The sequence below is a fragment of the Micromonospora carbonacea genome (genome assembly GCF_014205165.1).
Classification (GTDB): domain Bacteria; phylum Actinomycetota; class Actinomycetes; order Mycobacteriales; family Micromonosporaceae; genus Micromonospora; species Micromonospora carbonacea.
This window is the reverse complement of record NZ_JACHMZ010000001.1, coordinates 3,507,844-3,623,186: the sequence shown is the minus strand read 5'-3', so window position 1 is coordinate 3,623,186 and position 115,343 is coordinate 3,507,844. Positions and strand designations below refer to the sequence as shown.

The 115,343-nt window shown below is 75.2% G+C and carries 88 protein-coding genes, 3 pseudogenes and 1 riboswitch (2 of these 92 only partly in view); of the genes and pseudogenes, 57 read left to right on the top strand and 34 right to left on the bottom strand.

The window, feature by feature from the left end:
• Window positions 1–1,325 carry the 5' portion of a S8 family peptidase gene (locus HDA31_RS15515; RefSeq protein ID WP_376701387.1) on the bottom strand. It extends 157 nt beyond the left edge of the window, so 1,325 of the gene's 1,482 nt are visible here — the first part of the coding sequence; it begins with the start codon at window positions 1,323–1,325; its stop codon lies beyond the left edge, outside the window.
• A 343-nt stretch (window positions 1,326–1,668) separates the two neighbouring features.
• On the opposite strand from HDA31_RS15515, the gene HDA31_RS15510 reads away from it, so the two are divergent.
• The 9 genes from HDA31_RS15510 to HDA31_RS15470 all read left to right on the top strand — a co-directional run bounded on the left by HDA31_RS15510 (window position 1,669) and on the right by HDA31_RS15470 (window position 10,321).
• A complete protein-coding gene (locus HDA31_RS15510; protein ID WP_178064667.1) occupies window positions 1,669–2,010 on the top strand; it encodes a DUF4286 family protein in 342 nt (113 codons plus the stop codon).
• Window positions 2,007–3,287 carry a sedoheptulose 7-phosphate cyclase gene (locus HDA31_RS15505; protein WP_246384608.1) on the top strand — a complete coding sequence of 427 codons (1,281 nt, stop codon included), beginning with the start codon at window positions 2,007–2,009 and terminating at the stop codon, window positions 3,285–3,287. The genes HDA31_RS15510 and HDA31_RS15505 overlap by 4 nt, the downstream gene beginning before the upstream one ends.
• On the top strand, window positions 3,284–4,399 hold the full coding sequence (locus HDA31_RS15500; protein WP_178064668.1) for a sugar phosphate nucleotidyltransferase: 1,116 nt from the start codon (window positions 3,284–3,286) through the stop codon (window positions 4,397–4,399). The genes HDA31_RS15505 and HDA31_RS15500 overlap by 4 nt, the downstream gene beginning before the upstream one ends.
• A complete protein-coding gene (locus HDA31_RS15495; protein ID WP_178064669.1) occupies window positions 4,396–5,463 on the top strand; it encodes an ROK family protein in 1,068 nt (355 codons plus the stop codon). The genes HDA31_RS15500 and HDA31_RS15495 overlap by 4 nt, the downstream gene beginning before the upstream one ends.
• Window positions 5,441–6,337 (top strand): SDR family oxidoreductase, encoded by an 897-nt coding sequence (locus HDA31_RS15490; RefSeq protein WP_178064670.1) that lies wholly within the window; start codon window positions 5,441–5,443, stop codon window positions 6,335–6,337. Before HDA31_RS15495 ends, HDA31_RS15490 begins: the two co-directional genes overlap by 23 nt.
• Complete coding sequence (locus tag HDA31_RS15485; protein ID WP_246384609.1) at window positions 6,334–6,888, top strand: NUDIX domain-containing protein; 555 nt, start codon at window positions 6,334–6,336, stop codon at window positions 6,886–6,888. Before HDA31_RS15490 ends, HDA31_RS15485 begins: the two co-directional genes overlap by 4 nt.
• Window positions 6,885–7,937 carry a VOC family protein gene (locus tag HDA31_RS15480; RefSeq protein WP_178064671.1) on the top strand — a complete coding sequence of 351 codons (1,053 nt, stop codon included), beginning with the start codon at window positions 6,885–6,887 and terminating at the stop codon, window positions 7,935–7,937. The genes HDA31_RS15485 and HDA31_RS15480 overlap by 4 nt, the downstream gene beginning before the upstream one ends.
• A gap of 126 nt (window positions 7,938–8,063) precedes the next feature.
• Complete coding sequence (locus HDA31_RS15475; RefSeq protein WP_178064672.1) at window positions 8,064–9,350, top strand: glycosyltransferase family 2 protein; 1,287 nt, start codon at window positions 8,064–8,066, stop codon at window positions 9,348–9,350.
• A complete protein-coding gene (locus HDA31_RS15470; protein WP_178064673.1) occupies window positions 9,347–10,321 on the top strand; it encodes an isopenicillin N synthase family dioxygenase in 975 nt (324 codons plus the stop codon). Before HDA31_RS15475 ends, HDA31_RS15470 begins: the two co-directional genes overlap by 4 nt.
• A gap of 51 nt (window positions 10,322–10,372) precedes the next feature.
• Here the strand turns inward: HDA31_RS15470 and HDA31_RS15465 are convergent, their stop codons facing one another.
• On the bottom strand, window positions 10,373–12,001 hold the full coding sequence (locus tag HDA31_RS15465; protein WP_221486624.1) for a glycosyltransferase: 1,629 nt from the start codon (window positions 11,999–12,001) through the stop codon (window positions 10,373–10,375).
• A gap of 331 nt (window positions 12,002–12,332) precedes the next feature.
• Complete coding sequence (locus HDA31_RS15460; protein ID WP_178064675.1) at window positions 12,333–13,562, bottom strand: MFS transporter; 1,230 nt, start codon at window positions 13,560–13,562, stop codon at window positions 12,333–12,335.
• A 429-nt stretch (window positions 13,563–13,991) separates the two neighbouring features.
• On the opposite strand from HDA31_RS15460, the gene HDA31_RS15455 reads away from it, so the two are divergent.
• Window positions 13,992–15,230, top strand: a complete 1,239-nt coding sequence (locus HDA31_RS15455) for a cellulose-binding domain-containing protein (RefSeq protein WP_178064676.1) — start codon at window positions 13,992–13,994, stop codon at window positions 15,228–15,230.
• A 169-nt stretch (window positions 15,231–15,399) separates the two neighbouring features.
• Window positions 15,400–15,813 carry a barstar family protein gene (locus tag HDA31_RS15450; protein ID WP_178064677.1) on the top strand — a complete coding sequence of 138 codons (414 nt, stop codon included), beginning with the start codon at window positions 15,400–15,402 and terminating at the stop codon, window positions 15,811–15,813.
• Window positions 15,814–15,881: 68 nt separating this feature from the next.
• Here HDA31_RS15450 and HDA31_RS15445 read toward each other — a convergent pair whose 3' ends face one another.
• Window positions 15,882–16,640: an HD domain-containing protein gene (locus tag HDA31_RS15445; protein WP_178067382.1), complete on the bottom strand. Its 759-nt coding sequence runs from the start codon at window positions 16,638–16,640 to the stop codon at window positions 15,882–15,884.
• 172 nt (window positions 16,641–16,812) lie between these two features.
• Between HDA31_RS15445 and HDA31_RS15440 the strand changes: the two genes are divergently transcribed.
• Complete coding sequence (locus tag HDA31_RS15440) at window positions 16,813–17,442, top strand: DedA family protein (protein ID WP_219825052.1); 630 nt, start codon at window positions 16,813–16,815, stop codon at window positions 17,440–17,442.
• Between the two features lie 166 nt (window positions 17,443–17,608).
• Here the strand turns inward: HDA31_RS15440 and HDA31_RS15435 are convergent, their stop codons facing one another.
• From HDA31_RS15435 to HDA31_RS15410, 6 genes are all read right to left on the bottom strand, one after another.
• Window positions 17,609–18,961: a pectate lyase family protein gene (locus HDA31_RS15435; RefSeq protein WP_178064679.1), complete on the bottom strand. Its 1,353-nt coding sequence runs from the start codon at window positions 18,959–18,961 to the stop codon at window positions 17,609–17,611.
• Between the two features lie 228 nt (window positions 18,962–19,189).
• On the bottom strand, window positions 19,190–20,410 hold the full coding sequence (locus tag HDA31_RS15430; protein ID WP_178064680.1) for a Gfo/Idh/MocA family protein: 1,221 nt from the start codon (window positions 20,408–20,410) through the stop codon (window positions 19,190–19,192).
• A gap of 13 nt (window positions 20,411–20,423) precedes the next feature.
• The gene (locus HDA31_RS15425; protein WP_178064681.1) at window positions 20,424–21,914 is read right to left on the bottom strand and encodes a mannitol dehydrogenase family protein; all 1,491 of its coding nucleotides are present in this window, start codon (window positions 21,912–21,914) and stop codon (window positions 20,424–20,426) included.
• Window positions 21,905–23,209: an enolase C-terminal domain-like protein gene (locus HDA31_RS15420; protein ID WP_178064682.1), complete on the bottom strand. Its 1,305-nt coding sequence runs from the start codon at window positions 23,207–23,209 to the stop codon at window positions 21,905–21,907. Before HDA31_RS15420 ends, HDA31_RS15425 begins: the two co-directional genes overlap by 10 nt.
• Window positions 23,206–24,636 (bottom strand): glucuronate isomerase, encoded by a 1,431-nt coding sequence (gene uxaC / locus HDA31_RS15415; RefSeq protein WP_178064683.1) that lies wholly within the window; start codon window positions 24,634–24,636, stop codon window positions 23,206–23,208. The genes HDA31_RS15420 and uxaC overlap by 4 nt, the downstream gene beginning before the upstream one ends.
• A 116-nt stretch (window positions 24,637–24,752) precedes the next feature.
• On the bottom strand, window positions 24,753–26,081 hold the full coding sequence (locus tag HDA31_RS15410; RefSeq protein ID WP_178064684.1) for a Gfo/Idh/MocA family protein: 1,329 nt from the start codon (window positions 26,079–26,081) through the stop codon (window positions 24,753–24,755).
• A gap of 238 nt (window positions 26,082–26,319) precedes the next feature.
• Here HDA31_RS15410 and HDA31_RS15405 point away from each other — a divergent pair, with 238 nt between their 5' ends.
• The 8 genes from HDA31_RS15405 to HDA31_RS15375 all read left to right on the top strand — a co-directional run bounded on the left by HDA31_RS15405 (window position 26,320) and on the right by HDA31_RS15375 (window position 33,925).
• Window positions 26,320–27,444: a LacI family DNA-binding transcriptional regulator gene (locus HDA31_RS15405; protein ID WP_178064685.1), complete on the top strand. Its 1,125-nt coding sequence runs from the start codon at window positions 26,320–26,322 to the stop codon at window positions 27,442–27,444.
• Between the two features lie 19 nt (window positions 27,445–27,463).
• On the top strand, window positions 27,464–28,798 hold the full coding sequence (locus HDA31_RS15400; RefSeq protein WP_178064686.1) for an ABC transporter substrate-binding protein: 1,335 nt from the start codon (window positions 27,464–27,466) through the stop codon (window positions 28,796–28,798).
• Between the two features lie 32 nt (window positions 28,799–28,830).
• Window positions 28,831–29,808 carry a carbohydrate ABC transporter permease gene (locus HDA31_RS15395; RefSeq protein WP_178064687.1) on the top strand — a complete coding sequence of 326 codons (978 nt, stop codon included), beginning with the start codon at window positions 28,831–28,833 and terminating at the stop codon, window positions 29,806–29,808.
• A gap of 122 nt (window positions 29,809–29,930) precedes the next feature.
• On the top strand, window positions 29,931–30,692 hold the full coding sequence (locus HDA31_RS15390) for a carbohydrate ABC transporter permease (protein ID WP_246384678.1): 762 nt from the start codon (window positions 29,931–29,933) through the stop codon (window positions 30,690–30,692).
• Window positions 30,689–31,306 carry a hypothetical protein gene (locus HDA31_RS15385; protein WP_074476148.1) on the top strand — a complete coding sequence of 206 codons (618 nt, stop codon included), beginning with the start codon at window positions 30,689–30,691 and terminating at the stop codon, window positions 31,304–31,306. Before HDA31_RS15390 ends, HDA31_RS15385 begins: the two co-directional genes overlap by 4 nt.
• Window positions 31,303–32,208: a DUF6807 domain-containing protein gene (locus HDA31_RS31805; protein ID WP_219825053.1), complete on the top strand. Its 906-nt coding sequence runs from the start codon at window positions 31,303–31,305 to the stop codon at window positions 32,206–32,208. Before HDA31_RS15385 ends, HDA31_RS31805 begins: the two co-directional genes overlap by 4 nt.
• A complete protein-coding gene (locus HDA31_RS31800) occupies window positions 32,205–33,314 on the top strand; it encodes a sugar kinase (protein ID WP_246384611.1) in 1,110 nt (369 codons plus the stop codon). Before HDA31_RS31805 ends, HDA31_RS31800 begins: the two co-directional genes overlap by 4 nt.
• Complete coding sequence (locus HDA31_RS15375) at window positions 33,311–33,925, top strand: bifunctional 4-hydroxy-2-oxoglutarate aldolase/2-dehydro-3-deoxy-phosphogluconate aldolase (RefSeq protein ID WP_178064689.1); 615 nt, start codon at window positions 33,311–33,313, stop codon at window positions 33,923–33,925. The genes HDA31_RS31800 and HDA31_RS15375 overlap by 4 nt, the downstream gene beginning before the upstream one ends.
• Window positions 33,926–34,118: 193 nt before the next feature.
• Here the strand turns inward: HDA31_RS15375 and HDA31_RS15370 are convergent, their stop codons facing one another.
• On the bottom strand, window positions 34,119–35,135 hold the full coding sequence (locus HDA31_RS15370; RefSeq protein WP_178064690.1) for a LacI family DNA-binding transcriptional regulator: 1,017 nt from the start codon (window positions 35,133–35,135) through the stop codon (window positions 34,119–34,121).
• Window positions 35,136–35,326: 191 nt separating this feature from the next.
• Between HDA31_RS15370 and HDA31_RS15365 the strand changes: the two genes are divergently transcribed.
• The 5 genes from HDA31_RS15365 to HDA31_RS15345 all read left to right on the top strand — a co-directional run bounded on the left by HDA31_RS15365 (window position 35,327) and on the right by HDA31_RS15345 (window position 41,297).
• Window positions 35,327–36,478: a Gfo/Idh/MocA family protein gene (locus HDA31_RS15365; RefSeq protein WP_074476145.1), complete on the top strand. Its 1,152-nt coding sequence runs from the start codon at window positions 35,327–35,329 to the stop codon at window positions 36,476–36,478.
• Entirely contained in the window at window positions 36,475–37,626 is a 1,152-nt protein-coding gene (locus HDA31_RS15360; RefSeq protein ID WP_178064691.1) for a dihydrodipicolinate synthase family protein, read from the top strand. The genes HDA31_RS15365 and HDA31_RS15360 overlap by 4 nt, the downstream gene beginning before the upstream one ends.
• 197 nt (window positions 37,627–37,823) lie before the next feature.
• Entirely contained in the window at window positions 37,824–38,621 is a 798-nt protein-coding gene (locus HDA31_RS15355) for a sugar phosphate isomerase/epimerase family protein (protein ID WP_178067384.1), read from the top strand.
• Between the two features lie 148 nt (window positions 38,622–38,769).
• Window positions 38,770–39,918, top strand: coding sequence for an FUSC family protein (locus tag HDA31_RS15350; RefSeq protein WP_246384612.1), 1,149 nt, complete (start codon window positions 38,770–38,772; stop codon window positions 39,916–39,918).
• Between the two features lie 89 nt (window positions 39,919–40,007).
• On the top strand, window positions 40,008–41,297 hold the full coding sequence (locus HDA31_RS15345; RefSeq protein WP_178064692.1) for an MFS transporter: 1,290 nt from the start codon (window positions 40,008–40,010) through the stop codon (window positions 41,295–41,297).
• 19 nt (window positions 41,298–41,316) lie between these two features.
• On the opposite strand, the gene HDA31_RS15340 is transcribed toward HDA31_RS15345, so the two are convergent.
• Window positions 41,317–42,069: a hypothetical protein gene (locus tag HDA31_RS15340; protein ID WP_178064693.1), complete on the bottom strand. Its 753-nt coding sequence runs from the start codon at window positions 42,067–42,069 to the stop codon at window positions 41,317–41,319.
• A gap of 111 nt (window positions 42,070–42,180) precedes the next feature.
• On the opposite strand from HDA31_RS15340, the gene HDA31_RS15335 reads away from it, so the two are divergent.
• Complete coding sequence (locus HDA31_RS15335; RefSeq protein WP_178064694.1) at window positions 42,181–42,516, top strand: hypothetical protein; 336 nt, start codon at window positions 42,181–42,183, stop codon at window positions 42,514–42,516.
• Window positions 42,517–42,550: 34 nt separating this feature from the next.
• On the opposite strand, the gene cpt is transcribed toward HDA31_RS15335, so the two are convergent.
• Window positions 42,551–43,084: a chloramphenicol phosphotransferase CPT gene (gene cpt, locus HDA31_RS15330; protein ID WP_178064695.1), complete on the bottom strand. Its 534-nt coding sequence runs from the start codon at window positions 43,082–43,084 to the stop codon at window positions 42,551–42,553.
• Between the two features lie 259 nt (window positions 43,085–43,343).
• Window positions 43,344–43,473, top strand: a riboswitch (cobalamin riboswitch).
• Window positions 43,474–43,761: 288 nt separating this feature from the next.
• On the opposite strand from cpt, the gene cobN reads away from it, so the two are divergent.
• The 14 genes and pseudogenes from cobN to HDA31_RS15265 all read left to right on the top strand — a co-directional run.
• Entirely contained in the window at window positions 43,762–47,481 is a 3,720-nt protein-coding gene (gene cobN, locus HDA31_RS15325) for a cobaltochelatase subunit CobN (RefSeq protein WP_178064696.1), read from the top strand.
• Window positions 47,478–49,775, top strand: a complete 2,298-nt coding sequence (locus HDA31_RS15320; RefSeq protein ID WP_178064697.1) for a VWA domain-containing protein — start codon at window positions 47,478–47,480, stop codon at window positions 49,773–49,775. The genes cobN and HDA31_RS15320 overlap by 4 nt, the downstream gene beginning before the upstream one ends.
• The gene (cobO, locus tag HDA31_RS15315) at window positions 49,775–50,386 is read left to right on the top strand and encodes a cob(I)yrinic acid a,c-diamide adenosyltransferase (RefSeq protein WP_091277672.1); all 612 of its coding nucleotides are present in this window, start codon (window positions 49,775–49,777) and stop codon (window positions 50,384–50,386) included. The genes HDA31_RS15320 and cobO overlap by 1 nt, the downstream gene beginning before the upstream one ends.
• Window positions 50,380–51,843, top strand: coding sequence for a cobyrinic acid a,c-diamide synthase CobB (locus tag HDA31_RS15310; protein ID WP_178064698.1), 1,464 nt, complete (start codon window positions 50,380–50,382; stop codon window positions 51,841–51,843). The genes cobO and HDA31_RS15310 overlap by 7 nt, the downstream gene beginning before the upstream one ends.
• 68 nt (window positions 51,844–51,911) lie before the next feature.
• Entirely contained in the window at window positions 51,912–52,703 is a 792-nt protein-coding gene (locus HDA31_RS15305; protein ID WP_221487362.1) for a precorrin-2 C(20)-methyltransferase, read from the top strand.
• On the top strand, window positions 52,700–53,599 hold the full coding sequence (cobM, locus tag HDA31_RS15300) for a precorrin-4 C(11)-methyltransferase (protein WP_178064700.1): 900 nt from the start codon (window positions 52,700–52,702) through the stop codon (window positions 53,597–53,599). Before HDA31_RS15305 ends, cobM begins: the two co-directional genes overlap by 4 nt.
• Window positions 53,596–54,747 carry a cobalt-precorrin-5B (C(1))-methyltransferase gene (locus HDA31_RS15295; protein ID WP_178064701.1) on the top strand — a complete coding sequence of 384 codons (1,152 nt, stop codon included), beginning with the start codon at window positions 53,596–53,598 and terminating at the stop codon, window positions 54,745–54,747. The genes cobM and HDA31_RS15295 overlap by 4 nt, the downstream gene beginning before the upstream one ends.
• A gap of 56 nt (window positions 54,748–54,803) precedes the next feature.
• Window positions 54,804–55,472 (top strand): annotated as a pseudogene (gene cbiE, locus HDA31_RS33355) (precorrin-6y C5,15-methyltransferase (decarboxylating) subunit CbiE); the annotation flags it as partial.
• A complete protein-coding gene (gene cbiT, locus HDA31_RS33350) occupies window positions 55,458–56,249 on the top strand; it encodes a precorrin-6Y C5,15-methyltransferase (decarboxylating) subunit CbiT (RefSeq protein WP_501039831.1) in 792 nt (263 codons plus the stop codon). The pseudogene cbiE and the gene cbiT, both read left to right, overlap by 15 nt.
• Window positions 56,246–57,946: a precorrin-3B C(17)-methyltransferase gene (gene cobJ, locus HDA31_RS15285; protein ID WP_178064703.1), complete on the top strand. Its 1,701-nt coding sequence runs from the start codon at window positions 56,246–56,248 to the stop codon at window positions 57,944–57,946. The genes cbiT and cobJ overlap by 4 nt, the downstream gene beginning before the upstream one ends.
• Window positions 57,943–58,143: a 4Fe-4S binding protein gene (locus tag HDA31_RS15280; RefSeq protein WP_221487981.1), complete on the top strand. Its 201-nt coding sequence runs from the start codon at window positions 57,943–57,945 to the stop codon at window positions 58,141–58,143. The genes cobJ and HDA31_RS15280 overlap by 4 nt, the downstream gene beginning before the upstream one ends.
• Entirely contained in the window at window positions 58,140–59,300 is a 1,161-nt protein-coding gene (locus tag HDA31_RS15275; RefSeq protein ID WP_246384614.1) for a HoxN/HupN/NixA family nickel/cobalt transporter, read from the top strand. The genes HDA31_RS15280 and HDA31_RS15275 overlap by 4 nt, the downstream gene beginning before the upstream one ends.
• A complete protein-coding gene (locus HDA31_RS15270; protein WP_178064705.1) occupies window positions 59,297–59,890 on the top strand; it encodes a precorrin-8X methylmutase in 594 nt (197 codons plus the stop codon). The genes HDA31_RS15275 and HDA31_RS15270 overlap by 4 nt, the downstream gene beginning before the upstream one ends.
• Window positions 59,887–60,795: pseudogene (locus HDA31_RS15265) on the top strand (sirohydrochlorin chelatase); the annotation flags it as partial. The gene HDA31_RS15270 and the pseudogene HDA31_RS15265, both read left to right, overlap by 4 nt.
• Before the next feature lie 57 nt (window positions 60,796–60,852).
• On the opposite strand, the gene HDA31_RS15260 reads toward HDA31_RS15265, so the two are convergent.
• Entirely contained in the window at window positions 60,853–61,434 is a 582-nt protein-coding gene (locus tag HDA31_RS15260; protein WP_246384615.1) for a DUF4334 domain-containing protein, read from the bottom strand.
• Between the two features lie 359 nt (window positions 61,435–61,793).
• On the opposite strand from HDA31_RS15260, the gene HDA31_RS32985 reads away from it, so the two are divergent.
• The 3 genes from HDA31_RS32985 (at window position 61,794) to HDA31_RS15245 (ending at window position 66,729) form a co-directional block, all read left to right on the top strand.
• Window positions 61,794–63,500, top strand: a complete 1,707-nt coding sequence (locus HDA31_RS32985) for a tetratricopeptide repeat protein (RefSeq protein ID WP_178064707.1) — start codon at window positions 61,794–61,796, stop codon at window positions 63,498–63,500.
• A 320-nt stretch (window positions 63,501–63,820) separates the two neighbouring features.
• On the top strand, window positions 63,821–65,143 hold the full coding sequence (locus HDA31_RS15250; protein ID WP_178064708.1) for an NAD(P)/FAD-dependent oxidoreductase: 1,323 nt from the start codon (window positions 63,821–63,823) through the stop codon (window positions 65,141–65,143).
• A 23-nt stretch (window positions 65,144–65,166) separates the two neighbouring features.
• Window positions 65,167–66,729 carry an aminotransferase class I/II-fold pyridoxal phosphate-dependent enzyme gene (locus HDA31_RS15245; protein ID WP_178064709.1) on the top strand — a complete coding sequence of 521 codons (1,563 nt, stop codon included), beginning with the start codon at window positions 65,167–65,169 and terminating at the stop codon, window positions 66,727–66,729.
• A gap of 50 nt (window positions 66,730–66,779) precedes the next feature.
• Here HDA31_RS15245 and HDA31_RS15240 read toward each other — a convergent pair whose 3' ends face one another.
• The 4 genes from HDA31_RS15240 to HDA31_RS15225 all read right to left on the bottom strand — a co-directional run bounded on the left by HDA31_RS15240 (window position 66,780) and on the right by HDA31_RS15225 (window position 70,847).
• Complete coding sequence (locus tag HDA31_RS15240) at window positions 66,780–68,237, bottom strand: PepSY-associated TM helix domain-containing protein (protein WP_178064710.1); 1,458 nt, start codon at window positions 68,235–68,237, stop codon at window positions 66,780–66,782.
• A 149-nt stretch (window positions 68,238–68,386) separates the two neighbouring features.
• Window positions 68,387–68,986 carry a copper resistance CopC family protein gene (locus HDA31_RS15235; protein ID WP_178064711.1) on the bottom strand — a complete coding sequence of 200 codons (600 nt, stop codon included), beginning with the start codon at window positions 68,984–68,986 and terminating at the stop codon, window positions 68,387–68,389.
• A 26-nt stretch (window positions 68,987–69,012) separates the two neighbouring features.
• On the bottom strand, window positions 69,013–70,239 hold the full coding sequence (locus tag HDA31_RS15230; RefSeq protein WP_178064712.1) for a Dyp-type peroxidase: 1,227 nt from the start codon (window positions 70,237–70,239) through the stop codon (window positions 69,013–69,015).
• The gene (locus HDA31_RS15225) at window positions 70,236–70,847 is read right to left on the bottom strand and encodes a copper chaperone PCu(A)C (protein ID WP_178064713.1); all 612 of its coding nucleotides are present in this window, start codon (window positions 70,845–70,847) and stop codon (window positions 70,236–70,238) included. The genes HDA31_RS15230 and HDA31_RS15225 overlap by 4 nt, the downstream gene beginning before the upstream one ends.
• 218 nt (window positions 70,848–71,065) lie before the next feature.
• Between HDA31_RS15225 and HDA31_RS15220 the strand changes: the two genes are divergently transcribed.
• A complete protein-coding gene (locus HDA31_RS15220; RefSeq protein WP_178064714.1) occupies window positions 71,066–72,958 on the top strand; it encodes a copper resistance CopC family protein in 1,893 nt (630 codons plus the stop codon).
• A gap of 59 nt (window positions 72,959–73,017) precedes the next feature.
• On the opposite strand, the gene sthA is transcribed toward HDA31_RS15220, so the two are convergent.
• The 6 genes from sthA to HDA31_RS15190 form a co-directional block, all read right to left on the bottom strand.
• On the bottom strand, window positions 73,018–74,421 hold the full coding sequence (sthA, locus tag HDA31_RS15215) for a Si-specific NAD(P)(+) transhydrogenase (protein WP_178064715.1): 1,404 nt from the start codon (window positions 74,419–74,421) through the stop codon (window positions 73,018–73,020).
• A 138-nt stretch (window positions 74,422–74,559) separates the two neighbouring features.
• Window positions 74,560–76,554 (bottom strand): family 43 glycosylhydrolase, encoded by a 1,995-nt coding sequence (locus tag HDA31_RS15210; RefSeq protein WP_178064716.1) that lies wholly within the window; start codon window positions 76,552–76,554, stop codon window positions 74,560–74,562.
• Window positions 76,555–77,147: 593 nt separating this feature from the next.
• Complete coding sequence (locus tag HDA31_RS15205) at window positions 77,148–78,623, bottom strand: TIR domain-containing protein (RefSeq protein ID WP_178064717.1); 1,476 nt, start codon at window positions 78,621–78,623, stop codon at window positions 77,148–77,150.
• Between the two features lie 107 nt (window positions 78,624–78,730).
• Window positions 78,731–79,498, bottom strand: coding sequence for a methyltransferase domain-containing protein (locus tag HDA31_RS15200; protein WP_246384616.1), 768 nt, complete (start codon window positions 79,496–79,498; stop codon window positions 78,731–78,733).
• The gene (locus tag HDA31_RS15195; protein ID WP_178064718.1) at window positions 79,495–80,175 is read right to left on the bottom strand and encodes a hypothetical protein; all 681 of its coding nucleotides are present in this window, start codon (window positions 80,173–80,175) and stop codon (window positions 79,495–79,497) included. The genes HDA31_RS15200 and HDA31_RS15195 overlap by 4 nt, the downstream gene beginning before the upstream one ends.
• A gap of 78 nt (window positions 80,176–80,253) precedes the next feature.
• Window positions 80,254–85,818: a pentapeptide repeat-containing protein gene (locus HDA31_RS15190; RefSeq protein ID WP_178064719.1), complete on the bottom strand. Its 5,565-nt coding sequence runs from the start codon at window positions 85,816–85,818 to the stop codon at window positions 80,254–80,256.
• 239 nt (window positions 85,819–86,057) lie between these two features.
• Between HDA31_RS15190 and HDA31_RS15185 the strand changes: the two genes are divergently transcribed.
• Window positions 86,058–86,450, top strand: coding sequence for a hypothetical protein (locus HDA31_RS15185; protein WP_074476116.1), 393 nt, complete (start codon window positions 86,058–86,060; stop codon window positions 86,448–86,450).
• A gap of 53 nt (window positions 86,451–86,503) precedes the next feature.
• Here the strand turns inward: HDA31_RS15185 and HDA31_RS15180 are convergent, their stop codons facing one another.
• Window positions 86,504–86,737, bottom strand: coding sequence for a hypothetical protein (locus HDA31_RS15180; protein WP_074476115.1), 234 nt, complete (start codon window positions 86,735–86,737; stop codon window positions 86,504–86,506).
• A 172-nt stretch (window positions 86,738–86,909) separates the two neighbouring features.
• Between HDA31_RS15180 and HDA31_RS15175 the strand changes: the two genes are divergently transcribed.
• Window positions 86,910–87,392 carry a DUF7144 family membrane protein gene (locus HDA31_RS15175; RefSeq protein WP_178064720.1) on the top strand — a complete coding sequence of 161 codons (483 nt, stop codon included), beginning with the start codon at window positions 86,910–86,912 and terminating at the stop codon, window positions 87,390–87,392.
• Here the strand turns inward: HDA31_RS15175 and HDA31_RS15170 are convergent.
• A complete protein-coding gene (locus tag HDA31_RS15170; RefSeq protein ID WP_178064721.1) occupies window positions 87,385–89,025 on the bottom strand; it encodes an alpha/beta fold hydrolase in 1,641 nt (546 codons plus the stop codon). The two genes, HDA31_RS15175 and HDA31_RS15170, sit on opposite strands and share 8 nt — an antisense overlap.
• A gap of 232 nt (window positions 89,026–89,257) precedes the next feature.
• On the opposite strand from HDA31_RS15170, the gene HDA31_RS15165 reads away from it, so the two are divergent.
• From HDA31_RS15165 to HDA31_RS15120, 11 genes and pseudogenes are all read left to right on the top strand, one after another.
• Window positions 89,258–90,403, top strand: a complete 1,146-nt coding sequence (locus HDA31_RS15165) for a transporter substrate-binding domain-containing protein (protein ID WP_178064722.1) — start codon at window positions 89,258–89,260, stop codon at window positions 90,401–90,403.
• Window positions 90,367–91,410, top strand: coding sequence for a hypothetical protein (locus HDA31_RS15160; protein WP_178064723.1), 1,044 nt, complete (start codon window positions 90,367–90,369; stop codon window positions 91,408–91,410). Before HDA31_RS15165 ends, HDA31_RS15160 begins: the two co-directional genes overlap by 37 nt.
• Before the next feature lie 152 nt (window positions 91,411–91,562).
• Window positions 91,563–93,188, top strand: coding sequence for a cellulose-binding domain-containing protein (locus HDA31_RS15155; protein WP_178064724.1), 1,626 nt, complete (start codon window positions 91,563–91,565; stop codon window positions 93,186–93,188).
• A gap of 159 nt (window positions 93,189–93,347) precedes the next feature.
• Window positions 93,348–94,421 (top strand): annotated as a pseudogene (locus HDA31_RS15150) (PQQ-dependent sugar dehydrogenase); the annotation flags it as partial.
• A 138-nt stretch (window positions 94,422–94,559) separates the two neighbouring features.
• Window positions 94,560–94,883: a cellulose binding domain-containing protein gene (locus tag HDA31_RS33345; RefSeq protein WP_376701450.1), complete on the top strand. Its 324-nt coding sequence runs from the start codon at window positions 94,560–94,562 to the stop codon at window positions 94,881–94,883.
• Between the two features lie 51 nt (window positions 94,884–94,934).
• Window positions 94,935–96,122 (top strand): SMP-30/gluconolactonase/LRE family protein, encoded by a 1,188-nt coding sequence (locus tag HDA31_RS15145; RefSeq protein ID WP_221486621.1) that lies wholly within the window; start codon window positions 94,935–94,937, stop codon window positions 96,120–96,122.
• Between the two features lie 181 nt (window positions 96,123–96,303).
• Complete coding sequence (locus HDA31_RS15140) at window positions 96,304–96,768, top strand: hypothetical protein (protein WP_178064725.1); 465 nt, start codon at window positions 96,304–96,306, stop codon at window positions 96,766–96,768.
• Entirely contained in the window at window positions 96,750–99,884 is a 3,135-nt protein-coding gene (locus HDA31_RS15135; RefSeq protein WP_178064726.1) for a M48 family metalloprotease, read from the top strand. The genes HDA31_RS15140 and HDA31_RS15135 overlap by 19 nt, the downstream gene beginning before the upstream one ends.
• A 413-nt stretch (window positions 99,885–100,297) precedes the next feature.
• A complete protein-coding gene (locus HDA31_RS15130; RefSeq protein WP_376701386.1) occupies window positions 100,298–101,419 on the top strand; it encodes a cellulose binding domain-containing protein in 1,122 nt (373 codons plus the stop codon).
• Between the two features lie 222 nt (window positions 101,420–101,641).
• Window positions 101,642–102,865, top strand: coding sequence for a multidrug effflux MFS transporter (locus HDA31_RS15125; protein ID WP_178067396.1), 1,224 nt, complete (start codon window positions 101,642–101,644; stop codon window positions 102,863–102,865).
• 78 nt (window positions 102,866–102,943) lie between these two features.
• Window positions 102,944–104,305 carry a glycoside hydrolase family 43 protein gene (locus HDA31_RS15120; RefSeq protein WP_178064727.1) on the top strand — a complete coding sequence of 454 codons (1,362 nt, stop codon included), beginning with the start codon at window positions 102,944–102,946 and terminating at the stop codon, window positions 104,303–104,305.
• Window positions 104,306–104,409: 104 nt separating this feature from the next.
• Here HDA31_RS15120 and HDA31_RS15115 read toward each other — a convergent pair whose 3' ends face one another.
• The 8 genes from HDA31_RS15115 to HDA31_RS15080 form a co-directional block, all read right to left on the bottom strand.
• Window positions 104,410–105,984 (bottom strand): DHA2 family efflux MFS transporter permease subunit, encoded by a 1,575-nt coding sequence (locus HDA31_RS15115; protein WP_178064728.1) that lies wholly within the window; start codon window positions 105,982–105,984, stop codon window positions 104,410–104,412.
• Between the two features lie 254 nt (window positions 105,985–106,238).
• Window positions 106,239–107,315: a hypothetical protein gene (locus tag HDA31_RS15110; protein ID WP_178064729.1), complete on the bottom strand. Its 1,077-nt coding sequence runs from the start codon at window positions 107,313–107,315 to the stop codon at window positions 106,239–106,241.
• A 170-nt stretch (window positions 107,316–107,485) separates the two neighbouring features.
• Window positions 107,486–109,615, bottom strand: a complete 2,130-nt coding sequence (locus HDA31_RS15105; RefSeq protein ID WP_178064730.1) for an alpha-glucuronidase — start codon at window positions 109,613–109,615, stop codon at window positions 107,486–107,488.
• Window positions 109,612–110,304: a hypothetical protein gene (locus HDA31_RS15100; protein WP_178064731.1), complete on the bottom strand. Its 693-nt coding sequence runs from the start codon at window positions 110,302–110,304 to the stop codon at window positions 109,612–109,614. The genes HDA31_RS15105 and HDA31_RS15100 overlap by 4 nt, the downstream gene beginning before the upstream one ends.
• Window positions 110,301–111,887: a GH39 family glycosyl hydrolase gene (locus HDA31_RS15095; protein ID WP_178064732.1), complete on the bottom strand. Its 1,587-nt coding sequence runs from the start codon at window positions 111,885–111,887 to the stop codon at window positions 110,301–110,303. The genes HDA31_RS15100 and HDA31_RS15095 overlap by 4 nt, the downstream gene beginning before the upstream one ends.
• A 93-nt stretch (window positions 111,888–111,980) precedes the next feature.
• The gene (locus HDA31_RS15090) at window positions 111,981–113,618 is read right to left on the bottom strand and encodes an ABC transporter substrate-binding protein (RefSeq protein WP_178064733.1); all 1,638 of its coding nucleotides are present in this window, start codon (window positions 113,616–113,618) and stop codon (window positions 111,981–111,983) included.
• A 48-nt stretch (window positions 113,619–113,666) separates the two neighbouring features.
• On the bottom strand, window positions 113,667–114,599 hold the full coding sequence (locus HDA31_RS15085) for a carbohydrate ABC transporter permease (protein ID WP_246384619.1): 933 nt from the start codon (window positions 114,597–114,599) through the stop codon (window positions 113,667–113,669).
• On the bottom strand, window positions 114,596–115,343 hold the 3' portion of the coding sequence (locus HDA31_RS15080; RefSeq protein ID WP_074476101.1) for an ABC transporter permease. 251 nt of this gene lie beyond the right edge of the window; the window shows 748 of its 999 coding nt (coding positions 252–999); the start codon falls outside the window, past its right edge; its stop codon occupies window positions 114,596–114,598. The genes HDA31_RS15085 and HDA31_RS15080 overlap by 4 nt, the downstream gene beginning before the upstream one ends.

Genomic DNA, 115,343 nt, shown 5'->3' with positions numbered 1-115,343 from the left:
AGGAAGGTCTTTCCCTCGCAGCCGGCGGACAGGGAGGTGAACCTGTCGCTGCCCACCTGGCACTGGTAGAGGGCGTGCGTGCCGGCGACGGCGCTGGTGTGCACCTTGCCGAGCGGGCCCTCGGCCTGGTAGCTGCCGCCGGGGTGGGTGGTGGAGCTGACGTGGTCCCCGGCCCCGTAGTACCGGGTCAGCGTGGCGGTGCCGGGGGACGGCGGAGCGGCGCCGGTGTAGAGCAGGCGGTTCGGTGAGCCCGTGCCCGGGTTGCTGATCTTGCCGGGGGTCGAGGCGTCGAAGAGGGCGCTGGCGACCTGGGCCGGGGTCAGGCCGGGGTTGCCGGCGAGGACCAGCGCGGCGGCGCCCGCGACGTGCGGGGTGGCCATCGACGTGCCGCTGAGCGTGGCGGTGGCGGTGTCGCTGCCGTTGGACGACGAGACGATGCCGTCGCCGGGGGCGAAGATGTCGGTGCAGGTGCCCCAGTTCGAGAACGACGCGCGCGCGTCGGCCGTCGTGCTGGCGTTGACGGTGATCGCCTCGGCGACCCGGGCGGGGGAGTAGTTGCACGCGTCGAGGTTGCTGTTGCCGGAGGCGATGGCGTAGACGATGCCGTCGGCGATCGAGTTGCGCACGGCGTCCTCGAGGGCGCCCTGCGCGCCGCTGGCGCCGAGGCTCATGTTGGCCACGGCCGGCACGCCGGCGGCGTGGTGGCCGGTCACCCAGTCGACGCCGGCGGTGACGCCGGCCAGGGTGCCGCTGCCGCCGCAGTTGAGCACCTTGACCGCGACCAGCGAGACGCCCTTGGCGACGCCGTACTGGGCGCCGCCGATGGTGCCCGCGACGTGGGTGCCGTGGCCGTTGGTGGAGCAGTCCGAGTCGAGGCCGTCGCCGGTGGTGTTGGTGCCCCAGGTGGCCCTGCCGCCGAAGGTGCCGTGCGTGGTCCGGATGCCGGTGTCGATCACGTACGCGCGGACGGTGGACGCCGTCGTCGGGTACGAGTAGCTCGCGTCCAGCGGCAGGTCGCGCTGGTCGATCCGGTCCAGGCCCCAGGACGGCGGGCTGGGCTGGGTGTCGAGGGCCCGCACGGCGCGGTTCTGCTCGACGTACGACACGCCGGGCTCGGCCGCCAGCCGGCGGGCCGCGGCGCGGCTCATCGTGCCGGCGAAACCGCGCAGCGCGTGCGCGTAGGTGTGTTCCACCCCGACGGCGTACTTCGCGGCCAGGCGTCCGGTCCGGGCCGCGACGTCCGCGCGGCTGTCGCCGGCGGCCCGGTCGTCGAAGACGACGAGGTAACTGTCGGCGATGACGCCCGGATCTCCGGTTCCCCGCACCTCGCCCGCAGCATTTGCCGGAGATGCTATTCCCATTGCCAGGATGGTTGTCACTGCCGTGAACGCGGCGAGCCCGGCCACATTCGGTCGGCGCACTCGGAAATGATCCATGGTCGTGCATGATTCAGCAACAATAGCTGCGTGTCAATATTTTAGAATGGTTTTGCTGGTCGGGTGTATGTGGCCGGCGTCGGCGGGTGCCGGCTAGATCCTTTTTGGTGGAGCATTGCCGGGTGCGGGTCGATCGGTTATGGTCCTTGTCTGAATATCATGGATATTGCTGTCGATCCCGGCGATCCAGGCCACGTAACCGCCATCCCTGTCATAGTTGGAGTAATGCGCGATGGCCGTGAACAATCGTCACCTGCTGCTGATCCACACCAGTCCGTTCCACGGTTGTGAGAACGAGTTCAATCACTGGTACGACCGTGTTCATCTCGCCGAGGTTCTCGCCGTCCCCGGTTTCGTCGGGGCGCAGCGTTTCATCCTCCCGCAGACCCCTGGCGAACGCCGGCGGTACGTCGCGATCTACGAGCTCGAATCCGACGACATCGCGGCCACCATGGAGCGGTTCGAGAAGGCACGACCAACGATGTCGACCACGCCGGCCCTCGACCCGGCCAGCGTCACCGTCGAGCTGCTGACCGCAGTGACCCCGATGGTGACACCAGGGCAACCGCAGTGACGACGGAGGACGGACTCATCGAATCGACGACACCGGTATCCGAAGGGCAGTCCGCCACCGGCAACGGGCTGTCGACCCTGGACCACGACGAGAACCCGAGCTGGCGGGTCGACGCCTCGCAGGCGGTGAGCTACGAGGTGCGCCTGTGCCGGGGGCTGCTCGACCCGGCCTCCGACCTGATGGTGACCGCCGCGAGCGCGGACGGCGGCCCCGGCCGACGCCGCCTCGTCGTGCTGGACTCCCAGGTGGACGTCCTGATCGGCGAACGCATCAGGGCCTACCTGAAGGCCCACCGGGTGACCTACGAGCTGTGCGTCATCGAGGCCGACGAGCGCCGCAAGACGATGGCGTCGGTGTTCCGCGTGGTGTCGGCCATGGACGCGTTCGGCGTGGCCCGACGCCGCGAACCCGTCATCGCGGTGGGCGGGGGAGTGCTCACCGACATCGTCGGGCTCGCCGCCAGCCTCTACCGCCGCTCGACGCCGTACGTGCGGGTGCCGACCACCCTGATCGGCATGGTGGACGCCGGGATCGGCTCGAAGACCGGCGTGAACTTCAGCGACCACAAGAACCGGCTCGGCACGTACCACCCCTCCGCGACCACGCTGATCGACCCGGGCTTCCTGGCCACGCTGCCCGCGCGGCACCTGCGCAACGGGCTCGCCGAGGTGCTCAAGATGGCGCTGATCAAGGACCGCCGCCTGTTCGAGCTCCTCGCCGTCCACGGCGCCCGCATCGTCGCCGAGCGGATGCAGCCCGCCGACAGCGCCGACGGCGGCGCGGCGGCGCTGGCCGTGATCCGCCTCGCGATCGGCGGCATGCTCCAGGAGTTGCAACCGAACCTCTGGGAACACCAGCTCGAACGGGTCGTCGACTACGGCCACTCGTTCTCGCCGGTGATCGAGATGCGGGCGCTTCCGGAGCTGCTGCACGGCGAGGCCGTCGCCGTGGACATGGCGCTGTCGCTCGTGCTCGCCCACCACCGCGGCCTGCTCTCCGCCGAGGAGCTGACCCGCGCGCGCCGGGTCCTGGGCGAGCTCGGCCTGCCGACCTGGCATCCGGTCTGTTCCACCGAGCTGCTCACCGAGGCGCTGGCCGACACCGTGCGCCACCGCGACGGCCGGCAGCTCATCCCCCTCACGGCCGGCATCGGCCAGGCCCGCTTCGTCGACGACGTGACCCCCGCGGAGCTGACCGCGGCCCTGGCCGGCCTGGAGCCGAACTGGACGTCGATGGCGGCGGCCCCGTCCGCGCCGACGCAGGGGAGCCACGGATGAACGGCGTACGCGCGGTGCTGCTGGCCGGCGGCCGGGGAGAACGGATGGGCCCGTTGGGCGCCGGCCGGCTCAAGCCGCTGATCCCGTTCGGCGGGACGAGCCGGCTGATCGACTTCAGCCTGCGCAACGCCTGCGACTCCGGCCTCGACGAGGTGCTGCTGCTGTCGCAGTACGAGGAACGCATGCTGATGGACGACCTGCACCGGGTCTGGAACCGCACGCCGGGGTTCCGCGCCCACTTCGGGCCCTACGACGAGGCGTACCGCCGCGCCGCGCCCGGCACCCTCCCGGCCGCCCTGCCGGAACGGACCTGGCCCGCCGAGCGGGGCACCGCGGACGCCCTGATCAGCAAGGAACGCTGGGTCTTCGGCGGCGCGCCCCGCGACGTCCTGGTGCTGCACGCCGACCACGTGTACCGCTTCGACTACCGGGGCATGCTGCGCGAGCACCGGGCGTCGAAGGCCGCGCTGACGGTCGCGTACCAGCGGATCGAACGCCGCTTCGTGCGCCTGTTCGGCATGGTCGAGTTCGACGACGCCGGCCACCTCACCGCGTTCGTCGAGAAGCCCGCCGAGCCCACGAGCGACCTGGTGTTCGCGGCGTTCTGCCTGTTCGACGCCCGGATCCTGCGCCGCTACCTGGAGCAGCTCGCCGGCACCGCCTGGCAGCACGACATCAGCCGCGACGTGATCCCCGCCATGCTGGCCGGCGGGGAGCTCATCCGCGGCCACCGGGTGCCGGGCTACTGGGAGGACATCGGCACCGTCGACCGCTACCACCTGGCGCACCGCTCGCTGCTGGCGCGGCCGCCGTCGATCCCCCTCGCCGACCTGCCCGCCACCGTGCGGCCGGAGGTCGCGCGGCGGATGGTCGACGAGGCGCCGGGGATCCGTCGTTCGCTCGTCCCGGCCGACCTGGTCAACCACGGCGAGATCACGCACAGCGTCGTCTACCCCGGCGCCCGCGTGGGCGCGGGCGCGGTGGTGCACGACAGCGTGCTGCTGCCGGGGGCGACGGTGGCGGCCGGGGCCCGGATCGACGGGGCGATCGTCCTGGAGGACGGCGCCGTCGCGCAGTGCGCCGCCGATGCCGCCGCCGAGGCCCACCGATGACCGACCGGGGCGGCCCGTTCGTCGTCGCCGACATCGGCGGGACGACCCTGCGAATCGGGCACGTGACGGCGGGCGACCCCGTCGTACGGGGGGTGCGCCGCGTCGCGACCGAAGGGTTGGCCCGCTATCCCGACGCCCCCGTGGCCGAGCTCCAGCAGCGGGTGCTGGGTCAGCTCACCACGGAACTCGCCGCGTACCTCGTCAGGTCCGAGGCCGCCGGGAGCCGGGCGGTGGGCCTGTCGTTCGCCGGGCCGACCACCGCCGACGGCGTCGCCCTCGCCGCCCCGACCATCTGGGGCGAGGGCGGCGGGTCGGTGGCGCTGAACGCCCACCTCGGCGCGCGGCTCGGGCTCCCGGTGCTGACCGTCAACGACATCACCGCGGCGGCGTGGCGCTACGCCCGCGCCGAGGACGACGCCTTCTGCCTGTTCACCGTCAGCTCGGGCGTCGGCAGCAAGGTCTTCCGCCGGGGCGAGGTGCTCGTCGACGACGCCGGCTTCGGCGGCGAACTCGGCCACTGGCGGGTCGACTGGAGCGGCACCGCCCCGCCGTGCGACTGCGGCGGTCGCGGACACCTCGGCGGCATCGCCTCCGGACGCGGCATCCTGCGGGCCGTGCGGGTCGCCGCCCGGCAGCGGCCGGGCGAGTTCGCCGGCTCGGCGCTGGCCGCGTCGTCGGCGGGCCGCCCGGAGGGCATCACGAACGAGGCCGTCGCCGGGGCCGTGCGGCGCGGGGACAGCTTCGCCGTCGACGTCCTGCGCGCCGCGCTCCGGCCGCTCGCGCTGGCGGTCGCGAGCGTCTTCTCCTCGATCGGCATCCGCCGGTACATCTTCATCGGCGGCTTCGCGGTCGCCGTGGGGCAGCCGTTCGTGGACATCCTCGGCGACGAACTCACCGAACTGGGCTGTTTCGGCCTGACCCCGCCCCAGGTGCGCGCGATGCTCATGCTGGGCGCGGCCGACGACGACCACAGCCTGATCGGTGTCGGCCGGATGCTCGCCGCGGCCGGCGCGGATCCCCGACTCGCAGCGGAGGCCGCGCATGCGTACGTTGATCGTTGGTAGTGGATTCGTCGGCAGGGCGGTGGCCGACCGGCTCGCCCGCGCGGGCGAGCGACCCGTCCTCGCGTCCCGACGCCCGCCGCAGCACGCGGCGGCCCCGTGGACCCCGCTCGACGTCACGGACCCGGCCTCCTGCGCCCGCGTGCTCGCCGACACGGCGGCCGAGCAGGTCGTGCTGGTCCACGGGCCGTCCGACGTGACCTGGTGCGACCGGCACCCGGACGAGGCGATGGCCGGCCACCGGACGGCGGCCCGCAACATGCTCGCCGCCGCCGGTGACCGCCGGGTGGTGCTCATCTCGACCGACAACGTCTTCGACGGCAGCCGGCCCGACTGCGCCGAGTCGACGCCGACGGCCCCGCCGAACGCCTACGGCCGCGCCAAGCTCGCCGCCGAACAGGTGTTCGCCGGGCACGCCGCCGCCACCGTGCTGCGGGTCAGCCTCGTCTACGGCTGGGAGCCGGCGGACAGCGCCAAGTGGCTCAACTTCTTCGCGGCCTGCGCGCACCGCCTGCTCGCCGGGGAACCGGTGGCCGTCCCCCACGACCAGTGGACCACCCCGGTGCTGGTCGACGACGTCGCCGCGGTGACGGCCGCCGTGCTGGCCGCCCGCGACCTCCCGCTGCTGCACCTCGGCGGACCGGACCGGATCTCGCGCGCCGACTGGGCGCTGCTCATCGCGGCGGAGCTCGGCGTCGACCCGGGGCTCGTCGTCGCCGAGCCGCGCGCCGCCGGACGCTACGCGGGGCGGCCGGAGAACACCTGCCTGACCAGCACCCTGCTGTCCCGGACACCCGCCACCGCCGGCGTGACCGTCCGGGGCGTCCGCGAGGCCGCCCGGCTCCTGGTCGCCGACGGCGTGTGGGCGGCCCGGTGAGCGCCCCGGACGGCCCGGTGACCCGCCGGATCACCGGCCGCACCGTCTACCGCAACGCCTGGATGACCGTGCGCGAGGACGCCGTGGAACGCCCCGACGGCTCCCGCGGCGTCTACGGCGTGGTCGACAAGCCGGACTTCGCCCTCGTCGTCCCGGCCGAGCCGGACGGGTTCCACCTCGTCGAGCAGTACCGCTACCCGGTGGGCGGTCGGTACTGGGAGTTCCCGCAGGGCTCGTGGCCCGAACCGGCCGGCGGGCGCAGCGCCGAGGAGCTCGCGGCCGCCGAACTGCGCGAGGAGACCGGCCTGACCGCCGGCAGCATGCGCCACCTCGGCCGCGTCCACGTGGCGTACGGCTACGCCAGCCAGGGCTGCCACATCTTCCTCGCCACCGACCTGGTCGCCGGGCCGCCCGCGCGGGAGGCCAGCGAGAGCGACCTGGTGCACCGGTTCGTGACCCACGCCGAGCTGCGGCAGCTCGTCGTCGACGGCAGCTTCACCGACGCCGTCTCGCTGGCGGCGCTTACCCTGCTCGACGGGAGATACCGATGAACCGCCCCGGCATACCCGGCGCGCAGCGCGTCGACCACGTGGCGCTCACGGTCGCCGACCTCGACGCGGCCACCGCGTTCGCCGTCGACGTCCTCGGCGGCGAGGTCGTGTACCGCCTGCCGCCGCTGGCCCGCAGCGACGACTGGATGAGCGAGCACCTCGACGTGCCGCCCCGGGCCACGGCGGAGATCGCGCTGATCCGCCTCGGCCCCACCACCAACCTCGAACTCTTCCAGTACACCGTCGCCGGGCAGGCCACCACGCCGCCGCGCCGGCACGACCCCGGCCACCAGCACCTCGGCTTCCTCGTGGCCGACGTCGCCGAGGCCGCCGCCGCCGTGCACCGGCTCAGCGGGCTCACCCCGCAGGGCCCCGTCCAGGCCGCCGGGGGGCGGTCACCGCTCGCCGGGGCGTGCCGGGCCCGCTTCCGTACGCCGTGGGGGCTGGCGTTCGAGCTGCGGTCGCCGCCGCCCGGGGCCCCCGACCCGGCGGCCCGGCACCGCCCGGACGGGCCCTGGACCAACCGCGACGGCGCTCCGCCCGGTCCGCCGCCGATCACCGGGCTGCGCGGGGTGGACCACATCGGCTACACCGTCGCCGACCTGGACGAGGCGCTCGCCGTGTTCGCCGACGTGCTCGGCGGAGAGCTGCTGCACCGGGCCGCCGAGACCGACCCCGACGGCCCGGTGGAGGTCGCCACCCTGCGGATGGGCCCCACCGACAACGTGGAGCTGCGCACCTTCGCCGGCACCGACCGGGCGGTCCCGCCGCCGCGCAACTGCGACGTCGGCGGCCGGCACCTCGCCGTCCACGTCCGCGACGTCGACGCCGCCGCGCGTCACCTCGCGGCCCGTCCCGGGTTCACCGTCCTGGGCGCGCCCGAGACCATCGACGACGGGCCGATCGCCGGCGACCGGTGGGTCTACGTGCGCAGCCCGATCGGCCTGCACGTCGAGGTCGTCCGGATGCCCGACGGCACGCTGCCGTACGAGCGGACCACGGCGGCACGGCGGGCCCCGGCCGGTGCCCTGAGCTGGACGGACCGGTGATCCGCGCCGCCGGCGTCGACGCCGCGCGCCCCCGCCACGGCACCGGCGTCGGATGCCCGCCCGGTCCCGCCGTCCGGGCGGCCCGATGACCGGCCCGACCTTCGGCCACTACCCGGGGAGTTGACGATGTCCCTCGTCCAACCGTCGCATCCGCAGACCCTCGCGTCGGCCGTCGCCGACAGCCTGGTCGTCGCCGCCGACCCGCAGGCGCCCGAGTCCAGCATCTTCTACTGGGAACGCGGACGCCCCTACACCCGGGCCGTGGTGGACGCGGTGCGCGACGTCGACGACGTCGAGGTCCGCCGGCTGGCCGAGGCCCTGCTCGCCGACACCCGCAACCCCCGGGCGTACGCCGCCCTGCACCGGGCCCTGACCGCGCTGGCCGCCGCGCCGCCGTCGGACAAGGTGGCCGCGCTGTTCGCCCACGGCTGGCGGGCCGAGTCCAACTGCCGCCTCGGCAGCCACCTCGGCGCGCTGTACGGCACCCGGCCGGTGCGGCGCTGGGCGTCCTTCGAGGAGCTGCGCACCCTCCCGCCGGGGCCCCCGCCGGGCGACCCGGCACGCGCCCAGATCCTCGTCGTCGTCCCGTTCCGGGACCGGACGCCCGACCGGACCCGGCTGCGCAACCTGCTCGCCTGCCTCGCCTCGCTGCGCGACCAGTCCGCGCCGCGCGAGGAGTACCGGGTCCTCGTCGTCGAGGCCGACACCGAGCCGCGCTCGCAGCAGGTGATCGAGCCGTACGCCGACGACTACCTGTGGGTGCACAAGGACGGCCTGTTCAACAAGTCGTGGGCGGTCAACGTCGGGGTCGTCAACGCCCCCGGCGACCCCGAGGTGGTGTGCATCCTCGACGCGGACGTGCTGGCCGACCGCGACTTCGTCGCCCGCAACGCGCGCCGGTTCAACCGCCCCGGCACCATGGGCCACCTCAGCTACCGCGACATGTGGTGCCTCGACGCCGAGTCCACCGCCTACGCCATCGAGCAGCGGCTGGCCCAGGGCAGCGCCCAGGTCGACCCGGACCGGCTACGGGCCTTCGTGCTGCGCCGCCCGCCCGGCTGCTGCGTCTGGGTGCGCAGGTCGGCGTTCCTGCGCATCGACGGCATGGACGAACGGTTCGAGGGCTGGGGCGGCGAGGACAACGACTTCAGCTACCGGATGGACACCAACTCGGCGTTCGACTCCTACGACGACCCGCTGCTGCACATGTACCACCCGTCGTCGGCGCTGCTGCGCGCCGACGGCGAACTCATCAACGCCCACATCCCCGCGCTGACCTGGCGGGCCGAGACGCCGATCGGCGACCCGAAGCGCTTCGTCGACGGCCCCGCGCCCGCCTCCTACGACGGCGAGGTGCGACTCGCGACCCAGGTCATGACCGGCATCACCGAACGAGAGGCGAGCAGCGCATGACAACCGCAATCCCCACCCTCGACCTGGCGCGCTGGCGGTCGGCGGACCCGGACGAGCGAGCCCGGACGTCGGCCGAGCTGGACGCCGCGCTCCGGCAGACCGGCATGTTCCTCCTCGCCGGCCACGGCGTGCCGGCCGACCTGACCGCGCGGATGCGCGCCGTCGGGCACGCGTTCATGCGGCTGACCCCTGAGCAGAAGCGCCGCTACGCGGTCGGCCGCCCGTACGACAACGGGTGGCGGGGCCTGGGCGCGTTGCAGGCCAGCGCGGTGGACGGCATGGTCAGCGCCCCCGACCTGCACGAGGCGTACCACATGGGCCCCCAGCACCGGACCGGGGACGCGAGGTTCGACTGGCTCTACTACCCGGACAACAAGTGGCCGACGGAGCTGCCGGAGCTGCGCGAGGTCGCCACCGAGTACACCGGCCACCTCAACCGGCTCGCGCTGGAGGTCCTGGAGGTCCTCGCCGTCACCCTCGGCGTCCCGGCCGACCACTTCACCTCCCGCTCCCAGCGGGCGACGTGGACGCAGAACGTCAACTGGTACCCGCCGCTGTCGGCGGTGGGTCGGCTGGAGGAGGGCCAGATGCGGGTCGGGCCGCACTCCGACTTCGGCACGATCACCTTCCTCGACCGGCAGCAGGGCGTCGGCGGGCTGGAGGCGTGGAACGCCGAGGACGGCTGGTTCAAGCCGCCGTTCGTGCCCGGCACGCTGGTGGTGAACCTGGGCGACATGATGAACCTCTGGACCGACGGCCGGTGGCAGGCGCTGCGCCACCGCGTCCTGGCGCCCCCGGCCAGCGACCCCGACGAGGAACTGGTGTCGCTGGTCTTCTTCTTCGAGGCGGACCCGGACGCCGAGGTGCGCCCGCTCGCCCCGCCCGCCGGTGGCGGCGAGGGCATGGCGCCGGTCGTCGCCGGCGAGTCGATCCTGGAGAAGGTGGGGGTCACCCTCACCCTCGCCGACTGACGCGCCACGCACGGCCGGGGACGGGGCACGCGCCCCGTCCCCGGCCGTGCGTCAGCCGGTCGTGGCCGCGACCGGGGCGCCGGCCCACACGCAGCGGCCGTCCCGGCAGGTCACCAGCACGGCCACCGGGCCCGCGGTCGCCGGGCCGGTGCCGGCGAACGACCCGTCGTCCTGCCGGTCCAGCGCGATCACCGCCACGGGGTCACCCGGATACACCAGCTCCACCCGGGCCGCCTCGGGGTGGGCCCAGCGCACCGAGACCCCGTCCGGGCCGGCGACCGCCGTGCCGACGCCACCGTCGTGGCCGGGTGAGGACGTCGGCGGCAGGACGTCGGGGCCCGACCGCCCGCCGGGCCAGGTGCCCGCGACGCACGCCGCGAACACGGCGAGGAACCGGTCGGCGGCCCGGGACCAGGTGAACTCGCGGGCGGTCGCCACGGCCCGCGAGCGGAGCGTGTCGACCAGCGGCGACCCGGCGCGGACCAGCGCCAGCATGCGGGCCAGGCCGCCGTGCACCGCGTCGGTCAGGTCCGGGTCGGCGACCCGGAAGGAGCGGGGCAGGGCGAGCCCGGTCGCCGTCGGCGCGTCCAGGTCGAACGAGTGCCGGAAGTGGCGCATGCCCCGCTGCGCCGTGGCGACCGGCACCGCGCCGCTGGCCATGGCCTCGCCCATCGCCATCAGGAAGGTGTCCATCTCGAACTTCGCCGGGAACACGCACAGGTCGCTGGAGGCCGCCCAGTCCATCAGCTCCGCGGGCGCCATCGGCCCGGTGCGGATCCGGACCTGCCCGGGGTGGTCGGCGGCCAGGGCGGCGAGGTCGGCGTCCTGCGGCGGGTGCGGGGCCAGGCAGTGCAGCAGCAGGTTGAAGCGCTCGCCCTCGTCCAGCAGCCGTCGCGCCCCCCGGAACAGCTCCCGCAGCCCCTTGTGCTCCACCGAGTACCGCCCGTTGTGGTAGACGGTCGGCAGGGCCGGGTCGAGGCCGAGCGCGGTCAGGGTCCGCCGCCGCCGCTCGTCGTCGCGCGCCACGTCCAGCCATTCGTCGCCGATGGCGCACCCGCCGACCATCAGCCGGTCCGCCCGCGACCACAGCTCGCGGCGGACGGCCAGCTCGGCGAAGAGCTGGGCGAAAGGCGTCTCGGCCTGGGTGAGGGCGTGTTCGAGCTGCCCCTCGGAGAGGAAGTCCACGGCGTCGGCCGAGCGGGCCACCAGGGCCAGCGCGCTGACGTAGTCGTGCCCCGGCCGCTGCGGCTGGTCGCGGTAGAGCAGGGTCTGCGGCAGGAACGCCCGCATGGCCCGGTGCAGCGGCGCGTCCAGGGGCGGGTCCGCGAGCCCGTCGACGACCGTGGGGTCGGCGTCGAGGTCGCGCAGCAGGGCCCGGGCCTGCGGCGCGTAGACCTTGGTGTTGACCGGAAGGTTCGTCTGCACGGTCGAGACGACGGGGAAGCCGTACGCCGACAGCGCCGCGGGCAGCAGGTGGTGCAGGACGGGCTCGTGCAGGTGCACGACGGTCTGCGCGGTTTCCTGGCCGGAGAGGAAGCGGGCGGCGAGGATCTGGAACACCAGCGGCTTGAGGAACGTCGGGTCCGTCCCCTCGGCGGCCGCCGGTGGGTGCAGCGTGTCGGTGTGGGAGTCGAGAATCTCGTTGCCGAGCAGGATCACGTCGATTCCCTCGACGGTCATCCGATAGGCGCGCGCGGTTCCGTCCACCGTGACGCCACCGGGATGACCCGGCCATCTTTCGGGGTCGACCGGAATGGTTATCTCGCCGGTGGACCGCCAATCCGTCTCGACGACGTCGTGGTCCCGCCGCAGGAGTGGGACCAGCCCGTGCGCCGCGGTCAACGCGGTGACCCGGTGCCCTCGGTCGCGGAACTGCCGGAGCAGATTCCACAGATAGACGGAGGTGCCCGCCTGTACCAGAGAGTCGTCGAATCCGGTGCACTCGAAATGGCATTCGATGATGTGCAAGCGCGGTTCCTTCCAGGTGACATCCGTCCCCGGCGGACAACCGTCAGCGCTCGACCCCCGCTGACGGGACCGGGGCATTGTCCTGCTTCTCGCCGGCGCGGCTCGGTGCCCGCATCGCGGTGGCGCCCGCCGCGACGAAAACTGCCAGCACCACGGGAATCCACAACGCCGACGGCAATCCCACCACGGTCGCTGCGGCACCGATGAGAATAGGGCCGAACAGGAATCCCAGATAGCCGATGCTGACCACGGTCGACAGGGCCCGGCCGGCGCGGCTCGGATCCTGGTTCCCGGCGGCGGAGTAGACCTGCGGGGCGATGCACGACAGGCCGGCGCCCAGCAGCCCGAACCCGACGACGCCGGCGACCGGGTGGTGCACCAGCAGGGCCGCGCCCAGGCCGCACGCCGCGAGCACGCCGCTGAACCGCACCAGCGTGACCGGTCCCAGGGCGCGCACCAGCCGGTCGCCGAAGAGCCGGCCCACCGTCATCATGATCGAGAACGCGGCGAATCCGTACGCGGCGAAGCCGGGGCTCGTCTCCAGGTTGTCCCGCAGGTAGACGGCGCTCCAGTCGGCGGCCGCGCCCTCGCCGACGAGCGTGCACAGCACCAGCACGCCAAAGAAGACCAGCAGCAGGGAACGGCGGGAAGGCCCCTGCTCGGCGGTCGGCGAGCCGGCGGCGGCCTCGGGGGCGCCCGCCGCGGGCAGCACCCACAGCGCCGCCCAGACGGCCAGCACCAGCACCCCCGCGCCGACGGTGAGGAAGGTGACGCCGACGCTGGCCCCGCTGCGCGCGAAGAAGCTGCCCACGATGGCCCCGAGGAAACCGCCGATGCTGTAGATGGCGTGGAACGACGACATGATCGGTTTTCCCCAGGCCCGCTGCACCTCAAGCGCATTGGCGTTCATCGCGATGTTCAGCGTGCCGTGCGTCGCCCCGAAGAGGAACAGGGTGACCGACAGGACCACCAGGGTGTCGCTGTATCCGGGAAGGACGAGCAGCGCCCCTTCCAGGATCGCCGACGGAATGAACACCCGGGTGCTGCCGAAACGGTCGGTGAGGCGACCGAGCAACGCCATGCCGACGATGCAGCCGGCCGCAAAGGCCAGCAGCGCGACGCTCAACCGGCCGTCACTGAGCCCGAGCTTCTCCTTTACCGCCGGAATCCGCGCCGTCCACACCCCCAGCGCTGTTCCGAAGAGCAGGAACGCCAGGGACGTGGCGATTCTCCCGCGACGAATCCGACGGCGGTCGACTGGTGCGTTGTCCACAGGGCCCCCTACCCAAGGCAGGCCCCGACACTACCGTGCCCGGCAGGGATACGCCACGAGTCGACAGCGCGGGTTTCGACGGCGAATCCGGTTGACGGGAATGGATCCGGGGCCGGTTATCGCCGACGTGGCGACGCGACCCGGGCCGGCGGGAGAGCCCGGTCCGCACACCGGGCGCGCCCGCGGCCCCGGCGGCGGTCGGCGCGTCGCCACCACCTTGCTATCCATCGGCGGGCATCACTAGATTGGTCGACGGGCGCCGCCGTGCCGTCGATCGCCGACCGGCCCGACGGCTGATGGTCCGCCCGGAGCCGGGCATCCGCGTCGCGCCGCCGGTCGCGCCGCCATGCGAGCGTTCCCGCAGTTCCCCCGTGCCGCCGTCGGCCACGCTCCGCGCCCGTGTGGCGGCACACCCCCGGAAGGAACCCGATGAGGATCTCCCGCGCCCGTCTCACCCCGATCGTCGCCGCCGGGGCGGTCCTGGCCGCCGCCCTGGCCGGCGTCGGCCTGCCCACCGCCCCCGCGACCGCCGCCACCGGCTGCCGGATCGACTACGTGCCCAACCAGTGGACCGGCGGCTTCACCGCCAACATCCGGATCAGCCCCGGCGACACCGCCGTCAACGGCTGGACCCTCACCTGGACGTGGGGCGGCGACCAGCGGATCACCAGCGGCTGGAGCGCCGAGGTCAGCCAGTCCGGTGCCACGGTGACCGCCCGCAACGTCGCCTGGAACGCCTCGGTGCCGGCGGGCGGCTCGGCCGAGTTCGGCGTCCAGGGCACCGTCGGCGCGAACACGGCCGGGCCGACCGGGTTCGCGCTCAACGGCGTACCGTGCAACGGCGCGACCCCGCCGCCGACCACGCCGCCCCCGACGACCCCGCCGCCCACCACCCCGCCGCCCACCACCCCGCCCCCGACGACGCCGCCCCCGACCACCCCGCCGCCCACGACGCCGCCGCCCACCACCCCGCCGCCCGCCGGCTGCGGCACGGCCGTGCTCTGCGACGGATTCGAGAACCAGACCGGGTCGACGCCGTCCGGCGACTGGGCGGTGGTCAACCCCGACTGCTCCGGCACCGGCACGGCGGCGATCGACACCGCCACGACGCACAGCGGCAGCCGCTCGCTGCGCATCAACGGCACGGTCGGCTACTGCAACCACGTGTTCGCCCGGACCACCCGGGGCCTGAGCACCCTCGGCGCGGTCCGGTTCGCCCGGCTCTGGGTGCGGCACACCACCGCCCTGCCCACCTCGCACGTCACCTTCCTGGCCATGGCCGACTCCGCCGACGGCGGCAAGGACCTGCGGATGGGCGGCCAGAACGGCGCCCTCCAGTGGAACCGGGCCTCCGACGACGCGACGCTGCCGGAGCAGAGCCCGTCCGGGGTGGCGCTGAGTCTGCCGCTGGCCACCAACCGCTGGTCCTGCGTCGAGTTCATGGTCGACGGCGCGCAGGGCCGGCTGAACACCTGGGTCGACGGCACGGCGGTCACCGGCCTGACCGTGGACGGCACCCCGACCCACGACATCGACGGGCAGTGGCTCAACCGCACGTGGCGTCCGCAGCTCACCGACCTGCGGCTGGGCTGGGAGAGCTACGGGGAGGGGGCCGACACCCTCTGGTTCGACGACGTCGCGGTCGGGGCGAGCCGGATCGGCTGCTGACCGCCCGGGTCGGGCGGCCCGGACCGGGCCGCCCGACCCGCGTTGGCGCGGATTTCACCGCCGCGTGCGGATCAGTTCCCCCGCCGCCCCTGGCCCGCACCGGCCCGCCGGGCCCAGACTGTTCCTCGCGCCGGTCCGCGCGGTCCGGCCCCGCGCCGGGGAGGGCACCATGACCGAGGGGTACGCCATCGGGCTGCCGTCGTGGCTGAGCATCGCGGATGCCGGCCCCACGGACGCGTCGGGGGAGCGGGCCGTGCTGGAGGCGGCGAGCGCCCGCAGCCGGTCCGGCCTGTTCACGGCGCTGGTCGGCGCGCTCGACCTGCCCGGCTACGTCGGCCGCAACTGGGACGCGCTCGCCGACAGCCTGCGCGACCGGCTCGACGCCGGCCCGCTGACCCTGGTGGTCGACGAGGCCGCGCAGTTGCTCGCCGACGAACCCGTCGGACACCTCGGCCTGCTCCTGGCGGTCCTCGGTGACGCCGCCGGTGACGCCCCGCACCCGCTGCGCGTGGTGCTGCGGGACGCGCCGGAACGCGTGCCGGCCGTGCGCCGCCGCGCGGCGCGCGCCCTGCCGCGCCGCTGAGCCGACCGGCGCCCTCCCGTGCCGCTGAGCGGGTCGCACCGGAGCCCGCGCCCGCCGGGTCCGCGGGCTCACCGCCCGGTCGGGGCCCCGGCCTCCACCGGCTCGTCGAGGATCGCCGCGAAGCGTTCCTCGGCGAGATCGAGCTGGCCGAAGATGTGCTCCTTGACCTCCGGCGCGAGCGGGGTGTCCGGCCGGGCGACCAGCTCCCGCAGGACCGGCACCAGCGGGCGGTACTTCGCCGCCAGGGAGTAGACCCTCGGCCCGACGGTGTGGATCAACCCGACCCCGTTGTCGGTGAAGTCGGAGACCTTGACGACCCGGGCCCACGGCTCGCGGTCCAGGCTGGCCGCCACGTGCTCCCGGTACTGCGCGTGCCGGTCCCGGTCCGGGTCGTACGCCGGATTGGTGACCGCGGCGACCAGCCGCGCGACCCGCGGGCCGAACCGCGCGGCGAGGGTCGCCAGCGCCGCGGCCGTGCGGTCGCCGCCGGCCGCCGGCTCCGCCCGGTGCGCGCCCGCCAGCTCCGCCGGGTGGTCCTCCACCGCGTCGTGCAGCAGGCCGGCGACGACCACGTCCACGTCGCGCACCTGGTAGTGGTGCATCATCCGGATCGCGACCCGCAGCAGGTGGTTCAGGTACGGCTCGCGCACCCGCCGGTCGTCGCGGTGCAGCTCGGCGGCGAGGTCGAGGGCGGCGGTGAGCCGGGCGCGGGCCTCCTCGTCGAACGCGTGGATCTCCAGCCGGAACCGTTCCCGCAGGCCCGGCTCTCCGTGGATCTCGGTGATCGCGTGCATGGGCATCGAGGCCAGGTACGGCGGGAAGTCCATCCACCACTTATAGCTGATCTTCACCGTCGGTGGGCCTTCCCGTCGGCCTTGTGACGCCGACCGTGGCCGGCCCGGCGTCGCCGGTCGGGCGGTCGCCGCGCACGTCCGCGGTGCTCCGGGCGAGTCGGCCGGACGGGGCCGCGCCGAGGCCCGGCCGGGCAGAATGATCGGGGTGGACCGGGTGCTGGCGGTGCTGGTGGCGTTGCCGCCCGCGCTGGTGCTCGCCCTGGTCTTCCTGCTTCCCGCGCTGGAGGCGTCGACGTTCCTCGGGCTGTTCGTGCCGGGGGAGATCGCCGTGCTGGTGGGCGGGGTGGTGGCGCACTCCGGGCGGCTGCCGCTGTGGGCCGTGATCGCGGCCGCCGTGGCGGGGGCGGTGCTGGGCGACCAGGCCGGCTACCTGGTCGGCCGCCGCTACGGCCGCCGGCTGCTGGCCCGCACGCCCCGCCGGTTCGTCCGCTCGGGCGAGCTGCGGCGCGCGCTCGACCTGGTGCGCCGCCGGGGCGCGGTCGCCGTGCTGATCGGCCGCTGGGCGGCGGCGCTGCGGGCCCTGGTGCCGGGGATCGCCGGGCTCAGCGGGATGCCGCGGGCCACGTTCACCACGGCCAACGTGGCCGGCGGGGTGCTCTGGTCGGTCACGGTGGCGGTGCTCGGGTTCCTCGCGGGCGCCTCGTACCGGCTGCTGGAGCGCCGCCTCGGCCTCGGCGGGGAGGCGGTGCTGGCCGTGCTCGTGGTCCTGGTGACGGTCCGGCTGTGGCGGCACCGCCGGGCGACCCGCCGGACCGCCCCGCCGCGCCGGGGCTGACCCCGCGGGCGCGGGCCGAGCCCGCGGGCTCGGCCCGCTGCAGCGGCCCCTGGCGCAGGGTCGGCGTGCCGGGACGGGGGAGAGAGGGGGCCCCCGCCCCGGCACGCCGAGTCAGGTGAGAAGGGGACCCGTCTCGACCGTATGCGTTAACAAGGGCCCCCTCCTTTCACAGCGGCAGGCGGTTCGCGCCGGCGAGCGCGCCGACCACGAGCGGGACCAGCGGCGCGGGCAGCACCTGGCCGTGCCGCAGGGTCGGCGTCCAGCCGGCGTCGCCGCCCAGGTCGGGGTCGTGGGCCGCGTTGTACGCGGCCACCAGGTCGACCGGGCGGGCCCGGTCGCCGTCGGCGCGCACCCAGTTGCCCCGGGTGGTGACGGCGGTGCCGCCCCAGTCGTAGAGCAGGTCCCCGGCGGCGATGCCCGCGCCCAGCGTGAAGTGGTTGTTCTCCACGTACGCCGCGGACTGCACCCCGACGCCGACGGCGTAGGAGAAGCCCTCGCCCGAGAGCCGGTACCAGTTGTTGTAGACGTCGACCTGGCCGAACCGCACGCGCGGCAGCCGCTGGAGCACGCGGTCGAACATGTTGTGGTGCAGGGTCACCTTGAGCCGGCCGACGTCCGGGCCGACGGTGTTCGACGAGCCGATCAGCATCAGCTTGTCCCGGCCGACGAACCGGTTGTACGAGGCGGTGACCAGGCTGGCGGTGTGGGTGACGTCCAGCGACCCGTCGTGCACCTGGTAGGGGCGGCCGAAGTGCACCGGCTGCGCGCTGTCGGGGTTGTCGCCGTCGGTGAACGTGTTGTGGTCGACCCAGACGTGCTCGCTGCGGCGCACCGAGACCTGGTCGTACTGGGAGTTCCAGTTGCCGGTCGCGCCGTCGGTCGGCGACCAGGCCGGGAAGCAGTCCCGGGCGTCGTCGAAGGTCAGGTTCCGCACGATCACGTTGTCCGCGGTGTCGATCATCAGGGTCAGCCCGGTCAGCGTCGCCCCGCGCAGCCCCACGATGGTGGTGTTCGGGCCGACGTTGATCTGGGTCTGCTTCGTCTGGTTGGCCACCGAGCGCACCCGCGCGGCCTCCAGCGGCCCGGTCGGCGGCACCATGCCCCAGCCGGCCGGGTCGTACGCGGCCAGGTAGGCCGCCTGCGAGTACTCCGGGTCGGCCAGGTCGGCGCAGCCGAGCAGGCTGCCGTCGGCGGCCTCGAAGCCGTCGACCACGCCGTCGACGACGATCAGCTTGGGGGTGGCGTTGGCGCGGTTGGTGGCGTTGTCGCCGCCGAGGGCGTCGACCAGCTCGGCGCGGGTGCGCACGAGGTGGACCTGGTCGGCGGCGGCGGCCGAGCCGCCGGTGGTGCCGACGCCGTCGGCCGCCCAGCCGTCGCCGGGCGGCAGCGTCTGGCGGGCGAAGCGTTCGACGGGCCGGGGCACCGGGCCGGCGGCGTCGGCGGGGGCGGCCGCCGCCGCGCCCGGTGTGACCAGCAGGGACAGGGCGACCAGGGCCGCCCCGGAAAAGCGGTGACGCATGAGGACTCTCCGAAGGGGTCTGTCGGTGCGGCGGATCCCGTGACGGGCACGGGACGCCGGTACGACTGACCGTAAGGAAAATCACTCAAGTGAGTCAATGATTTCTATATGCAGCTATGTTGCACCGAATCATGACAAGCAGCATTCACCCGACCGTTCGCGGCCCCGAACGCGGTGGTTGCGCCCGATATGCGGGACCGGCCGTCGCCCGCCGTTTGCAGCGCGTTTTCAGTGGCCCGGCACCGGGCCCGCCTCGGCCGCCCCCTCCCGTGTCAGTTCGGTGCGCACCGGCGGCACCGCCCACGGCACACCCAGCTCCGACAGCAGCGCCCCGGAGGCGGCCGCCGCCCGCAGCGCCGCGTTGACGCCGCGCACGGTCAGCACCCGGTACGGCCCCCGACCGGTCGCGGTCACCAGGTCGCCGCCGAGCAGCGTCGGCTCGGGCGCGGCCTGGACCGCCTCCAGCACGGCCGTGAACGGCGCCGTGCGCGCCAGCGGAGCGATCAGCGGCGTCCCGGCCGGGTCGGCCCGGTGCGCCAGCAGGTTCTCCAGCAGGCCGCGCCGCCCCGGCACCTCCCGGGGCGCGTCGTCGCCGGGCAGCAGCAGCCGGTCCGTCGGATACTCCAGCACCGCCCGCCCGGCCGAGCCCGTCACGAGCACCTCCCCGGCGACGAAGTCCTCGCCGGCCAGGGTCACCGCCGCCACGATCGGCGGCCCGGCGCGCGGCACGACCCGCAGGGCCGCCGTGTCGTCCACCTCGATGGGGCGCACCCGGTAGCGCTCCAGCTCGATCGTCGCCGGCCGCACCGGCGCGCCGGTGACGGCCTCGGCCACGGCGAGGCACTGCATCACGGCGTGGGCGAGCGGGTTGGCCAGCGCCCCGTCGAGCACCGGGCGGCCGTCCAGCGTGCGCCGGCCCGCCCAGGGCGCCCGCGCGTAGTAGCCGTCCGAGCGCTGCCAGGCGGCCACCGTGGCGATGCCGGTGACCGTGCCGAGCCGCCCCGCCGCCACCGCCGCCGTCAGCTCGGCCAGCGCCGCCGACCCGAGGGCCTGGAAACCGACCTGGCAGGCCCGGCCCGTCTCGGCCAGGGCGGCGGCCAGCAGCCGGTGCTCGGCCATCGACAGCACCGGCGGCTTCTCCAGCAGCACGTCCGCCCCGGCGGCCAGCACGTCCCGGGCGATCGGCAGGTGGGTGTGCGGCGGGGTACAGACCACCACCACGTCCGGCTTCGCCGCCGCCAGCATCTCCGCGTGGTCGGTGAAGACCGCCGCGTCCGCCGGCAGCGCCGCCGCCGGCTCCGGCTCGATCGGGCGTACGTCGACCAGCGCGACCAGGCGCAGCCGGCCGGCCTCGTGCAGCGGCGCGATCACCCGGCGGTGCCAGCGGCCGTGCCCATTCGCGCCGATGACCGCCACCCGGGGCGGCGCGCCGGTCGCCCCGGCGCTCATGCCGGCACCGTCCTCATGCCGCCCCCGCCAGGGTCGCCGCGACCCCGTGCCGGTGCAGGGCGGTCAGCCAGTCCGTGACGTCGGCGCGGACCTCGTCGTCGCCGGCCACCTCGGCGGGGAAGACCTCCCGCAGCCCGAACAGCGCCTCGACCACCCCGGCCGGGGTGCCGCCGGAGGCGGCCAGCGCCCCGGTGATCCGGTCGGCGAGCGGGTCGGCCAGCGGCAGCGCCGTGCCGTCGTCGGCGGTCCCGCACACGAACCGCATCCACGCGGCCACCACCAGCGCCGACCAGCGGGCCGACCGGCCCGCCGCGCGCAGGTCCACGATGGTGTGCAGCACCCGCTGGGGCAGCTTCTGCGAGCCGTCCATGGCGATCTGGAGCGTGCGGTGGCGGATCGCCGGGTTGGCGAACCGCCCCAGCACCTCGTCGCCGTACGCCACCATCGACACCCCCTCCGGCGGGGTGAAGCTGACCGCCACCTCCTCGGCGACCAGCCGGCGCAGCACCCCGGTCAGCCCGGGCACGCCCAGCGCGTCGGCGACGGTCTCCCGCCCGGCGAGGGCGCCCAGGTAGGCGGTGGCCGAGTGCAGCCCGTTGAGGCCGCGCAGCTTCACCCGCTCCCACTGCCCGGCGTCGTCGGTGAGCACCGCGCCGGCCACCTCCCACGCCGGCCGGCCGCCCGGGAAGTCGTCCTCGATCACCCACTGGCGGTACGGCTCGGCGGCCACGGCCGCCAGGTCGGCGAAGCCCAGCGCGTCGCGGGCCGCGGCGAGGGTCTCGGCCGTGCTGGCCGGCACGATCCGGTCCACCATCGTGCCGGGGAACGTGACCTGCCCGGCCACCCAGGACAGCACCCGGTCGGACGCGCCGGAGCGGGCCAGCGCCTGCTCGACCAGCCCGCGCAGCCGGGCCCCGTTGGCGGGCAGGTTGTCGCAGCTGACCAGCGCGACCGGCCCGGCGTCGGTCGCCGCCCGGGCGGCCAGCCCGCGCACCAGCAGGCCGGGCACCGTCGTCGGCGGCGCGTCGCCGGCCAGGTCGGCGGCGAGCGCCGGGTCGGGGCGCAGCCGCCCGGTCACCGGGTCGAGCTGGTAGGCCTTCTCCGTCACGGTCAGGGTGACCACCCGGATCGCCGGGTCGGCCAGCAGCGCGACCACGGCGTCCGGGTCGCTCGCCGCGTGCCGGACCCCGGCCAGGGCCCCGATCACCCGGGTGCTGTCGCCGGCGGCGGACATGCTGGTCACGCTGAACAGGTTGTCCTGCGCGGCGAGCGCCTCGACGAGGTCGGTGCTGCGCGGGGCGACGCCGACGATGCCCCAGTCGCCGCCGGCAGCGCCGACCGCCTCCTCCGTGTAGACGGCCTGGTGGGCGCGGTGAAACGCGCCGAGGCCCAGGTGCACGATGCCGGCCGGCACGGTGCCGGGGCGCAGCAGCGGCCGGCTGGCCTCGGGCAGCCGGCGCAGCGCGGCCAGCCCGAGGCGGGACGCGCCCACGGTCACCGCCATGCCGGGCCGTCCGGGAAGCGGAACTCGGCGATCGACCCGGGGCGCATGGTGGCGCTGTAGCCGGGCGCGGTGGGCAGCAGGTAGCGCCCGTCCCGGGTGCGGACCGGGTCGACGAAGTGCTCGTGCAGGTGGTCGACGTACTCGACCATCCGGCCGTCGAGGCTGGCGCCGACGCGCAGGAAGTCGAAGACGGCCAGGTGCTGCACGTACTCGCAGAGGCCGACGCCGCCGGCGTGCGGGCAGATCGGCACGCCGAACTTCGCCGCCATGACGATCTCCGCGAGCACCTCGTTGACCCCGCCGACGCGGCAGGCGTCGATCTGCATGACGCCGATCGCCTCGGCCTGGAGCAGCTGCTTGAAGATCACCCGGTTGGCGGCCACCTCGCCGGTGGCGACCCGGCACCGGCCGCCGGTCAGCTCGGTCACCGCGCGGGCGATCCGGGCGTGGCCGAGGATGTCGTCGGCGTGCGTCGGCTCCTCGATCCAGTACGGGTCGACCTCCGCCAGCGCCGTCATGTTGGTGATCGCCTCGTCGACGTCCCACACCTGGTTGGCGTCCATCATCAGCAGCGCGTCCGGGCCGATCTCGGCGCGGATGATCCGCGCCCGGCGCAGGTCGTCGGCCGGCGGGCCGCCGACCTTCATCTTCATCGCCCGCCAGCCCGCCGCGTACGCCTCCCGGGTCAGCGCCCGGACCTTCTCGTCGGGGTAGCCGAGCCACCCGACCGAGGTGGTGTACGAGGGGAAGCCGTCGCGCTCCAGCAGGGCGACCCGGTCGGCCATTCCGTCGCGGCCCTTGTCGAGGATGGTCGCCGCCTCGTCGGGGGTGAGGGCGTCGGTGATGTGGTGGAAGTCGATGCTGGCCACGAGCTCCTCGGTGGGCAGCTCGGCGAGGAACCGCCACATCGGCTTGCCGGCGAGCTTGGCCCGCAGGTCCCACACGGCGTTGACCAGCGCGCCGGTCGCCATGTGGATGACGCCCTTCTCCGGGCCCAGCCAGCGCAGCTGCACGTCGGCGCTGAGCGAGCGCCAGAACGTCACCGGCTCGGCGACGATCTCCTCGACCGTACGGCCCCGCACGTGGTGGGCCAGGGCCCGCACGGCGGCGCAGGTGATCTCGTTGCCCCGCCCGTTGGTGAAGGTGAAGCCCGCGCCGACCACCCCGGCGTCGGTGCCCAGCTCGACGTACGTCGCCGAGTAGTCGCCCTTGTTGATCGCGTCCGAGCCGTCGCCGGCCGCCGCGGTCGGGAAGCGCACGTCGTGCACGTCGACGGAGGTGATCCTGACACTCACAGCTGTTCCCCGATCTTGTAGACCCTCTTGGGCAGGCGGTAGGCGAGGTCGACGATCGTCTCGGCGGCCTCGTCCTCGGTCAGCCGGTGCTCGGCGACCAGCCGGGCGAGGAAGCCGGCGTCGACCCGGCGGGCCACGTCGTGCCGCACCGGGATGGAGCAGAACGCCCGGGTGTCGTCGACGAACCCGGCCGTGTTGTAGAAGCCGGCGGTCTCGGTGACCGCCTCCCGGAACCGGCGCAGCACCTCGGGGGAGTCCAGGAACCACCAGGGCGCGCCGAGGTAGAGGGCCGCGTAGCCGCCGGCGAGGGGGGCCAGCTCCCGGGTGAAGGTGTACTCGTCGAGGGTGTAGACCACCACCCGCAGCCGGGGGTCGTTGCCGTGGGCGTCCAGCAGCGGGGTGAGCGCGTGCAGGTACTCGGTGGCCTGCGGGATGTCGCCGCCGACGTCGCGGCCGTGCCGGGCGTACAGCCAGCGGTTGTGGTTGCGCACCGAGCCGGGGTGCAGCTGCATCACCAGGCCGTCGTCGAGCGACATCCGGGCGAACTCCAGCAGCATGTGCGCCCGGAACGCCTCCGCGTCGGCGGCGTCGGCCGTGCCGCGCAGGCCCCGCTCGAACAGCGCCGCGGCCTCCCGGGCGTCGAGGTCCAGGGTCTGCGCGGTCGGGTGGCCGTGGTCGGAGCAGGTCGCGCCGGCGGCGATGAACGCCTCCCGGCGTCGCCGCAGGGCGGCCAGGAAGCCGGCGTACGTGCCGGTGTCCTCCCCGGCGACCGCACCGAGCCGCTCGACGTTGCCGGCCCAGTTGTCGAACTCCATGTCGACCACGTTGTCCGGGCGGAACGTGGTGACCACCTTGCCGCCGGGGCCGCCCCAGCCGTCGGCGGCGAGCTTCGCGTGCTGGGCCAGGTCGTCCAGGGGCGACTCGGTGGTGGCCAGCACCTCGATGCGGAACCGGTCGAACAGGGCCCGGGGCCGGAACGCGGGCTCGGCGAGGCGGGCCGCGACCTCGTCGTACACGGCGTCGGCGGTGGCGGGGGACAGCGGGGTGTCGACCCCGAAGACCTCGGTGAGGGTCTGCTCCAGCCACAGCCGCGACGGGGTGCCCCGGAACAGGTGCCAGCCGTCGACGAAGCGCCGCCAGATCTTCCGGCCGTCGGTCTCCACCGGGCTGCCGTCCACCGTCGGGACGCCCAGCTCGGCCGGGGGCACGCCCTGGCTGAGCAGCATCCGGGTCAGGTAGTGGTCGGGCACGATGATCAGCCGGGACGGGTCCGGGAAGGGCTGGTCCTCGGCCAGCAGGGCCGGGTCGACGTGCCCGTGCGGGGAGATGATCGGTTGCTCCGCCGCCAGCGCGTACAGCTGCCGGGCCAGGGCGCGCAGGCCCGGGTCGGCGGGGAGGAGCAGGTCGGGTCGGGAGGTGGTCGGCACGTCGGATGGCTCCTCGGATGCGGTCGATGGTGCGGGGACGGGCCGGCGGGGCCGGGCAGCGCCGGCCGGCCCCGCCGGGGCGGGCCGCGACGGCGGCGCGCCCGGGGCGCGGTCGGTCAGGGCAGGGAGAGCAGGTCGGCCACCCGGACGGCCTGGCCGGTCTCGAAGGACCGGTTGGCGGCCAGGCCGGTGAGCAGCGCGAGGGCCCCGTCGCGGGCGGTGGCCGCCCGGCGCAGCGGGTCCGTCGCGCCGCCGAAGAGCACCCGGGTCATCCGGGCGTCCGCGCCGCCGTGGCCCTGCCGGGTGTAGCCCTCGACCTCGATGCGCCGCGGCGGCTGCCAGTAGGGGCGCAGCGTGAGCGTGGCCGAGCCGCCCTCGGCGGCGGCCTCGGTGCCGTGCAGCGCCGCGCCCTTGAGCGCGCCGGCGGCCTGCGGGCTGACGAACTCGCTCTCCACGACCTCCAGTTCGAGGCGGCCCCGGCTGCCGTTGACCATCACCCGGTAGCCCTCCCAGGGGGCGTACGCGGTGAGGTGGTAGGTCATCGTCGCGCCGGTGGAGTAGCGGGCCAGCACGGCCATGTCGTCCTCGATGGTGACGCCGGGGGCGAAGACGTTCTGGTCGCGGTGGTAACCGTCCTCGTCCTCGGCGTCGAGGTACAGCTCCCGCAGCCGGGGGTGCTCGGCCATCCGCAGCGCGAACGGGTCGTCGGCGGCGGCCGGGGCGTCGTGCGCGCGCTCGTAGTCGCGGGCGTAGCCGTGCCGGCGGCCGGCGTCGCCGTAGAAGAACAGCCGGCCGGCGGCGTAGACCTCGACCGGCGTGGCGTCGAGCCACCAGTTGACCAGGTCGAAGTGGTGGCTGGCCTTGTGCACCATCAGCCCGCCGGAGTTGGCCTTGTCGCGGTGCCAGCGCCGGAAGTAGTCCGCGCCGTGCCGCACGTCGAGCAGCCACTCGAAGTGCACCGACCCGATCTCGCCCACCGCGCCGTCGGCGAGCAGCCGGCGCAGCTGCTCGTGCAGGGGGTTGTAGCGGTAGTTGAACGCGACGGTGACGTGCCGGCCGGTCTCGGCGACCGCGTCCAGGATGCGCCGGCAGCGCGGCGCGTCGACGGTCATCGGCTTCTCCGAGACCACGTCGCAGCCGGCGTGCAGGGCCGCGACGATGTACTCGTCGTGGGTGGCGTCCACGGTGGTGACCAGGACCGTGTCGACCCGCTCCTTGGCCAGCATCGCGGCGAACTCGTCGGCGCGGTACGTCGGCACCGGCGGGTGGCCCAGCTCGCCGAGCCACCGGTTGTGCGCGTCCATCCGGGCCTGGTTGACGTCGGCGAACGCGACCAGCTCGGCGGTGTCGGCGTGGTCGCGCACCAGCGCCCGGACGAACATCTCGGCCCGGGCCCCGGTGCCCACCACGGCGTGCCGGGTCCGTCCGCCGGTTCTGGAAGACATCGCGTGGGCCTCCTGGCTGGCTGCAAAGGTTTGCAGTGAAGAAACCACGATCGATCGCAGCGAGTCAACGACGGAAACAAAATCCGCGTGCCTCGTCCTACTTTCGCACCATACGAACGCATGATGCGTGCCCGTTCGAAACCTGGTCGTAACCTTCGAGCGTTGACACTGGAGCAACCGTTTGCATTAATTGGCGGCACCCCACGTGACCGCAGCCACACCGGACGAAAGGGCCGCCGTGCCAGTCACCATCAGGGACGTCGCACGGGCCTCCGGCGTGCACATCTCGACGGTATCCCGCACGTTCTCCGCACCGCACCTGGTCAACCCGGAGACCCGGGTCCGGGTGCTGGCCTGCGCGGAGGACCTGGGCTACCGGCCCAACCGCGCCGCGCGGGCCCTGATCACCGGTCGCACCCACAACATCGGCCTGATCATCGCCGACATCGCCAACCCGTTCTTCCCGCCGCTGATCAAGGCGGCGGAGGGGCAGGCCCGGCACCGCGACTACCACATCTTCGTCGCGGACACCAACGAGGACCCGACGGCCGAGGAGGAACTGGTCCACGCCCTGGCCAAGCAGGTCGACGGGGTGCTGCTGTGCAGCCCCCGGATGAGCAACAGCCTCATCGAGCAGCTCAGCCGCGAGGTCCCGCTGGTGGTGATAAACCGCCAGGTGACCGGCCTGCCCTGCGTGATGATGGACGTCGGCCAGGGCGCCCGCTCGGCCATCGAGCACCTGGTCGGCCTCGGGCACACCGCGATCGGCCTGCTCAGCGGGCCGCGCGGCTCGTGGACCAGCCGGGAGATCCGCCGCTCGGCCGCCGCCGCGGCCCGGGCCGGCGGCGCGGAGCTGACCGTCCTCGGCCCCAACCCGCCCACCGAGCACGGCGGCCTCGCGCTGGCCGAACACGTCCAGCGCAGCGGCGTCACCGCCGTGCTCGCCTACAACGACCTGATGGCGATCGGGCTGATCGAGGGCCTCGACGCCCTCGGGGTCCGGGTGCCGCAGGACGTCAGCGTCGTCGGCATCGACGACATCGCCCTGAGCCGGCTCACCCGGCCCAAGTTGACGACGGTGGCCACGCCTACCGCGGCCGCCGGCCGGACGGCCGTCGACATGCTGCTGCAACAGGACACCGACGCGCCGCGGGGACCCCGGGGCGTCGGCAGGGGCACGGCAGTCGGCGCCCGTCGCACCACCGCACAGGTAATGCTCCAGACCGAGTTGGTCATCCGCGACTCCACCGGACCCGCTCCTGGGACCGGTAGCCCCGACGCCGTCCGTGTCGGCCCGGATCCGCATCGCACTGCGGACCCGGGCCGCCCGAGGGCGGCCACCGGTGGCGCTGTCGCCTCCTAACGCCGAGGAGTGAGCGCACATGCACCCCGCCACACCCCCCACCGCCGGCGCACCCGCCGGGCGTTCCCACCGTACCCCCCGCCGTAGGCTGCTGCGCGGGCTCGTCGCCCTCGCCGTGGCCGCGCCGCTGGTCCTCGGCGCCGCCGCCTGCGGCGACGACTCCGCCGGCGACGACGGCAAGATCAAGCTCTCCATCTTCTGGTGGGGCGGCGAAGCCCGGGCCAAGCTGACCGAGGACGCCCTCGCCCTCTACACCAAGAAGAACCCGAACGTCACGTTCGAGAAGACCTGGCAGGCCAACCAGGGCTACTTCGACAAGCTGGCCACCCTCACCGCCGGCGGCAACCCGCCGGACATCTTCCAGATCGACGACAACTACCTCGCCGAGTACGCGGCCCGCAACACCACCCTCGACCTGACCAGCTACTCCGACTCCGGCAAGCTCGACGTGTCGAAGTTCCCCAAGAGCCTGTGGCAGTACGGCGTGGTCGACGGCAAGCTCGCCGGCCTGGCCGCCGGCGAGAACACCCAGGGCCTCGTCTACAACAAGACCCTGCTCACCAAGAACGGCCTCCCGGAGCCGACCACCGGCATGACCTGGGAGGAGCACATCGCCTGGGCCGAGCAGGTGGCGAAGAAGGCCAAGGTCCCCGGCACCATGGACCCCAGCGCCGACTACAAGGCGTTCTGGGTGTGGCTACGCCAGCAGGGCAAGGACATGTACAAGGGCACGGAGCTCGGCTTCACCGTCGAGGACGTCACGAAGTGGTTCGAGCTGTGGAAGGGGGCCCGCGACCGGGGCGCGACCCCGACCCCGGACGTGATCCACGAGGGCAACGCCACCGACATCACCAAGCAGCTCGTGGTCACCGGCAAGGCCGGCACCTCCTGGGTCTGGGTCAACCAGATGCCGGAGCTGAAGAAGAACACCAAGGACGAGCTGGGCGTGGTCGCCTACCCGGGTGACCCGAGCGCCCAGTGGGCCCGCGCCGCGATGTACTGGTCGGTGTTCAAGGGCAGCAAGCACAAGGACATCGCCGTCGACGTGCTCAACTTCCTCGCCAACGACCCGGAGGCCGTCAAGATCCTCGGCACCGACCGGGGGCTGCCGTCCAACCTGGACCTGCGCCGCGTCGTCAGCGACGACACCACCGACCCCGCGATGAAGCAGTCCATCGCGGTCGAGACCGAGCTGGCCCAGAAGTTCGGCCAGTCGCCGCAGGTGCCGATCAAGGGCCACAGCAAGGTCCGCGCCGAGCTCATCAAGGCGGCCGAGGAGGCGCAGTACGGCCGGCTCGCCCCGGCCGCCGCGGCGGCCCTGTTCATGGACGCCTGCAAGTCCGCCATCGCCTGAACCGCCGCACACGCTCGGAAAGGAGCCGGCTCGTGGCCCTGACCACGGTGCCCGACCCGACCCGACGCGGCACCGGATCCGCCCGCGCCCGCCACGGCGCGGGCGGGCGGATCCGGCAAAGCGAAGGTCTCGCGGGGTACGTCTTCCTCTCGCCCTGGCTCGTCGGACTGATGGCCATCACGGCGATTCCCATGCTCTTGTCCCTCTACCTCAGCTTCACCAACTACGACATCCTCACCCCGTTCTCCGAGGTCGAGTGGGTGGGCCTCGCCAACTACGAGCGGATGTTCACCAGCGACCCCTCGTACTGGCACGCGGTGCGGGTGACCCTGACCTTCGCCCTGGTGGCGGTGCCGCTGAAGCTGGCCGCCGCGCTCGGCGTGGCGCTGCTGCTCAACCGGGCCTGGCGCGGGGTCGGGCTGTTCCGCAGCCTGTTCTACCTGCCGTCGCTGCTCGGCGGCAGCGTCGCGCTGGCCATCGTCTGGGTCAACATGTTCAACCGCGACGGCGCGTTCAACTCGATGCTGGCCCTGTTCGGCATCGAGGGCAAACCCTGGGTCAACGACCCGGACTGGGCCCTGGAGACGCTGATGGTGCTCGCCATCTGGCAGTTCGGCGCGCCCATGGTGATCTTCCTGGCCGGGCTCAAGCAGGTGCCGACCGAGCTGTACGAGGCCGCGTCCGTGGACGGGGCCGGCAGGTGGCGGCAGTTCCGCGCCGTCACCCTGCCGATGCTCTCCCCGGTCATCTTCTTCAACCTGGTGCTGGAGACCATCAACGGCTTCCAGGGCTTCACCGCTGCCTTCGTGCTCAGCAACGGCACCGGTGGCCCGGTCGACTCCACGCTGATGTACACGCTGAACCTCTACATCAAGGGCTTCACCGACCTGGAGATGGGTTACGCCTCGGCGATGGCCTGGGTCTTCCTGATCGCCATCGGCGTCATCACGGCGGTCTTCTTCAGCACCGGACGCTTCTGGGTGCACTACTCCGACGGGGAGGACCGGTGACGACGGCTACCGCGGAACCGCCGGTGACCGGGCCGCGCCGCCCGCGCGCCGGACGGGGGCAGGCCGTCCGCCTGCTCGTCCTGATCGCGATCGTGGTGGTCGTGCTCTACCCGCTGTTCTGGATGATCGGCACCTCGGTCAAGAGCCAGCAGGAGATCGTCAGCAACATCGGCCTGCTGCCGAAGGAGTTCACCCCCGGCAACTACGTCGACGGGTGGACCAACTTCGACCTCAGCTTCGGCCGGTTCTTCCTCAACAGCGCGATGGTCAGCCTGCTGACCGTCGTCGGCAACGCGGTCTCCTGCCTGCTCGCCGCGTACGCCTTCGCCCGCCTACGGTTCCGGCTGCGCGGGATGTGGTTCGCGATCATGATCGGCACCCTGCTCCTGCCGGGGCACGTGCTGATCGTGCCGCAGTACATCCTGTTCCGCAGCCTCGGGCTGGTCGGCGGCGAGTGGCCGTACCTGCCGCTGCTGATCCCGCAGTTCCTGGCGACCGAGGCGTTCTTCGTCTTCCTGATGGTGCAGTTCATGCGGGGCATCCCGCGCGAGCTGGACGAGGCCGCGAAGATCGACGGGGCCAGCGCGTTCGGCATCTTCCGGCACGTCATCCTGCCGCTGAGCCGCCCCGCGCTGGTCACCACCGCGATCTTCTCGTTCATCTGGACGTGGAACGACTTCTTCCGGCAGCTGGTCTTCCTGTCCAGCCTGGAGGACTACACGGTGCCGGTGGCGCTGACCCTGTTCATCGACTCGACCAGCCAGAGCGCGGTCGGCCCGATGTTCGCCATGTCGGTGCTGTCCCTGCTGCCGGTGTTCCTGTTCTTCCTGGCCTTCCAGCGGATGCTCGTCGAGGGCATCAACACCAGCGGCCTCAAGGGATGAGCGCCGTGCCGCAGGACGCGCCGGCCCGCCGGGACTGGCGGGACGTGCTCCGCGACGCCGCCGACCTGGCCCTGGTCGGGTTCGCGCTGGTGGTGGGCGCGCTGCCGGTGGTCACCGCCGGCGCCGCGCTCGCCGCCGCCAGCGCCGCCGTGCACGACCGGGTCACCGACGGCGGCTGGCCCGACGCGCGGACCACGCTGCGCCGGTACGTGCGGGGGCTGCCGGCCGGCGTGCCGGTCACCCTCGCCGCGCTGGCCGGCGCGGCCCTGCTCGGGGCGGACCTGGCCGCGCTGGCCACCGGCCGGGTCCCCGGCGGGGCACCCGCCCTGCTGGTCACCGGCGTCGTCACCGCGGCCCTGGCCGGCTACGCCGGCCTCGTCGTCGTCGAGGTCGGGCGGGCCGGCGGACGGGGCTGGCGGGCCGCGGCCCGGTCCGCCGCCCGCTCCTGCCTGGCCCGCCCGGGCGGCTGGGCGGCGGCCGGCGGCGTGTGCTGCGTGGCCGGCGTCCTGACCGCGCTGGTCATCCCGGTCGCGCTGCCGATCCTCGCCGGATACGCTCTGGCGGCCCTGCACGCGGTCGCCCGCCGCCCCGCCGTCGCCGTGGAGCCCTCGTGACCGACCAACGCCCCCGCCCCCGCGCCGACGACGCCGGCCCCGGCAGCCCCGACGACCCCCGGCTGCGCGTCGGCGGCGTCGAGGTGGCCCGCTACGTGCTCGCCCCCGACCTCGACCCCACGCACGGCCCCCGCCCCTACCTGCACCCGGTGCGGACGCTGGGCGGGACGGTGGTCACCGACGAGCTGCCCGCCGACCACGTCTGGCACCTCGGCGCGTCCCTGGCCGTGCAGGACGTCGCCGGCACCAACCTCTGGGGCGGGCGCACCTACGTGCGCGACGCCGGTTACACCTGGCGCGACGACCACGGCCGGATCGTCCACACCGGATGGGACGAACGCGCCGACGACGCGCTGGCCCACCGGCTCCAGTGGCGCGACCCGGCCGGCGCGGTGCTGCTCACCGAGCGCCGCCGCCTGGCCGCCGCGCCGGTGCCCGGCCGCCCCGACGCCTGGCGGCTGGACCTGCGCTACGCCCTGACCGCCCCCGCCGACCGGGACGTCCCCCTCGGCAGCCCCGCCACCAACGGCCGCCCCGGCGGCGCCGGGTACGGCGGGTTCTTCTGGCGGGCGGTCGCCGCCGAGCCGCCGCACGCCTTCACCGCCTCCGCCGACGGGGAGGAACACGTCAACGGCAGCGCCGAGCCGTGGGTCGCGCTGACCGGCACCGGGCCGGGCGGCGGCGCGTACACCCTGGTCTTCACGGGCCTGGGGCCCGGCGACCGGTGGTTCGTCCGGACGGCGATGTACCCGGGGGTCTGCGTGGCGTTCGCCTTCGAGACCCCGGCCGTGGTGCCCGCCGGCGGCAGCCGGCACGGCCGGCACGGCGTCGTCGTGGCCGACGGGGCCCTCGACCGCGACACGGCCGCCGCCCTCGCCGCCACCCCGACGGAACGCGCGTGACCGGCGCGCCCGGCCCCGAGGTGGTCGCCGTCGGCGAGACCATGGTGGTCATGTCGCCGGCGGACGCCGCGCCCCTGGACCGCGCCGACCGGCTCCGGCTCGGCGTCGGCGGCGCCGAGTCCAACCTGGCGATCGGCCTGGCCGGCCTCGGTCACCGGGTGGCCTGGGTCAGCCGGGTCGGCGACGACCCGTTCGGGCGGATGGTGCTGCACGAGGTCGCGGGCGGGGGCGTCGACGTCGACTCGGTGGCGCTCGACCCGCACGCGCCGACCGGCGTCTACTTCAAGGACCCCCGGCCGGAGGCCACCGGCGTGCACTACTACCGGGCCGGCTCGGCGGCGTCCCGGCTCGGCCCCGGCGCGCTGGACGACCCGCGCCTGGCCGGCGCGCGGCTGCTGCACCTGTCCGGCATCACGCCGGTGCTGTCGGAGTCCTGCCGCGCCCTCGTGGCGCACGCGGTCGACGACCGGCCGCTGGGCGACGCGCTGGTCAGCTTCGACGTCAACCACCGGCCCCGGCTCTGGTCCGCCGACCGGGCCGCCGACGTGCTGCGCGACCTCGCCGACCGGGCCGACATCGTCCTCGTCGGGCTCGACGAGGCCGAGCGGCTGTGGGGCGCCGCCGACCCACAGGCGGTACGCCGGCTGCTGCCCCGCCCCGCGACGGTCGTCGTGAAGGACGGGGCCGTCGGCGCGACGGCGCTGCCGCGCACCGGACCGGCGGTGTTCGTGCCGGCGCTGCGCGCGCCGGTGGTCGAGCCGGTCGGCGCGGGCGACGCGTTCGCCGCAGGCTACCTCTCCGCGGTGCTGCGCGGGCTGGACCAGGCGGCCGCGCTGCGCTGCGGCCACGTCGTCGCGGTCCGGGCCCTCGCGGTGCCCGGGGACTGCGCGCCCCCGCCGCGGCGGCGGGACCTCGACGGGGTCGTGGCCCTGCCCGCCGACCGGTGGGCGGCGCTCGACCCGGTCGCGGCCGGCCTGCTCCACGGCCTGACCGGCGGATCGGCTGATGGACCGGTCGGCGGTGGCGGGACGGCCGCCGCCGATGACGGGAGCGCACACGTGGGGACCGGCGCGGCCGGCCCCGGAGACGGAAGGGGCAGCCGGTGACGGCGCACGACTTCACACCGATCTTCGCCGGGGCGCGGGTCATGGTGATCCTGCGTGACCTGCCGCCGCAGGAGACGGTCCGGCTCGCCAACCGGGCCTGGGACCTCGGCATCGACGTCGTGGAGGTGCCGGTACGCACCCCCGAGGCGGTGACCGCGCTGCGCGCGGCCGTGGAGGCGGGGCGGGAACGGGACCGGATCGTCGGGGCGGGCACCGTCTTCACCCCGGCGCAGGTCCGGCAGTCCGCGTCGGCCGGCGCGGCGTTCACCGTCGCCCCCGGGCTCGACCTCGCGGTGGCCGACGTGGCCCTGACCTACGGGATTCCGCACCTGCCCGGCGTGGCCACCCCGACCGAGGCGCAGCGCGCCCGCGACCACGGGCTGACCTGGCTCAAGGCGTTCCCGGCGGTGAGCCTCGGGCCGCAGTGGTTCAAGGCCGTCGCCGGGCCGCTGCCCGAGCTGCGCTTCGTCGCCACCGGCGGCATCGACGCCGGCAACGCGGCCGACTTCCTGGCGGCCGGCGTCAAGGTGGTGGCGGTCGGGTCGGCCCTGTCCGATCCCGCCCAGATCGACCGCCTCGCGGAGCTGGCCCGGGGCGACCGGATGGCCTGACCGCCCGGCACGGCCTGACCGCCCGGGGGTGTGCGGGGCGGGGCGTGCGGGGCGGGGTGCGTGCGGGGCGGGGCGGGGTGATCGACTCTATGTCGGCGACATGGCGGTATCCCGGCGAGTTGATCGCGCGATGTCGCCGACCTGGCGGCCGGGCCCGAGCCCCGCCCGGCCCGCCGGCCGCGCCGGGGCCGGGTCAGGCGGGGGCCGGGCCGGTGCTGCCCCGGCGCACCAGCTCCGCCGGCAGCGTCTCGACGCGGGGGCTGCCGCTGGCCGGGTCGAGGGCGAGGGTCATCGCCCGCACCCCCATCTCGACCAGGGGGAGCCGCACCGTGGTCAGCGCGGGGGTGACGTCGGCGGCGATCGGCATGTCGTCGAAGCCGAGGACGGAGACGTCCTCGGGCACCCGCACGCCGCGCTCCCGCAGCAGGGCGAGCGCGCCGACGGCCATCGAGTCGTTCAACGCCACGATCGCGGTGGGCGCGGGGCTGGCGTCCAGCAGCTCGGCCGCGGCCCGGGCCCCGCCGTCGCGGTCGAAGTCGGCGTACCGGATGCGGTCGTCGGGCAGCTCGACGCCCTGCTCGGCGAGGGTCCGTCGTAGCCCGGTCAGCCGGTCGGTGATGGTGGTGAGCACCCGGGGCCCGGCGACGACACCGACCCGCCGGTGCCCGAGGCGCAGCAGCTCCCGGCCGATCAGCTCGCCGCCGGTCGTGTTGGCCGGCATCACCGCGTCGCCGAAGTGGTCGTGCCGGCCGATCACCGCGACCCGCCCGCCCGTCGCCTCGTACGCGGCGAGCTTTTCGTTGAGCGTCGTGGTGAACGCGGCGTCGTGGTAGCCGGACCCGGCCAGCACGATCGCGGCGACCTGCTGGCCGCGCAGCAGCTCCACGTAGTCCAGCTCGCGGACGGGGTCGCGGTAGCTGTTGCAGATGATCAGCAGCCGGCCCCGTTCGGTGGCGACCCGTTGCAGTCCCCGGGTCACCTCGGCGAAGTAGGGGTCGGAGACGTCGTGGACGACGACGCCGACCACGCTGCGTTGCGGCCGGGCCAGCAACTGGGCGTGCGCGTTCGGCACGTACCGCAGGTCGGCGACGGCGCGCAGCACGCGTTCGCGCAGCTCGTCGGCGACCGGTTTGCTGCTGCCGTTGATCACCCGTGACGCCGTGGCGGGGGAGACGCCCGCCCGCCGCGCCACATCGGCCAGCGTCGCCATCCGCCGCCCCTCGTGGTCCGCCCGCGCGGCCGGACCCCGCGCGGTCGCGGACAGGTTACCGCAGTCGCATCCGAAAGCCCTTGCCCTGCGGGGCGGCGGCCCCTACGCTCCCAGGAAAGCGCTTGCCTGGCGGATTGGCCGCGTGTGCCCGTCGGGCGGGTGCCGGCCGCCCGAAGAGAGGGAAGAGAATCATGAGCCGTAGGCCGATAGGGATCATCGTCAATGGCGTCACCGGCCGGATGGGCTACCGCCAGCACCTCGTCCGTTCGCTGTTGGCCATCCGGGAGCAGGGCGGGGTGCCGCTGGCCGACGGCACCCGCATCTGGCCCGAGCTGATCCTGGTGGGGCGCAACGAGAGCCGGCTGCGCGACATCGCCGAGCGGCACGGGCTCACCGACTGGACGACCGACCTCACCGCCGCCCTCGCCCGCGACGACGTCGACGTCTACTTCGACGCCCAGCTCACCCAGCAGCGGGAGAAGGCCGTCCGCCAGGCCATCGACGCCGGCAAGCACATCTACACCGAGAAGCCCCTCGCCGAGGACAGCGCCGCCGCCGTCGAGCTGGCCCGCGCCGCCGACGCCGCCGGCATCCGCACCGGCGTGGTGCAGGACAAGCTGTTCCTGCCCGGGCTGCGCAAGCTCAAGCGCCTCGTCGACGGCGGGTTCTTCGGCCGCATCCTGTCCGTGCGCGGCGAGTTCGGCTACTGGGTCTTCGAGGGCGACTGGCAGCCCGCCCAGCGCCCGTCCTGGAACTACCGCGCCGAGGACGGCGGCGGCATCGTGATGGACATGTTCCCGCACTGGCACTACGTGCTGGCGGAGCTGTTCGCCCCGGTGCGCGCGGTCACCTGCGTCAACGCCACCCACATCCCGCGCCGCGTCGACGAGGCCGGGCGCGCCTACCCGGCCACCGCCGACGACGCCGCGTACGGCATCTTCGAGCTCGAAGGCGGGATCATCGCCCAGCTCAACTCCTCGTGGGCCGTCCGGGTGCACCGCGACGAGCTGGTCGAGTTCCAGGTCGACGGCACCGAGGGCAGCGCCGTCGCCGGGCTGCGCAACTGCCGCGTGCAGCACCGCTCGGTCACCCCGAAGCCGGTGTGGAACCCGGACCTGCCCTCCGGCGAGAGCTTCCGGTCACAGTGGAGCGAGGTGCCGGACAACGACGAGTTCGACAACGGCTTCAAGGTGCAGTGGGAGGCGTTCCTGCGGCACGTGGTGGCCGGCGAGCCGTTCCCGTGGGACTTCATGGCCGGCGCGCGCGGCGTGCAGCTCGCCGAGCTGGGCCTGCGCTCCGCCCGCGAGCACCGCCGCATCGAGATCCCGGAGCTGGACCGATGAGCGGCGGGGTCGTCCTGCCCGACGGCACCCGGCACCGGCTCACCGGCAGCGGCGGCTTCCCCCGCCCGGCCGCCCCGGCGACCACCCGGATCGCGTACGCCGCCGCGCACGTGGTGGCCGACCCGCGCGCCGAGAACGTCCCCGGCGCGCCGGCCGCCGTCGACTGGGACCGCACCCTCGCCTTCCGGCGGCACCTCTGGTCGTACGGGCTCGGGGTCGCCGAGGCGATGGACACCGCGCAGCGCGGCATGGGCCTGGACTACCCGGCGACCCGCGAGCTGATCCGGCGCAGCGCCGCCGAGGCCCGCGCGGCCGGCGGCCGGATCGTCGCCGGGGTCGCCACCGACCAGCTTCCCGTCGGCCCGGCCAGCATCGCGCAGATCCGCGACGCCTACGCCGAGCAGCTCGCCGAGGTGCTCTCTGCGGGGGCCCGACCGGTGCTGATGTGCAGCCGGCACCTCGCCGCCGCCGCCCGCGGCCCCGAGGACTACCAGCAGGTGTACGCCCACCTGCTGACCGCCTCCGACCAGCCGGTCGTGCTGCACTGGCTCGGCGACATGTTCGACCCGGCGCTGGCCGGCTACTGGGGCTCGGCCGACCTGGACCTCGCCGCCGACGCCGTGCTCGATCTGATCTCCGACCACGCCGAGAAGGTCGACGGGATCAAGGTGTCGCTGCTCGACGCCGACCGGGAGGTCGCCCTGCGCCGCCGGCTGCCCGCCGGGGTCCGCCTCTACACCGGCGACGACTTCCACTATCCGGAGCTGATCCGGGGCGACGCGGCGGGTCACTCCGACGCGCTGCTCGGGGTGTTCGCCGCCATCGCGCCGGCCGCCGCCGCCGCGCTGGCCGCCCTCGACGCCGGCGACCTCGCGACGTACGACGAGGTCTTCGCCCCCACCGTGCCGCTGGCCCGGCACCTGTTCGCGGCCCCGACCTGGCACTACAAGACCGGCATCGTGTTCCTGGCCTGGCTGACCGGCCACCAGGACCACTTCACCATGGTCGGCGGCCAGCAGGCGGGCCGGTCGCCGGCCCACCTGGCCCGGCTGCTCGTCCTGGCCGACGCGGCCGGGCTGCTGCCCGACGCCGAGCTGGCCGCCGCGCGGGCCCGGGCCTACTTCACGGTCGCCGGGGTGGCCCAGTGACCGCCGTGGACGGGCCGGAGGCGGCCACGGCGCCCGGGGCGCCGGCGCGCACGACCGCCGGGCCGGCGGTGCCCGGCGCGGTCGGCGCGGCCGGCGGGCCGGCGGCGGCCGGGGTGGGTGGGGCGGCGACGCGTGCGGCCGGCGGGCCGGCAGCGACCGCCGCCGGCGGCCCGGCGGGCGACCGCCTCGGCGACCGGCTGGCCCGGTTCTCGTTCAACCAGGCCACCGCCACCGGCTGGGGCCTGGAGGAGCTGGTCGCCGGCTGCATGGCGGCCGGCGTGCCGGGCGTCGGGCTCTGGCGGGAGCCGGTGCGGGAATACGGCGTCGAGCGGGCCGCGCGGCTGGTCCGCGAGGCGGGGCTGGCCGTCACCTCGCTGTGCCGGGGCGGGTTCTTCACCGCCGACGGCTGGCGCGACGAGAACCTGCGGGCGATCGAGGAGGCGGCCGCCCTCGGCACCCGCGAGCTGGTGCTGGTCTCCGGGGGCCTGCCGGCCGGCAGCCGCGACGTCGACGCCGCCCGCGAACGGGTCGCCGACGCGATCGGCGAGCTCGTGCCGCACGCCAGGGCGGCCGGGGTGCGGCTGGCCATCGAGCCGCTGCACCCGATGTTCTGCGCCGACCGGTGCGTGATCTCCACCCTCGGCCAGGCCCTCGACATCGCCGAGCGGTTCGACCCGGGCGCGGTCGGGGTGGTGGTCGACACGTACCACCTGTGGTGGGACGACACGGTGTTCCGGCAGATCGCCCGCGCGGGCGACCGGATCGCCGCGTTCCAGGTCGCGGACTGGGTCACCCCGCTGCCGGCGGGCGTGCTGCTGGGCCGGGCGCTGCCCGGCGAGGGCTGCGTCGACCTGCGCCGGTTCCGTGACGCCGTCGACGCGGCCGGCTACCGGGGGGCGATCGAGGTGGAGGTCTTCGACGCCGACCTCTGGGCCCGCCCCGGCCCGGAGATCCTCGCCGCCGCGATCACGGCCCACCTCACCCACGTGGCCTGACCCCACCGACCCCACCCCCACGCGATCTTGCACTTGCGGCCCCTCCGGTGGGGCTTTCGCACCATTCGTCGGGGCCCGATGTGCAAGATCGCGTGAGGAGCCGGCCCGGGTTCCGGGGCGCGGCGGGGCCGGAGCACCATGGGCGGTGGTGCGACGGGCAGGGGAGGCGGCCATGGTGCGGTGGAGCTGGTTCCGGGAGGCCGCCGGCCGGGCCCGGCAGGGCTGGCTGCCGGTGGTGGAGGGGACGGTCGCGGCCACGGTGGCCTGGGTGCTGGCCACCCGGCTGGTCGGGCACCCGCAGCCGTTCTTCGCCCCGGCCGCCGCGCTCATCGTCCTCGGGCAGGCCCGGGGCCAGCGGATGCGCCGGGCGGTGGAGGTGGTGCTCGGCGTCGCCGCCGGGGTGCTCGTCGCCGACGTCGTGGTGCAGGCCCTCGGCCCGCACAGCAGCTGGACGGTCTTCACGGTGATCCTGCTCACCATCGTGCTCGCCGTGGCGGTCGGCGCGACCGGCGTCTCCGTGGTGCAGGCCGCCGTCTCCGCCCTCTACCTGGTGGTGGTCGCCCCGCCGACCGAGTCGCTGATCCCGTTCCGGTTCGTCGACGCCCTGATCGGCGGGGCGGTGGCCCTCGTGGCCAGCCAGCTCGTCGACGCCCGCCGCCCGCTCGCCCCGTTGGTCGTCGAGTTCCGGCAGACCTTCGAGGGCCTCGCCGGGCTGCTGCGCGAGGTCGCCGACGCCCTCGACGGCCGCGACGAGCAGGCCGCCCTGGCCGCCCTGGACCGGGCGCGGGGCATGGACGCGGCCGTGGAGCGGCTGCGCGACGCGGTGCTCGCCGCCGGGGAGGCGCTGACCCTGCACGTACGCCGCCGCCGGCACCTGGGACGGCTGCGCACCGTCGACGCGTCCATCGGGCAGATCGACTACGCCGTGCGCAACGTGCGGGTGCTGGCCCGGGCCGGGGTGACCCTCACCCGGCTGGCCGCCCCCGTCCCGGCCGACCTCGGCGGGGCGGTCCGCTGCCTGGCCGACGCCGTGCAGGCGGCCGGGGAGGCGTTCGCGGCCGACCTCGACGGTCGCGACGCCGTCGCCGACGCGCACGCCGGCCGCGCCGAGGCCGCCGCGCTGGACGCCGTCCGGGTCGCCGGGCGGCTCTTCGCCTCCGGCCAGCCCCTGCCGCTGGCGATGATCGTGGGGCAGGTGCGGGCCACCGCGATCGACCTGCTGCGCGGGGTCGGCGTGGACGACGACGCCGCCGTGCTCGGCCGGGTCGACGAGGCACTCGGCCTGCCGGCCGTGTGACGCCGGCCCCGGCGTCTGCCGGGAGCGGGCCGGTCCGGATTACGGTAAGGGGCGGGGCCAAGATCGGTGCTGTCGCGCCAGGGTGTCCAATGGGCGGTCGACGCCCGCAGAGCCGAGAGGAACTCGTCGTGAGCAGCACCGACGCACCGCCTGCCGAGCCGGATGCCGGTCGGGTCGGCGCGCAACGCCCGGTCCTGCCCGCCCGCAACGGCGTGGCGGCCGTGTTCGCCCTGAACGGGCTCGCGATCGCCACCTGGTTCGCCCGGGTGCCGGCCGCCCGGGAGGCGCTGGACCTCAGCGCCGGAGGGCTCGGCCTGCTGCTGTTGTCGATGTCGGTGGGGTCGCTGCTGGCCATGCCGACGGCCGGGCTGGTGGCCCAGCGCCTCGGCACGGCCCGCGCGGTGCTGCTCGGCACCGCGCTGGTCTCGGGCGGGTTGGCCGTCGCCGGCACGTCCGCCGGGGTCGCCGGCTTCCTGCCCGGGGCCGCCGTCGGCCTGTTCGCCTTCGGCTACGGCGCCGGCACCTGCGACGTGGCGATGAACATCGAGGGTACGACGGTCGAGCGGCGGCTGGGGCGCACCATCCTGCCCCGGTTCCACGCGGCCTGGAGCCTCGGCTCGGTGGCCGGGGCGGGGATCGGGGCCGGAGCCGCGCGGGTCGGGGTGCCGATCGCCGCGCACCTGAGCGTCCTCGCGGCGGTGGTGCTGGTCGGCACGCTGCTCGGGGTCCGGACGTTCCTCGCCGCCGGCACCGCGTCGGCCGGCGGGGAGCGGGCCGCCGCCGCGGCCCGGCGCGCGTCGCTGCTCGCCGCCTGGCGGGAGCCGCGCACGCTGCTCATCGGCCTGCTGGTGCTGGTGATGGCGTTCACCGAGGGCAGCGCCAACGACTGGCTGGCCGTGGCGTTCGTCGACGGGTACGGGCTCAGCGAGGCGGCCGGCGCCGCCGTGTTCGGGGTGTTCGTGGTCGGCATGACCATCGGGCGCACCGCCGGAACCGTGGCGATCGACCGCTGGGGCCGGGTGCCCGTGCTGTTCGGCACCATCCTGCTCGCCGCGGCGGGCGCCGGCCTCGCGGTGCTGGCCGGCGACGGGCCGGTGGCGATCCTCGGCGTGGCACTGTGGGGGCTGGGCGCGTCGCTCGGCTTCCCGGTGGGGCTCAGCGCCGCCGCCGACGAGGAGGACCGGGCGCCGGCCCGGGTCAGCGTCGTCGGCGTGATCGGCTACACGGCCTTCCTCGGCGGCCCGCCGCTGCTCGGCCTGCTCGGCGACCAGGTGGGCACGCTGCGGGCGCTGCTGTTGGTGCCGCTGCTCCTGGTGCCCGCCCTCGCCCTGGTCCCGGTGCTCCGGCCGCCGGCCGGCACGCGCAGCCGCCCGGTCTAGCGCCGGTTGCGCAGCGGGGTCAGCCGGTGGCGGGGTCCGGGCCGCGGTGGTGGTCCGGGCGCAGCCAGACGCGCAGCGGCCCGATCCGCCGGAAACCCGCCTCCTCGGCCGGCGGCAGGCCGCCTCCGGACTCGTAGCCGACCAGCGGCCGGTCCGGGCAGGCGGCCACGACGCCCCGCCACACCCGGGCGAGATCGCCGTCGGCGGCGAAGACGTTGGAGACCCCGACCGCCGGGCCTCCGTCGGTCAGCACGGCGCCTGCGGTGACCGCGCCGTCGGCCGCGTGCCGGGCGAGGATCGTGACCCGCGGGTCGGCCAGCAGCGCCGGCCGGCGCAGGACCTCGCTGCCGTGCGCGGCGGACCAGTCGGCCAGCCCTCGCGCCGACGTGACCGGGGCCAGTGCCGTCGGGCCGGCCCCGGGCGGCACGACGAGCGGCATGACGAGCGGCATGACGAGCGACGCGCCGGGCGGTGCGGCTGGCGGGCGGTGGATCCACTCGGCCGCGAAGAGCACCCGGAAGCCGTGCGGGGCGAGGTCCAGGTCGGCGAAGCTGTCCTTCACCGACGCGCCGGGACCGGCATCGATCCGGGCCAGCAGCCGGGCGGCGTCCACGTGGGGGCGCAGGGTCACCGCGTCCGGATACCACTGCGGGGAACGGCGGGGCACCGACCAGGCGTCCGCGTCGCGCGCCCCCGCGAGGCCGTGGGCCCGGCCGACCAGGTCGCACCAGTCGGCGTTGTCCCGCGCCGCCACCGCCCGCCACGCCGCCACCGGGGGAGTGTACGGGGAGGCGGGCCGGGTCAGCTTCCTCACATCCCGCGTCCAGCAGGCTGCCAGGCGGGGATGCTCCACTGGAGGGCGCGCCGAGGAGAGGAGCCGGGCATGGGCTGGTTCAGCCGCCGCCGACCTGTCGCCGACGGGATCCCGACGAAGCTCGACCGCGAGGCGACGCCGGACGACCTGGCCGCCCTGGAGGAGTTCGTCCGCAGCCGCCGGGGCGTGGAGTTCTACCTGGAGCCGGAGACCACCGCGACCGACACCACCGTGATGGCGATAGCCCACGACGGGGAGTGGATCCGGCGGCGGACCGGGTCGCCGCGGGCCGCCGCGAAGATCGCCCAGCGGCACGCCGTGCCGTTGTACGAGGCCGCGCGGACCGGGTACCCGGAGCGGATGCGGGCCTGGAACCGGGCGCACCCGGAGCGCCGGGCGCGCTGACCCCGGGCGCCGTCGGCCCGCCGCACCGAGTCGCTCAGCGCACGTGCGCGGCGATGGCGCGGGCGCAGTCGAGCGACTCGGTGCGGCCGGTGTCGACCTCGACGTCGTAGCGGACCCCCTCGTGCACGGTCTCGGCCTGCGCCGCCGCCATCCCGATCACCCGGTCGCCCCGGGCGATCTCCCGGGCCGCCGCGACGGCCGGGGGACACCGCACGCCGGCCCACAGCACCTCGACGTCGGCCAGGTAGCCGCCGAGCCGCTCCTGGGAGGCGCCGCCGCCGAGGAAGACCTCGTCCAGGATGATCCGCGCCCCGGCGTCCGCCATCGCGGCGATGCCGACCAGCCAGGCGTGCTGCACGGCGAGGAAGTCCCCGCCGACGTCGACCTCGCCGTGCGGGCCGAAGCTCAGCCCGGCGGGGCTGCCCAGCAGGGCCGGCGGCAGCCGGTCGATCAGGTCGTCCACGCCGAAACTGATCCACGGGTGCGGCAGGACGCGCTGGAGGCACCGGACGATCGCGGACTTGCCCGAGCTGGAGCCGCCGTTGAGCACGATGACCTGCGTCGCCACTGATCGGATTCCCTTCGGGCAAGTCCCGTCCCGCGCCGGCGGGCGATGATCGGAATCAGCCTAGCCAGCCCGGGGGCGGGCGGCGGGGAAATGCGCGCGGAACGGCCCGCATCCATCGGCGTACGACATTTGCTTTCGCCGCATCCGATTCCCGATGCAATTGTCAGGCATCGATGTCGTTAGGGGAGTGGGGTGGCCGGGAGTCCGGCGTTGACCGGCGGCGGTCGGGTGTGGCAGCATTCGCGGCCTGACGGCAGTGAAGGAAGCCGGTGCGATTCCGGCGCGGTCCCGCCACTGTCACCGGGGAGCGATCCCCCCTCGTGAGTCACGGCCGTGTGTCTGCGGTTGGAAGGCCGGGGGAGAGCGTCGATCCGGAAGCCAGGATACTTCGGCCGTCGGAGCGACCCCAGGGCGTGGACACCCGAGGAGGACCCGATGACGCACGGCGTCTCGCACATCGACGATCATCGTCGCCGCCTGCTGGCGCGCGGCAGCCTGCCCGCGCCCCGTCGCCGCACCTGAGCCCGAGCCCCGCGTACCGCGCCACGCTGCGCCCCCGGCGCCCCGGCCCGCGCCGGTGAGCCGGCCGCAGGCCCGCCGTACCCGCTGAACCCGCGCCCACGCCTGCCCGCAGGCGGCCTGCCCGCCGCCCCGTGCGTCACTCTCCGGAGCCCTCCGTGCGCATCCTGCTGCTGTCCACCGCCGACACCGACCTGCTCGCCGCCCGGGCCAGCGGCGTCGGCTACCGGCTGGCCAACCCCGCCCGGGTCGCCGCCGACGCCGTGCCGGCGCTGCTCGACGGCGTCGACCTCGCCGTCGTACGGCTGCTCGGGGGCCGGCAGGCGTGGCCGGACGGCCTCGCGGCCGTGCTCGGCTCCGGGGTGCCGACGGTCGTCCTCGGCGGCGAGGCGGTGCCCGACGCGGAGCTGATGGCCGCGTCCACCGTGGCCTCCGGGGTGGCCACCGGGGCCCTGGCGTACCTGGTCGAGGGCGGGCCGGGCAACCTCGCCGAGCTGGCCCGGTTCCTCTCCGACACGGTGCTGCTCACCGGCGCGGGCTTCGCCCCGCCCGCGCCCACCCCCGGGCACGGCGTCCACGGCGAGCGGCCCGTCAAGCCCGAGCGGCCGACGGTCGGGATCGTCTTCTACCGGGCGCACGCCCTCGCCGGGAACACCGCCTTCGTCGACGCCCTCGCCGACGCCGTCGACGCCGCCGGGGCGAACCCCCTGCCGGTCTTCTGCGGCTCGCTGCGCGGGCTGGCCCCCGGCGACGGGCCGCTGGAGCTGTTCGCCCGCTGCGACGCCCTCGTCGTCACCGTGCTGGCCGCGGGCGGGACGGTGGCCGCCGACGCCTCCGCCGGGGGCGACGACGCCTGGGACGTCGGCGCGCTCGCCGCCCTCGACGTGCCGATCGTGCAGGCGCTCTGCCTCACCAGCACCCGCGACCAGTGGGCCGGCAGCGACGCCGGGCTGTCCCCGCTGGACGCCGCCATGCAGGTGGCCATCCCCGAGTTCGACGGCCGGATCGTCACCGTGCCGTTCTCGTTCAAGCGGATCGACGCCGACGGGCTGTCGGTCTACGAGCCCGACCCCGAGCGGGCCGCCCGGGTCGCCGGGATCGCCGCGCGCCAGGCCCGGCTGCGGCACGTGCCGCACGCCGACAAGCGGCTGGCGATCGTGCTCAGCTCCTACCCGACGAAGCACTCCCGGGTCGGCAACGCCGTCGGCCTGGACACCCCCGCCTCGGCGGTGCGGCTGCTCGCCGCGCTCGCCGACGCCGGCTACCACCTCGGCGACCGGCCGGTGCCCGACGACGGGGACGCGCTCATCCACGCCCTGATCGCCGCCGGCGGCCACGACGTGGAGTGGCTCACCCCCGAGCAGCTCGCCGCCGCCGACGCCCGGGTGCCGCAGGCAAGCTACCGGCGCTGGTTCGACGCGCTCCCGGCCGGGCTGCGCGGGCGGATCCGCGAGCACTGGGGCGAGCCCCCCGGCGAGCTGTACGTCGACGACGGGCACGTGGTGCTCGCCGGCCTGCGGCTGGGCAACGTGCTGCTGGCGATCCAGCCGCCGCGCGGCTTCGGCGAGAACCCGATCGCCATCTACCACGACCCCGACCTGCCGCCCAGCCACCACTACCTCGCCGCGTACCGCTGGCTGGCCGCGCCCGAGGCGGACGGCGGGTTCGGCGCGGACGCCGTGGTGCACCTCGGCAAGCACGGGACCCTGGAGTGGCTGCCCGGCAAGGGCCTCGGCCTGGCCGCCGACTGCGCCCCCGACGCCGTCCTCGGCGACCTGCCGCTGGTGTACCCGTTCATCGTCAACGACCCCGGCGAGGGCACCCAGGCCAAGCGCCGCGCCCACGCCGTCGTCGTCGACCACCTCGTGCCGCCGATGGCCCGCGCCGAGACGTACGGCGACCTGGCGAAACTCGAACAGCTCCTCGACGAGTACGCCACCGTGCAGGCCCTCGACCCGGCGAAGGTCCCGACGGTGCGGGCGCAGATCTGGGACCTGGTGCGCGCCGCCGAGCTGCACCACGACCTGCACACCGCCGACATGCCCGCCGCCGACGACTTCGACGACTTCGTGCTGCACCTCGACGGGTACCTGTGCGAGGTCAAGGACGTGCAGATCCGCGACGGCCTGCACGTCCTCGGCGGCGCGCCCACCGGCGAGGCGCGGGTCAACCTGGTCCTCGCCGTGCTGCGCGCCCCCCAGGTGTGGGGCGGGGTGCGCGCCCTGCCCGGCCTGCGCCAGGCGCTCGCCGCCGCGTACGGCCTCGACGAGGCCGCCCTGCTCGCCGAGCCGGGACGGCGCATCGCCGTGCCGAAGGAGCTGACCGACGTGGCCGACGGCCCCGCCGGCACCGCCGCCGACGCCGTCGACCTGATCGAGGGGCTGGCCCGCCGCCTCGTCGCCAACCTGGAGGCCACCGGCTGGGCCGCCGACGCCGACGCGAACACCAGCACCGGCACCGGTATCGACGCCGACGCCAGCGCCGACCGGGTCGACGCCGTCGTCGCGGAGGTCACCGGCCGGGCGATCCCCGACGCCGCCGACGTGCTGCGCTTCGCCGCCCGCGAGGTGGTGCCCCGGCTGGCGCGCACCACCGACGAGGTCGGCCGGGTGCTCGGCGCGCTCGACGGCCGGTTCGTGCCGCCCGGCCCGTCCGGCTCGCCCACCCGGGGCCTGGTCAACGTGCTGCCCACCGGCCGCAACTTCTACTCCGTCGACCCGAAGGCGATCCCCAGCCGCAACGCCTGGGACGTCGGCGTGGCCCTCGCGGACTCGCTGCTGGCCCGCCACCTCGCCGACACCGGCGCCTACCCCCGCTCGGTGGGGCTCACCGTCTGGGGCACCAGCGCCATGCGCACCCAGGGCGACGACGTCGCCGAGGTGCTCGCCCTGCTCGGCTGCCGCCCCACCTGGGACGACCGGTCCCGCCGGGTCACCGGCGTCGAGGTGGTGCCGCTCGCCGAGCTGGGCCGGCCCCGCGTCGACGTCACCGTCCGCATCTCGGGGTTCTTCCGCGACGCGTTCCCGCACGTCGTCGCGCTGATCGACGACGCGGTGCGCCGGGTCGCCGCCCTCGACGAGCCGGCGCGGGACAACTACGTCGCCGCGCACGTCGCCGCCGACCTCGCCGAGCACGGCGACGAGCGCCGGGCCACCGCCCGCGTCTTCGGCTCCAAACCGGGGGCGTACGGGGCGGGGCTGCTGCCGCTGATCGACGCCCGCAACTGGCGCAGCGACGCGGACCTCGCCGAGGTGTACGCCGTCTGGGGAGGCTACGCGTACGGCCCCGGCCTGGACGGGCGGGAGGCCCGCGCCGACATGGAACGCTCCTTCGCCCGCATCGCCGTGGCGGTGAAGAACCAGGACACCCGCGAGCACGACATCGTCGACTCCGACGACTACTTCCAGTACCACGGCGGGATGGTGGCGATGGTGCGCCACCTCACCGGCGTCGCCCCCGCCGCGTACGTGGGGGACTCGGCGATGCCGCACGACGTGCGCACCCGCACCCTCGGCGAGGAGACCCGGCGGGTGTTCCGGGCCCGGGTGGTGAACCCGAAGTGGATCGCCGCGATGCGCCGGCACGGCTACAAGGGCGCGTTCGAGCTGGCCGCCACCGTGGACTACCTGTTCGGCTACGACGCCACCGCCGGCGTCGTCGACGACTGGATGTACGAGCGCCTCGCCGCCGAGTACGTCTTCGACGACACCACCCGGGCGTTCCTGGAGCAGTCCAACCCGTGGGCGCTGCGCGGCATCACCGAGCGGCTGCTGGAGGCCGCCGAGCGGGGGATGTGGGCCGCCCCGCAGCCGGCCACCCTCGACCGGCTCCGCGAGACGTACCTGGCCAGCGAGGGCGACCTGGAGGACCGGCAATGAGCGCGTTTCCCTTCTCCGCCGTGCTCGGCATGGCCGACATGCGCCTCGCGCTGCTGCTCAACGCCGTCTGCCCGGCCATCGGCGGGGTCCTCGTGCGGGGCGAGAAGGGCACCGCGAAGTCCACCGCCGTGCGGGCCCTGGCCGCCCTGCTGCCGCCCGTCGACCAGGTCGCCGGCTGCCGGTTCGCCTGCGACCCGGCGACGCCGGACCCGTCCTGCCCCGACGGCCCGCACCCGGGCCCGCCCGACGGCCCGCACCCCGCCGGCGCGGCGGGTCCGGGCCGCGCCGCCGCGCCCGTCGAGCGTCGCCCGGCCCGCCTGGTCGAGCTGCCCGTCGGCGCCGCCGAGGACCGGGTGGTCGGCTCGCTGGACCTGGAGCGGGCCCTCGCCGAGGGGGTACGCGCCTTCGAGCCCGGCCTGCTCGCCGCCGCCCACCGGGGCGTGCTCTACGTCGACGAGGTCAACCTGCTGCACGACCACCTCGTCGACCTGCTCCTCGACGCCGCCGCGATGGGCCGCAACCACGTCGAGCGGGAGGGCGTGTCGGTCAGCCACGCGTCCCGGTTCCTGCTGGTGGGCACGATGAACCCAGAGGAGGGGGAGCTGCGCCCGCAGCTGCTGGACCGGTTCGGGCTGACCGTGGAGGTGGCCGCCAGCCGCGATCCGGCCGTGCGGGTGGAGGTGGTGCGCCGCCGGCTGGCCGCCGACGCCGACCCGGCCGGGTTCGCCGCCCGCTGGGCCGCCGCCGACGCCCAGGTGGCCCGGCGGGTCGCCGCCGCCCGGGACCGGCTCGGCCGGGTGCGGCTGCCCGACGCCGCGCTGCGCCAGATCGCCGAGGTGTGCGCCGCGTTCGACGTGGACGGGATGCGCGCCGACATCGTCACCGCCCGCGCCGCGATGGCGCACGCCGCCTGGCAGGACCGGACGGTGGTGACCGCCGAGGACGTGCGGGTCGCCGCCCGGCTTGCCCTGCCGCACCGCCGCCGCCGTGACCCGTTCGACGCCCCGGGGCTGGACGAGGACCGTCTCGACGAGGCGCTGCGGCGGGCCGCCGACGACCACCCCGACGACGACCCGCCCGCCCCCGACGGCGACGGCGACGGCCCGGACGGTGGTGGTCCCGGGGGCGGCCCGCATGGCGGCGGTGGCCCCGGGGGCGGTGGCGGTCCCGACGGGAGTGGCCCGGACGGCGGTGGTCCGGCGGGAGGCGACGGCCCCGGGAACGGGACGACGGCTGGCGGCTCGGCGAGCGGCTGGCACGACGGCGACGGCACAGCCAGGTCGACCGCCGACACCAGGGCTCCCGGAGAGCCCGGGGACCAGCCCACAGCCCAGTGCGGGAACCCGCCCGCCGACCAGCCGGTCGACCGACCCGGGGACGGCGGCGGCGGGCGGCAGCGGGTGGCCGTACCCCGGACGGGGTTGACGGCCCGGCTGCTCACCGCGCCCGGCGTCGGCGACGGGGTGCCCGGCCGGCGGTCGCGGGCCCGCACCGGCCGGGGCCGCACCACCGGGGCGCGGACCCCGCGCACCGGCCGGCCCGGCCCGCTGCACCTGCCGGCGACGATCCGCGCCGCCGCCGGGCGTCGGGCGGCCCGGGGCCGGGTCGGCGGGCCGCTGCGGCTGCGCCCGGCCGACCTGCGGGAGGCGGTCCGCGAGGGGCGCGAGGGCAACCTCGTGCTGTTCGTCGTCGACGCCAGCGGCTCGATGGGCGCGCGGGAGCGGATGTCGACCGTGAAGGGCGCCGTGCTGGCCCTGCTCACCGACGCCTACCAGCGCCGGGACAAGGTGGCCGTGGTGGCGTTCCGGGGGGCCGGGGCGCAGACCCTGCTGCCGGCGACGTCGTCGGTGCTGGCCGCGTCCGCCCGCCTCGCCGACCTGCCCACCGGCGGGCGCACCCCGCTCGCGGAGGGCCTCGCCGCCGCCGCCGAGCTGCTGCGGGTGGAGCGGCTGCGCGACCCGAGGCGGCGTCCCCTGGTGCTGGTGCTCACCGACGGCCGGGCCACCGCCGGGCCCCGCCCGCTGGAGCGGGCCGACCGCGCGGCGGCGGCGCTCGCCGCCACCGGCGCGCCGTGCGTCGTCGTCGACTGCGAGTCCGGGCCCGTCCGCCTGCACCTGGCCCGCCGCCTGGCCACCCACCTCAACGCCCGGCACCACCCCCTCGCGGCCCTCACGCACAGCGATCTTGCACTTGAGGCCCGGACGAAAGGGGCGAAGGCGCTGCAAGCGGGGGCCGCAACTGCAAGATCGTGGAGAGCCGGCGGGACGAGCCGGCAGGACAGGAGTGTGCGCTGATGCCGCAGGGTAGGCCGGAACGGGTGCCCGCCGACGGGCTGACCACGCGGCAGCGGCGGCACCGGCCGCTGCTGATCGTCCACACCGGGCAGATGAAGGGCAAGTCGACCGCCGCGTTCGGGCTGGCCCTGCGCGCCTGGACCGCCGGGCTGCCGATCGGGGTGTTCCAGTTCGTCAAGAGCGCCAAGTGGCGGGTCGGCGAGGAGAACGCCTTCCGCGCCCTCGGCGAGGCGCACGAGCGCACCGGCCAGGGCGCGCCGGTCGCCTGGCACAAGATGGGCGAGGGCTGGTCGTGGATCCAGCGCGGCGGCGAGGCCGACCACGCCGCCGACGCCCTGGAGGGCTGGCGGCAGATCCAGCGCGACCTGGCCGCGCAGCGCTACGGCCTGTACGTGCTCGACGAGTTCACGTACCCGATGAAGTGGGGCTGGGTCGACGTCGACGAGGTCGTGGCGACGCTGGCCGACCGGCCCGGCTTCCAGCACGTCGTGATCACCGGCCGCGACGCCGACCCGCGCCTGGTCGCCGCAGCCGACCTGGTCGCCGAGCTGACCAAGGTCAAGCACCCGATGGACGCCGGCCAGAAGGGCCAGAAGGGCATCGAGTGGTGAGCACCGGATGGGCGCTGCCCCGGGTGGTGGTCGCCGCCCCGGCCAGCGGGCACGGCAAGACGACCGTGGCCACCGGCCTGCTCGGCGCGCTGCGCCGCCGCGGGCTGACCGTCAGCCCGCACAAGGTGGGCCCCGACTACATCGATCCCGGCTACCACGGCCTCGCCGCCGGCCGGCCGGGCCGCAACCTGGACCCGTGGCTGGTCGGGGCGGAGCGCGTCGCGCCGCTGCTGCGCCACGGCGCGAGCGTCCCGACGCCCGCCGACGTCGCCGTGATCGAGGGGGTGATGGGCCTGCACGACGGCGCGGTCGGCCGCCGGGGGTACGCCTCCACGGCCCACGTCGCCACCCTCGTCGACGCCCCCGTGCTGCTGGTGCTCGACACCACCGCCCAGGGCCGCTCCGCCGCCGCCCTGGTGCTCGGCATGCGCGCCTTCGACGAGCGGGTGCGCGTCGGCGGGGTGATCCTCAACCGGGTCGGCTCGCCCCGGCACGAGACGCTGCTGCGCGACGCCCTCGCCGAGGTGGGCGTGCCGGTGCTCGGGGCGGTCAGCCGGTCCGTGGAGGTCGCCGCCCCCTCGCGGCACCTCGGTCTGGTGCCGGTCGCCGAGCGGGCCCCGGAGTCCCTCGCGGTCGTGGCCGCCCTCGCCGACCTGGTCGCCGCCACCGTCGACCTCGACGCGGTGCTCGACCTGGCCCGCAGCGCCCCGCCGCTGACCGTCCCCGCCTGGGACCCGGTCGCCGCCGTCGGCGGTCAGGGCAGCACCGCCGCCGTCGGCGGCCCAGCCGGTACCGCCGCCGTCGGCGGCCCAGCCGGTACCGCCGCCGTCGGCGGCCCAGCCGGTGTCACCGCCGTCGGCGGCCCGGCGCGCACCGGCGGCCCGACGGTCGCGGTCGCCGCCGGGGCGGCCTTCACCTTCTCGTACGCCGAGACCGCGGAACTCCTCGCGGCGGCCGGGGCGACCGTGGCCCCGTTCGACCCGCTGCGCGACCCCGGCCTGCCGGCCGGCACCCGGGCGGTGGTGATCGGCGGCGGCTTCCCGGAGGCGCACGCCGACGCGCTCGCCGGCAACGCCGCGCTGCGCGCCGAGCTGGCCGCCTTCGACGGGCCCGTCGTCGCCGAGTGCGCCGGCCTGCTCTACCTGGGCCGCTCCCTCGACGGTGCGCCGATGTGCGGGCGGCTGGACCTGACCGCCCGGATGACCGGCCGGCTCACCCTCGGCTACCGGGAGGCGGTGGCCGCCGCCGACTCCCCGGTGACCCGGGCCGGCGAGCGGGTACGCGGCCACGAGTTCCACCGCACCGTCACCGACCCCGGCCACGGCGACACCCCGGCGTGGCGTTTCGACGGCGCGGCGCACGGCTTCGTCGACGGCCGGGTGCACGCCTCCTACCTGCACGTCCACTGGGCCGGCCAGCCGCACGCCGCCCGTCGCCTCGTGCAGGCGTGCCGGTGACCGCCCCGGGGCCACGGCCCGTCCCTGCGTCGTGGCCCGCCCCGGCGGCGCGCCCCGACGGGCCCACGCTGACCGGCGTGGGGGTCGGGCCGGGCGACCCGGAGCTGCTGACCGTGAAGGCGGTGCGGGTGCTGCGCGAGGCCGACGTGGTGTTCGTCCCGGTGATGGCGGAGCACCCCGACGCGCCAGCCGGCCCCGACGCCCCGGCCGGTCCCGACGGGACCGGGACCGGCCCGGGGACGGTGGACGGCGGCGGGCGGGCCGAGGCGACCGTCCGGTCGTACGTGGACGGTGGCCGGGTGCGACGGCTGCCGTTCGCCCTCGACGACCGGGGCGGCGTCACCGCCCGCCGCCGGGCCGTCTGGGACGCCGCCGCCCGCGCCGTCGCCGACGCGTTCGACGCCGGTGCCGCCCGGGTCGCGTTCGCCACCATCGGCGACCCGAACGTCTACTCCACCTTCGGTTACCTGGCCCAGGGCGTGCGCACGCTGCGCCCGGCGGTGCGGGTCGCCACGGTGCCCGGGATCACCGCCATGCAGGACCTCGCCGCCCGCAGCGGCACCGTGCTCTGCGAGGGACGCGAGCCGCTGACCCTGCTGCCCGCCACCGCCGGGCCGGAGCTGTTCGCCGCCGCCCTGGCCGGGCCGGGGACGGTCGTCGCGTACAAGGGCTGGCGGCGGCACCCCGAGCTGGTGGCCGAGCTGCGCCGGCAGGGCCGCCTCGGCGAGGCGGTGCTGGGCCGGGGGCTCGGCCTGCCCGGGGAGCGGATCGGCCCGGCGGACCCCGACGACGGCGACCTGCCGTACCTGTCGACGCTGCTCGTCCCGGCCCGCCGGGACACCCGGGGAGGCAAGCTGTGAGCACCGCAGGAGACGCCGCCGGCGCGCCGGCGACCACGGGGAAGGTGTGGTTCGTCGGGGCCGGGCCCGGCGCGGCCGACCTGCTCACCCTGCGCGCCGCCCGGGTGATCGGCGCGGCCGACGTGGTGGTCTGGGCGGCGAGCCTGGTGCACGCCGACGTGCTCGACCACGCCCGCGCCGACGCCGAGATCGTCGACTCCTCGCAACTGGCGATGGAGGGGGTGCTGCCGGTCTACGAGCGGGCCGCCGCCCGGGGGCTGACCGTGGCGCGGATCCACTCCGGCGACCCGGCGCTGTGGGGGGCGGTGCAAGAGCAGCTCGACCTGTGCCGGGCCCTCGGGCTGGCCGTCGAGGTGGTGCCCGGCGTCTCCGCGTTCACCGCCGTCGCCGCGCTCGTCGGCCGGGAGCTGACCGTCCCCGAGGTGGCCCAGTCGGTGATCCTCACCCGCCTCGAAGGCGGCAAGACGCCGATGCCGCCCGGCGAGCGGGTCCGCGACTTCGCCCGGCACGGCACCACCATGGCGCTGTTCCTCTCCGCCGCCCGCTCCGGGCAGGTGCAGGCCGAGCTGCTGGCCGGCGGCTACCCGGCGGACACCCCGGCCGTGGTGGCGTACCGGGCGACGTGGCCGGACGAGCTGGTGGCGCGCTGCACCGTCGGCACCCTGGAGGCCACCGTCAAGCGGCACCGGCTGTGGAAACACACCCTGTTCCTGGTCGGGCCGGCGCTGGCCGCCGCCGGCACCCGCTCGCACCTCTATCACCCCGGGCACTTCCACACCTTCCGCCGGGCCGAGCCGGCCGCCCGCGCGGAGCTGCGCCGCCGCCGCGACGACGCCACCGGCGCGGGCGGGGACGCCGAGCCCGGGACACCGGCCGCGCCGGGACGGGCCGGATGACGTACCCCGAACCGGAGCTGCGCGAGCCGGACCTGCCGCGTACCGCGAAGGTCCGGCCCACCGCGCTGCGCACCGGCTGGACGACCGGCGCGTGCGCCACCGCGGCGGCGAAGGCGGCGGTGACCGCGCTGGTCACCGGCGTGCCGCAGCGGCAGGTGGAGATCGGCCTGCCCGCCGGCCGCCGGGTGGCCTTCCCCGTGGCCCGCTGCGACCTCGCCGACCCGCCCGGCGCGGGCGCGGAGGCCGTGGTGGTCAAGGACGCCGGGGACGACCCGGACGTCACCCACGGCGCGCACCTCACCGCCACCGTCGGCTGGCGCGACGCCCCCGGCCTCGACCTGGCCGGCGGGCCGGGCGTCGGCACGGTCACCAAGCCGGGCCTGGGCCTCGCCGTCGGCGGCCCGGCGATCAACGAGACCCCGCGCCGCATGATCGGCCAGGCCGTCGCCGAGGTGGTCGACCTGGCCGAGGTCGGGGTACGGGTGGTCATCAGCGTCCCCGGCGGGGAGGTGATGGCCCGCAAGACCACCAACCGGCGGCTCGGCATCCTCGGCGGCATCTCCATCCTCGGCACCACCGGGATCGTCCGGCCCTTCTCGACGGCCTCCTGGCGGGCCAGCGTGGTGCAGGCCGTGCACGTGATGGCCGCCCAGGGGGAGCGGACGGTGGTGCTGTGCACCGGCGGGCGCACCGAACGGGCCGCCCGCGCCCTGCTGGCCGACCTGCCCGAGGTGTGCTTCGTCGAGGTCGGCGACTTCACCGGCGCGGCCGTCACCGCCGCCGTCGGCGACGGCCTGACCCGGGTGGCGTTCGTCGGGATGGCCGGCAAGCTGGCCAAGCTCGCCGCCGGGGTGCTGATGACCCACTACACCCGCTCCAAGGTGGACCTGTCGCTGCTCGGCGCGGTCACCGCCGACGCCGGCGGGGACCCGGCCCTGGTGGCCGAGGTGGTGGCGGCGAACACCGGCCGGCACGCGTACGAGCTGTGGGCGGACGCCGGGCTGCTGCGCCCCGCCGGGGACCTGCTCTGCGCCCGGGTCCGTCAGGTGCTGCTGCGCTTCGCCGGGCACGCCGTCGACGTCGACGTGGCGATGGTCGACTTCGCCGGGGAGCACCTCGTCGCGTCGGCGGGCCGGTGGGCGGCGTGACCCCCGGCGCAGGCCCGGCGGGCCGCCTGCTGCCCGGCGACGTGCCGCCGGGGCGGGTGCCCCGCGCCGCCGACGCCCCCGCGCCCGTCGTCGGCGTCGATTCCCCCGCGCCGGTCGTCGGCGTCGACACCCCGGTGACCGTCGTGGGCGTCGACGCGGGCGGCGCGCCGTCGCACCCCGCCGCCGCCGACGCCCTCGCCGGGGCGCGGCTGGCCGTCGGCGCGGCCCGGCACCTCGCCGCCGTCGCGCTGCCCCCCGGCTGCGCCACGGTCGCCCTCGGCCCGCTCGCCCCCGCGCTGGAGCGGCTCGCCGCCGCCGTCGCCGCCGGCACCCCGGCGGTGGTGCTGGCCAGCGGCGACCCGGGGCTGTTCGGCATCGTGCGCCGGCTGCACGCCGACGGGCTGCCGCTGCGGGTGCTGCCCGCCGTGTCCAGCGTGGCCGCCGCGTTCGCCCGCGCCGGCCTGCCCTGGGACGGCGCGGCCGTGGTCAGCGCGCACGGCCGCGCCCTGCGGCCAGCGCTCAACGCCGCCCGGGCGCTGCCGGCGGTCGCCGTGCTCACCGCCCCCGGGGCGGGGGCCGCCGAGATCGGCGCGGGCCTGGTCGGCTGGCCGCGCCGCCTCGTCGTCGCCGAGCGCCTCGGCACCCCGGCCGAGCGGATCGTCGAGACCACCCCGCAGGCCGCCGCCGGCACCGCCTGGGCCGACCCGCACGTGCTGCTCAGCCTCGCCGACCCGGCGCCGGCGGACCCGCCCGTGCCGCCTGGCCCCGCCGCCCCGGCACCGGCAGATCCGGCCGACCCGCCCGTGCCGCCCGGCCCCGCCGCCCCGCCGCCGGCCGACCCGGCCGACCAGCCCGGCCCCGCCGCCGGTCCGGGCGTCGGCGGGGCGGCGGCCGGGGCGCGCGCCGACAACCAGCCGGCCGCCGCGCCCGCCGGGGGCTGGGCGCTGCCCGAGGACGCCTACGCCCACCGTGACTCGATGATCACCAAGGCGGAGGTGCGGGCCCTCGCCGTGGCCCGGCTGCGCCCCCGCCTCGGCCGGCTCGTCTGGGACGTCGGCGCGGGCAGCGGCTCCGTCGGCATCGAGTGCGCCCTGCTCGGCGCGGCCGTGATCGCCGTCGAACGCGACCCGGACGCCGTCGGCCTCGTCCGGCGCAACGCCGCCGCGCACCGGGTCGACGTGCGGGTCGTCGCCGGTCCCGCCCCGGCGGCGCTGGCCGGGCTGCCCGACCCGGACGCCGTCTTCGTCGGCGGCGGCGGACTGGCCGCCCTCGCCGCCGTCGCCGCCCGCCGGCCCGTCCGCGTGGTGGCCGCCGTCGCCGCCCTGGACCGGGTCGCCCCCGCCCTCGACCTGCTGCGCGGGCACGGCTACCGCGTCGAGGGCGTGCAGCTCTCCGCCGCCCGCCTCGCCGACCTGCCCGGCGGGTCGGTGCGCCTCGCCGCCACCAACCCGGTGTTCGTCCTCACCGCCGACCACCCACCGTCCCCCGGGGAGCGCAGATGACCCGCATCGGACTCGTCGCGGCCACCGCCGCCGGCCGCCGCCACGCCCGCACCCTCGCCGCCGCCTGGCCGCACGCCTGCCTCGTCGAGGCCGACACCGCCGCCGACGCGCTGCGCGCCGCGTTCACCGGGCACGACGCCGTCGTCGCGTTCCTGGCCACCGGGGCGGTGGTGCGGATCCTCGCCCCGCTGCTGGGCGACAAGCGCACCGACCCGGCCGTCGTGGTCGTCGACGAGGCCGCCCGGCACGCCGTGGCGCTGCTCGGCGGCCACGCCGGGGGCGCGAACGCCCTCGCCGCCGACGTCGGCGCGCTGCTCGACGCCCGGCCGGTGGTCACCACCGCCACCGACGCGGCGGACCTGCCCGGCCTGGACACGCTCGGCTGGCCCGTCGAGGGGGCGGTCGCCGCCGTGACCAGGGCCCTGCTCGACGGCGAGCCGGTGCGGCTCGTCGCCGACGCGGCCTGGCCGCTGCCGGCCCTGCCGCCGCACGTGCGCGCCGACGCCCCCGCCGGTTCGCCCCGGCTCCTCGTCACCGACCGGGTCGTGCCGCCCGACGGGCGCACCGCCGTGCTCCGGCCGCCGTCGCTGGTCGTCGGCGTGGGCGGCAGCCGGGGCGTGCCCGCCGGGCAGGTGCGCGACCTGCTCGACCGGGTCCTCGCCGCCGCCGGCCTCAGCCCGGCCAGCGTCCGCTGCCTGGCCAGCGCCGACATCAAGGCCGACGAGGCGGGGATCCGGGCGACCGCCGACGCGCTCGGCGTACCCCTGGTGACGCATCCGGCGGCGGACCTGGCGGCCGTCGACGTGCCGCACCCCAGCGAGGTGGTCCGCGCGGCCGTCGGCACGCCCAGCGTCGCGGAGGCCGCCGCGCTGCTCGGCGAGCCCGGCCGGCGCGCCGACGCGACGCTCGTCGCGCCGAAGACCGCCTCGGCGATGGCCACCGTCGCGGTGGCCCGGCACGCCCCGCGCGGCCGGCTGGCCATCGTCGGCCTCGGCCCCGGCGCGGCCGACCTGCGCACCCCGCGCGCCCTCGCCGAGCTGCGCCGCGCCGCCGTGGTCGTCGGCCTGGACCAGTACGTCGACCAGGTGCGCGACGTGCTGCGTCCCGGCACCCGGATCCTCGCCAGCGGCCTCGGCGCGGAGGAGGAACGCGCCCGCGCCGCCGTCGCCGAGGCCACCGCCGGGCACGCCGTGGCGCTGGTCGGCTCCGGCGACGCCGGGGTGTACGCGATGGCCAGCCCCGCCCTGGAGCACGCCGACGACCGCGTCGACGTCGTCGGCGTCCCCGGGGTGACCGCCGCGCTCGCCGCGTCGGCGCTGCTCGGCGCGCCGCTGGGCCACGACCACGCCTACCTGAGCCTGTCCGACCTGCACACCCCGTGGGAGGTCATCGAGCGGCGCGTCGCCGCCGCCGCGGAGGGCGACTTCGTGGCGCTGCTCTACAACCCGCGCAGCCGCGCCCGGGACTGGCAGCTCGCCGCCGCCCTGAAGACGTTCGCCGCGCACCGGCCGCCGGACACCCCGGTGGGGGTGGTGCGCAACGCCAGCCGGCCCGGCGAACGGGTGCACCTGGCCACCCTCGCCACCCTCGACCCGGCCGTGGTCGACATGTACAGCGTGGTGGTGGTCGGCAGCAGCCGCACCCGGCTCGTCGCCGGCCGGATGGTCACCCCGCGCGGCTACCGGTGGCGCGCGTGACCGCCCCCGTGACCATCGTCGGCTGTCAGGGGTGCGGCGCGTGCCTGCTGACCTGCCCCACCCACGCGATCCGACCCACCCCCGGCGGGCTGCTGGTGCGCGCGCAGGCGTGCACCGGCTGCCTGGAGTGCCTGGAGATCTGCCCGGTCGACGCCATCCACGTCACCGGCACCGACCCCTGTGGAGGAACCCGATGAGTACGACCGTGGTCAGCGCCGCGCCCCCGGCGGGCCGGTGGAGCCGCGCCGAGCGGGTACGCCTCGGCGGCATCGTGCTCGCCGTCGCCGTGCTGCACGTCGCCGGCTGGAGCCTCTACCTCTACTGGAACGGCCAGCCCGCGGCGGCCGGCGGGCTGGCCGGGGCCGGCACCCTCGCGTACGCCCTCGGGGTGCGGCACGCCTTCGACGCCGACCACATCGCCGCCATCGACGACACCACCCGCCTGATGCTGCTGCGCGGCCGGCGTCCCGTCGGGGTCGGCTTCTTCTTCGCCGTCGGCCACAGCGCCGTGGTGCTGCTGCTCGCCCTGATCGTCGGGCTCGCCTCGACCAGCCTCGCCGGCCTCGGCCTGGCGCAGGCCCGCGAGGTGGGCGCCACCGTCGCGATCGTCACCGCCACCCTGTTCCTGAGCCTCGTCGCCGGGCTCAACGCCGTGGTGCTGGCCGGGCTGGCCCGGCTGTGGCGGCGGCTGCGCCACGGCGGCCTCGACGAGCGGGAGCTGGACCTGCACCTGCTCAACCGGGGCCTCGTGCAGCGGGTGCTGGGGTCGCGGGCGCGTTCGCTGGTGCGCTCGTCCTGGCACATGGCGCCCGTCGGGTTCCTGTTCGGCCTGGGCCTGGAGACGGCAAGCGAGGTGACCCTGCTCGCCCTGTCCGCGAGCACCGCCGCCGCCGGGGGGCTGCCCGTGCTGGCCCTGCTCACCCTGCCGCTGCTGTTCGCCGCCGGGATGTCCGCCATGGACACCGCCGACAGCCTGCTGATGAGCCGGGCGTACTCGTGGGCGTACCGGCAGCCGGCCCGCCGGCTCTACTACAACCTCGCTACCACCGGCATGACCGTGCTCGTCGGCGCGCTCGTGGCCAGCGTCTACCTCGCCGGGCTGCTCGTCGACCACCTCGGGGTGTCCGCCCTGGCCGGGTACGCCGCGCTCGCCGAGCACTTCGAGCAGCTCGGCTACGCCGTCGTGGCGCTGTTCGCGCTGGCCTGGGTCGCCGCCGCCGCGCTGTGGAAGCTGCGCCGCTACGACGAGCGCTACGGCGCCCCCGCCGACGGTCCCGCCGACCGGGGCGAGCGCGCCGCGCCGGGGGAGCCGGGCCGGGTCGACCGCGCCGCGCCCGGGACGGCGGACCGGTGAGCCGCGTCGTGCACCCGATCGAGCGGCGGTCGTACGCGATCCTGCGCTCCCGGGTGGACCTGACCGGCCTGCCGCCGCTGACCCGGGCCGTCACCGAGCGGGTGGTGCACGCCAGCGCCGACCTCGACTACGTCGCCGACCTGGTCTGCGACGAGGCGGCCCTGGCCGGCGGGCTGGCCGCCCTGCGCGGCGGCGCGCCGGTGGTCGCCGACGTGGCGATGGTCGCCGCCGGGATCACCCGCCCCGGCCCCGGGCCGGTGTGCCCGATCGCCGAGCCGGCCACCGCCGCCCTGGCCGGCGCGGCGGGCCTCACCCGCTCGGCGGCGGCGGTGCGGGTCGCGTACGACCGGGTGGGCCCCGGCGCGGTGTGGGTGGTCGGCTGCGCGCCCACCGCCCTGTTCGAGCTGCTCGACCTCGGCGTGCGGCCGGCGCTGGTGGTGGGCCTGCCGGTCGGGTTCGTCGGCGCCGCCGAGAGCAAGGCGGCGCTGCGCGCCAGCGGCCTGCCCGCCGTGTCCAACGTCGGCGAGAAGGGCGGCTCGGCGGTCGCCGCCGCCGCCCTCAATGCCCTGCTGTACCTGGAGGAGACGTGACGAACCGACCCGGAACGGGCGCGCGGGGGCAGGGCCGCACCCCGCTGCTGATCGTCGGCCACGGCACCCGCAGCGCCGCCGGCGTCGCCCAGTTCGTGGCCCTGGTCGACCGGATCCGCCGCCGCCGCGCCGTCGACGACGTCGAGGGCGGCTTCATCGAGCTGTCCCGCCCGCCGCTGACCGACGCGGTCGGCGCGCTCGCGGGCCGGGGGCACCGCCGGCTCGTGGCGCTGCCGCTGGTCCTCGCCGCCGCCGGGCACGGCAAGGGCGACATCCCGGCCGCGCTGGCCCGGGAGAAGGAACGCTTCCCCGGCCTCCGCTACGCCTACGGCCGCCCGCTGGGCCCGCACCCGCTGCTGCACGACGTCCTCGCCGACCGGATCGACGCCGCGCTGGCCGGCGCCGACCGGGCCGGGACGTGGGTGGCGCTGATCGGCCGGGGCTCCACCGACCCCGACGCCAACGCCGAGGTCGCCAAGGTGGCCCGGCTGCTGTGGGAGGGGCGCGGCTACGCGGGCGTCGAACCGGGCTTCGTCTCGCTGGCCGAGCCGTCGGTGCCGGCGGTGCTGGAGCGGCTGCGCCGCCTCGGCGCGCGCCGGATCGTCGTGGCCCCGTACTTCCTGTTCGCCGGGGTGCTGCCGGACCGGATCGTGGCCCGGTCGGCGGAGTTCGCCGCCGCCCACCCCGACCTCGACGTGCGGGTGGCCGACCTGATCGGCGACTGCGACGCCCTCGCCGACCTGGTCCTCGAACGGCACGCCGAGGCGTTGCGCGGGGACATCCGGATGAACTGCGACACCTGCGCCTACCGGGTGGCGCTGCCCGGCTTCGCCGACAAGGTGGGCCGGCCGCAGACCCCGCACGACCACCCCGACGACCCGGTCGGCGGCCACCACCATCACCACGTCCACGTGTAAGGAAGGGCCCCTTGTTAACGCATTCGGTAGACAGGGGTCCCCTTCTCACCCGCCGGCCTGCGTGGTGGGCTCGCGGGTCAGCACGAACACGAACGGCCGGTCGGCGCCGCGCAGGTCCATGACGCCGAGCAGCGTGCGCTCGTCGACCCGCCGGAACACGTCGTGGATGGGGAGGCGGTCGTAACACATCGTCGCCGACACCACCCCCCGGTACTCGGTCATCCGCAGCCGCGCCGCCGGGCGGGTCGTGGTCAGCAGCGGCCGGGCCAGCGCGAAGGCCCGCGCGGCCAGGGGGGTGCGCACCGCGCCGGGCGGGCGGACCAGCAGCCCCGTCGGCACCAGCGCCGGGTTGACGCTGACCAGCCTCCCGCCGGCGGCGAAGACCAGCGGGTGCACGTCCTCCGGGCCGTCGAACCGCTTGCCGTGCCACCCGTAGCGCTCCAGCAGGCCGTCGAGCGGGTGGCCGGTGGCGAAGCCGCTGCCCCGCCAGGAGCCGAGCATCTCCTCGACGGCGACCGGCGGGAGGCCGTCGAAGCAGGCCAGAGCCGTGGCCAGGTCGCCCGGGGCCGGCAGCGCGCCCGGGCCCGGCCGGGCAGCTGCGGGAGCGGGGTCCGCCGCGCTCGACATGGTCGCATCTCCTTCGTCGCGTGGCCGGGTGGCGTGGCCGGGTGGCCGAGTGGCGTGGTCGGGGGGCCGACGTGGTGCCGTCGACGGTACGCCCGGATCGCCCCGGCTGCGGACGTCTCGTGCCGCCGACGGAGCACCATTGATCACGAACGCCCTTCATATTCGCCCCGATCGGGCCTACGCTCTGGTCAGTTCCACAATGATCACTATGGAGGTTCACATGAGGAAGATGACCGTGCGTCGCACGAGCACCCTGCGCCTGCTGTCCGGCGCCCGTCGGCTCTGGATCGAGTGGTGCTGGTAGGACCCGGCGCGGCGGGCGCCCCCGGGCGCCCGCCCCTGCGGGGACCGGCCGGGTCGTGAGCGTCGATCCGGGCAGCTACGACTGCCACCGCGACCACGGGCCGTACGCCGGCGTCGCCGACTTCCTCGGCCGGATCGCGGCCGCCCGCCCCCGCCTGGCGTCCCGGCACGCCGTCGAGCTGCGCGCCATCGCGCCCGGGCTCGACCCCGCCGCCCGGGCCGCCGCCGACGAGGAGCCGATCCGGTTCCACCCCGCCCGCCGCACGGCGTGCCTCGCCTACGGCGCGACGGAGTTCGTGCTCGCCTGGGCGGGCACCCTCCGACGGCCGGTCACGGTGCGCTTCGACCACGTCGACGCCGCCGACGAGACCACCGGAGAACTGCTGGACGCCCTGTCGCGCCGGGTCGGGCAGGCCCCGCTGCGGCTGGACCTGCGCGACGGCGGCGACGCCCGGCGCGCCGCCGCGGACCCGACGCCTGCGGCGCTGCGCGCGGCCGTGGGGGAGTCGCTGGCCCGCGGCTTCTACCACCACGCCGCCCGCACCGCCCGGCGCGGGCGCGCCGCCGTGACCGCGACGGGCGACCTGCGGCACTGGTGGGCGTTCACCACCGGCCTGGCCACCGCCCTGGCGGCCCTCGACCGCGCCGCCGAGGCGCTCGACCTCTACGACGAGGCCCGCGCCGCCACCGACGACCCCAAGATCACCATGTCGGCCGCGTACGCCACCGCCATGCTGTACGCCCGGCACCTGCCGGCGGCCGACCAGGACCCGGAGCGGGCGCGGCACTGGCTGCACGAGGCGCTGCGCCTGGCCGGCGGCCTGGCCGACCCGCGCCAGCGGGTGCTGTCCACCGTCTTCTACGAGCAGGGCCTGGCGCTGCTGGACAGCCGGGCGGGCGAGCCCGCCCGCGCGCTGCGGCTGATCGACGACGGGCTGACCCGCCTGGCGGCGGTGCTCGCCCCCGGCGAACGCCCGCAGGACCTGGCCCGGCTGCGGCACAACCGGGCGCAGGTGCACCTGGCCCTGGGGGACGCCGACCGGGCCCTGGCCGAGCTCGACACGGTGATCGCGCACGACCCCGACAACTGCGAGTACTACGTCGACCGGGCCGCCCTGCACCGGGCGGCGGGCCGCGCCCGGGCCGCGATCCGGGACTACGACGCGGCGATCCGCCTCGGGCCGCACCTGCCCGAGGCGTACTACAACCGGGCCGTGCTCGAGCAGCAGCGGGGCCGCGCCGGGCGGGCGCGCGCCGACCTCGACCGGGTGCTCGCCATCGACCCGGGGCACCTCGACGCCCGCATCGCCCTGGTCAACCTGCACCTGGAGCGCGGGGAGCACGACGCGGCCGAGGCCGGCGCGCGGGCGGGGCTGGCCCTGGCCCCGCAGGAGCCCGCGCTGCTGTGCACCCTCGGGCTGGTCCGCTCCGAGCGCGGCGGGTCCGCCGAGGCCGACGAGCTGTTCACCCGGGCCCTGGCCGGCGACCCGGGGCTGGTCGAGGCGTGGACCAACCGGGCCGCGGTCCGGTTCGACCGCGGCGACGTCGCCGCCGCCGTGGCGGACCTGGACCGGGCGGTGGCGCTGGCCGCGTCGGCGCCGGTGCCCCGCTACAACCGGGGCACGGCGCTGCTGCGGCTCGGCCGCTGGGACGAGGCCGCCCGCGACTTCGCCCACGCGCTCGCCCAGCCCGGCCTGGACCGCGCGTTGCGCCGCGACCTGCGGGCGGAGCTGGCCCGCTGCCGGCGCGCCGGGGCCGGCTGAGGATCCGGTCGAGGGGGGCGTCGACGCCGCGCCTCGCCGACGCCAGGTCGGCCCGGTGACTGTCGGCTTTCGGACAGTAACCACCGGGGGCGGGCGGCACCGCGTCCCGGTGCCGCGGTGACCAGCGCGGTCACGGCGGTCCGGCCACGGACACACCCCTGCCCGACGGGCCGGACCGGGGGCGGTCCACTGTGTACTTTGACGGTTCACTCCCGTTCGCCGGTGGCAGCGCGGGGCGGTCCGTGCCCCGGGCCGGTCCGCCGACGCGCCGAAGGCCCGGCCGGCGGGGCAGCCGGACCTCGTTCGAAGGACTACGAATCATGTACGACGCGATAGTCGTCGGTGGGCGCTGCGCGGGCGCCGCCACCGCCCTGCTACTCGCCCGGCAGGGCCACCGGGTGCTGGTGGTGGACCGCTCGTCCTTCCCCAGCGACGTCATCTCGACGCACTTCCTGTGGCCGCACGGGATGTCCTACCTCAACCGGTGGGGCCTGCTGGACCAGGTCACCGCCGTGACCCCCACGCACACGGTCGTCGACATCGTCAACGACGGCATCCCGCTGAGCGGCTCCGTGCCCGTGTCGCTGCTGCGTGAGCACTTCCGGGACCTGCACGGCGACGACTCGGGCGTCGTGCAGAGCTACGCCTCGGTGCGCCGCCGGGTGCTGGACCAGATCCTCGTGGAGGCGGCGGCCAAGGCCGGCGCCGAGGTCCGCACGCACAGCACCGTCCGGGAGCTGATCATCTCCGACGGCCGGGTCGTCGGCGTGCGGGGGCGCGCCAGCGACGGCGGGGAGTTCGAGGAGCGGGCCCGCATCGTCGTCGGCGCCGACGGCCGCAACTCGTTCGTCGCGCGCACCCTCGGCCTGCCCCGCTTCGACGAGCGGCCCCGCTGCACGTTCGCCTACTGGAGCTACTGGTCCGGCTTCGACCCGGGCCGGGGGCAGATCCACCGGCGCGGCCGGCTCGGCTGCGCGGTGGTGCCGACCAACTTCGGGCAGAACATGGTCCTCGTCTGGGGGCCCAGCGAGTGGTCCCGGGAGTTCCGCGCCGACGTGCCCGGCAACGTCCAGCGGGCGCTGGACTTCGTCAGCCCCGAGCTGGGCGAGCTGGTCCGCACCCGGGGCACCCGGGAGGAGCGCATCTACGGCACGCTGGACCAGTCGGGCTTCCTCCGGCAGCTGCACGGGCCCGGCTGGGTGCTCGTCGGCGACGCCGAGTCGGCCAAGGACCAGTGCACCGCCATCGGCATGACCCACGCGTTCCGCGACGCGGAGCTGGCCAGCGCCGCCCTGCACCGGTGGCTGGCCGGCGAGTCGTCGCTCGACGAGGCGATGGCCGCGTACGAGGGCCGCCGCCGCAGCCAGAACTCCGCCGCCTACTACGACTACGTGTGCACGCTGAGCGAGATGCGGCCGTACCGGCACGACGAGCTGCAGCTGTTCGTCGCGTTGCGCGGCAACCAGGAGGAGACCGACCGGTTCATCGCCACGCACGCCGACATCGCGCCGGTCTCGGAGTTCTTCCAGGCGTCCAACCTCTTCCTGCTCAACGACGCCGCCAAGGAGTCCTCCGCCGGGTACCCGGTCTTCGAGGACTTCGCCGCCACGTCGCGCATGTACCAGCAGAACCTCTTCGCCTGATGCCGCACCAGGGAGCCGACACCGTGACCAGCACCGACCTTCAGCAGCGCGACGACGGCGAGCTGATCGAGGCCATCCTCGACGCCGCCCGGCGCGGCGACGTGGCGACCATGGCCCGCGAGGCGGCCGAGGTCTCCGAGATGACCCGCAACTGGGCCACCCACATCCCCTGGGACGACCTGGCGGCCCTCGACGCCTCCGGGGCCGACGGCGAGCTGGCCCGGGTCGTGGCGGACCTGACCGAGATGTGGGAGCCGGCGCACCTGCGCAACCCCGTCGACCCCGACGAGGAGTACGCGCTGGACAAGAACGCCTACGACTTCTACCGCCCCGCCGGCCGCGACCTGCTCGCCCGCACCGAGGACTTCTACGGCTGGGTCCAGGCTCGCCGCCGCACGGAGACCTGGCAGTACTCCCGGGTCCTGGAGGCGGCCCCGGACAGCATCGCCGAGATCACCAACGACCTGGGCAAGCGGACCCGGGGCATCAACTTCAACTCGCAGGACTACCTGTCGTTCAACACCCACCCGGCGATCCGGGAGGCGGCGGTCCGCGCGATGCGCGACTACGGCCCGCACAGCGCCGGCTCGCCGATGGTGCTGGGCAACACCCGCATCTCCGACGAGCTGGAGGCCGCCCTCGGCGAGCTGACGGGGCTGGAGCACGTCACGCTCTTCTCGACCGGCTGGTCCGCGGGCTTCGGCGCGATCGTCGGCCTGGTCCGCCAGTCCGACCACGTGGTCATCGACCGGCTCGCGCACTCCTGCCTCCAGCAGGGCGCGCGGGCGGCGACCCGCAACGTGGTCCGCTACGAGCACCTCAACGTCGAGGCCGTGCGTCAGCACCTGGTCGACATCCGGTCGCACGACACCCGCAACGGCATCCTCGTCGTCACCGACGGCCTCTTCTCCGTCGACGCCGACTGGCCCGACCTGGTGACCCTGCAACGGGTCTGCCGGGAGCACGACGCGACCCTGCTGGTCGACGTCGCGCACGACCTCGGCGCGATGGGGCCGGGGGGCACGGGCGTGCTGGGCATGCAGGGCCTGCTCGGCGAGGTCGACATCGTCATGGGGGCGTTCTCGAAATCGTTCTGCTCCAACGGCGGCTTCGTGGCGTCGCGCTCGCCGGCCCTGAAGCAGTACGTGAAGATGTTCAGCGGCAGCCACTTCTTCTCCAACGCGCTGTCGCCGGTGCAGACCGCCGTGGTCCGGGAGGCCGCCCGGATCATCCGGTCCCCCGAGGGCGACGAGCTGCGCGCCCGGCTGTTCACCGCCATCCACGCGCTGCGCGACGAGCTGACCGGCCGGGGGCTGACCTGCATGGGGGAGCCGTCGCCGATCGTGCCGCTGCTGATCGGCAACGAGAAGCTCGCCCGGACGGCCAACCGGCTGCTGTTCGACCGGGGGGTGCTCGCGTTCATGGTGGAGTTCCCGGTCACCCCGACCGGGTCGTCGCGGTTCCGGCTCCAGGTGCAGGCCGGCCACCGGCCCGAGGAGGCCCGGGAGGCGGCCCGGATCATCGAGGGGGCCATCGCCGACTCGCGGGCGTACCTGTCCAGCGCGTTCGGCAGCGCCGCCCGGTAGCCGCCGGTGGGCGGCGGGCCGGCACCGGCCCGCCGCCCCGCACGGACCGGTCAGCCGCCGGCGGGGGCGGGCGAGACCGGAGCGGCCCGGCGGCGGCGTCGGGCCAGCGCGCCGAGGACGACGTCGACGACGACGAACGCGAGCAGGGGGCCGCCGAACCAGGGCAGCGCCCACCCGACGGCCGCGGTCAGCGCGAGGCCCGGCAGCAGCGCCCACCACGGCAGGCCGCGCAGCCCGCCCCGCGCGGGCGGGACGCCGACGACGGCGCGCCGGTCGGCGCGGGTGGGGCGGCGCTGCCACCACATCCGGTAACCCCAGACGACGACGCAGAGCAGGCCCAGGGCGAGCGCGGCGAGCAGAACCTGGTTGACCGGGCCGAACAGCAGGCCCATGTGGGCCTGGACGCCGAGGCTGCTGAGCTGGGCCAGCAGCGGCCAGTCGGCGAAGTCGCTGCGGGCGGTCACCGTGCCGGAGCCCGGGTCGACGGCGATCCGGTCCCGGGCCACGGGCCAGGTGTTGTCGGTCTGGGCGACCGTCCACGCGTCGCCCGGCTCCTCGGCGGGGGAGATCCGCATCGGGCCGGCCAGCCCGGCGTCGGTGGCGGCGGCCAGCACCCGGTCGAACGTCGCGGGGTCCGCCGGCCCGGCGGTGACGCCGCCGTGCTGGTGCTCCCCGGCGGCGGGCGGCGGCGCGCCGGTGAGGCTGGTGGAGATCTCGGGGGTGCCGGCGCGCAGCGCGTCGAGCGCGCTGCCGAAGTGCCCACCGGCGTACCGCGACCAGGTCAGGCCGGTCGCGGAGAGGAAGAGCAGGCCGACGGCGAGCCAGACCCCGGTGGTGGCGTGCCAGGCCCGGGTGCGCCGCACCCCCCGGCGGGCGGACAGGTCGGGCACGAGCAGGTGCCGGACGCGGGCACGGGCGGCGCCGCGCCGCCGCCACCACAGGACGACGCCGCCGACGGCGAGCAGCCACAGCCAGCTCGCGGCGATCTCGGAGTAGTGCCGGCCGAGGTCGCCGAGGTGCAGGTTGCGGTGCAGGTCGTCCAGCCAGGTGGTGACGGGCGTGGCGTCGAACCAGGTGGTGAGCTGCCCCCCGACCCGGGCGGTGTGCGGGTCGACGTAGACGGTGTGCTCCCGGTCGCCGAGGTCGGGCTGGGCGAACACCACCCGCGTGGTGGCCCCGTCCGTGCCCGGCAGCACGGCGGCGACGGTCCCCTCGGGGTGGGCGGCGCGGGCGGCGGCGACCTGCTCGGCGAGGGACTTCGGCGGGCCGCCCGGCGCGGCGGTCAGCAGGTCGCCGTAGAGGACCCGGTCGAGTTGCGGGGTGACGGTGTAGGCCAGGCCGGTCAGGGCGGCGACGAACAGGAACGGGGCCACGAGGATGCCGGCGTAGAAGTGCAGGCGGAGCAGGAAGGCCGCCCACGCCGGGGTGCGGCGCGCCACCGGCGCGGGCCCGTCGGCCGGGGTGAGCGGCTCCGGCGTCGACCCGCCGTGCAGTTCGGTGATGGACATACGCTTCCGATCGGAATAGCCGGGATCGTTCCCGGTGGGACTGCCCCCGTACGACAGGGGTGGGTCCCGTCGGTGCCGCAGGGCCCACCGGTGAGGTGGTCGGGCGCGGGGCCGGGGAAGTTCCCGGGCCGTGGCGCGACCGCCGTGGGCTACCGGGCGCGCCGCCGGCGCAGCACCCGCGTGCCGCCGAGCGCGACGGCGGCCAGGGCGACACCGGCCAGGGCGACGGCGGCCGCCACGGTGAGCGGGCCGGGCCCGCCGCCCGGGCCGGCGCGTCCCGCCGCGCCGGCCGCCCCGCTGGCCGGCGCGGCGGTGGGTGGCGCGGTGTGCGGGGCGCTCGCCGGGGCCGGTGCGGTGGCGGCGGGGCCGGCGACGGTGAAGCGGTAGGAGCCCTGCACGGGGTGCCCGTCGGTGGAGACGACCCGGTAGGCCACCGTGTAGGTGCCGTCGGGCAGCGTCTCGGCGACGGCGACGGTCGCCCGCGTGCCGGCGACGACGGGCGCGCCCGTGGGCACCACCCGGCGGGTGGCGTCGCTGAGCACGACGGTGGTGAGACCCGGGTCCAGCTTCTGGAGGAACCGCACCGTGATCTCGGACGGCGGCTCGGCCAGCCGGGTGTCCGCGGCGGGGGTGGCCGCGGCGAGGCTGTTGTGGGCGGCGGCCGGCGCGGCCGGCGCGGCCAGGACCGCGAGGGCGGCCAGCGCGGCGGCGGCCGCCGCGCGGCGGGGGTGGCGGACGGTTCTGCGCATGCTGGTCCCTCTCCTGGTGACGCCGGTCAGGCGAGCAGCTGCTGGCCGATCCAGCCGCCGTCCGGGCAGCCGGGCGGCACGGCGAACACGGCGGAGCCGATCGGGGTGGTCCACTCGTTGAGCAGGTCCCGTTCGGCGAGGCGACGCTGGATGGGCAGGAACTGTGTCGTGACGTCCGCCTGGTACGAGGCGAAGATCAGCCCGCTGTCGGCGGTGCCGTCGGCGGCCGGCACGCCGTCGTAGTTGTACGGGCGGCGCAGGATGCGCAGCCGGTCGTCGGTGACCCGGGCGCGGGTCAGGTGGGAGAAGTCGGGGATGACGGTGAGCCCGGCGGCGTCGACGGCGGCGAAGTCGGGCTCGTCGTGTTCGGCTGTGCCGGTGAGCGGCGCGCCGGTGTCGAGCCGGCGGCCGACGGCCAGTTCCCGGTCGGCGCGGCCGAGCAGGTCCCAGGTCTCCAGGTTCATGCTGATCCGCCGCACGACCAGGGTGCTGCTGTCCCGCAGCCACGCCGGCCCGTCGGGCACCCACACGGCGGTCTCCAGCGGCCCGCCGGGGCGGGGGTTGGCGGTGCCGTCGAGCTGGCCGAACAGGTTGCGCTGGGTGCGCCCCGGTTCCGCGCCCGCCGCCCGGCGGAACCCCTGCTGCACCCAGGCCACCGTCGCGAACGGCCGGCTGTCCTTGACCAGGACCCGCTGGGCGTGGGCCACCGTGACCGGGTCGTCGGCGCAGATCTGCAGCAGCAGGTCCCCGCCGGACCAGCGGGGCTGGAGGCGGTCGACGCGGAAGGCCGGCAGCGCCGCCACCGACGCCGGCCGGCGGTCGTCGAGGCCGGCGGCCCGGTAGAGGCCCGGCCCGAAGCCGAACGTGACGGTCAGCCGCGCGGGCAGCAGGCCGAGCTCGGGTTCGGTGTCGGCGAGGGCCGGCCGGCCCCGGGTGAGCCGGGCGGCGTCGTCGGTGAGCAGCCGCAGCAGCCGGCCCAGGGCGGCCCGGTCGGTGGCCGGGGCGAGGGTCAGCGCGACGAACGCCGCGTGCGCCTGCGGCTCGGTGTCCACCCCCGCCTGGCGCGCGCCGTGGAACGGCACCACCGCGCCGCCGATGTCGGCCACCGGGACGGTCCCCTCGGGGCGCACGTCGGTGTCGCCGGGACGGGCGAGGGCGACGGCGGCCCCGGCGAGCGTGCCCCCGGCGGCGAGGGCCCCGCCGGTGAGCAGGGCGCGCCTGCGCACCGGGCGGCCGGTGGTGGCGTCGGTCATGACGCGGGGCTCGTGGCCGCCCGCGGCGTGCCGCTCGTGCCCGGCATCGGGGTCGCGCCGTGGCCGGGCGCATAGCTCTCCTGCGCGCCGGTGAACGGCTTGGCGACGGCGGTGAACGTCTGCGTCCGGCCGTCGGCGAAGGTGAGCGTGACGGCGAGTTCGTCGCCGGGCCGCACCGGCTGCCGGAGGTTCATCAGCATCAGGTGCTCGCCGCCGGGCTCCAGCGCGTGGCTGCTCTTCGCCCTGACTACGATGCCGCCCTGCTTGGCCTGCATGACCATCGTGCCGTCCTTCATGGTCATCTCGTGCAGCTCCATCGGGGACACGTCGGTGGCCGCGCCGGTGATGGTCACGTCCGTGTCGCCGTCGTTGACCAGGGTGCCGAACGCCGCGGTCATGCCCTGGTCGGCGGCCTTCACCCACGGGTCACGCACGGTCAGCACCCCGGCGGCGGCGCTCGCCGACACCGACGGTGACGGCGTCTGGTCCGGCGCGGCCGTGGACGTGCTGTCCGGCGAGCCGCAGCCGGCTACGGCTGCCGCCGCGACAAGGGCGATGAGCAGGGCTTTCGTGTGCCGGGACCGGCGGGGTGCGCGGAGATTGGGCATCGTTTCCCCTTCGATGATCGATTCCAGGTGGATGGTCGGCGTCACGGGGGGTAAAGTTCCGCCGCCGAACGTGACCCACGCCACTCGGGGGATCCGGCCGGGCGGGCGCGCCGGCGACCGCCCCGCGGACCGGTGCCCGGGGCGAGAGAAACTTTTGCCATCTGCGGAAAAAGTTCGGATGGGCTTGACGGAAGTCCGGGTGCGGCGAGGATGATCCGATGCGTCGTCCCCCTCCGGTCCCCGGCCGCTTCGTCTCGGGCCTGCTCGCCGTCGTCCTCGCCGCGGCGGTCGCCGTCCTCGGAGCCGCCCCGCCCGCCGCCGCGCACGGCACCCTGGCCATGTCCACGCCGGCGGTCGGCGCCACGGTCGGCGAGCCACTGGCGACCGTGCAGCTCTACTTCACCGAGCGGGTCGCCGACAACGCGTACTTCGCGGTCACCGCGCCGAACGGCGGCCGGGTCGACAACGGCTGGACGCACGGGTCGCCCGCTCCCCTGGACAAGCCGGTGCGCGAGTACCTGCTCGTCGACGGCAAGTTCGAGCCGCGCGAGTACGCCACCGGTTTCCCGGCGGTGGTGAAGCTGGCGCACCTGCCGGCGGCGGGCCAGTACACGGTGAGCTACCTGTCGGTGGCCTCCGACGGCGAGCCGGTGCGGGGCACGATGAGCTTCCGCTACACCGGTCGGGTCACGGCCGCCCCACAGGGCTGGCGTGCGCCGACCGCGGGACCGGACCCGGCGCTCGTCGCCGCCGCCGAGCAGCACGCGACGTCCGGGCACGGCGCGCCCCAGTCCTCGAACGGACCGGCCACGCCGGCCGCGTCGCCCGCAGCCCCGGGCGCGGCCTCCGTCGCAGCGGCCCCCGTCGAGGCCGAGGACACCGGCGGGCCCGGTTGGCCCGGCGTCGTCGCCGTGGTGGTCGTGGTGGTCGTGGCGGCGGCCGGCGTCGTCGCCTGGCGGTGGCGCGCCGCGCGGGCCGGCGGTCCGGGCCCGACGCCCCGCTGGCCGTGGGCCCGCCCGCGCCCCGCCGGCCGGGCGGCGCGCCGCGCCCCGGCCGCGCGGGCGGCGGGACGCCGCAAGCCCGCCGGCCCGACCCCACGCCCGGCGGCCCGCGGCGGCGGCCCCCGACGCGGCCCGGTCGCCCCGGGCGAGGCGTCCGAGGACCCGCCGGCCAACGGGCCCCGGCTCGGCGACCGGGGCCTCGCCCTGCTCGTCGGGGGACTGGTGGTCGCCCTGGTGGCCGGCTTCGGGCTCGGCCGCGTCGGCGCCGGCGACGGGCGGGCCGCCACGGCGGCCGTGGGCGGATCGCCGGCCACCGGCCGCCCCGTCGCGGCCGGGGACGGGCACCAGCACGCGCCGGGCGCCGGGGCGCACACGCATCCCGGCGACGGCGACCCGGCGCAGGCGCAGGTGACCGGGACGACGGTCAGCGCCGGCGGCTACACGCTGAAGCCGGTGACGCGGTCCCAGCCGGCCGGCGTGAACGCCGACTACCGGTTCCGGATCGTGGGCGTCGACGGGCAGCCGGAGACGCGCTTCGCGGTCGTGCACGACAAGCCGCTGCACCTGGTCGTGGTGGGCCGGGACCTGGGCGGCTACCAGCACCTGCACCCCACCATGGCCGCCGACGGCACCTGGAGCGTGCCGCTGGCGCTCGAGCGGGCCGGGGGCTACCGCGTCTACGCCGACTTCGCCACGACCGCCGCCGACGGCACCGCACGGCCGCTGGTCCTCGGCGTCGACCACCAGGTCCCCGGCGCGCACACCCCGGCCCCCCTGCCGGCCGCCACGCCGCGGGCGACGACCGGGCCCTTCGAGGTGGAGATGGTGGGCGCCCCGACGGTCGGGGCGACGGTGCCGCTGTCGTTCCGGGTGGGCCGCGCGGGCGGCCCCGCGCCGACGCTGGAACGCTACCTGGGCGCGTACGGGCACCTGGTGGTCGTCCGCGAGGGCGACCTGGGATACGTGCACGTCCACCCGGATCAGGAACTGGTCGACGGGGCGGCCCGGTTCTGGCTGACCGCGCCGGGCCCGAGCCGCTACCGGGCGTTCTTCGACTTCCAGGTCGACGGCAAGGTCCACACCGCCGAGTTCACCCTCGACCTGGGCTGAGACCCGGGGCCGGCCCGCACCGGGAGCGGTGCGGGCCGGCCCGACGCGTCGGGGTCGGGCTAACCCTCGATCCGGACGATGTTGCGGATCTTGTTGGACGCGTCCAGCGCCGCCACCTTGTACGCCTCGGCGAGGGTCGGGTAGTTGAACACGGCGTCGATGAGGTAGTCGACCGTGCCGCCGCAGCCCATGACGGTCTGCCCGATGTGCACGATCTCGGTGGCGCCGGTGCCGAACACGTGCACGCCGAGCAGCCGGCCGTCGGTCGGTGACACCAGCAGCTTCAGCATGCCGTACGAGTCGCCGACGATCTGCCCGCGGGCCAGCTCGCGGTAGCGCGCGATGCCCACCTCGAACGGCGTGGAGCTCTCCGTCAGCTGCTCCTCGGTCTTCCCGACGAAGCTGATCTCCGGGATGGTGTAGATGCCGATCGGCTGCAACTCGTTGAGCGCGCGGACCGGCTCCCCGCAGGCGTGCTGGGCGGCGATGCGGCCCTGCTCCATGGAGGTGGACGCCAGCGCCGGGAACCCGATCACGTCGCCCACGGCGTAGATGTTGTCCACCGCCGTGCGGTAGTCCGCGTCGACCGTGATCCGGCCGCGCCGGTCGGCCTGCAACCCGGCCGCCTCCAGCGCCAGGCTGTCGGTCTGGCCCTGCCGGCCGGCCGAGTACATGACGGTGTCCGCGACGATCTTCTTCCCGCTCTTGAGGACGCACAGCGCCGCGCTCTCGTGCTTCTCCACCGCCGCCACCTCCTCGCCGAAGCGGAACGTGACCGACAGGTCGCGCAGGTGGTACTTGAGCGACTCGACGACCTCCTCGTCGCAGAAGTCGAGCATCCGGTCGCGCCGCTCCACCACGGTCACCTTCGTGCCGAGCGCGGCGAACATGGAGGCGTACTCCATGCCGATCACGCCCGCGCCGACCACGACCATGCTGCGGGGGATGGACTCCAGGTTGATGACCCCGTCGGAGTCCACGATCGTCCGTTCGTCGAACTCGACGCTGTCCGGACGGGCCGGCCGGGTGCCGGCGGCGATGATCGCCTTGTCGAAGGTGACCCGCGACTCCTGCCCCGACTCGCCGTCGACCCAGATCGTGTGCGCGTCGGCGAACCGCCCGGTGCCGGTGATCAGCGTCACCCGGTTGCGGGCCAGCTGGTTGCGGATGACGTCGGTCTGCCGGCTGATCACGTGCTGGGTGCGGGCGGCCAGGTCGCCGACCGTGATCTCGTCCTTGAGCCGGTAGCTGCTGCCGTACAGGTCGCGCTGGCTCATGCCGCTCAGATAGAGCACGGCCTCGCGCAACGTCTTGGAAGGGACGGTGCCGGTGTTGATGCACACCCCACCGATCATGTCGCGGCGGTCGACGATGCCGACCCGCCGACCGAGCTTGGCCGCGGCGATCGCGGCCTTCTGACCGCTGGGCCCGGAGCCCAGCACCAACAGGTCGTAGTCATACACGCCGTAAGCCTCGCAAGATCCCGCAACCCCCGCCACCGCACGTTCGGCGGTGGCCTCCGGCCCATCGGTGCCGACGGGCGTACGCCCCGGCACGCCGGCCGGTGGGCCGACGTGCCGGGGCGCGGGGTGGGGACCGGGTCAGGGGGTGGTGATGTTGAAGCTCCTGACGGTGGCGCTGCCGCCGAGGGCCTGGGTGGCGTAGTTGAAGACGCCGAACCGGTAGCCCATGAAGAACGGCCAGTTGTTGTCGAGGGTGAGCGCGTTGCCGAGGGACACGAAGTTGGTGCCGTCGGTGCTGTAGGAGAAGCGGGCCTGTCGGCCCGCGCCCGGTCTGATGTCGGCGTTGACGCGCAACCAGATGCGTCCGCCGCTGATCGCCGCGCTGGCGATCTCGCTGCCGGTGTTCGTGGTGTTCCAGTTGCTGTCCATGGTGATGTTGTTGGTCATGACCACCCGGTTGGCCCCGTTGTCGCGTCTGACGCCGATCCAGGCGGACGAGTTGCGCAGCATGGACAGGCCGCTGCGGTCACCGTCGCGCATCGTGGAGTAGTCGAGCTCGATGGTGGCGGTGCTGGTCGGCCCCTGAATGCGGTGGGTCAGCGTGTTGCGGGCCTTGTAGAGGTCGGTGGTGACCGTGGCGGCCTGGAGCCGCAGCCCGTTGTTGACCGACCACTTGCTGTTGTCGGGGTTGTGGTTCCACTCGTACTGCGGGCCGAGCGTGGTGCCGGGGAACGTGTCGTTGCCGATCATGGGCTTGACCGGACGGGTGGGCAGGGGGTTGGGGTAGGAGCCGCCCCAGGCGCCGTTGACGGTCTGGATCTGGGGCCAGCCGTCGGAGGTCCAGTTGATCGGCGCGAGGGCGGGCACCCGGCCGCCGGGGTAGGCGTCGATGAAGCTCATGTAGTACCACTGGCCGTTCTGGGTCTGCACGAGCCCGCCCTGGTGGGGGACGCCGCCGCCGGAGATCGGGCCGGGCATGTTGAGCAGGACCTGGCGCATCTCGTACGGCCCGAACGGTGAACTGGACTTGAGCACGTACTGGCCGTTGGCGGGGCGGGTCAGCCAGATGTAGTAGCTGCCGTTGCGCTTGTAGAACCGGGCGCCCTCGAGGGTGCCGACGCTGGACGGCGTGGAGAAGACCTGCTGCGCGCGCACCTGCGTCTTGCCGTCGGCGGAGAGCTGGGCGACGCTGATCTGGGTGTTGCCGTACGCGACGTACATGGTGTCGTTGTCGTCGACGAGCAGGCCGGCGTCGTAGTAGCAGTTGTTGATGGTCGAGATGCGGTTCCAGCCGCTCTCGACGCTGGTCGAGCTGTAGACGTGGGTCTTGGAGAAGTCGATGCAGCCGAGCCAGTAGAAGGTGTTGTTGCTCTTGCGGTAGTTCATGGCCGAGGCCCAGATGCCGTCGACGTAGGCGTGCGAGCCGTTGAGGTCGTACTTGGTGCCGAAGTCGAGGCGGGGCACCGAGTGCCCGGCGAACTCCCAGTTGACGAGGTCGTAGGAGCGCAGGATCGGCGCGCCGGGGGAGTAGTGCATGGTGGACGCCGAGTAGTAGTAGGCGTCACCGACGCGGAAGATGTCGATGTCGGCGAAGTCCTGCCACAGCACCGGGTTCGTGAACGACCCCGAGGGCGAGGGCGGCGGCGTGGTCGGCGGCGGCGTAGTGGTCGGCGGCGGCGTGGTGGGCGGCGTCGTGGTCGGGTTCCCCGTGGGGACCGAGCCGGTGCAGGTGACCCCGTTGAGGGCGAAGCTGGTCGGCGCCGGGTTGCTCGACGTCCAGGTGCCGTTGAAGCCGAAGTTGACGTTGCCGCCGGTGGGGATGGCGGCGTTGAAATCGGCGTTGGCCACCGTCACCTGGGCGCCCGACTGGCTGGCCGTGCCGTTCCACAACTGGCTGATCGTCTGCCCGGCGGCGAAGGACCAGGTCAGTCGCCAACCGTTGATCGCGTCGCCGAGGTTGTCCACGACGACGTTGGCGCCGAAGCCGCCCTGCCACTGGTTGGTCACCGTGTAGGTGACCTTGCAACCGACGGCGGCCTGGGCGGAGACGGCCAGGGTTGACCCGGCGGCGCTGACGGCGATGACCGTCGTCGCGGCGAGCCAGAGCCGAAGACGCGAGCGTTTCACTGCCATTCCTCTCCTCTGTGCGATCCTGGATCTGCTGGTCGTGGCACGTCGGGCGGGTCGCCGACCTGGCGTGCGGGGCGCGCCGCCGGATCAGCGGGAACCGCGACCGCCGCGACGCCGCGCCCGTCGGCGTGGGCCGGCGGACGGAAGTCGGTCGGGTGGCGGCCCGGCACGGTCCGGGCTGGTGAGACTGGACGATCGTGGCTGCGCAACGTCACGGGTCTGTCGACATCAACCCGGGGCCCGGCCGACAGAGGCCGCCATCTCCGGCCGGCACCTGGCATGGTGCGACGCCCGAAGGATGGCCCCGGACATCTGTCGTCGGTGCCGCTCGTGCCTCCGGCTCCGGTCCCGGATCGGACACCGTGCTGCCGGTCGGAGCGCGCCCTTCGCTCCTGCAGCGGACACTAGCGTGTTACCGTTCACACCGGCAAGTCATCGACCTGAAACGATGTCCGGGGATCCCGGCGTCGCCGGGCCGGTGCCGCCGACGCCCCGGATCGGGCGTGGCGCGCGGGGAAACGCGGAAGGCGGTGCCGAGCGCCAGGGCGGCGGTGCCGAGCGCGACGGCGATCGCGCGGCCCCAACCGCCCAGGGAGTCAGGGGCGGCCCCCGGGCGACCCGTCGCCGGGGCCGGCCGCGATCACCCGGGACCGGACGTCGTCCGCCGCGCCCGACCCGTCGGCCGCTGCGGTGGACAGCCGGATGAAGGTCGGCCCCGCGCCCACCGACACGGCGTCCCCGCCGCACCCCGGCGGTGGCGACACGAGCAGGTGCAGCCGGGGCGTCAGCAGCGCCGCGACGCTGTCGTGGTCCCGGACGGCGTCGGACGCGGCCGGATGGCCGATCAGCCCGGCGGTCAGCCAGCCGCCGGACCGGTAGCGGTCGAGCCGTCGGGCGAACCAGTGTGCCTGGGCCGCGCCGACCAACCCGTGGTGGCCGTCCGGAAGGTGGCTCTCCGCCATCGTCGAGTTGATGCCGGCGACCACCAGGTTGAGCTCGGGCATCTCGAATACGCTCCACGGCCGGTGCCGGTCGAACGTGGGGCCGTCCACCCCGTCGTAGAGTTCGGTGAAGAACCGGAAGTAGTGCCGCCACTTGTCCCAGTAGGGCGGCTGCGGCCGCACCTCGTCGGCCTCGCAACTTGCGAAGTACGCCCGGCAGGCCGCGTGGTTGACGTCGTGCGGGCCGGGCACCACCGCGATCCGCCCCGCATCGAGGTCGAGGACGTCGCGGAGTCGGGCCAGGAACGCCAGCGCCTCGTCGAACTCGCGGATCCCGCCGGCCGCGGTCAGGTCGCCGCTGATCAGCAGCGCGTCCGGACCGGTGCCGCCGGTGGCGAGCAGCCGGTCGACGCCGGAGCCGACGGCGTCGAGCAGCTCCTTGGCGCGTTGGCGCGGGGCCGGCCCGGCGCAGGGCTGGCGGGCGAACCGCGGGCCGGGCAGGTGCAGCAGGGTCACCTCGGTGTTCGCGGCGTGCCCCGTCGACCGCTGCGGCGGGTAGGCCGGCGGGTGCCGCAGCCGCAGCCGGGGGTGGTGCGCGGCAATCTGCGGGGGTGGCTGTCCGGCCGGCAGCTCGTCGTCGCCCGGCCCGACCGCCGGGCCGGCGGGGAACCCCGGCCCCGCCGTGGGCTTCGCCCGGCCGCGCATCGCCTCGCCGACCCGGCGCAACAGCCGTCGCCGGGCGTCCCGTTCGTCGGCCGCGCCGACCAGGTCGACGTAGGTGATGGTGGCCAGCAGCCCCTCCGGGTCGAAGTCCTCGATCCGTACGGTGATCAGCCGCCGCTGCGGGTCGTCGGGCGCACTGCGGAACGCCGCCTGCCACTCCAGCCGCCCGTAACGGGACCGGACATAGTTGGGCGACAGCACGGCGATGACGGCGATCGATTCGCAGATCGCCCGGTCCATGAATTCGATGAAGTTCGTCCCGGCCACGAAATCCCAGGCCTGGAGAATCGTCCGGTAGCCCGCGCACTCAAGCTCCCAGGCTATCCAGGTCGCCCACCGCTCGTCGGCCGGTGAATAGCTGATCAGGAAATGAGCCGCGTCGGCGGGGGATCCGAACTGGCCGGTCATGTGCCAATTCTGCCCGGCCGTCGGCCGCGGGGTGAACGCCACTCCGCATTGGCGTCGACGACTGGCCCGAATGGCGGGCCGGGCCGTCGGGGCGGGGTGCCCGTGGCTCAGCCGTCGACGCCCGGCGGGCGGCGGGCGCTGGCGACGAGCGACCCGCCCAGGCCCGGGAACAGCCGGGCCAGCAGCCGGGACTGGAGCCACCGGCCCCGCCCGACGTGGACGCCGACGTAGTTCGACCGGATCGACACGTCGACGAAGCCGGCGGCCCGCAGCATCCGGCGCAGCATCTGCGCGGTGAACGGGCGGATGTGCAGGTGCAGGTACGGGTGCGTCGGATCGACCTGACGCGGCGACCGGCCGAGGAGGAACCGGACCCGGTCCTGGAGCGGGGCGAGGTTCGGCGTGCTCAGGACCAGCGCGCCGCCGGGGCGCAGCACCCGGGCGATCTCGGCCAGCAGGGCCCCCGGGTGGTACACGTGCTCGATCAGCTCGGCCGCGACGACCCCGGCCACCGACCGGTCCGCCAGCGGCAGCGGCCGGGTGACGTCCAGGCGGACCGGGTGGTGCCCACCGGCCGGCGCCCCCGCCAGCGCCGCCCAGGACAGGTCGGCGACCACGGTCGGCCGGCGCGGGCGGGGCAGGCCGTCGAAGATGCTCCGCGCCCCGGGCCCCAGCTCCAGCAGGGCCCCGGCCGGACCGCCGGACCCGTCGCCGCCGTCGGGACCCCCGAGCGCGTCCAGCAGCGCCGCGCCGACCAGGCGTCGGCGCACCGCGTGGTACGGGTCGTCGACGTACGCCAGGGTCGCCCGGCCGTCGTCGTAGCACCGGCTGTTGGCCTCCCGCGCCGCCTCCGCCGCGCGGCCCCCGCCGGTCACCGCCGGCCGGCCGGCGTCAACCGGTCGGCGTCCCTCGCCAGCCGGTCGAGGGCGGTCCGGGCCAGCGAGACCGTCTCGGCGCGGCCGTGCAGCCGCCGGGTCAGCCGGTGCGCGGGCGTGTCGAGGGCGCCGAGGGTGAGGTCCGGCTTCTCCGGATGGTGCAGCCCGAGCACGACGGTGGCGGCCGGCGCGCCGCCCACGACGGTGGACGCGTGGAAGTGCCCGGCGGCCAGCTCGTACGCGCTGCCGGCCGCCCAGTGCTCCGGCGCGCCGGCCGTGGCGTCCACGGTGCGCGTGGTCGGCACGAGCCGGTCGCCGCCCGCCGTGGTACGCGTGTCGAACACCCGGTACGTGCTGCCGGTCGCCACCGTCACGTGCTGGTTGCCCACCTGGCCGTAGAGGACGTGGCTGAGCAGGTCCCAGCTGTGGCAGTGGAACGGCGAGACGGAGAGCCGCACGGGTGTGCGGCGCTCGCCGAACAGGTGGACGCAGACGCCCCGCCGGCCGTCGCGCAGCACCGGCAGGCAGGCGAAACCCAGCGGGTGGCGTACCGCGGACAGCGTCGACTCGCCGTTGGCGATCGGATCCAGCCAGGTGGTCCGGACCAGCTCGGCGACCCGGTCGGGTGATCCGCTACGGATCGCCCGCTCCAGCGTCGCGTAGATCATGACGGTCATCTCCTGAGAATGAGAGGAAACGTGATTCACGTCCGGGCACGCGCGAACACCGGCGGTCCGGTCGAAGGAAGGTCGGGGTCAGTCCCGCAGGGGGACACCGGCCGGTATCCGGCCCACGTTGTCCAGATACGGATCGAGCTCACCGACGTCGAACCGGCACATCCCGGCCACGTGCCAGAAGTCGGCCGAGACCTCGCCCGCCGACTTGTGCCGCCCGTTCGGGGTGAACGCCACCCAGGAACGCTCGGTCAGGCCCAGCAGCGTGCACCGGTGGGCGGCCGTGCCGTCCGACGCCGGCTGCCACAGCCGCACGGTGCCGTCGGTGCTGCCGCTGGCCAACAGGCCACCGTCCGGGCTGAACGCCACCGACCAGATCCGGCGGGTGTGCCCCGTCAGCTCCTGCACCCGCTGGCCGGTCCGCGTGTCCCAGAGGTCGATGACCCCGTCGTCGCCGGCCGTGGCGAGAAGCCGGCCGTCCGGGTGGAAGGCCACCGTCCACAACTTGCGCCGCCCCGGCTGGAGCACCCGCAGCACGGCCTGCCCGTGCGGGTCCCACAGCACCGCCGTGCCGTCGGCGCTCGCCGAGGCGAGCATCCGCCCGTCCGGCCGGTAGGCCAGGGACACGATGCGGCCGCTGTGCGTCTTCGGCAGCACCCGCGCCTCGTCGGAGCCCGGGTCGTGCAGGCGGACCAGCTCGTCGTCGCAGCCGGTGGCCAGCGTCGCGCCGTCGGGGGAGTAGGCCAGGGCCCGGACCCGGCCCCGGAAGCCGCGCAGCCACCCGATCGTGCGCCCGGTCGTGCGGATCAGCAGCTGCACCGTGTGGTCGTCGTTGGCGACGGCGATGCGGTCCCCGGCCGGGTCGAACACCATGGCCCAGACCGCGTCGCTCGACACCTCGAGCTGCCGGCCCTCCGCGCCGGCCTCGGCGTCCCACAGGTAGACCCGCCCGTCGTTGCTGGCGGTGGCCAGCAGGTGGGGCTCCGCGCCGAAGGCCACCGAGACCAGCCGGTCCATCCGGTTGGACTCCAGCACCTGCCGGCACTCCCCGGCGACCGGGTCCCACAACCGGACCAGCCCGTCGTTGCTGCTGGTGGCCAGCAGCGATCCGTCCCGGTTGAAGGCCACGGCCCGCATCTGCCGGCCGTGGCCGCGCAGCACGGCCGCCGACTCGCCGCTGCCGGTGCTCCACACCTTCGTGGTGAAGTCGTTGCTGCTGCTGATCAGCCGGTCACCGTCCGGGCGGAACGTGATCGGCCACACCGAGGCGTAGTGGCGGTCCAGCTCGTGGCGCACCTCGCAGGTGGCGTCGTCCCAGATCCTGACCCACCCGTCGCTGTCGCCGGTGGCGAACATCGTGCCGCGCGGGCTGAACGCGACCCGGTACACGGCCCCGCTGTGCCGGCCCACCTCCCGGCCGACCGGCGGGCGGCCGCCCTCCGGCAGGTCCCAGCGTCGCACCGACCCGGTGACGTCGGCGCTGACGAGGTGCCGGCCGGAGGGGTGGAAGTCGAAGGTGTAGATCGGCCCCTCGTGCCCGGTCAGCCGGTGCAGCAGCCGGCCCGTCCTGGGGTCCCACAGCCGCAGGACGCCGTCCTCCGCGCCACCGGCCAGGAAGGTGCCGCCCGGGTCGTGCCGCAGCCAGTACGTCAGCCTGTCCTCCGCCTCCGCGCGCTGCCGCAGCAGGCCGGTGCGCAGGTCCCACAGCCGCACGACGCCGCCGTCGTCGCCGGTGGCCAGCGTCGAGCCGTCCGGGTTGAACGTGCCCGTCCACACCGGCGCCCGGTGCCCCGGCAGCTCCCACCGTAGTCGCCCGGTGGCGACCTCCCAGACCCGGACCACGCCGTCCTTGTCGCCGGTGGCCAGCAGCGTGCCGCTGCTGTCGAACAGCAGCGGCCACACCCACTCCCGGTGCCCGGACAGCACGTGCCGGCACTCGCCGGTCGTGGCGTCCCAGAGGCGGACGAGGCCGTCCTGGGCGCCGGTGGCCAGCAGCGGCTCGGTGGGGCTGAAGTTCACCGAGTACGTCCGCCACTCGTGGCCGGTCAGTGTGCGCAGCGGCCGGTTGTCCCGGGCGTCGCAGATCAGCACCGAGCCGTCCTCGCAGCCGATCGCCAGCAGCGCGCCCTCGGCGTCGTAGCCGACCGGGCGCGGCAGCCGGCCCTCCTCGAAGCCGAACAGGACGCCCAGCGCGACCGGCCGGACCGCCGTGGTCAGCGGGCTGCCGGGCAGCACCACCGCGCCCCGGCGGCGCAGCCCGTCGAGCGCCGCCGGGGCGGCCGTCGCCGACACCACCGCCGCCCTCCGCCACCGCACGTCGGTCAGCACCGCGTCGGACAGGTCGGTGGTGAGGATCCGCGCGTCGGTCAGGTCGACCCCGGTCAGGTCGGCCCGGGCCAGGCTGCTGCCGACGATCCGGGCCCCGGACAGGTCCGCGCCCCGCAGGTCGGCCCCGGACAGGTCGCTGTCCTCGATGGCGACGCCGGCCAGCCGGGCCCCGCGCAGGGTGGCACCGGCGAGCACCATGTCCGCCAGCCGGGCCCCGGTCAGGTCCGCGTCGGTGAGGTCCGCCGCCGGCCACGACCGCTCGGTCAGGTGCAGCCCGCTGAGCAGGGCCGAGCGCAGGTTGAGCCCGGGGGAGGTGCTGAACCGGGCGATGATCCGCCCCGCGTTCGTCCGGGCGGCGGGGGTGGCGTCGGGGTCGTCCAGCACCCCCTGCGCCCAGCGCCGGCAGACCGACGGCTCGGCCAGGTCGCACAGGAAGTCGATGGTGAGCTGGGACAGCGGGTGGGCGTGCAACCGGCCGGTGTGCTCGCGGCCGGTGGCGGAGAGGTCGTCGGCCAGGTGCCGGGCGACCAGCCACTCCGTGACGGATTCGTGGATGAAGCTGAACACCCCGTCGTCGGTGCGGATGAGCAGGCTGCCGGCGCCGATGGCATGGGTGATCTGCTCGGCGGACAGGTGCCGGCCGGCGAGATCGGTCAGCGTGCCGGCCAGGTCCTGGATCTCCTCGACCCGCATCAGCGCCTCGCCGCGTTCCCACAGCCGCAGCGCCAGCGCGGTGACCGCCGCGAACAGGTCCCCGGCGGCGAGGCCGACCGGCACCCCCCGGATGTCCTGCGTCCGGTCGCCCTCGTAGCCGAGCCAGGCGTCGATGATCTCCTCGTACAGGCGGGCCGGGCTGATCGTGCCGCTCGCCGCCGACACCGCGCGCAGCCGGTCCGTGGGCAGGTCGGCGATGAAGCCCAGCATCCGTGGGTTGGTGGCCAGCGGCATCAACCCGGGAATGCTCGCCAGGAGGTCGAGCCGCCGGTCGACCTCCTCGACCTGCCCACCGAAGCGCTGGACCAGCAGGGCGCGGATCTGCGTGGCGGACAGGTGCGACAGGCTCAGCACGCGGCGCTGGGGCAGGCTGCCGATCCGTGCCTCCATCGCGGTGGCGACCTGCGAGTGCGCGGCGAAGTGTTGGGTCCGGCTGGCAACGATGATCTTGGCCTGCCCGCGGGCGGCGGCGAGCAGCGTGCCGAGGTGGTCCGCCGCCCGGGCGTAGGTGGCCCGGGCCACCAGCTCGTCGAAGCCGTCGAAGATCAGCACGATCCGGCCGTGCTCCAGCATGTACCGGAAGGCGGGCAGGTCGATCTTGTCGTGGCCGTGGTTGGCCAGGTGCGCCGCGACGTGCCCCTCCAGCGTGTTGGCCTTGTCCGAGGCCCGCAGGTCGATCAGGACCGGCAGCACGTGCGGCAGCTCGGTGCCGATGCGCCGGGTCAGCTCCCGCAGCGCGAAGGTCTTGCCACGCCCGAAGTCGCCCAGCAGCAGGACGAACCGGCCCTCGTCGCCGCCCACCAGCTCCAGCAGCTCCCCGACCAGGTCCTCGCGGGTCTCGTCGCCGTCGACGCGCGGGCGGGCCGCGGCGTGGGTCTTGTCGACGAACCGCTGCGGGACGTAGCCCTGCGCGGGATAGCGGGGGTCGGCCAGCAGTGCCTCGGACTGCGTCCGCAGGTAGCCGGTGAGGTCGAGCAGCCCCTGGAACTGGCGGAAGCTGCGCAGCCGCACCTTGCGTCGGCGGGCGTAGTCGCGCAGCGCCCGCGCTGGCTCCTCGCCCTGGTAGACGAGTTCCGACTCGACGTCGGGGTCGGCGCCGTGCACCTGCTCCAGGAAGGTGTCCACGTCGTGCTCGTCGACCGTGCGCACGCAGGCGCCGATGCGCAGCTGCCGCGCCCGCCCGCCGTCGGCGTAGGTCACCCGCAGGTAGGGGAACGCGCCCTTGATGCGGTGCACCACCGCGCCCGGGTGCCGGGCCACGCACACGTCGGCGATCTGGTCCAGCAGCAGACGCCGCGAGTCGAGCTGATCCCAGTCCGAGCCGGCGGGCCTCCAGCCGTCCCCGGAGCGCGCCACGACCCGGTGGGCCGACGACACCGGGAAGGTGTTCTCCGCCGCCCGCCAGACGACCGGCGTCGGCGGCGACCACCGGGGCCGCTCGACCACGTCGGCGGTCTCGCCCAGCCAGCGGGCCTGCTCCCGGTCGAACCGGCGGCTGAGCCGGACCAGGCCGTCCTCGGTCAACCGCAGCAGCTGGTAGCGGCTGGCCGCCTCCGGGCTCGGGAGGGGGCCCAGCCCGTAGGTCGGCAGCCCGCCGGCCAACTGGCCGCCGGTGGGGGCCTTCTCGTCGCCGTTGCCGTGCAGCAGGAGGTTCAGCCGGTGGCCCAGGGCCCCGTCGAGCAGCTCGGCGTCGGCGAGCCGCTCGTGGGCCGGCTCGGAGCGGCCGTGCGGATCATGGTGCACGACGCCGATCCGCAGCCAACCCCGCTCCTCGTACGTGGCCAACGACTCGGCCACGTGCCGCGCCTGCTCCGCGCCGATGCGGCCTGGCCGGGGGCCGGCCCCGGCGCCCGGCTCGGCGTCGATCGTGGAGTTGAGCCCGGCGACCACCACCCGCAGGTCGGGCAGCTCGAACAGGCTCCACGGGTGCTCCTTCTGCATCCGCGCCTGCTGGCGGTCCTCCGGCCAGGCGTCGAACAGGGTGGCGAAGTGCCGCCAGTTGTGCCAGTAGGGCTTGACCGGGGCGACGTCGTCGGCCTCGCACTGCGCCAGGTACGCCCGCGCCGCCGCCTCGTTCACGTCGCGTTCTCCCGGCACGACCGCGATCCGGCCGAAGCCGATGCCGAGGTGCTCGGCGAGCCCTTCCAGGAAGGACTTGACCAGGTCGAACTCCCGGGGTCGGCCGGTGACCGCCAGGTCGCCGCTGACCACGACGAGGTCCGGGCGGGCGCCCGGAAGGCTGCGGGCGAGCAGGTCCAGGTCCGCGCACAACGCCGCGAGGACCTCCTCGTGGGCGCCCGCCGGCACCGGTGCGCCGAACGCCTGCCCCGGCGCGAACCGCAGGTGGGACAGGTGGAGCACGGTGACCGCGGTGTCGGCGGTGAGCTGGTCGAAGGTGACCCCGAGCGCCGTCGCCAGCAGGTGCAGCTCCTCCACGTCGATCCCCCGCAGGCCCGCCTCGATCTTGGCGATCGCGCTGCGGGACAGCGAGGACGTGCCGAGCTGCTCGCACTGCTCGGCGAGCTGGCGGGCGGACCAGCCGCGTTCGTCGCGCAGACGGCGGATGCGGGCAGCGATGATCTTCGTCAGTTCCGGCCTGGCCATGACGCCGACACCTCCTCGGAGGGGGTGTCTCCACTGTACGCGGTGTTGCTCCATGAGGGAGCAGGCACCCGGCTGGTTTCTGGCAGATACCCTCGGACGGGTGACGGCGATGTCGGGTGTCACGCAGGACGACACGCGAACGTACGCTCGCAGTCACGTTGTGCGACAGTCGTGGTCGTCGTAGCCTGGACATGTTGCTCCCCCACAGAACAACCTCCGATCCCCCGGGAGGGGGCACAGTGAGCGCCCCGGCGACGAACAACAACGATCGGACACCGCGCGGCCGGAGCGCCGTCGGGCGCGGGAAGCCGAGCCCCTACGACAGCAAGCCCCCCAGGACCGAGCTGGAGTTCCGCGACCACCACCTGCGCCGGGCGACCGACGACGAGACGACGAACCAGCTCTACATCCGGCTGCGCTGGCACCAGGCGTTGATGTTCCTCGTCTACGCCGGCGCGGCCCTGCTGCCGATCGTCGTGGTCATCTCGATGGCCAAGTGGGCCGGACTACAGGCCGACCAGATCATGCAGCTCGCCCTCGTCGCCAGCGGCGGCGCGGGGGCCGGGGCCGCCGTCGGCTGGCTGGTCCGGCGGCGCGGCGGCGGGACGCCCACCGACGGCCGCGCGCCCTGACCCGGCCCGGGCCCGCCGCCCGGCGCGAGGTGGAGGCGCTGCCCTGCGGGGCGTCAGTCGGCCGAGGACCGGCCGTTCCCGCGCGCGGCGAACCGGCTGAGCAACGGCACGACGACGAGGCCGCCGACGGACGCGACGAGCGCCGTGACCACGCAGGCGGTCACGAACGAGTTCCCGGCCCAGAGACGGCTGCCCCACACCCCGACCGCCATCGCGACCGAGGCGGTCACGCTGATCCCGGCCAGGACGACGACCGGCCGCGCGCGGCTGACGCTCCGTTGTGCCACACGACGACAATACGCCCGCCAGCGCCCCGCCAAATAGGGCCTTTCTGCCCGCCTTCGACGACGGACCTGGCATCCTCGGCAACGGGGCGGCTCGCCCTGCCGGCGGCAGGGCGACGGGGGCCACGACGGCCGCGCCACCGGGCGCGGCCGGGACGCACCACGCTGGAGCGGCATGCGAGGACAGCAAGCGGAGCCGAACGGACCCGCTCCGCGCCGGGCCGGTGGCCCGGACAGCGGGGCCGGGCCGGACGACCGGCGCAGCGGCCGGCTCGTCGCCGGGCTGCTCCTCGGCGTGGCCGGCGCCATCGACGCGTCGGTCGGGGCGAGCGTCGTGCGGGTGGACCCGTACGTGGTGGTCGACGAGGGGTTCCGGCGGCTCGACGTCACGGGGTGGGCGTGGCTCCAGCTCGCGGCGGGGCTGGCGACGGTCGCGGCGGCCCTGGCGTTGACCGTGAACCGGCGGGCCACCGTCCTCGCGGCGGCCGGCGCGGGCTCGTTCGACATCCTGCTCACCGTGCTGCTCTTGCCCTACCATCCGGTCGAGCGGGCGCTGTCGGCGCTGCTCGCCGCCGTGGCGGTATGCCTGCTCGCCGGGTGCCTGCGGGCGGCGGGCCGCCGGCGGCCCGCCGCGCCGGGCGGGCGGGGGATCAGCTGACCGGCGCGCAGAGCTGCGACTTCAGGAACGGCTTCGTGCCCGGCGGGACCTGGCTTCGCCAGGCCGGGTTCAGGGTGACCGTCAGGGGCGGCGCCTGCCAGGCCGCCCCGAGGCGCTGGAACACGCCGTACTCGGCGCGTGGCTTGTCGAGGTTCCGGCCGGAGAGGAAGTCGATCATCTCGTCGGCGACGGCCCGGCGGCCGAGGAACCCCGCGTGGAAGGCGGGCACCTCGACGACCGGGATCCTGGTGAACGGCCCCGGCGGGGCCTCCACGGAGCTGACGGTCGGCAGGAAGGCGATCATCCGCACCCCGGGGACGGGGCACATCGTCTGGTAGCGGTAGAAGGGCGCGTTGTCGATGAGGGAGCGGACGAAGGGCTCGTCGGGGTTGCTGGTGCCGTTGCCGAGGCGGTTGGCGAGTCCGAACATGGCGCGCAGCACCCAGCCGGTGCCGACTCCCCAGCCGCCGGCGGCCTCCGCCGGCGGATAGTACGCCCGCCCGGAGCGGACCAGCGGGCTGAACATGAGCAGCGCGCGCACCGGCGAGTCCGGCCGGTCGCGCAGGTAGGTCCGCGCCACCATGGCCCCCTCGCTCTCCCCGAGCAGCGCCACCGGCCGACCGGTGAGCCGGTGCAGCGCGTCGACCTGGACGGCCAGGAGCTCCGAGCTGGTCGCCAGCGACTGGTGGGTGGCCAACGCCGCGTAGGGCAACGGCCGGCCCCGGGCGTCCACCCCGGCGTAGGAGTAGCGCCACACCCGGGGGTCCGCGGCCGGCCGGCCGTCATAGGTGCTGTCGTGCCCGGCGAGCAGGAGCACCGCGTACGGGACGGACGCCGCGAGCGGCTGCGAGAACAGCGGCGGGCCGAACGTGTCCCGCATGCCGCTGCGCGGCACCGCGAGGATCTGCATGACCAGCGGCACGGCCAGCGCCAGCACCACCACGACCGGCACCGCCGGCAGCCGTGGCAACCGCACGTGGGCGGGCCGCAGGGCCGCGCGCACCGTCTGGTGCCAGAGCAGCCCGTTGCACACCCCCGCGCCCAGCGCGGCCAGCGGCGTCCAGCCCGGGGCGGCGCTCCAGACCAGGCCGCCGGCCACGGAGAGCAGCACCAGGTCCAGCAGCGACCAGCCGAACAGCTCCGCGGACGGCAGGCCCCGCCACCCGTGGGGGACGACGGCCATCCGTTGCAGGAAGGGGGCGAGCAGGATCATCGGGCCGAGCGAGACGAACAGGTACCAGGACAGGGCCACCGCCGACGCCGCGACCGACAGCGCGGCGAAGGGCGTGACGATGGCGGCGGTGAGCGTGGCCACCCCGAGGTTGCGCCGGACCAGCGCGCCGGTGGGTGGGCGGGGCGCCTGCGCCGGCCAGGAGAGCAGGACCAGCAGCGCGGACAGGGCGCCCCGGAGCACGATCGCCGCCACCAGGCCGAGGCCGAAGGTCGGCCACGAGTCGTGGTAGACGAACAGCCACCGCAGGTCGTGGTAGGTGTCGTACGGCCAGACCGCCGTGACCTGCGGCGCGAGCGCCTGCGGCGAGACGAAGTCGAGCCACGTCAGGATCGTGGCCTCGACCAGCGGGAGGCCCCCGGCCACGGCGAGCAGCGCCGGCAGGCGACGGGATCGTGGCACGGGATCCTGCTCCTCTCGCCGGGTGGCCAGGACCGACCCTCTCGGCACCGACTCTCTCGCGATCGCCGCCGCCGCCGGGGCGATACCGCCGAATCGGGGCCCGCCCGGCGGGCCGGCGGCCGGCCTGTCCGGTATCCGGCCGGTCGGCGGGCGGATGGCGGCTCGCCGTGACCCGGGCGGTGGCTCACAATGGAGGGCCGGTCACGTGGCCGTGTGGCGGGGGAGGATGCAGTTGAGTCAGGCAAGCGAGCCGGGCCCGGCCCGGCCGGCCACGGCGGGGGACGCCCCGCCGCGCGCCACGCGGGTCCGGCAGGCCCGGCTGGTGGGGCTCGCGGTCACGCTGGCCGTCCTCGCGGCGGCCCTGATCCCGATCGTGCTCGCGTTCGGCCCGCCGACCCGCGACGAGCTGTTGGAGCAGGCCGGGATGAAGGGCAGGCAGCAGCTCCTCATCGGGGTGAAGGACGACCAGCCCGGCATCTCCCAGCGGTTCCCGAACAACGTGTGGAAGGGCTTCGACGTCGACATCGCCTACATGATCGCCGGCTACCTCGGCTTCGACCGGTCCCAGGTGCGGTTCCTGCCGATCGAGAGCGAGGACCGGGCCCGCCGCCAGGCCCGCGACGGAGACGGGTTCGTCACCGTCGACCTGGTGATCGCCTCCTACAGCATCACCAAGCAGCGGGAGGAGGAGGGCGCGGTCTTCTCCGCCCCCTACCTCTACACGGAGCAGTCGGTGATCACCCTGGACAGCGTCGGCGACGCGGAGCAGGTGAGCAGCCTGGAGGACCTGGGCGGCCGGACGGTCTGCACGCTGACCACCTCGACCTCCGCCCAGCGACTGCGGGAGGCCGGTGCCAAGCCGATCGGCCGCAACCGGATCAGCGACTGCGTCCAACTGCTCTACGACGGCAAGGTGTACGCGGTCACCACCGACGCCGCGATCCTCGCCGGCTTCGTCACCGGCGACCGGCCCGACGACGACGGTCAGCGCTTCCCGGCCGAGCTGCGGGGCGCCAAGCCGCTGCGGCACTGGGACATCGGCTCCTCGGCGCAGGAGAAGTGGGGCGTCAACACCGGCCCCAACGAGGCGCTGCGGGACCTGGTCGACCTCGCCCTCTACGCGTCGGCCGAGGACGAGGAGAACTCGACCTGGGAGAACGCGTACGACGCGAACCTGCGCTGGCAGCAGCGGTACAACCTCCCGCAGTCCGTCGCGGAACAGCGGCAGCCCGAGCCGAGGAAGGTGGAGGTACGGCAGTGGCCGTGGGAGAGGATCGCGCTACCGGCCCCGGCGCACCCCGGATCGCCGCCGGCCCCGGCAAGTCGGGGCGGCCGCGCCGCATGGCGGGGGCGCGGCAGGCGCAGCAGTGGCTGCTGACGCTCCTGCCCGCGTTCCCCGTCCTGCTCCTGGTGCTGCGGTTGTGGCAGCTCAGCCGGCAGGACATGTCCACCATGCTGCTGCTGGTGCAGTACGTCAGCCCGCTCGGCCTGCTCAGCGCGCTGCTGATCGCGCTGGTCTGGGCCTTTCCCCTGGTGGTGCTCACGTTCGGCGTGCTCGGTCGGCTGCTGCGGCTCAGCGCCCCTGACCGGTTCGACCCGGAGCGGTCGCTGTTGGCCTCCGGGACGGCGCGCACCCCGGGCTGGGTGCTCACCGGCGCCGTCGCGCTGGGGGCGCTGACGTGGCAGTTGCGCTTCCTGCCGACGCTGCTGATGCTGGGGCTCTGGCTGCTCGCGCTGCGCACCCGCTACCTGCACCCGGACCAGCCGACCCGGATCCTGCTGGTGAGTGTGGCGCTGCCGCTGGCGGCGGCCGTGCTGGCGTACACCGCGCTGGGCCCGGCGATCTGGTCGGCCCTGCGGCAGGACGAGCTGGCCACGGCCGCGCTGCTGGCGGTGCCGCCCGCCGCCGCGGTGCTGCTCACCGGCCCGATCCCCGGCTGGAGCGCCCCGGTGCTGACGCACGGGCTGGCGTACGCGGTCGCCGCCGTGCTGCCGCTGGTGATGGGGGCGGTCTTCCTCCGGGTCCCGGTGCTGCCGACCGCCGCGGTCGAGCTGGCCCCGGCGGGGGCGGCCGACGCCGAGGCGGGCACCGGCGCGGATCCGACGCCGGCCGACCGGACGGGGCCGGAGGTGGTGCTCGGCGCGCTCATCACGGTCACCGACACGTCGACGATCGTGCTGGACCGGGCGGCCGGGGTGCGGTTCCTGCCGAACGGCCGGGTCCGGTCGCAGGTGCTCTGCCCGGAGGCGGCGCGGGTGCCGTACAGCGTGGTGGCGGTGCACGGCTGGCCGGTGGAGGAGACGGTCCTGGACTGGATGATGCCCCGGCGGCCGGTCGCCGACCCGGACGTCCGCTGCGACGGCCGGCTCCCCGCCGCGCGGTGACCTGCCGGCTCGGCCGATTGACGGGATAGGCGGGCGTCTCTACGCTGGGTAAGCGCTTTCCTGTGACGCGTCCCGCCTGCGCACCGGCCGGGCACCGGTGTCGGCAACCCCGTGCGCGGGGTCTGACCCACCCGTGAAGGAGCACCAAGAACATGAACAGCAGAGAGCGCCGCAGGGCGCTGTGGGTCTCGACGGCCGCGGCGGCGACGCTCGCCGCCGCCGGCGTCGTGGTGACCGCCGGGACGGCCCGGGCCGCGGTCGGCTGCCGGGTCGCCTACTCGATCGCCGCGCAGTGGGGCGGCGGCTTCACCGCGAACGTCGACCTCACCAACTCCGGCGACCCGCTGACCTCGTGGACGGTCACCTGGTCGTTCGCCGCCGGGCAGACGGTCACCCAGGGTTGGAGCGCCAACTTCAGCCAGAGCGGCAGCACCGTGCAGGCGTCGAACGTGAGCTACAACGGCAGCCTGGCGACCAACGCCACCGCGTCGTTCGGGTTCAACGGCACCTGGAACGACAGCAGCAACCCCGTGCCGGCGAGCTTCGCGGTCAACGGGGTGACCTGCACCGGCGGCGTCACCCCGACCACGCCGCCGCCCGCCACCACCGCTCCGCCGACGACCCCGCCGCCCACCACCCCGCCCCCGACCACGCCGCCGCCCACGACCCCGCCGCCCGCGACGCCGCCCGCCGGCGGCGCGGTGTACGCCTCGCCGCAGGGCACCGACGGCGCGGCCGGCACCCAGGCCAACCCCACCACGATCACCTCGGCGATCACCCGGGTCGCCGCAGGCGGGACGATCTACCTGCGCGGCGGCACCTACCAGCTCGCCAGGACGGTCACGGTCGCGCCGGGCAACAACGGCACCTCCAGCGCCCGCAAGAAGCTGATCGCCTACCCGGGCGAGACCCCGGTGCTGAACTTCTCGGCGATGAGCGAGGACCCGGCCAACCGGGGCCTGGCGTTGAACGGGTCCTACTGGCACGTCCAGGGCGTCGTCGTCGAGCGCGCCGGGGACAACGGCATCTTCGTCGGCGGCAGCAACAACATCATCGAGCGGACGGTCACCCGCTTCAACCGCGACAGCGGCCTGCAGATCTCGCGGATCGCCTCCGACACCCCCCGCGACCAGTGGCCGGCCAACAACCTCGTCCTGAGCGCGGAGTCGCACGACAACCGTGACTCCGACGGCGAGGACGCCGACGGGTTCGCGGCCAAGCTGACCGTCGGGAGCGGCAACGTCTTCCGCTACGCCGTGTCCCACAACAACATCGACGACGGCTGGGACCTCTACACCAAGAGCGACACGGGGGCGATCGGCCCGGTGACCATCGAGGACTCCCTCGCCTACGACAACGGCACCCTCAGCGACGGCAGCCAGGCGGGCAGCGGCGACCGCAACGGCTTCAAGCTCGGCGGCGAGGACATCGCCGTCAACCACACCGTGCGCCGCACCATCGCCTTCCGCAACGGCAAGCACGGGTTCACCTACAACCGCAACCCGGGCTCGATGTCGATCTCGAACAACATCAGCATCGACAACACCGAGCGCAACTTCTCGTTCGACGCGGGCACCTCGGTGTTCCGCAGCAACACCTCGTGCCGCAGCGGCAGCGGGTCCAACGACAAGACCGTCGGCAACGTCGACAGCTCGAACCAGTTCTGGACCGGCTCGAACGGCTCCCGGTGCGCCACCTACTCCGGTGCCCTGAAGTGGTCGTTCGCCTCCGACGGCCGGCTCGTCGTGACCCTCGGCGGCCGTACCGTCACCTTCTGACCGGCCCCGTCGCCCGGCGGGCCGGGCCGGCGCGTGGCCGCACCGGCCCGGCCCGCCCCGGCCCGCGTCGCCGAGCTGTCGGATCCCCCGCCGGCCGGATATATTGACGTCTATGGTTGGCTGGCTGCTTTGGAGGGGTGTGCCGTGAGAGCCCGGTCGATGATGGTGGCGGCGGTCGTGGCGGGCCTCGCGGTGAGCGGCGTCGGCGCGGCGGCCCTCGCCGACCCGCCGTCGGCCGCCGGCCCCCGCCCGGCGGCGGGCGTCGCCCTCGCCGTCGGCGACTTCGACCTCAGCCGCCCCCAGGTCGCCGCCAGCGGCCTGACGGTGCCCTGGGGGATGGACTTCCTGCCCGATGGCAGCGCCCTGGTGACGCTGCGCAACTCCGCCCAGGTGCTGCGGGTGCGGCCCGGCCAGCCGACCGAGGCGGTGGCCCAGATCTCCGGCGTGACCCCGGTCGGCGAGGGCGGCCTGCTCGGCCTCGCCGTCTCGCCGACCTACGCCCAGGACGGCTACGTCTACGTCTACCTCACCACCGCCACGGACAACCGGATCGTCCGGTTCCGGCTCGCCGACCCGCAGACCCAGACGCCGATCCTCACCGGCCTGGCCCGGGCCAGCACCCACGACGGCGGACGCATCGCCTTCGGCCCGGACGGCCTGCTCTACGCCGGCGTCGGCGACGCGGGGCAGACCGCCAACGCGCAGAACCCGGCCAGCCGCAACGGCAAGATCCTGCGGATGCGGCCCGACGGGTCGGTCCCGCCCGACAACCCGTTCCCCGGGTCGCTGGTCTACAGCCTCGGCCACCGCAACGTGCAGGGCCTGGCCTGGGACGCCCAGGGCCGGCTCTACGCCAGCGAGTTCGGGCAGAACACCTGGGACGAGGTCAACGTCATCGTCGCCGGTGGCAACTACGGCTGGCCGACGGTGGAGGGCCGGGGCAACGACCCCCGCTTCCGCGACCCGCTGCTGGTCTGGACGACCGCCGAGGCGTCCCCGAGCGGCGCGACGATCGCCGGCAGCCGGCTCTTCGTCGCCGCGCTGCGCGGGACCCGGCTGTGGAACGTGCCGCTCGACGGCGCCGGCGGCGCGGGCACCCCCGTCGCCGAGCTGGTCGGCACCTACGGGCGGCTGCGCACGGTCGAGTACGGCCCGGACGGGTGGCTCTGGGTCGCCACCAGCAACCGCGACGGGCGCGGCTCGCCGACCGCGACCGACGACCGGATCCTGCGCTTCCCGCCGCGCGACGCCACGCCCCCGCCGACCACGACGCCCCCGCCGACCACCGCCCCGCCGACCACCCCGCCCACGACGCCCCCGCCGACCACCGCCCCGCCGACCACCCCGCCCACGACGCCCCCGCCGACCGGGGTGCCGGCGACCTGCCTGGTCACCTGGACCCCCAACCAGTGGACCGGCGGGTTCACGGCGGAGGTGCGGGTCACCAACCGGGGGCCGGCGCTGAACGGGTGGGCGTTGACCTGGTCGTTCGCCGCCGGTCAGCGGGTCACCAACGCCTGGAACGCGCAGGTCACCCAGTCCGGGGCCGCCGTCACCGCCCGCAACGTCGACTGGAACGCCAGCCTGCCGCAGGGCGCCACGGCGAGCTTCGGCTTCCAGGCCAGCTCCGGCGCGAGCAATCCGCGCCCCGCCGACTTCGCGCTCAACGGGGCCGCGTGCCAGGTGGGTCAGTAGGCGGCGGCACCGGGATTCCCCGATGGACGGTGCGGCCGCGATGATGCGGGGGTGACCAGACCTGGATCGGCCCGGCACCCCCGGTGGCGGTGGCCGGCGGCCGCAGCCGCGGCGGCCGTCGTCATCGCCCCCGTCGTCGCGGTCGCCCCCGCTGTCGCGGCGGCCCCCGGCGTCGCGGTGGCCCGACCCGGCGCCGCGCCCGCCCCGCCGGCAGGGCGGCCGGTGTGCGACATCCGCGACGACCGGTTGACCGAGATCTCCGGGCTGGCCGCCACCGACGACGGGTTCGTCGCGGTCAACGACGGCGCCGACGAGGAGTCCCGCCGCCGGATCTTCTTCCTCGACGCCCGCTGCCGGGTGGTGCGGGCGGTGCGCTACCCGTCGCGCCCCCGCGACACCGAGGACCTGGCCGTGGGCGCGGACGGCACGATCTGGGTCGCCGACATCGGCGACAACGACCGGGCCCGCCGCACCGTCGCCCTGTGGCGGCTGTCGCCCGGCGCGGCCCGTCCGGTGCTGCACCGGATGACGTACCCGGACGGGGCCCACGACGCGGAGGCCCTCCTGGTCGACGACGGCGGGCGGCCCGTGGTCGTGACGAAACAGGGCGGCAGCGCGGGCCTGTACCGCCCGGCCGCGCCGCTGCGGGCGGGCGGGACAGTGCCGCTGGCCCGGGTGGGACAGGTGCGACTCCCGTCCACCACGACCCGCAACCCGTACTCCTTCCTGGGGCGGCGGGTGGTCACGGGCGGGGCGAGCGCGCCCGACGGGCGGCGGGTGGTGCTGCGCACCTACGCCGACGCCTTCGAGTTCGACGTCCCCGACGGTGATCTCGTCGCGGCCCTCACCACCGGCCGGCCGAGGAGCATCGCGCTGCCGGACGAGCCGCAGGGGGAGTCGGTCAGCTACAGCCGCGACGGCCGGTCCCTGCTGACGGTCTCGGAGACGGCGGGCCAGCCCCCCGGGACGCGGCCGAGGATCCTGCGCTACGCCCTGCCCGCCGGGCCGACCCCGTCCGCGCGCCCCGGCGTTGCGGGGCCGACCGGCCGCGCCGCCGCTCCGGGCGCAGCCGACCGGACCGGCGCGCGCGGCGACCGTGCCGCCGCCGGGCGCGACCTGCCGGGCCGGGCCGGGCGCGACGGCGCGTCCCTCGTGGTGGGCGGCGTCGCGGTGGCGCTGGCGCTGGCCGCCCTGGCGTTGGCCGGCGCGCGGGCCGCCCGCCCGCGCGGCGGGCGATAGCCGCCCCCGCCGCAGCCCGCCTGACATCGGAAGCCGTCATCCGCCCGGGGGCCGCCAGCCGATCGGCTGCGTCGACGGTCGGCCGATCCGGCGGACGCGAGGGCTGTGTCGGTCAGCCGACACCTCGCCCCGCGCCGCTCTGCCAGGCTCCCCCTGACTCCGGATTCAGGGGAGAACGTTGGTGCCGGTCACAGCACAGCGCAAGGTCATCGACATCGCCCGCGACATCGTCGCGGAGGTGGCACCGGACGAGTTGGCGGACTTCGACTTCGTGGCGACCGCCTACCTGCGCGACCCGGCCGCCGCCCGCCGGGCGCGGCGGGCCGGCGCGGAGCCCACGGCCGCCGGCTGGGAGGAGGCGGGCCAGGCCGTCGGCGTGCTCGCCGCGGCCGTGGTCGTCGACATCTGCAAGGACCTCGTCGTCGCCGGCGCGAAGGCCGCCGGGCGTCGCTACCGGGCGGCGGGCTGGTGGCCGTTCCGCGGGCCCACCGTCGACGAGGACAGCGTCGCCCCGCCGATCCCGCCCGGGCAGGAGGAGCGGATCAGGGCCCTGGCGGCCGGGCGCGCCGCCGACCGGGGCGCGCCCGAAGCCCTCGCCGCCGACCTCGCCGCCGTGCTGGTGAAGCGGTGGAACGCCCGGCCGTAACAGACCCGGCCGCCGACCGGGCACGGCTGAACCCGTTCACCCTCCCGCCCGCCACCACCTCGCTGTTCCTGCTGCTGATGACGCTGACCCTCAGCGCCGCCGCCTACACCTACGACGCGGTGGCCGGCGGCCTGACCGGCTGGGAGAGCAGCTACCGGCGGTGCGTCGCGGCCGCCGACACGGCGGCCGCGACCGCCTCGCCGCAGCGGGTCACCGACGACTACCTGGCCTGCAACTCGGCCGTCGACGTGCGCCGCGCGGGAGTCGGCCTGGGCGCGGCGACGCTGGTGGCGACCGCGATGTTCGTCGGCTACCGGCGGCACCCCCGCCGGCTGATCCGTCGGCAGGGGCTGCGCCCCCTCGACCCGGCCGTGTACCCGGTCGCGGCGCGGGAGGTCGCCCGGTTGGTCGACGAGGCGCGGGTGGCCCGCCCGCCCCGGTTCGTCGTCAACCCGTACCGCACCGGGCCGGGCGGCCGGGCCTTCGGCTGCCACCCCCACTACCACGTACGCCTCAACCGGGGGCTGCTGCACGACACCAGCGACGACGGCCTGCTGGCCCTGCGGGCGGTGGTCCGGCACGAACTCGCCCACCTGCGCAACCGCGACGTCGACCGCACCGTCCTGGCGCTGCTCAGCGGCTGGGCGTTCCTGCTCGTGGTGGCCGTGCCGCTGCTGGCGTTCGTGGCCGTCCGGAGCCCCGCCCTGCTGTGGCCCGTCGGGTGGCGGCTCGCCGTCGCGGTCGCCCTGCTCTGGCTCGTCCGGGCCGCGGTGGTCCGCGCCCGGGAGCACCACGCCGACGTGCGCGCGTCGGCGACCGGCCCCGACCGCGCCGACCCGCCCTTCCACCCGCCGGCCTTCCCGGAGCGCCGGCCACCGGCGGGTGGGCCGCTCGGGCCGGCGCGGCGCGCCTGGTGGCGGCTGCTGCGGCTGCACCCGACCAACGCGGACCGCGCCGAGGTGGTACGCCGGCCCGAGGCGCTGCTGCGTGCCGGAACCGTCGAGGCGCTGGCGGCCGGCGTGACCGTCGGCGTCTCGCTGCCGTACCTGAGCACCATCACCACCAACCTGCTCGGCGGCGACCGGCTGCACGGCCTGCTGCTGGCCTCGGCGCTGCTCGGCGCGCTGACCGTGACCGTCGTCGGCACCGGCCTGTGGCGGCAGGCCCTCGTGTCGCTGGTGGCGGGCACGCCGCTGCCCACCGGCGTGCGCCCTGGCCTGGCGCTGGCCGCCGGCATCGCGGGCGGCGAACTCGTCGCCGCGCCGCTGAGCGACGACGCGACCTGGCCGTCGATCCTGCGGCAGTTCCCGGCGCAGGGCGTGCTCGCGCTGGCGCTGCTCGCCCTGGGCTGCCTGCTGTTCGCCCGCTGGTCGGTGGCCTCGGCGGCGGCGTGGCTGCCGTCGGCGGCCGGCCGCACCCTGACCCCGGTCGTCCGCGCGGGGCAGGCGCTGGCCGCGCTCGCCTTCGGCGCCGGCCTGACGGCCTGGTCGACGGGGACCTCGGTGGCCGCCACGGGTCTGCCCGTCGCGCTGCCCGTCGGCGTGTTCGGCAGCGCGCTGGACCCGTGGGTGCTGCTGCCGCTGCTCGCGGCGGCGGCGTACCCGCTGACGGCCGCCGCGCGGCGCGGCGGGGCCCTGCGGGCGGTGCGCCTCGACCGCGCCGACGCCGCGGCCCTGCCCCGGCCGCGCCTCCGGCCCGCGGTGGCGCTGCTGCCGCCCGCGCTGGTCTTCGTCGTCGCGCTGGCCGTCAACAAGGCCAGCTCCGGTGGGCTGCTCATGGCGGCGGCGACCTGGCTGGGCCGCGAGCAGGACCCGGGCAGCTACCAGCGGGCGCTGCTCAACGCCTACGCGCTGCTCGGCGTCGTCGCGCTCGCGCAGCTCGTGGTCGCGTTCGTCGCCGCGGCCCTCGGCGGCCGGGCCGACGTCGGGCTCGGTCCGGCGCACGCCCTCGTCGCGGCGGTGCTCACCGGCTACGCGCTGATGTCCGTGCTGCTCACGATCACGTTCGTCGAACTCTGTCTGGGCACCGGCTGCGGCGACGTCTACCAGGGCGTGCTGGCCACCGGCAGCGCGTACACCGCGGTCGGGGTGGTCGGCCTGGCGGCGGCGCTCGTGGCCGGCACGCTCGTGGCGACGGTGGCCCGGCTGGCGCGGCGGCGTCGCGCGCGGTGGCCGCAGGGCCACCCGGCGGGGCCGGCCGGGCTCCGCCGGGGCCGGGGCTGGCCGCGCGCCGTCGTGGCCGCCGTGACCGGGCTGCTCGTGCTCGGTTACGCCGGACCGGTCGTCGCGATGTGGCTGGCCACGAAGGGGTTCCTGCCCCGCCGTGGCGGGGCGCTGGTGCCGGAACAGGTCGTCGCCGCCGCGCCCCCGCCGGCCGCCGGCTCCGTCGCCGCCGCCGACGCCTGCCGGTTCGCGCAGGCCGCGTCAGGCCGCCTGCTGCTGGTCGACCAGCGGGCCGTCGCCCACGTCGAGGTGGGCCGGCGGGCGGCCGGCTCCGACGCGCCGGGGCTGCGCGCACTGGGCCAGGTGCTCTACGACGGGACCCGGCGCGGCGAGGCACGGCGCGAGGACCCGGCGGAGGTGGCCGTCACCAACTACTGCCGGTGGCTGCCCGCCACCGCCGGTCGGCCCGGCCCGGCCGCCCCACCGCCGCCGGTCCCCGTCCCGTCGGGGCCGGTGCCGACGCCGGCCCGGCTGGCCTTCGGGCAGACGTACGCGTGGCCCGACGGCGTCACGCTCACCCTCGCCGCGCCGCAGCGGGTCCAGGTCCAGGGCGCCTGGTACGCCCTGGTGATCGCCAGCCTCACCAACGGCCGCCCCGGGGCGCTGGACGTCAACGAGTTCTCCTTCCGGGGGCTGGTCGACGACCGGGTGACCCCGGCGATCGTCGTGCCCGACCCGGAGCACCCGAACGCCGGCCCGACGGTGGACGCGGGGGCGGTGCGGCGGCTCAACTACGCCTTCCTCGTCCCCGCCGACGCGGCGCGGCTGCGCATGGAGATCTTCCACCGGGCGCGCGACGCGGAACGGCCGGCGGTGGTGTTCGACGGGCCGCTGGGCGCGCCGCCCGACCCGACCCCGCAGGTGTCCGCGCCTCCGTCGCCCACCCCTCGTTGACGCCGGTCCCGCCGCGCCTCCTGCGCGCCCGGCACGCGCTGTTCCGCCGCCGCAGCCGGTGCCCGGTCCCGCCCGCCGCGCGCCTGGAAGTATCGCCAGCTGACGATCCATTGTGGGTGTTAGCGGTAACACGTTATGGTGTCGGCGGCCAGGGTGAAGGGCACGCTCCAGCCACGGGCCGCCGGTCGTCCGTCCGGACACCGGGGCCGGCGGCGCAGCCGCACGGGCACTGCTGACGGTCGGCCTTCCCCTGCCGTACCCGGCAGTTGCGGTGGCGCGCCGACCCGCCGTGCCGCCGTTCATCCCCGCCCGCCGTCTGCGGGCGGACCTCGACGGGGCCGACGCCGCGCCCGGATTCCGCACCTCGCCCCGGCACGTCCCTCGCCCGGGCAACCACCATCGGGAGGATACGCATGACACGAAGAAATCGCCTGTTCGGCGCCGCGGCGGCCGTCATGGCGGTCGTCGCCACCGCCGTCACGTTCGCGATCGCCCCCGCCAACGCCGAGTCCAACGGCGGCGTCCGGGTGATGCCGCTCGGCGACTCGATCACCGACGGCTTCAACGTCCCCGGCGGCTACCGCATCGACCTGTGGCAGAAGTTCGCCGCCGGCGGCTACCGGATCGACTTCGTCGGCTCGATGTTCAACGGGCCGGGCAGCCTCGGCGACCACGACCACGAGGGCCACTCGGGCTGGACCATCTCCCAGGTCGACGCCAACGTCGTCAACTGGCTGCGGGCGACGACCCCCCGCACGGTGCTGCTGCACATCGGCACGAACGACATGTACGGCGACCCGACCGCCGCCGCGTCCCGCCTGTCCACGCTGATCGACCGCATCACCTCGACCGCGCCGTCGGCGGACGTCTTCGTCGCGACGATCATCCCGCGCTCCGGCACCGAGAACGCGGTGCGGACGTACAACGCGGCCATCCCGGGCATCGTGCAGAGCAAGGTCAACGCCGGCCGCCGCGTGCACCTCGTGGACATCGGCAGCGCGCTGACCTACGCCGACCTCGCCGACGGCATCCACCCCAACGCGACGGGCTACGGCAAGATGGCCACCGCCTGGTACAACGCGCTGCGCGCGGTGCCGGGCAGCATCGGCGGCACGCCCCCGACGACGACGCCCCCGACGACCACGCCGCCGCCCACGACGCCCCCGCCGACCACGCCCCCGCCCACCACCCCGCCGCCGACCACGCCCCCGGCGTCCGGTGCGTGCCGGGTGGCGTACACGGTCAACGCCTGGGGCAACGGCCTGACCGCGTCCGTCACGATCACCAACACCGGCACAGCGGCCGTCAACGGCTGGGCCCTGGCGTTCACGCTGCCGGCCGGGCAGAGCATCACCGGCGGCTGGAACGCCACCTACACGCCCACCAGCGGCGCGGTGACCGCCCGCAACGTCTCCTACAACGGCAGCGTCGCGCCGAACGGGTCGGTGGAGATCGGGTTCCAGGCGAACCACACCGGCAACGCCGGCAAACCGTCCTCTTTCACCCTCAACGGCGCCGCCTGCTCGACCGTCTGACGCCCGGTGGGCCCTCCGCGCCCGTAGTGTTCGCGGGGGGTCCACCGCCCTGTGACCTGCGTTACCTGTCGCCGGACGGGGAATCAGCAGCCGGGCCCCGGATTTGGAGCCTGTTGTGACAGTTGCATCATTTCCCGCCCGGCTGCGCGCCGGCCGTGCCGGAGCGTCCCGATGAAGGCCGCCACCGTGGCGACGGCGGCCCCGTCGACGCCGGGCGACGCGATGGGACGCCGGCAGCGCCTGCGGCTCGTCCTCGTGCTCGGCTCGCTGATCGCGGTGGGCCCGCTCACCATCGACATGTACCTGCCCACCTTCCCGGCGCTCGTCGCCTACTTCCAGACCACGTCGGCGGCGGTGCAGCTGACCCTCACCGGCACGCTCGCCGGACTCGCCGTGGGCCAGCTCCTGATCGGCCCGCTGTCCGACGCGGTCGGCCGGCGCAAGCCACTGATCGCCGGCATCGCGCTGCACATCGTGGCGTCGGCGCTGTGCGTGGTCGCGCCGAACGTCGCCGTCCTCGGCGCGCTGCGGGTGGTGCAGGGCCTGGGCGTCGCGGCGGCCTCGGTGGTCGCGATGGCCGTGGTCCGCGACCTGTTCAGCGGCGCGGCCTTCGCCACGCTGCTGTCGCGGCTGCTGCTGGTCATGGGGGCCGCGCCGATCCTCGCGCCCACCCTCGGCGGCGGGCTGCTGCGCTGGACGGACTGGCGGGGCGTGTTCGTGGCCCTGGCCGTCTTCGGGGCGGCGCTCGTCGTGGTCGCCGTGTTCGGCCTGCGCGAGACGCTGCCGGCCGAGCGGCGGCGACGCGGCGGGGCGCTCGCCACCCTGGCCGTGTACGGGTCGCTGCTGCGCGACCGCACGTTCGTCGGCCTGGTGCTGGTCGCCGGCCTGGCCATGGCGGCCCTGTTCGCGTACGTGGCCGGGTCGTCGTTCGTCCTGCAACAGCAGTACGGCCTCGACGAGCAGCAGTTCGGGCTGGCCTTCGGGGCGGGCGCGGTGGGGCTGATCGGGGCGACCCAGTTCAACGTGCGGCTGCTGCGTCGCCACTCCCCGCAGCGGATCCTCGTGGCGTCCCTGGGCGCGGGGACCGTGGCGGGGTTGGCGCTGCTCTTCTTCGCCGTGACCGGCCTGGGCGGGCTGCCGACCCTGCTGGCCTCGCTGTGGGCGGTGCTCGCCGCGGCGGGGCTGGCGATGCCGAACGCGCCGGCGCTGGCGCTGTCCCGGCACGGCGAGGCGGCCGGCACCGCCTCCGCGCTGCTCGGTGCGGTGCAGTTCGGCGTCGGCGCGGTGGCCGCGCCCCTGGTGGGGATGCTCGGCACCGGCGCGGTGGCGATGGCCCTCGTGGTGGCGGGCGGGATGGTGGCCGCCACGGTGGTCCTGCTCGTCGTCGTGCGGCCGGCCCGGCTCGCCGGCCTGCCGGCCGACGCGGTCGTCGTGGCGGCCCACTGACTGGGCACGATCTCGTTGTCACCCGGTCAGGGGAGCGTTAACATCGAGTAACTTCGATTGTTGACGTGGGGGTGGCAGATGTTCCGAACCGTCCGCCGGTCGTGGCGTCGGGCGGCGCTGACGGCCGCGACCGTCCTCGCGTCGCTCGCCGCCGGGCTGCCGGCCGTCGGGGTCACCCCGGCGGCCGCCGCGCCCCCCGCCGGGCAGACCTCCCGCTACACGATGACGGCGTTCACCAACAGCAGCGAATCGAACATGTACGTCTACGAGTCGGCCGACGCCACCGGCTACCGGCTGCTGCGCGGCCCCGCCTACACGCCGCCGACCGGGCTGATCCGCGACCCGAGCATCATCCGGCACACCGACGGGCGCTACTACGTCGTCTACACCACCAACTGGACCGGCAACACCATCGGCTTCGCCACCAGCACCGACCGGGTCAACTGGACGTTCCTGCGCAACCACACCATCCCCATGACGGTGCAGAACACCTGGGCCCCCGAGTGGTTCGTCGACAGCGACGGCAGCGTCAACGTGATCGTCTCGCTCTCCACCAACGGGGCCGACTTCAAGCCGTACCGGCTGCGCGCGACGAACTCCTCGCTCACCGCGTTCGCGACACCCACGCTCCTTGCCGGGATCGGCCCCAACCACATCGACACGTTCGTGGTGAAGGTCGGCGCGACGTACCACGCGTTCGCCAAGCAGGAGACCACCAAGTACATCGAGCACGCGACGGCGAGCAGCCTGAACGGCCCCTACACCTTCGTCGGGACCGGCGACTGGGCCGGCTGGGGCGGCCCGCGCGAGGGCCAGGCGCTGGTGCCGCTCGACAACGGCGGCTGGCGGATCTACTTCGACGGGTACACGGTCGGCAAGTACTACTTCAGCGACAGCTCCGACGGGCTGCGCACCTGGACCCCGCCGGCCGAGCTGCCCGGGCTGTCCGGCTTCGCCCGGCACTTCACCGTGCTCCGCGAGACGGTCCCCGGCGGCGTCACCCTGCCCACCGGCGGCCGGTCGTTGCAGTCGGTCAACTTCCCCGACCGGTACGTGGCCCGCCGCGCCGACAACCTGGGCTACCTCGACCCGGTCTCCACGGCCAGCCCGGCGCAGGCCCGCCAGGACGCGACCCTCACCGTCGTCGCCGGGCTCGCCGACGCCAACTGCTACTCGCTGCGCACCGCCGACGGCCGGTACCTGAGGCACTACGACTACCGGATCCGGGCCGACGCCAACGACGGCAGCGCGATCTTCGGGCGGGACGCCACCTTCTGCGCCCGGCCCGGCTCGGTCAGCGGGGCGGTGTCGCTGGAGTCCTACAACTTCCCCGGCCGCTACCTGCGCCACTACGACTACGCGCTGCGCATCGACCTGTACCAGGACACCGCCGTCTTCCGGGCGGACAGCTCCTTCCGCCCGGTGGCCCCGCTGGCCTGAGTGCCCGGCCCCGCCGGGTGGGCGCGGGCCGGGACGCCGTCGCGGCGTGGGACGAGACGCCCCACGCCGCGACGGGTGGATCGGTGGACCAGCGGTTCAGTGGATCAGTGGATCAGCACCGGGGCCGGGGCCTGCTCGTCGTCGAGCAGGTGGGACACCTGACGCCGGCGGGGCAGGAAGAAGGCCGGCACGAACGTCACCAGCACCAGGGCGAAGCCCACCCAGAAGGTCGTGGCGAACGAGTCGGCGACGAACTCCAGCCCCCGCTGGAGCAGCCCCGGGTCGACCGGGAACTGCTGGGCCAGGTCCGGGTTCTGCTTGACGGCGATGGCCAGCCCGGCCTCGGTGACCGGCGCGCCCGTGTTCGGGTCGACCGCCCCCGGGATGACCGGCGCGTCGTTCAGCTTGCTGGTGAGGATCACCGACATGATCGCCGAACCCACCGACCCGGCGATCTGCTGGAGGATGTTCAACAGCGTGGAACCCCGGGCCACCTCGTGGTTGGTCAGCGTCTTCAGCGCCGAGGTCATGATCGGCATCATCGTGCCGCCCATGCCCAGGCCCATGACGAACAGCGAGCCGCACAGCAGCAGGTAGGACGTGTCGGTGCCGACCTGGGTGAACGCGAAGAAGCCGGCCGCGATCAGCACCAGCGCGAACGGCACCGTCCGGCCGACCGGGATCTTGTCGGCCAGCATGCCCGCGATCGGCATGGTGACCATCGCGCCGATGCCCTGCGGGGCCATCAGCAGGCCGGCGTCGAGCGTCGACTCGCCGCGCACCTGGAGGAAGTAGCTCGGGAACAGCAGGCCGGCGCCCATGAACGCGACCATGAAGACGGCCATCGTGACGGACGCGACGGTGAGGTTGCGGTCACGCAGCAGCCGCAGGTCGAGCAGCGGGTGCTTCGGCTTGAACGAGTAGACGACGAACGAGACGACCAGCAGCCCGCCGACGAGCATCGGCAGCCACACCTTCCGGTCGGCGAACGTGCCGGTCTCGGGCAGCGACGACACCCCGTAGAGGAAGAGGGCCAGGCCCGGCGAGAGCATCAGCATGCCGACGAAGTCGAACGACTCGGACGGCTCCGGGGCGTCCTTCGGCAGCGCCCACTGCGCGTAGGCCAGCGCGACGACGCCGATCGGCAGGTTGATCAGGAAGATCCAGTGCCAGCTCGCCACGTCGATCAGCCAGCCGCCCAGGATCGGGCCGCCGATCGGGCCGAGCAGCATCGGGATGCCCAGCACCGCCATCAGCCGGCCGATCCGCTCCGGCCCGGCCGCCCGCGTCATGATCGTCATGCCGAGCGGCATCAGCATGCCGCCGCCGAGGCCCTGCAACACCCGGAAGCCGATGAGCTGGCCGATGGAGTCGGCGGTGGCGCACAGGCCCGAGCCGAGGGTGAACAGCACGAGCGCCGCCATGTAGAGCCGCTTCGTGCCGAACCGGTCGGCGGCCCAGCCGGTCAGCGGGATCACCGTGGCCAGCGCGAGCGTGTAGCCGGTCATCGTCCAGGCGACCCGGGCGTAGGAGGCGTCGAACTCGGTCTGGAACGTGGGCAGTGCCACGCTGACCACGGTCACGTCGAGGATCGACATGATCGCACCGAGGACCACGACCCCGGCGATCTTCAGTACGGCGGCGTCGAGCTTGGCCGGCGCCGCGGGTTGACTGCTCACGGAATCTCCTGATGAAGCTGGCGGATGCCGCCGATCGGCCGCGTGCCGCACCTCGGGCGGCAGCACGTTGTGGGTTACCTGTCGGGCGGGGCTGTCGCACACGGCGGCCCCGTGCGCCCGGTTGGATGCAACCGCCCCCCTGGTGGACGCGCGGCCACGCGAACGCACCGCGAAACGGTAACAAGGTGGTCCACGGTTTCACGCGCCCAATACGGCCGCGTGAACTGTGGTTACGATCACGGCAGCCGGGGCGGTCAGCGGGTCGGGCAGCCCTCGCCGGAGAGGCTCTCGATGATCGTGCCGGTTTCCGTGTAGAAGCAGCGTGACCGTCCCTCGCCGCCGGTGAGCAGCGGAAGCCCGTCCAGTTCGTCCACGGTGAGGGTCCCCCGTCGGTCCTGCGACAGCCAGTCGATCTCCAGCCGCCAGGAGAGGACCTGGGGCTGGCCGGACTGCGCCCGCACGGGCAGCACCGACACCGACCTGGTGACGGCGAGCGGGAAGCGGACGCCCCCGGTCGATCGGGCGGGCTCGGCGTCGAGGTCGAACCGGAGCTCGTCGCCCCCGGGCTCGTCGCCCCCGGACCTCCCGCAGGCGACGCCGACGGTGGTCGAGACCTCGGGCGGCTCGCTCCGCCCGGCCACCGCAGCCCGGATGCCCGTGACGGTGACGGTGGCATCCGAGCGGGACCGCAGGGTCAGCGTCACCCAGGAGGCGCCGGTCCGGGCGCCGCCGAGCCGGGTGAACCAGTCGGCCCAGTCCCCGGACGTGTACCGCCGCGGCGGGGCCGGAAGCCGGGCGGGCGACGTCGCGGCGAGCACCGTGCCGTCGCACCACGCCCAGTCGACCGCGGCGACGACCGCGAGCGGCGGCGGCTCGTCGACCGGGGGCGGCGCGTTCAGGCTCGACTGCGTGGTCGTCGCCACGGTGCACGAGAGGATCGTGGTGCCCACCACACCGGCGGTGAACCCGAAGGTCCGGCTGCGCTGCCGCGAGCGGGGGCCGCCGCCGGTCCCGGTGCCGCCACCTCCCGGGGCGTTGCTTCCCGGGCCTGCGCCGTCGCCGGGCCCCGCCTGCCGGTCCCGCCGGCGCGGAAAGAGCGACACGAGGCCGAGGAGCACGCTGGAGATCCCCGCGAACAGCCCGAACACGCTCGCGTACTTGTCCGCCCGGTCGATCCCCTCGGTCGCGAGGAAGACGATGGTCACCGGCACCAGGAAGACGAGGGCAGCGACGAGCACGACGAGCAGGACGCGCGGCCGGTCGCCCGTGGCCCGGCGACCGTCGTCCTCCGGCACGGCCGGCAGCGGGTCCGGGCCAGCGGGTTCGATCACCGTGCGAGCCTAGGCAGGCGGGCGGTGTCGTGGGAACGTCGTCCTGGCCGCCCGCCGGCGTCGCCCCGGGCCCGCCGCCGCGCGCTGGGCCCTCCGACCTGCGGGAACCCGCGCCGGGGCGGGGCGGCGGCGGGGAAGCTGTCACATGATTGACAGCCCGCCGCCTGCGTTCAGTGGATCGTCCGCCCCCGCACGTCCGGCACCCCGGACTTGCGGAAGAAGTACGTGTTGATCTGGTCGCGCCACTCGATCGCGCAGCGCAGCTGCTCCTCCAGGCGCTCGGCCACCCGGGCGTGCACCGCCGGGTCGATCACCCCGGCGAGGCGTCGCCACCGCTGCCGCATCCCGGCCACCTGCTGCACCCCGGCGAAGTGGGTGTCGTAGATGTGCTGGATGACGGTCGACCCGCTGCGCAGCACGTGCCCGTACGGGACGTGGTGGAAGAAGAGCAGCAGCTCGTCGGGGCAGTCGGACAGCGACTCGTACACCTGCGACCACGGCGGCGGATACTGCCCGGTGAAGCCGGTGCCGGTGGCGCGCGTGCGGTCCACGCCCACCCCGTCGCGGTCGGCGAAGTGGTAGGTGCCCCACCGCGAGTACTCGTAGCCGTCGACGTCGGGGCCGTAGTGGTGGCGGGCCGGGCTGACCATGAAGCCGACGCCCAGCGGGGCGGTGTACCGCTCGTAGGTGCGCCACGAGTCGTCCATGACGGCGTGCAGCGTCTCGCGCACCAGGGCCGGGTCGCCGACCGTCGACGCGGGGAAGGTGAGGTCGATCCACTCGTCGAGGACGGCGACCGGATCGAGGCCGGGGTCCCAGGCGAGCCGGCCGTAGGCGTACAGGTTGGCCTGGGCGAGGGGGTGCCCGGTCCAGAACGGGTCGTCGCCCACGTTGGCCACGGCGGCGAGGCCGCCGCCGGCCGCCGGCCCCGGCCCGGAGCCGGCGGCCACGTCGGCGACCGTCGGCCCGCCGGGCCCCCACGGCGCGAACGTCAGCGCCTCGCTCCAGCAGGGCGCGAGATAGCACACGTGCTGCTGCTGTCCCGTGTACTCCTGGGTGACCTGGAACTCCACCGCGAGCCGGGTCGCCGGCATCGCGGCCAGCACCGGCGACACCGGCTCCCGCGGCTGGAAGTCGATCGGGCCGAACTTCGCCTGCACCACCACGTTGTCGCGGAACCGGCCGTCGAGCGGGGCGAAGTGGTCGTACGCGGCCCGCGCCCGGTCGGTCGAGCGGTCCCGCCAGTCCTGCCGGTGGTTGTAGACGAACGCCCGCCAGTGCACCACGCCCCCGAACGGCGCGAGGGCCTCCGCGAGCAGGTTCGCGCCGTCGGCGTGGTCGCGCCCGTACGTGAACGGGCCCGGCTGCCCCTCCGAGTCGGCCTTCACCACGTAGCCGCCGAAGTCGGGGATGCGCGCGTAGACGCGGCGGGTGGCGGCGGCCCACCACGCGCGCACCGCCGGGTCGACCGGGTCGGCGGTCGGCAGGCCGCCGAGGACGACGGGCGCGGCGAAGGTGACCGACAGGTGCACCCGCACGCCGTAGGGGCGCAGCGCGTCGGCCAGTTCGGCGACGTCGCCGAGGCGGTCGGTGAGCAGCCGCGCCTCGGTCGCGTGGACGTTGACGTTGTTCACCGAGATCGCGTTGACGCCGCACGCGGCCAGCAGCCGCCCGTACGCGCGGACCCGGTCGAGGTCGCGGCGCGCCGCCCCGGCCCGCCAGAAGATCGACCCGCCCGCGTAGCCCCGCTCGACCTGCCCCATCACCGGGTGCACGTCGACGTTGTCCCAGTGGTCGAGCATGCGCAGCGCCATCACGGGGGCGTGCCGCCGGACCGGGTGGTCGCCCTCGAACGCCGCCGCGCCGAGACGCACCAGGTGGAACAGCCCGTACAGCAGGCCGGCCGGCGCGTCGGCCAGCACCACGGTGACGCCCTCGGCGCGGGCCAGCGCGAACCCCTCGCCGCCCAGCGGCCCGTCGGCCCCGGCCGCCCGGGCCAGCGCGGTCGCGGCGGCGGGCAGGGGACCGGCGTCGCGCAGGGCGAGCACCAGGTCCACCGCCCGGTCCCCGGCGGTCCGGTCCGCCCGGCCGCCGTGCCGGGCGCAGGCCCGCTCGACCTCGTCGAAGACGGTGTCGACGAGCACCCCGTCGCCCCGCACGAGGACGCGGCGCGAGCCGAGCGGGGCGAACGCCTCCGGCGGCAGCCAGGCGGCGTGCACGTCCCCACCGCGGCCCGCCGGGTCGTCGCCGGCGGCGTGGCCCGCGGTGGCGGGGCCGGTCGTGGCGGAGGGCAGGCTCATGCGGTGAACTCCTCGCGGATCGTCTCGACCATCGGGGCGGCCACGCGCAGCAGCGCGAGGGCGCACACCGAGCCCGCGAGCGCGAGCACCGCCTCCGAGGTGACCGCCGTGACGGCGGCTCCCGCCACGAGCACCAGGGCCGTGCCGATGCCCACCCCGGGGGCGCGGACCGTGAAGTGCAGGGCGAGCCGGGCGACGTCGCGGGCCCGGAACGCGAACAGGGAGGTGATCACCAGCGCGTTCACCCCGACGAGGGCCGCCAGCGCGGCGACGCCGACCAGCGGCACCGCCCACCACCGGGGCACGCCCGCGACGTCCAGGTGGGCGAGGTTCACCGCGACGACGGTGAGCAACGCCAGCAGCGGCACCCAGATCCGCAGCACCCCCGCCAGGTTGGCCCGGTAGCCGCGCCGGAACGCGGCGGCGGGCCGCAGGTCGGTCAGGTCGGGGCGCTGGTGGTGCAGCGCGTACAGCGCGGCCGACAGCGCCGGGCCCAGCGGCAACGCGCAGGCGGCGTAGAGCGGGATGTTGCTCGCGTCGGCGTCGAGCAGGACCAGCGGCACCAGGCCGGGCAGGCAGGCCAGCAGCAGGAGCAGCTCGACGACGAGCAGGGTGTAGACCCGCGCGGCGGACCGCGACAGCGGGCCCTCGCCGAACTGCCGGGCGGCCCGCGCGGCGTCGCCGCTCACGGCCGCCCTTCCCCGCCGGCCGGGACGCCGCCGCGTCGCCCGTCGCCGTCGTGGCCGCCGACGCCGCGGCCGGGCAGGCCGAGCAGCCGGTCGTCGTCCCACCACGGAGGGGTCTCGTCGCGCACCGCGTCGATCTCGACCAGGGTCACCTCGTGCCGGGCGAGGGTGAGGTCGACCTCCACCCGGCCGCCCACCACCGGCAGGCTCCGGTGGCTGCGGGCCGGCTCGGCGGCCTCCCGCAGCGCGTCGAGCTGGCGCGGCCGCGGGGACCGGGGCCGGCCCATCTCGGCCCAGGCCGCCTGGACGTTGCCCGCCTCCTCGCTCACCGACGAGCGCGCCAGGTACGCCGACGTCGCCCCGGGCGCGTCCAGCGGCACCGACAGCGCCAGCGTGTGCCGCTCGGGCACCGGCGCGCGGCCGGTGACGTCCACCGGCGCCCACGCCAGCACCGTGACCCGGCCGTCGGCGTCGCGGGTGACCAGGTGGTCCGCCCCGCGCGCCAGCACCGCGTCGCCCATCCGGGCCAGGAACGCGTACAGGTGGTAGGTGGGCTTCTTGAGCTGCCGGTGGGTGAGCAGGCCGAAGCCGCCGTGCAACAGCGCCGTCGGGATCCCCGCCTCCTCGAACATGTCGCTGAACGTCCAGTACGAGAAGGAGTCGACCAGGTCGCCGCCGGCGGCCACCACGGGGGCGAGGTAGGCGGCGTGGAACGCGGTGTCGTGGATCGGGTTGTCGGGCCGGTAGGAGGAGTTGAACTCGGTGATGTGCACGGGCAGGTCCGCCAGGGCGGTGCCGGCGAGCAGCCGGCGCGGCGCGGCGAACTGCTCCAGCAGGTGTTCCGCCGGGGCGAGGGTCTGGTGGGTGCCGAACGGCACGTGCTGCGCCGGGCCGGAGGTGTAGGCGTGCCGGCTGACGAAGTCGCACGGGACGTCGCGCGCGGCGACGAACTCGGCGAAGGGCACCAGCCACTCGTCGGAGCCGGGGGAGATGGCCGGCCCCCCGACCTGGAGGGACGCGTCGACCTCCTTCACGGCGTGCGCCGACACCTCGTACAGCCGGTGGTAGGCGTCGCGGTCCGCATCCTGCCAGAAGGCCGTCAGGTTCGGCTCGTTCCACACCTCGATGGGCCAGCCGCGCACCTCGTCGAGGCCGTACCGGTCGACCAGGTGCGCGACCGTGGCCCGGACCAGGTCCGCCCACTCCGTCCAGGACGCCGGCGGGGTGACGTTGCCCTGCCACCAGAACACCGTCTGGTCGCCGGAGGCCAGGCCCGAGGGCATGAAGCCGAGCTCCACGAAGGGCCGGATCCCCAGCTCCAGATACGCGTCGACGACCTGGTCGACGTACGTGAACGAGTGCCGCACGCGCCGCGAACCCGCGTGCTCGTAGGGGCGGTGCACGCCGACGCCGTCGCTGAGCAGGCCGTGCCCCCGGATGTGCCGGAAGCCGATGTCCCGCTGGACGAGCGCCAGCGAGTCCTGGTAGTCGCGCCGCAGCGCCAGCTCGAACCGGCCGGTGCCGACGCAGGCCCGCCAGGCGTCGGTCAGCCGGCCCGTGGGCCGCTCGGGTACGTGGATCCGCATCTCGTCCTCGTCCTGCTCGTCGTGCTCGTCGTGCCGGCCGGGCCGCCGGTCCCGGCCGGACCCCGGTGGCGGGGCCCGGCCGGGACCGGACGGTCAGCCGTTGTCCTTCTTGAACCGCTCGTACGCCTTGTTGACCACGTCGATGTACTTGTCGGAGTTGCGGGCCTTCAGCTCACCGACGTAGGCGTCCCACTCGGTCAGCGGCCGCTGGCCGAGGATGAACTTGAGCGTGTTCTGGGTGACGTAGTCCTTCAGCGGCGTCTCCCACAGCGACACCTGCTCGCGCTCGGCGTCGGTGAGCGGGGCCGGCGGCGGCACCTCGATCGGCTTTCGGGTGTTCATCACCTTCTGGAACTCCAGCTCCTCGGGGGAGAAGAAGGACTGCACCAGGTCGAGCTTGCCGCCGTAGGCGAAGACCCCGTTGGCGAAGCCGAAGTCCTTCTGCAGGTGCTTGGTGCCCTTGGGGTTGAGCCCGATCATGTCGACGTCGGGGGCGGGCATCCGCTTGCCGGCGGCGTCCCTGACGAACGTGGTGCCCTCGATGCCCCACTTGGCGAACTCCTGGCCGGCGTCGGAGTAGTAGAGCCAGTCGAGGAACTGCATCATCGCCACGAAGTTCTTGCTGTCCCGGGCCTTCTTGGAGATCATCACGCCGTTCTCCAGCCGGGAGGCGGGGTTGATCTCACCGGCCGGGCCGACCGGCAGCGGGATGTTGACCAGCTTCGCGTTGGGCAGGGTCTTGGCCAGGTCCGGCCGGTAGTCGTTGACCAGGGTCTGCGCGTTGCTGGTGATGACGAAGGACTTGCCGTTGGCCAGCTTCTGCCGGGCGGCCTCGTCGCTCTGGGTGAAGCTCTCCGGGTCGAGCAGCCCCTCGGTGACCAGCTTGTTGAGGTACTGGACCATCTGCTTGTACTGCTCGGTGGCCCCGGTGTAGACGAACTTCCCGGCGGCCGGGTCCCAGGTGTTGTGCTGGAACGACCAGCCGGCCTGGGTGCCCCACGAGTTGCCGGCGATCCGCAGCAGCGCGCCGGCGGGGTTGGGCTTGCTCCACCGGTCCGAGTACGGGTACGAGTCCGGGTACTTCGCCTTCATCGCCTTGAGCACCGTGTAGAGCTCGTCCCAGGTCTTCGGGACCGGCTGCTTGAGCTCGTCGAGGATGTCGGTGCGGACCGCGACCGTGTATTCCTGCCAGGGCTTCTCGTGCAGGCCCGGCAGCAGGTAGAACTTGCCGTCGGACTGGCGCAGCGTGTCGATCTCCGGCTTCAGCCCCCACTTGTCGATCTTGTCTTTGAGGTTCGGCATCAGGTCCAGGTAGTCGCTGACCGGCAGGATCGCGCCGGACGAGACGAACTGGTTCTCCGCCGGGTGGTAGGTCTTCGGGATGATCAGCGGGGCGTCGCCGGCGCCGATGAGCAGGCTGCGCTTCTGCTCGTAGTCACTCAGCGGCACGGCGACCGGTTCGAGCTTGACGTTCGTCCGCTTGGTCAGCTCCGACCAGAACAGCCACTCGTTCTTCAGGGGGTAGTTCGGGTGGTTGTTGTAGAGGATGGAGAAGGAGAGCGGCTCGGTGGCCGTGAACTGGGTCCCGACGCCGTAGTCCGCCATGGCGCCGGCCCGGTTGCCGGACAGGTCCTTGGCGTCGCCGGCCTCCTCGGAGGAGCAGGCGACGAGGGTGAGGGTGAGCAGACTGGCCGCGGCTATGGCCGCGCGCCGCCACGTTCTGTGGAGCACGGCTCGTCCTTTCCGAACGGTGGTGGGGTGGAGGGGAACCTCGCCGGGCTACCCCTTGACCGCGCCGAGCATCACGCCCGACACGAAGTAGCGCTGGATGAAGGGGTAGACCGCCAGGATGGGCAGGGTGGTGAGCACGATGGTCACCGCCTGCAACGTCGCGGCGGCCTGGACGGCGTCGGACTCGGCCACGCCGCCGGCCGACTGGGCGCCGGTGGCCCCCGCGATGAGGTTGCGCAGGTAGACGGTCACCGGGAACATCTCCTGCTGGTCCAGGTAGAGGAACGCGGTGAACCAGGAGTTCCAGAACGACACGGCGTAGAACAGCACCATCGTGGCGATGATGGCCTTGGACAGCGGCAGCACGATCCGCAGCAGCGTCCCGTACGTGTTCAGCCCGTCGACGGCGGCGGCCTCCTCCAGTTCCTCCGGCAGGCTCTCGAAGAACGCCTTCATCACCAGCAGGTTGAACACGTTGATGGCGTTGGGCACGACCACGGCCCAGATGGTGTTCTTCATGCCCAGGCTGGTGATCAGCACGTAGTTGGGGATGAGCCCGCCGGAGAAGAACATGGTGAACACGGCGATGCCGACCAGCGCCCCGCGCCCCTTGAGCCGCGGCTTCGACAGCACGTACGCGTAGCAGGTGGTCAGCACGATGGAGATGACCGTGGCGACCACCGTGTAGACCACCGTGTTGCGGTAGTTCGTCCAGAACAACGCGTCGGACATCACCAGCTTGTACGTCGTCAGGTTGAACCCGCGCGGGACGAGGTTCACCCGCCCGGCGATGATGTACGCCTCGTCGCTGAGCGAGCGGGCCACGATGTTGACGAACGGGTACAGCGTCACGATCACGACGCCGGTGAGGATGACGGCGTTGACCGCCTGGAAGATCCGGTAGCCCCGGGTGGGGCGGATCCCCTTCGGCCGGCGGGCCACCCGCCGGGTCTCGCCGGTCTCGGCGGCTTCCACGGTCACCACAGGCTCGTCCCCACCGTGCGCTTGGAGATGGCGTTCGCCGACAGGACCAGGGTCAGCCCGATCACGGCCTCGAACAGGCCGATCGCGGCGGCGTAGCTGAAGTTGCTGGACTCGAAGCCCATCCGGTAGAGGTACGTGGAGATCACGTCGCCGGTCGGGTAGGTCAGCGGGTTGTACAGCAGCAGGATCTTCTCGAACCCGACCGCCATGAACGTGCCGATGTTGAGGATCAGCAGCGTCACCATCGTGGGCCGGATGCCGGGCAGCGTCACGTGCCAGGTCTGCCGCCACCGGTTCGCCCCGTCGATGCGGGCCGCCTCGTAGAGATTCTCGTCGATGGTGGTGAGCGCGGCGAGGTAGAGGATGGTGCCCCAGCCGACGGTCTGCCAGACCTCGGAGGAGACGTAGATCGTGCGGAACCACTCCGGCCGTTGCAGGAACGGCACCGCCTCGCCGCCGAGGCCGCGCACGATCTGGTTGACCGTCCCGTCCATCGACGTCAGCTGCATGACCATGGCGGCCACGATCACGATGGACAGGAAGTGCGGCAGGTAGGACACCGACTGCACGAACCGCTTGAGCCGGCGGGCCCGGACCTCGTTGAGCAGCAGCGCCAGCACGATCGGCAGCGGGAAGCAGAACAGCAGGGTCAGCGTCCCCAGCACGAGGGTGTTGGTGAACACGTCCCAGAAGGTCGGGTCGGCCAGGAACAGGCGTATGTAGCGCAGGCCCACCCAGGTC

Bases quoted from the DNA above. Each gene is read 5' to 3' on its own strand.
- HDA31_RS15510 (WP_178064667.1), top strand. From the start codon at position 1,669: ATGGCCGTGAACAATCGTCACCTGCTGCTGATCCACACCAGTCCGTTC.
- HDA31_RS15500 (WP_178064668.1), top strand. From the start codon at position 3,284: ATGAACGGCGTACGCGCGGTGCTGCTGGCCGGCGGCCGGGGAGAACGG.
- HDA31_RS15495 (WP_178064669.1), top strand. From the start codon at position 4,396: ATGACCGACCGGGGCGGCCCGTTCGTCGTCGCCGACATCGGCGGGACG.
- HDA31_RS15490 (WP_178064670.1), top strand. From the start codon at position 5,441: ATGCGTACGTTGATCGTTGGTAGTGGATTCGTCGGCAGGGCGGTGGCC.
- HDA31_RS15480 (WP_178064671.1), top strand. From the start codon at position 6,885: ATGAACCGCCCCGGCATACCCGGCGCGCAGCGCGTCGACCACGTGGCG.
- HDA31_RS15475 (WP_178064672.1), top strand. From the start codon at position 8,064: ATGTCCCTCGTCCAACCGTCGCATCCGCAGACCCTCGCGTCGGCCGTC.
- HDA31_RS15470 (WP_178064673.1), top strand. From the start codon at position 9,347: ATGACAACCGCAATCCCCACCCTCGACCTGGCGCGCTGGCGGTCGGCG.
- HDA31_RS15465 (WP_221486624.1), bottom strand. From the start codon at position 12,001: ATGACCGTCGAGGGAATCGACGTGATCCTGCTCGGCAACGAGATTCTC.
- HDA31_RS15455 (WP_178064676.1), top strand. From the start codon at position 13,992: ATGAGGATCTCCCGCGCCCGTCTCACCCCGATCGTCGCCGCCGGGGCG.
- HDA31_RS15450 (WP_178064677.1), top strand. From the start codon at position 15,400: ATGACCGAGGGGTACGCCATCGGGCTGCCGTCGTGGCTGAGCATCGCG.
- HDA31_RS15445 (WP_178067382.1), bottom strand. From the start codon at position 16,640: ATGGACTTCCCGCCGTACCTGGCCTCGATGCCCATGCACGCGATCACC.
- HDA31_RS15435 (WP_178064679.1), bottom strand. From the start codon at position 18,961: ATGCGTCACCGCTTTTCCGGGGCGGCCCTGGTCGCCCTGTCCCTGCTG.
- HDA31_RS15430 (WP_178064680.1), bottom strand. From the start codon at position 20,410: ATGAGCGCCGGGGCGACCGGCGCGCCGCCCCGGGTGGCGGTCATCGGC.
- HDA31_RS15425 (WP_178064681.1), bottom strand. From the start codon at position 21,914: ATGGCGGTGACCGTGGGCGCGTCCCGCCTCGGGCTGGCCGCGCTGCGC.
- HDA31_RS15410 (WP_178064684.1), bottom strand. From the start codon at position 26,081: ATGTCTTCCAGAACCGGCGGACGGACCCGGCACGCCGTGGTGGGCACC.
- HDA31_RS15400 (WP_178064686.1), top strand. From the start codon at position 27,464: ATGCACCCCGCCACACCCCCCACCGCCGGCGCACCCGCCGGGCGTTCC.
- HDA31_RS15390 (WP_246384678.1), top strand. From the start codon at position 29,931: ATGATCGGCACCTCGGTCAAGAGCCAGCAGGAGATCGTCAGCAACATC.
- HDA31_RS15385 (WP_074476148.1), top strand. From the start codon at position 30,689: ATGAGCGCCGTGCCGCAGGACGCGCCGGCCCGCCGGGACTGGCGGGAC.
- HDA31_RS15370 (WP_178064690.1), bottom strand. From the start codon at position 35,135: ATGGCGACGCTGGCCGATGTGGCGCGGCGGGCGGGCGTCTCCCCCGCC.
- HDA31_RS15365 (WP_074476145.1), top strand. From the start codon at position 35,327: ATGAGCCGTAGGCCGATAGGGATCATCGTCAATGGCGTCACCGGCCGG.
- HDA31_RS15360 (WP_178064691.1), top strand. From the start codon at position 36,475: ATGAGCGGCGGGGTCGTCCTGCCCGACGGCACCCGGCACCGGCTCACC.
- HDA31_RS15345 (WP_178064692.1), top strand. From the start codon at position 40,008: ATGGGCGGTCGACGCCCGCAGAGCCGAGAGGAACTCGTCGTGAGCAGC.
- HDA31_RS15335 (WP_178064694.1), top strand. From the start codon at position 42,181: ATGGGCTGGTTCAGCCGCCGCCGACCTGTCGCCGACGGGATCCCGACG.
- HDA31_RS15320 (WP_178064697.1), top strand. From the start codon at position 47,478: ATGAGCGCGTTTCCCTTCTCCGCCGTGCTCGGCATGGCCGACATGCGC.
- cobO (WP_091277672.1), top strand. From the start codon at position 49,775: ATGCCGCAGGGTAGGCCGGAACGGGTGCCCGCCGACGGGCTGACCACG.
- HDA31_RS15295 (WP_178064701.1), top strand. From the start codon at position 53,596: ATGACGTACCCCGAACCGGAGCTGCGCGAGCCGGACCTGCCGCGTACC.
- cobJ (WP_178064703.1), top strand. From the start codon at position 56,246: ATGACCCGCATCGGACTCGTCGCGGCCACCGCCGCCGGCCGCCGCCAC.
- HDA31_RS15275 (WP_246384614.1), top strand. From the start codon at position 58,140: ATGAGTACGACCGTGGTCAGCGCCGCGCCCCCGGCGGGCCGGTGGAGC.
- HDA31_RS15260 (WP_246384615.1), bottom strand. From the start codon at position 61,434: ATGTCGAGCGCGGCGGACCCCGCTCCCGCAGCTGCCCGGCCGGGCCCG.
- HDA31_RS15250 (WP_178064708.1), top strand. From the start codon at position 63,821: ATGTACGACGCGATAGTCGTCGGTGGGCGCTGCGCGGGCGCCGCCACC.
- HDA31_RS15240 (WP_178064710.1), bottom strand. From the start codon at position 68,237: ATGTCCATCACCGAACTGCACGGCGGGTCGACGCCGGAGCCGCTCACC.
- HDA31_RS15235 (WP_178064711.1), bottom strand. From the start codon at position 68,986: ATGCGCAGAACCGTCCGCCACCCCCGCCGCGCGGCGGCCGCCGCCGCG.
- HDA31_RS15230 (WP_178064712.1), bottom strand. From the start codon at position 70,239: ATGACCGACGCCACCACCGGCCGCCCGGTGCGCAGGCGCGCCCTGCTC.
- HDA31_RS15225 (WP_178064713.1), bottom strand. From the start codon at position 70,847: ATGCCCAATCTCCGCGCACCCCGCCGGTCCCGGCACACGAAAGCCCTG.
- HDA31_RS15220 (WP_178064714.1), top strand. From the start codon at position 71,066: ATGCGTCGTCCCCCTCCGGTCCCCGGCCGCTTCGTCTCGGGCCTGCTC.
- HDA31_RS15210 (WP_178064716.1), bottom strand. From the start codon at position 76,554: ATGGCAGTGAAACGCTCGCGTCTTCGGCTCTGGCTCGCCGCGACGACG.
- HDA31_RS15205 (WP_178064717.1), bottom strand. From the start codon at position 78,623: ATGACCGGCCAGTTCGGATCCCCCGCCGACGCGGCTCATTTCCTGATC.
- HDA31_RS15195 (WP_178064718.1), bottom strand. From the start codon at position 80,175: ATGACCGTCATGATCTACGCGACGCTGGAGCGGGCGATCCGTAGCGGA.
- HDA31_RS15190 (WP_178064719.1), bottom strand. From the start codon at position 85,818: ATGGCCAGGCCGGAACTGACGAAGATCATCGCTGCCCGCATCCGCCGT.
- HDA31_RS15175 (WP_178064720.1), top strand. From the start codon at position 86,910: ATGCGAGGACAGCAAGCGGAGCCGAACGGACCCGCTCCGCGCCGGGCC.
- HDA31_RS15160 (WP_178064723.1), top strand. From the start codon at position 90,367: ATGGCGGGGGCGCGGCAGGCGCAGCAGTGGCTGCTGACGCTCCTGCCC.
- HDA31_RS15155 (WP_178064724.1), top strand. From the start codon at position 91,563: ATGAACAGCAGAGAGCGCCGCAGGGCGCTGTGGGTCTCGACGGCCGCG.
- HDA31_RS15130 (WP_376701386.1), top strand. From the start codon at position 100,298: ATGACACGAAGAAATCGCCTGTTCGGCGCCGCGGCGGCCGTCATGGCG.
- HDA31_RS15125 (WP_178067396.1), top strand. From the start codon at position 101,642: ATGGGACGCCGGCAGCGCCTGCGGCTCGTCCTCGTGCTCGGCTCGCTG.
- HDA31_RS15120 (WP_178064727.1), top strand. From the start codon at position 102,944: ATGTTCCGAACCGTCCGCCGGTCGTGGCGTCGGGCGGCGCTGACGGCC.
- HDA31_RS15105 (WP_178064730.1), bottom strand. From the start codon at position 109,615: ATGAGCCTGCCCTCCGCCACGACCGGCCCCGCCACCGCGGGCCACGCC.
- HDA31_RS15095 (WP_178064732.1), bottom strand. From the start codon at position 111,887: ATGCGGATCCACGTACCCGAGCGGCCCACGGGCCGGCTGACCGACGCC.